The organism is Janibacter corallicola NBRC 107790, from assembly GCF_001570965.1.
Lineage (GTDB): Bacteria > Actinomycetota > Actinomycetes > Actinomycetales > Dermatophilaceae > Janibacter > Janibacter corallicola.
The window spans coordinates 1-97063 of sequence record NZ_BCSR01000008.1; the positions used below are offsets into that span (position 1 = coordinate 1).

The window sequence follows — 97063 nt, forward strand, 5'->3', positions numbered from 1 at the left end:
GACGAGGCAGGCGAAGCCCGCCTGCCACTCGCTGTGCTCGGTCATGCCCCGATCTCCTCGTGGTCCGGCGCGGCGTCCTCCGCCGCGTCTGGTGATGGCTCGCGCTCGACGAGCACCGTCGCGATCCGGTGCCGTCGCCCCGACATCTTCTCAGCAGTGAGGCGCAGTCCGGCCACCTCGCACGTCGTGCCGACGATCGGGACCCGCCCGGTCACCTTGCCGAGGAGCCCACCGACGGTGTCGACGTCCTCGTCCTCGAGGTCCATGTCGTAGAGCTCGGCGAGGTCGTCCAGGTGCAGGTTGGCCGGGACGCGGAAGTGCTCCCCGCCGAGGTCCTCGACCCCGGGACCCTCGCGGTCGTACTCGTCGGTGATCTCCCCCACGATCTCCTCGAGGATGTCCTCGATCGTCACCAGGCCTGCGGTGCCGCCGTACTCGTCGACGACGATCGCCGCGTGGGTCTGGTGTCCCTGCATCTCCCGCAGCAGGTCGTCCAGCGGCTTGCTCTCCGGCACGAAGGGGGCCGGCCGCGCCAGCTTCTCCACCGGCAGGTCCGCCGCCGACTCGTCGGCGAGGGTCCGGCGCACGCAGTCCTTGAGGTAGAGCAGGCCGATGATGTCATCGGTCGACTCGCCGACGACGGGGATGCGGGAGAAGCCGGAGCGGATGAGCAGGTTGAGCCCCTTGCGGGCGACCTTGTCCCCCTCGATGGTGATCATGTCGGTGCGCGGCACCATGACCTCCCGGGCGAGGGTGTCGCCGAGCTCGAAGACGGAGTGGAGCATGTCCCGCTCCTCCTCCTCGATGAGGGAGCGCTCCCCCGCGATGTCGAGGAGGTCGCGCAGCTCGGCCTCGGAGCGGAAGGGACCGTCGCGGTAGCCGCCGCCGGGGGTGACGGCATTGCCGAAGGCGACGAGCAGCCGGGCCAGGGGGCCGAGGATGCGCTGCAGCCAGACCATGACCGGTGCCGCGATGAGGGCCACCCGGGCGCTGTGCTGGCGCCCGAGGGTGCGGGGCGAGACGCCGACGACGACGAAGGTGATGAGCACCATGATCGCGATCGACACGACCAGGGCGGTGCCCGCCGCCTCGATCCGTGCGGTGACGAGCAGCGTCACGAGCACGGCGGTCGTGGCCTCGGCGACCGCCCGCATGAAGGCGAGCACGGAGATCGGCGCCGCTCCCCCCTGGAGGATCCGCCGCAGCGCGGTGCCGCCGCGCCGGCCGGCCTCCTCGGCCTCCTCGGCGGCGACTCGCGAGGCCGAGCCGATCGCGGCGTCGACCAGGGTGAGGACGAAGGCGGCGACGACCGAGACGCCGACCCCGATGATCAGACCGGTCACGCCCGTCGCTCCCGCCCCCGTCCGGCGAGGAAGGTGAGCAGCAGCTGGCGCTGCAGCTCGAACATCTCCTTCTCCTCATCGGGCTCGGCATGGTCGAATCCGAGCAGGTGCAGGATCCCGTGGGTGGTGAGCAGCAGCAACTCCTCGACGGGCGCGTGGCCGGCTGCCGCGGCCTGCTTCTCGGCGACCGAGGGGCACAGCACGATGTCACCGAGCACGCCCTCGTCGGAGGTCTCCCCCTCCGGCCCGGGCCGCAGCTCGTCCATCGGGAAGCTCATCACGTCAGTCGGCCCGGGCAGGTCCATCCACTGCTCGTGCAGGACCGTCATCGTCTCCTCGTCGACGAGACGGATGCACAGCTCGACCTGCGGGTGGACACGCATCTCCTCCAGCACGTAGCGGGAGACACCCACCAGCTCGATCTCCGAGAGGTCGTAGCCGACCTCGTTGAGCACCTCGATGCTCACTGCTTCTCCCCCTTCGACCGGGTGGCGTCGTAGCGCTCGTAGGCATTCACGATCTCGCCGACGAGTCGGTGGCGGACCACGTCCTCCGCCCCCAGGTAGGCGAAGTGGATGTCCTCGACGTCGGCGAGGATCCGGCGCACCACCCGTAGTCCGGACTGGGTCCCGCCGGGCAGGTCGACCTGGCTGATGTCACCCGTGACGACCATCTTGGAGCCGAAGCCGAGCCGGGTGAGGAACATCTTCATCTGCTCCGGCGAGGTGTTCTGCGCCTCGTCGAGGATGATGAAGGAGTTGTTCAGCGTCCGGCCGCGCATGAAGGCCAGCGGGGCGACCTCGATCGTCCCGGCAGCTATCAGCCGCGGGATCGACTCCGGGTCGATCATGTCGTGCAGCGCGTCGTAGAGCGGGCGCAGGTAGGGGTCGATCTTGTCCCCGAGGGTGCCGGGGAGGAAGCCCAGCTTCTCGCCCGCCTCGACCGCGGGTCGGGTGAGGATGATCCGCCCCACCTCCTTGGCCTGCAGCGCGGCGACCGCCTTGGCCATGGCCAGGTAGGTCTTGCCGGTCCCGGCGGGGCCGATCCCGAAGATCACGGTGTTCTCGCCGATGCCGTCGACGTAGTGCTTCTGACCGAGGGTCTTGGGCCGGACGGTCCGCCCCCGGCTGGAGACGATGTTCTGGGTCAGGACATCGGCCGGCCGCTCCCGCGTGCTGCCCTTGAGCATGATGATGGAGCGCTGCACGGAGTCCTGGTTCAGCGGCTGCCCTGCCTCGACGATCTCGGTCAGCTCATCGAGCAGCCGGTCGATGACGTCCAGGTCCCCGGCCGGACCCTGCAGGCGGAACTCATTACCCCGCACGAGGATCTCCACCTTGGGGAAGGCCCGCTCCATGGTCCGCAGCAGCTGGTCGCCGGTACCGAGCAGGCTGACCATCGAGATGGTGTCCGGCAGGACGATCGTCTGCGAGGAGTGCTCGTCGTCGTGGGCAGATCCTTGCGGGGGCTCGTCGGAGATCGCCTCGAGCGCGCGCAGGTCGGGTTTGTCAGATCGTGGCATCGTGGTGCCCAGTCTACGGGCGATGACCCGCCGGGGACCCCTGCGGCGGGTGGCGCTCCCGGCTCAGCGCCACCGGTGCACCGCGTTGACCACTGCGATGGCGGCAGGCCCCGCGGTCGAGGCACGCAGCACCTCCCGACCGAGCCGGACCGTGGTCGCCCCCGCCTCGGTCAGCCAGTCGATCTCCCGGGAGGCGATCCCCCCTTCGGGGCCGACGACGAGGAGGACCTCGCCGTCCCCGGGCAGGTCCGTGGTCGCGAGCGGGGTGCTCGCCTCCTCGTGGAGGACGAGCACGGTGCGCCCCGCACACTCCCGGAGCAGGTCGCGGGTGGTGGCCATGGGGGCCAGGTCCGGCCACCGTCCACGGCGGGACTGCTTGGCCGCACGCTCGATGACGTGGGACCACTTGCGCAGCCCCTTGTCGACCTTGGGTCCCTTCCAGCGCACGATCGAGCGCTCGGCCTGCCACGGGATGATCCGGTCGACGCCGAGCTCGGTGGCGGCCTCGACGGCGTCCTCGTCGCGTCCGTCCTTGGCCAGGGCCTGCACGAGGGTCAGGCGAAGGGAGGGCTCCGGCTCGTCGGCGCGCTCCAGCACCCGCAACCGCACCGTGTCACCGGAGACCTCGGCGGTCTCGGTGAGCACGCGGGCACCGCGCCGGTCGCCGACGAGCACCTCCTCCCCCACCCGCAGCCGGACGACGGTGGCCGCGTGGTGGGCCTCGGCCCCGGTGAGGTCCACGACCGAGTCGGTCGTGAGCCCGTCGAGCGCCGGAGGATCGACGAGGAAGAGCGGCGCGGTCACCGGTGGGCTCAGCGCCTGAAGGCGTGCCGCAGCCGGCCGACGAAGCCGGAGTCGGCGTCGGCGGGCTGCCCGTCCGGCTGCTCCTCGTCGCGCACGCTGGCCAGCTCCCGCAGCAGCGACTCCTGCTCCTCGTCCAGGTGCGTGGGCGTGCGCACGTCGGCGTGGATGATCAGGTCACCGCGGCCGTCGGTGCGCAGGTGGCCCACGCCGAGGCCGGAGAGGATCACCGTGTCGCCGGGCTGGGTACCCCGCTCCAGGGTGATCTGCCGGGTGCCGTCGAGGGTCTCGAAGTCGATCTCGACGCCGAGGGCGGCCGCGGTCATCGGGACGGCGACGGTCGCGTGCAGGTCGTCCCCGCGGCGGGTGAAGGTCTCGTGCGGGCGGACCTGCAGCTCGACGTAGAGGTCCCCGGCCGGCCCACCACCGGGCCCGACCTCCCCTTCGCCCGCGAGGTGGATCCGGGTGCCGGTGTCGACACCGGCGGGGATCTTGACCTTCAGCGTGCGGCGGGTGCGCAGCCGTCCCTGGCCGGCGCACTCGTGGCACGGGCTGATGATGATCTCGCCGAAGCCCTGGCAGGTGGGGCACGGCCGGCTGGTCATCACCTGACCGAGGAAGGAGCGTTGCACCTGCTGGATCTCGCCCTGACCGCCACAGGTCTCGCAGGTGCGCCGGCCGGTGCCCGGCTGGCTGCCGTCGCCGGAGCAGTGGGTGCAGACCGTGGCGGTGTCGATCGTCAGGTCCTCCTGGCCGCCGAAGACGGCCGCGTCGAGGTCGACCTGCAGCCCGACGAGCCCGTCCTGGCCGCGGGAGCGCCGCGAGCGGGGACCGCGGCCGCGCCCACCGGCACCGGCGGCGCCGAAGAACTGCTCCATGATGTCGCTGAAGGTGAAGCCGGCGCCGAAGCCGTCCTGGGAGCCGCCGTAGGGGTCGGCGCCCATGTCGTACTGGCGACGCTTGGTCTCGTCACCGAGCACGTCGTAGGCCTGGCTGACCTCCTTGAAGCGCTCCTCCGCCTCGGGGCCCGGGTTGACGTCCGGGTGCAGCGTGCGGGCCAGCTTGCGGTAGGCCCGCTTGATGTCCTCCTGGCTCGCGTCGTGGCTGACGCCCAGGTCCTCGTAGTAGTCGTTCACGCCTTGGTCCTCGTGATGTCGTGGTGGTCGGCGCGGATCGAACGGCCGTCAGCCGTTGATGATCCGCGAGAGATAGGTCGCGACGGCTCGCACCTGCGCGATCGTCGCCGGGTAGTCCATACGGGTCGGCCCCAGCACACCGATGGCGCCGACCTCTTCCTCCTCGGAACCGTACGCCGTGGTGACCAGGGAGGTCCCCTGCAGCCCGGAGACCTGGTTCTCCGAACCGATGCGGACCGCGACCCGGCCGCCCGCGGCGGTCCCCTGGGCCTCGACGCTGAGCAGCTTGAGCAGGACGACCTGCTGCTCGAGCGCGTCGAGCACCGGCTCCAAGGTCATCGGGAAGTCCTGCGGGCTGCGGGCCAGGTTCGCCGTGCCGGCGAGCGTGACCTTCGTCTCGCGCTCGTCGGCGAGGGCGTCCTCGAGGGCCTCGAGGACGCCGGCCGTGAGGGCGTCCTCGGTCTCCACGTCACCGTCGTGCAGGGCCTTCAGGGCCGTCCGTGCCTCCGCGAGACGACGCTCGCGGGTCACGGCGTTGACCAGGGTCCGGGCCCGCCCCAGCACCTCCTCACCGGCCTGCGTCGTGTAGTCGACCGTGGTGGGCACGATCCGCTGCTCGACCCGCCCGGTGCCCATGATCACCACGACCATCAGCCGGGTCTCGTTCATCGGGACCAGCTCGATGTGCTTGACGGTGCTCCGGGTCAGCGAGGGGTACTGCACGACCGCGACCTGCCGGGTCAGCGAGGAGAGGAGACGCACGGTCCGGTCCAGGACGACGTCGAGCTCGTCGGCGCCCTCGAGGAAGTCGGTGATCGCGGCCCGCTCGCCCCGGGACATCGGCCGGATGGCCTGCAGCCGGTCGACGAAGAGCCGGTACCCGGCATCGGTGGGGATGCGTCCCGCGGAGGTGTGCGGGGCGACGATGAGCCCCTCGTCCTCGAGTGCCGCCATGTCGTTGCGCACGGTGGCCGCGGACACGTTCAACTGGTGCCGATCCAGCAGTGCCTTGGACCCCACCGGCTCCGAGGTCTGGACGTAGTCCTCGACGATCGCGCTGAGCACGGCCATGCGCCGCTCGTCGTTCACGGGGACCTCCTCCCTCGAATCACTGGCACTCCGATCTCCTGAGTGCCAATTCTAGGACCGGAGCATTCATTCCCGGGAATCCGGCGTGCCGCCCCCTTCGCCCCGCCCGCCCCGGCCTACGGTCCTGACGTGACTGACCGATACGGATCCGACGTCCTCGCCGGCGGCTGGCGCTCCACGGGGCGCCTCGCCCGCCCCACCGCTCGCGATCTCGAGGCCGAGACCGGTCTCGTCGTCGAGGACGTCGAGACCGGCTGGGTCGGTGCCGTCGTCGCTGTGGAGAAGGCCGGCGGTGTCCGGGTCGTGCACCTGGAGGACCGCCGGGGCAAGGTCAAGGCCTTCCCGCTGGGTCCGGGCTTCCTCCTCGATGGTGCGCCCGTGCGTCTGGTCCCGCCGAAGGGGGCCGGCCGTGCGGCCCTGGCCGCGGCCGAGCAGGCGAGCTCGCGCACCGCGAGCGGATCGGTCGCCGTGCGCGACCACCGCGCCCGGGTGGCGCGCGGGTCCCGGATCTTCGTCGAGGGCAAGCACGATGCCGAGCTCGTCGAGCAGGTCTGGGGCCACGACCTGCGTGTCGAAGGGGTCGTCGTGGAGATGCTCGACGGGGTCGACGACCTCGCCGGGGTGATCCGCGACTTCGCGCCGGGCGACGGCCGGCGCATGGGCGTGCTCGTCGACCACCTCGTCCCCGGCACGAAGGAGTCGCGGATCGTGGCGCAGGCCGCCCGCGTCGCCCCGGAGCACGCCCTGATCGTCGGCCACCCCTATGTCGACGTGTGGCAGTCGGTGCGGCCGCAGCGCCTCGGCATGGAGGCCTGGCCGCAGATCCCCCGCTCGATGGAGTGGAAGCGCGGGATCTGCGCCCACCTCGGCTGGCCCCACGAGACGCAGGCGGACATCGCCCGGGCCTGGCAGCGCATCCTCGGCACCGTGCGCAGCTACACCGACCTCGAGCCGGCCCTGCTCGGCCGGGTCGAGGAGCTGATCGACTTCGTCACCGCCGACGGCCCCTGAGGTGCGTCAGTCCTTCGGGCCGCCGGCGACGTAGATAACCTGCCCGGAGACGTAGCCCGCCTCCTCGGAGAGCAGGAAGGAGGCCGTCGCGGCGATGTCCTCCGGCTGGCCGGCCCGCTGGACCGGGACCTCCTTGGCCGCGTGGGCGAGGAAGTCCTCGAAGGGCACGCCCATCCGCTCGGCCGTCGCCCGTGTCATGTCGGTCTGGATGAACCCGGGCGCGATCGCGTTGGCGGTGACGCCGAACTTCCCGAGCTCGATGGCCAGGGTCTTGGTGAAGCCCTGCATGCCCGCCTTCGCGGCCGAGTAGTTCACCTGCCCGCGGTTGCCGAGTGCGGAGGTCGAGGAGAGGTTGACGATGCGCCCGTACTTCTCGGCCGTCATGTGGGCCTGGACCGCCTTGGTCATGAGGAAAGCGCCGCGCAGATGGACACCCAGGACCGCGTCCCAGTCCTCGACGCCCATCTTGAAGATGAGGTTGTCGCGGATGATGCCGGCGTTGTTGACCAGCAGCGTCGGCGTGCCGAGCTCGTCGGCGATCCGGGCCACGCCCGCCTCGACCTGCTCCGGGTCCGAGACGTCCACGCCCACTGCCAGGGCGGTACCGCCCCCTTCGGTGATCTCGTCGGCGACCTCCTGGCAGGCGGACTCGTCGAGGTCGAGGACGGCCACGTGGTGCCCGTCGGTGGCCAGGCGAAGGGCGATCGCCCTCCCGATCCCCCGGGCGGCTCCGGTGACGACGGCGGTACGGGTGGGGCTCATGCGCTGCTCCTGGGTCGATGGGTGCTGTCAGGGTCATGGTCCCCGATGGTCCCGGCCGGTGCCCACCAGCGTCCGGAGACCGGTCAGTCGGGGTGCTCGCGCGTCCAGCGGGTGTGGGTGGGCAGCACCCAGCCCCGCTTGCGCGCGATCAGGCACAGCCCGAAGCCGACGACGAGGCCGGCGAGGGAGCCCGCCGTGGGTGTGACGAGCTCCCGGACCACGACCAGCACCAGTCCCCCGACGAAGGCCGCCGTGGCGTAGAGCTCCGACTGCTGCAGGATGATCGGTACCCGGCCGAGCATCATGTCCCGCACCGCGCCACCGCCGCAGGCTGTCATCACACCGAGCAGCACCGCCGGCAGCCAGCCCAGGCCGTGCAGCAGCGCCTTCTCGGTGCCGACGACCGCCCAGGTGCCGAGCGCGATCGCGTCGACCCACGGGAAGCACTGCCGCCAGCGCCGCCCCTCCAGGGGGATGAGGAAGGCGATGGCCGCCGCCGCGAGCGCGGTCCCCAGGTAGGACAGGTCGACGAGGGCGATCGGCCGCAGGTCGAGCAGGACGTCGCGGATCGCCCCGCCGCCGAGCGCGGAGATGATGGCCAGGACCACGAAGCCGACCGGGTCCAGGCGGCTGCGGCGGGCCACCGCCCCGCCGAGCAGGCCGTTGGCGGCCACGCCGACGAGATCGAGGAAGCGGATGAAGTCGGGGACGGCCAGGATCTGCTCCACGCGCTCAGCCCTCCCCGTCCGTCAGGAGCTGGTGCACGACGGTGTCCGCGAGCAGACGACCGCGGCGGGTGAGCACGAGGCGGCCCCCGACCGCGGCCCGCCCATCGAGCAGGCCGTCGGCGATGAGGCCCGCGACCGCGCGCCGGCCACCGGGGGCGAGAACGTCCGTCGGCAGCCCCTCGCGCAGCCGGACGCCGAGCAGCACCTCCTCGTCGTGGCGCTGCTCGGCCGTGAGCACCTCCCGCGCGGCCGCCGGGGACCCCTCGGTCAGGCGCTGCGCCCACGCGGCGGGGTGCTTGACGTTCCACCAGCGGGTGCCGGCGACGTGGCTGTGCGCTCCGGGGCCGATCCCCCACCAGTCGTCGCCACGCCAGTAGGCCTCGTTGTGGCGGCAGCGGTCGTGCTGACCCGCCGCCCAGTTGCTGATCTCGTACCACTCGTAGCCCGCGCCGGCGAGCAGCTCGTCGGCGAGCTCGTACTTGTCCGCCTCGTCGTCGCCGGTCGGCATCGGGAGCTCGCCCCGGCGCACCCGTGCGGCCAGCTTCGTGCCCTCCTCGACGGTCAGGGCGTAGGCCGAGACGTGGTCGGGGGCCAGCTCCACCGCGGAGCGAAGGGAGGTGCCCCAGTCCTCCAGCGTCTCGCCCGGGGTGCCGTAGATGAGGTCGAGGCTCACGGACAGGCCCGCGGCGCGCGCCGCGGTCACCGCCGTGGCGACACCGGCGGGGTCGTGGGTGCGATCGAGAGTGGTCAGGACGGAGGGCACCGAGGACTGCATGCCCATGCTGACGCGGGTGAAGCCCCCTTCGGCCAGGGTCGTCAGGCTCCGGTCGTCGACCGAGTCCGGGTTGGCCTCGGTGCTCACCTCCGCGTCGGGGGTGAGGCCCCAGCGCTCCTCGATGCCGGCGAGGACGCGGGTGAGGTCCTGCGGGTCCAGCAGCGTGGGGGTACCGCCTCCGACGAAGACGGTCGAGACCGGCGGCGTGTCCCCGAGCACCTCGACGGCCAGGTCCAGCTCGCGCAGGGCCGCGTCCGCCCACGTGGCGGGGCCGGCCCCCTTCGGCCCACCGGGGGGGCCGAGCTCGGTGGGGGTGTAGGTGTTGAAGTCGCAGTAACCGCAGCGCACCGTGCAGAAGGGCACGTGCAGGTAGATCCCGAGGGGTCGCCGACCGACCGCGGCGCGGGCGGCAGCGGGCAGGGTGCCGTCGCGGGGCGCGGGATCGCCGTCGGGAAGGGTGGGCACCGACTCATTTTCACATCGGGGCCCCACCCCGCGGTCATCGGCGGTCTGACCGGGCTGGCTACGGTGGGTCCATGACCCGGTGGATCGAGCTCGATGGCGTCGTCAACATGCGTGATCTCGGGGGGCTTCCGACCCACGGTGGTCGGCGCACCCGCGAGGGCAGCCTCATCCGCAGCGACAACCTGCAGGACCTCACCGACGCGGACGTGCGCCACCTCATCGACGCAGTGGGTGTCACCGACGTCATCGACCTGCGCAGCGACACCGAGCGGGAGCTGACCGGCCCGGGCCCGCTCACGCAGACCCCGCTGGCCCACCACCACCTGAGCTTCATGGCCGACGACGCTTACCGGGACCGGATCGGCTCCGACGGCAGCGGTGGCTCGGGCCGGGCCGGCTCCGAGGCCCTGCTGCTGCGGAGCGAGGAGGACCGCGGCTCCCCCGACTTCTGGACCCGCCACTACCTGGGCTACCTGGATCAGCGGCCGGACTCGGTCGCGGGCGCCCTCGCGGCGATCGCGAGGAGCCGTGGCGGAGCAGTCGTCCACTGCGCCGCAGGCAAGGACCGCACCGGGACCGTCACCGCGCTCGCGCTGTCCGTCGCGGGGGTGCCGGAGGAGGAGATCGTCGCCGACTACGCCGCCTCCGCCGAGCGGATCGCCAGGATCGTCGACCGGCTGGCCGACGTGGAGCCCTACGCCGCCGGCCTGCGGGGCCGCTCGCTGCAGGAGCAGACTCCCCAGCCGGAGACCATGGTCGCGATCCTCGAGCAGCTGCAGTCGGCCCACGGGGGCGCGGCCGGCTGGCTGCGTGAGCACGGGTGGGGCGAGGAGCAGCTCGAGCAGCTGCGCGCGCGCCTCGCGGGGTGAGGGCTCAGGCCTTCTTCTTCATCGAGACGTAGACGGGGATGACTCCCTCGACGACGACCTCGCCGTCGGTGCGGATCGCCCGCACCCGGATGTCGACGTCCCCGGGGGTCGCCTCCCACTGCTGCGGGTCGGTCTCGGCGATGCACAGCAGGTCGGTGCTCGACTTCGCGGGGTAGCTCACGCTCAGGCCGCGGGGAAGCCAGCGCTTGTCTGCCGGGCAGGTCGCCTCGGCGAGCAGCCCCATCGCTGCCTCGAGCCCGTTGCACACCGCGATCGCGTGCACGGTGCCGATGTGGTTGTGCACCCGCCGACGGTTGCTGATCGAGACCTCGGCGTAGTTGGCCCGCACCTCTCGGACATTGGGGCGCACGGTCGCGAAGTACGGCGCCTTGAGGCTGTAGAGGAGGGAGAAGATGCGCTTGCCCGCCGGGAGCCGGGTGATGCGCCGATAGAGGTCGAAGGTCTGCTGGGCCATGGAGTCACCCTAGGCACGAACCCCCTTGTGCCGGAACCGTCCCCGAGGGTCGCGTCCGTCACCCTCGGCCGGGCCGGGGCTGGCCTCACCCGGCGTACGTGCCGAAGCTCCAGGAGTTGCCCTCGGGGTCGCGGATGCTGAAGCCGCGGGAGCCGTGGTCCGCGTCCTCCAGCGGCCTGGTGAACTCGGCGCCGGCTCCCTTCGCCCGCTCGTGGACGGCGTCCGGCTCCTCGGTGACGACATAGAGCATCGCCCCACCGACGGGGGTGCTGAAGTGCGGATCCTCGGGGCGGGCGCTGGAGATCATCACCCGGCCGCCCTCGGGCCAGAGCATCTCGCTGTGCTGGACGATCCCATCCCCCTCCACGAGGACGCCCTCGGTGAAGCCGAGGCCCGTCAGCCACTCGCGCAGGGCGATCGGGTCGGCGGCGGTCAAGCCGGGCCAGATGTCGTGGTCGGTCCGTGTCTGCGGTGTCGTGTCCATGCCGAGCAGTCTGCCGCCGTGTGCGCCCCGCGGTCTTGGACGAATGCGAGCCGACCTCAGCCCGCGACGGGCACGCACTCGATACCGATCTGGTCCAGCGCGGTACCGCGGACCGCGACCTCCGCCAGACCCGCGGCGCCGATGAGCACCCGGAACTCCTCGAGGGTCCGCTCCCGCCCGCCCGCGATCGTGTACATCCGCAGGTCCATCTCGGCGAACATCGCCGGGTCGCCTCCGTCGCTGCCGTGGCCCTCGAGGATGAGGACCCGTCCGGAGCGGCCCGCGGCCTCGGCGCAGCGTCGCAGGATGCGCACGGCGTCCTCGTCCGGCCAGTCGTGGATGACCGAGGCCAGGACGTAGGTGTCGCCGCCTGTCGGCAACGGATCGAAGAAGCTCTGCGACGCGATCTCGCAGCGGTCCAGCAGGCCGGACTCGGCGAGCCGGGCCCGACCTCGTTCCGCCGTCGCGGGCAGGTCCAGCAGTGTCCCCCACAGCTGCTCGTGCGCGCTGAGCACGGCGGCGAGCAGCTCTCCCGTGCCCCCGCCGACGTCGACGACGTGCCCGGCCCGCTCCCAGTCGAAGGCGCTCATCACGTCCTCGAAGTACTCCGGCCCGGCTGCCATGACCGCGTCGAAGGACTCCCCCATGACCTCGTCCTCCGCCAGGTGACGCCAGAAGGGGGCGCCGAAGACGCTCTCCCAGGCCGGCTCCCCCGTCCGCAGGGTGTGCACGAGCCCGGTGAAGACGAGGTCCATCCGGCCGCCGAACCCGTCGAGGTCGAGCTGGACGCGCATCTGCGAGGGGTGGTCCGAGCGCAGCAGGTCACCGGTGCCGGTCAGCCCGAAGGTGCCGGGCTCGGACTCGGTGAAGAGCCCCTTGCACGCCAGGTGGCGCAGCAACCGCACGAGCGCCCCCGGCTCCGCGCCGCACCGCCGCGCTGCCTCCTCGAGCGGCATCGGTCCGTCGGCCAGGGCATCGGCGACCCGCAGTGTCGCGGCGGCCCGTACCGCCAACGGCGTCACGAGGTCGATCACCGGGGCCAGCTGGTCCCACGCCGTCGGCTCCCGCTGCGGCAGCGTCCCGTCCGTGTCCGTCATGGCGTCCTCCCTCTCACGTGCCCGCGAGCCTCCCCCGCTCAGCGCTCCCGGTCTTGGACGAATGCGATCTCGTCCTCCCGCAGCCACCGACCGGGCGGGGTCCCGGCGAAGTCGACCCAGTCACGGCTCTGGTGGCTCTGGTCGGCATAGCCCGCGCGAGCGGCAGCCAGCGCGGGCGGGGCCCCGGCCGCGACGAGGCGGCGACTCTCCTGGAAGCGCAGCACTCGGGCAACCGTCTTCGGCGGATGGCCGAACTCCTGCCGGAAGCGCTCCCCCAGGTGGCGGGTGGACCACCCGACCTCACGGGCCAGCCCCGCGATCGGTGCCTGCCCACGGCTGCGGGTCAGCGCCTGCCAGGCGTGGTCCACCTCCGGGCACGGCTGCCACCGGGGCTCGCGGTGCGCGAAGAGCGACTCCAGGACGAGGGCGAAGCGGGCCGGCCAGTCCGGCGTCTCACCCAACCGCTCGTGCAGCCGGCGCGCGCTCGGCCCGATGAGCTCCCCGAGGTCGACCGAGGTGCCGGACACCTCACCCGGTGGCCCGCCGAGCAGCACGGCGACTCCCCTCGGGGTCAGGTCGAGCTGCACCCCGTGCTGGGAGCCGTCGTGCAGGATCCGGGCCGGGCTCGCGTGCAGCCCGGCGAGCAGGGTGTCGAAGCGCCCCCTTCGCCCGTCGGCACCGATCAGGTCCAGGGGCTGGTCGAGGGAGAGGATGAGGGTGGCGCTGCCCGAGGGCATCCCGATGTGCGTACCCGGCTGCGCCCCGGCGATCCGGTACCCCACCATCGACTCGACGTAGGGCCGCAGCGCGGTGGGGATGGCGCCAGGCTCAGGCTGTGTCCCCGTCATGCATCGACGGTAGCGCCTGGGCAAGCCATACCGCTCCCGAAGACCAAGTAACTCGCGGGTACGACACTACGCTCGGGATGTCGAGAACTGACCGAACCTTGATCTTCCGACGATCCATCTCGTTGGTTGCGCGCAGCGTGGTGCAGTACCTGCGAGTAACACATGAGTCGCGGGAGGGGGTGCGGCATCGAGCGGACGGCGCGGACCGGTGAGCGCGCCCGACTCAGGGAGCGAGGAACGAGCGACCAAGGGCGCGTCCACCGCGCCCGCGCCGGGAGCGCCCATTCGTACCTCGCTCCTCGCCTCCTTCGAGGCTCGGCCGCGGGCGGCCTTCACACCTCAGGGAGCCGGGGTCTACTTCTTGGCCTTGTCCCCGGCCGACCCGTCGGAGGAGAGCGCGGCGATGAAGGCCTCCTGCGGGACCTCGACGGTCCCGATGTTCTTCATCCGCCTCTTGCCCTCCTTCTGCTTCTCCAGGAGCTTGCGCTTGCGGGAGATGTCACCGCCGTAGCACTTGGCAAGCACGTCCTTGCGGATCGCCCGGATGGTCTCGCGGGCGATGACCCGAGAGCCGACGGCCGCCTGGATGGGGACCTCGAACTGCTGGCGCGGGATGAGCTCCTTGAGGCGGGTGGCCATCTTCGTGCCGTAGGCGTAGGCCATGTCCTTGTGCACGACGGCACTGAAGGCGTCGACCGCGTCGCCCTGCAGCAGGATGTCGACCTTGACCAGGTCGGCGACCTGGTCGCCGGCCTCCTGGTACTCCAGCGAGGCGTAGCCGCGGGTGCGCGACATCAGCTGGTCGAAGAAGTCGAAGACGATCTCCGCGAGCGGCAGCGTGTAGCGCATCTCGACGCGGTCCTCGGAGAGGTAGTCCATCCCGTCCATCCGGCCGCGCTTGCCCTGGCAGAGCTCCATCACCGCGCCGATGTGCTCGCTCGGGGTCAGCAGCGTGGCCTTGACGATCGGCTCGCGGACCTCGTCGACCTTGCCGTAGGGGAACTCGCTGGGGTTGGTCACCTCGAGCCGGGTCCCGTCGTCCATCGTCACCTGGTAGACGACGTTGGGGTGGGTGGAGATGAGGTCGAGGTTGAACTCCCGCTCCAGCCGCTCCCGGATGATCTCCAGGTGGAGCAGGCCGAGGAAGCCGCACCGGAAGCCGAAACCGAGCGCCGCCGAGGTCTCCGGCTCGTACACCAGCGCCGCGTCGTTGAGCTTGAGCTTGTCCAGGGCGTCGCGCAGCACCGGGTAGTCCGAGCCGTCCATCGGGTAGAGCCCGGAGAAGACCATCGGCCGGGGCTCCTTGTAGCCACCGATCGCCTGCTCCGCCGGCGCCGCCGCGCTCGTGACGGTGTCACCGACCTTGGACTGGCGCACGTCCTTCACGCCGGTGATGAGGTAGCCGACCTCGCCGACGCCCAACCCCTTGCTCGGGGTCATGTCCGGTGAGATGACCCCGATCTCGAGGAGCTCGTGGGTCGCCTTCGTCGACATCATCACGATCTTCTCGCGGGACTCCAGGTGGCCGTCGACGACCCGCACGTAGGTGACGACACCGCGGTAGTTGTCGTAGACCGAGTCGAAGATCATCGCCCGTGAGGGGGCGTCCGCCTGCCCCTCGGGCGGCGGGAACTGCGCGACGATCTCGTCGAGCAGGTCCTCGACGCCCTCGCCGGTCTTGCCGCTGACCCGCAGCACGTCCTCGGGCTCGCAGCCGATGAGGCCGGCCAGCTCATCGGCGTACTTCTCGGGCATCGCCCCGGGCAGGTCGATCTTGTTCAGCACCGGGATGATCGTCAGCTCGTGCTCCATGGCCAGGTAGAGGTTGGCCAGCGTCTGGGCCTCGATCCCCTGGGCGGCGTCGACGAGCAGGATCGCGCCCTCACAGGCGGCCAGCGAACGGGAGACCTCGTAGGTGAAGTCCACGTGGCCCGGGGTGTCGATCATGTTCAGCGTGAAGGACTCGTCGAGGACCTCCCACGGCATCCGCACGGCCTGGGACTTGATCGTGATGCCGCGCTCGCGCTCGATGTCCATCCGGTCCAGGAACTGCGCCCGCATCTTGCGCTCCTCGACGACCCCGGTGATCTGCAGCATGCGGTCCGCCAGCGTCGACTTGCCGTGGTCGATGTGGGCGATGATGCAGAAGTTGCGGATCTGGGCCGGCGGGGTCGCGTTGGGCGCGTGGGCCGTGCTGGCCTGGGGTGACACGAGTGCTGGACCTCTGGGTCGACGGGGCAGGGCTTCAGGGTCATCCTCCCATGAGGAGGGGATGACCCCCGGGCGGTATGCGCGAAGGGGGCCGGCCACCAGCAGGTGACCGGCCCCCTTCGACGAGGACGCGTGGGTCCTCAGAGGGTGTTGACCGCCTTGGCCAGGGCCGACTTCTTGTTGGCGGCCTGGTTCTGGTGGATGACGCCCTTGCTCACGGCCTTGTCGAGCTTCTTGCTCGCGGTGAGCAGAGCGCTCTTCGCGGTCTCGGCGTCGCCCTCGGCGACGGCCGCGCGGACCTTGCGGATCCAGGTGCGCAGCTCGGACTTGTAGGCCCGGTTGCGCTCGGTGGCCTCGTTGTTGGTCTTGACCCGCTTGATCTGGGACTTGATGTTTGCCACAGGTGTGTCTTTCTGGTCGCTGAGGAACTTCTGCCGTAGAGGGCGGCAAGGCGGCTCGGGACCGGCGTGGGGACACCGTGGGAGAGACGCCCTGGGGTGGTGCTGCGGTGCGCGCACGACCTGGCGCGCACGCAATGGCCAAATCTAGCAGCGGCCCCACGGGGCCGACAAACCGCTCAGCCGCCGGCGCGTGCGTCGGCGATCGTCAGCACGGCCTTCTCCACGGCATAGACCGGGTCGCGGCCGCCGCCCTTGACCTCGAAGTCCGCCGCGGCCACCGCCTCGATGCTCCGGCCGAGCGCATCGGCGCTCCACCCCTGCAGCGCCCGACGGGCCTTGTCGATCTGCCACGGGGCCATGCCGAGGTCGCGGGCGAGGTCGGCGCTGCGGCCCCGTCCCGCTCCCCCGACCTTGGCCAGCTGGCGCAGCTGCTGCGCGAGCACCGCGACGATCGGGACCGGGTCGACGCCCACGTTGACGGCGTGGCGCAGCAGCCGCAGCGCCTCGCCGGTGCGGCCGGCGACGGCGGCGTCGGCGACCTTGAAACCGGTCGCCTCCACCCGGCCGCCGTGGTAACGCTCGACGACGTCGGCGTCGATCGTGCCGCTCGTGTCGTCGACGAGCTGCTGGCAGGCGGCCGCGAGCTCGCGCACGTCCTTCCCCACCGCCTCGACGAGCGCCTGGACCGCCCCGGGGGTGATCTTGCGCCGGGCGACGCGGAACTCGTTGGTCACGAACTCCGACTTCTCCCGGTCGCTCTTGATCGCCGGTGCGGGGACGACCTTCGCCCGAGCCTTCTTCAGCGCGTCCAGGACCTTCTTGCCGCGGTTGCCCGAGGCGTGGGTGACCACGAGGGTGACCGTCTCCTCCGGGTCGGCGAGGTAGGAGAGCAGGTCGGCCTGCAGCGCCTCCCCCGCCTGGTGCAGGTCCCGCACGACGAGGACGCGGTCCTCACCGAAGAGCGAGGGGCTGGCGTGCATCCCGACCGCGCCCTCCTCGTACCCCTCGGCGGTCAGGGTGACCACCTCCAGGTCGGGGCTCGTCACGCGGGCGTCGGCGATGACCGACTCCACGGCCCGGTCGGCGAGGATCGACTCCGGCCCGGAGACGAGCACGAGCGAGGGGCCGCTCAAAAGAGCGCCACCTTCGCCACCGGCGGGAAGATCTCGTCCAGCGCGGCCTCGTCCTCGACGGTGGGCACCCAGTCGGCCGCTGCGGCGTTCTGCGCCACCTGCTCGGGCCGCGTCGCCCCGGCGATGACGCTGGAGACGGCCGGGCGGCTCGCCAGCCAGGAGAAGGCGACCTGCAGCTCGGTCAGCCCCCGCTCGCGGGCGAAGTCCCCGAACGCCTCCAGCTGACCGAGGTCGGCGTCGCGCAGCATCTGCTGGCGGGAGTGGGTCAGGCGGCTGCCCTCGGGGGCGACCCCGTCGGAGTACTTGCCGGTGAGCAGCCCGTTGGCCAGTGGGAAGTACGGCAGCACGCCCAGGCCGTAGGCCTGCGCGGCCGGGATCACCTCGAGCTCGGCACGGCGGTCCAGCAGGTTGTAGTGGCTCTGGCTGGAGACGAAGCGCGCCCCACCACGGGCCCGGGCGACGTGCTCGGCGTCGGCGATCTGCCAGCCGGCGCGGTTGGAGTGCCCGATGTAGCGGACCTTGCCCTCGCGCACGAGGTCGTCGAGCGCGTCGAGGGTCTCCTCGATCGGCGTCGCCGGGTCCGGCGTGTGGAACTGGTAGAGGTCGATGTGGTCGGTGCCCAGCCGGCGCAGCGAGGCCTCGACGGCGGCCATGATGTAGCGCCGCGACCCCCGGGCTCCGAAGTCCGGCCCGTTGGCACCCTTCATGTCCATGCCGAACTTCGTGGCGAGGACGATCTCGTCGCGGCGGGAGCCGAGGGCCTCCCCGAGCAACCGCTCGGACAGGCCGGGCTCGACGCCGTAGGTGTCGGCGACGTCGAAGAGGGTGATGCCGGCGTCGAGGGCCGCGCCGACGACGGCGTCGACTCCCTCCCGGGTCTCGGTGGCCGTCCCGGCTCGACCGAGGTTGTTGCAGCCGAGACCGACGACGGAGACGGCGAGACCGGAGTGACCGAGGCGAGCTGTCTGCATGGCGACAGGCTAGTCGTGGGTGGTGACGGCCAGCCCGAGTGTCTTCGCGCGGGCGGTCACCGCGGCGGCCTCCCGGTCCAGGGACTGCGCGAGCTCCTCCACGGGCAGCCCGAGCTCGACGCCGTCGCGCAGCTCGTCATCGTCCTGGGCGGACCAGCCCTCGCCCTGCACGACCGCCGTGCGCACGCCCGCCGGCCCCGGCGGGGCCGAGGGTGCCCCGGTCATGCTCCGCTTGACCGGCTCGGCCACCGGCAACGGCTCGGGGGCGATCTGGTCCAGCCGGCGCAGCGCACCCAGGACGAGGTCGCGGTCGGTCGTCGGCCAGAAGGGCGGCAGCGAGCGCTGCAGGAAGCCGGCGTAGCGCGCCTTGATCATCCGGTGGTCGAGGAAGGCGACCACCCCGCGGTCGTCACCGCGCCGGATGAGCCGCCCCGCGCCCTGGGCCAGGCGCAGCGCCGCGTGTGTCGCCGAGACCGCCATGAAGCCGTTGCCGCCGCGCCGGGCGATCTCCTGGGTGCGCGCGGAGGAGAGCGGGTCGTCCGGCCGGGGGAAGGGGATGCGGTCGATGAGCACGAGCTGGCAGGCGCTTCCGGGCACGTCGACCCCCTGCCACAGCGTGAGCGTGCCGAAGAGGATCGTGCGCGGGTCCCCGGCGAACTGCCGCACGAGCGTGCCGATCGTCTCCTCGCCCTGGCAGAGCACCGTGAAGTCCTCGCCGAGCCGCTCGCGCATCGCCTCACTCGCCTCCCGCGCGGCCCGCATGGAGGAGAAGAGCCCGAGCGCACGGCCACCGGCGGCCCGCACGAGCGCCTCGATCTCCTCGAGGGTCTCGCCGGCGAGGCCGTCCCGGCCCGGGGCCGGCAGGTGCTCGGCGACGTAGGCGATGGCCTGCTGGCCGTAGTCGAAGGGGGACCCCACATCCAGTCCCCGCCACTCGGGCGCACCCGGGCCGCGCAGCCCCAGGGTCCCCGCGACGGAGTCGAAGGAGCCGCCCAGCTCGAGGGTCGCCGAGGTCAGCAAGACCGTGCGGTCCCGCACCGTGTCGTCATCGTCGGTGGCCCCCGTGCCGAAGATGCGCTCGCGCACCCGCATCGCCACGCTCATCGGCGCGACCCGCAGCAGCGGCCCGCGCCGGGGGGCCTTCGCGACCCAGGTGACGTCGAGCTCGCGCTCCTCGAGCATCCGTGCGGCGGTGTCGAAGAGCTCCTCGACGGCGACCTGGGCCACCTGCCGTGATCCGTCGACGGGCTCCCCCTTCGGCGGCTTGAGCTCGGTGAGCAGGCCGCGGGTGGTGTCCCGGAGCCGCTCGAGGACGGCGGCGAGTGCCTCCGGGATGCCGGCGGTCAGGCGTCCCTCGGGGGCTCCCTCGAGGACCGCCTCGAGGTCGGCGGCGACGTCGTCGACGTCATCGGTGGTCTCGACCATCCGCCGGGCGCGCTTGCCGGCGGCCCGGATCCCCCCGGGCGAGAGCTCGTCGGTGACCGTCGAGGTCACCCGGTCGACGAGCTCGTGGGCCTCGTCGATGACGAGCACGTCGTGCTCGGGCAGCATCGGGCGCCCCTCGAAGGCGTCGATCGCCATGAAGGAGTGGTTGGTCACGACGACGTCGACGTCCTGGGCCGCCTCCCGCGAGCGCTCCACGAAGCACTCGGCCACCATCGGGCACCGCGAGCCGAGGCACTCCTGCGCCGAGACCGAGACCTGGCGCCAGGCCTTCTCCGAGACACCGGGCACGAGCTCGTCCCGGTCCCCCGACTCGGTCTCCTCGGCCCACTCCCGCAGCCGCAGGACCTCCTGGCCGATCCGGCCGGCCGCGGCGTCGACCTCGCCGACGTCCATGAGGCCCTCGTCCTCGTCGGGGAAGCCGCCCTCGAGCTTGTGCCGGCACAGGTAGTTGCGCCGGCCCTTGACGATCGCGTAGGTCGGGCGACGCTCCAGCCGGTCGGTCAGCGCATCCGCCAGGCGCGGCATGTCGGAGTCGACGATCTGCGCCTGCAGGGCCAGGGTCGCGGTGGCGACCACCGCGGGGGTGCCGGTGCGCTGCGCGTGCTCCACGGCCGGGACGAGATAGGCCAGGGACTTGCCGGTACCGGTGCCGGCCTGGACGAGGAGGTGCTCCTCGGTCTCGATGGCGTCCGCGACGGCGCGGGTCATCTCGACCTGTCCGGGACGCTCCGTGCCACCCACTCCGGTGACGGCGGCTGCCAGCAGGGACTCCACGGACTTCGGCACCACCCCACCCTATGACGACCTGCGGCCGTCGTCGGCAGGTCCTGCGCGGCCTGTGGACGGAATCCGTCCGGCGCCGGACGGAACCACCGCGCTTGCCCCTCCGACGTGACTCGCCTACGGTAGTCAACCACTGGTACACAACCTTCAGTGATCATCGGAAGGACCCACCATGACCACGGCACCCGAGACGCGCCTCGCGGACGCGAACACCGCACTGCAGCGTTACGCCCTGACCATCATCGGCGCCAGCATCGTGGTGCAGCTCGCTCTGGTCGTCACCGGCAGCCGGATCGGATGGCTCGCCGCCGGCCTCACCGCCGTCATCGCCGTGGGCTACGCCGCCTTCCTCATCCGCGACCATGGCGCGCTGGGACGGGTCCGCTACGGACTGCTCGCTGCACACGTCATCACCTTTGCGTCGGTCGTCGGGGGATTCCTGCTCCACTTCTTCGTGCTCGCCGTCCTGGGGGACCCCGCCGTGCGAGCCGACACGGCCGAGGACTTCGTCCTCGATCCCGGCTGGTTCGGCGTGGTCCTGGGTATGCCGACTTTCTGGTCACTCGGGCTGCTGGTGCACGCCCTGGGAGCGATCCTCGGCCGTGGGTTCGAGGCCTCCCGGTGACCTCCGAGTCCGAGGAGTGGCTCGAGGAGCTCGTCACCGGGTGGGTCGAGGTCCACAAGAAGTCCATGACCACCCTCGTCCTGCTGCGGATCGTGTCCGACCGGGCACCGGCGCCCGCCGCGGACATCGGGGCCGAGTTCGCCCACCGCACCGGGTGGGCCATCTCCGAGCGGGGTCTCTACCGCACGCTCAAGCGGCTCGCCGGAAGCGACCTGATGACGGTGGATTCCGTGCCGGTCGAACGGACCGGGCGCCCGCGCAAGGACTTCACCCTGACCGACCTGGGACGTCGCTATCTCGCACGCCTCGAGGAGATCGCGGACTCGATCGACCACAGTCCCCGTCCATCGAAAGGTTGACCCGGGAACCAACCTCCTGCGCGATGTGCCGACACCCCCTCCGGCGATGGGATGGATGGCATGACAGCGACCCTGCGCCCATCCCCTCCCGGCTCGTCCCACCGGGCCGCCCGCCGGGGCCTCGCCGAGCGTCTCACCAGCCGCCGCGGAGCCCCCTTCGTCCTCGTCCTCGCCGTCCTCGTCGTCGGCCTCGCCAGCTCTCTGTTCGGGTCGACCGAGGCGCCCCCGCGGGGCGCCGACTTCCCGGACACGGCCGAGTCCGCCGTGGTCGCCGACCAGCTGGAGTCCTTCCCCGGCAGCGACACCGCGCCGGTCCTCCTCGTGGCGACCAACGACGACGGCTCGCAGCTGACGAAGGGGGACCTGGCCGACCTCGACGAGATGGCCACCCACCTCGACCCGGCCACCGATGACCCCTCCCCCGCCCGGACGTCCGACGACGGCCGGGCCGCGGTCATCAACGTCCCGGTCCCCACCGACCTGGACTCCGACGCGAACGTGGAGATGATCCAGGACCTGCGGGCGAAGGTCGCCGAGCACGCCCCGGAGGGCATGACCGTGCAGGTCACCGGCGGTCCGGCCTTCGGGGCCGACATCGCCTCCTCCTTCGAGGGGGCGAACTTCACCCTGCTCGCCGTGACCATCGGCGTCGTCGCGCTGCTCCTGCTGCTGACCTACCGCTCCCCCGCGCTGTGGCTGGTGCCGCTGGCCGTCGTCGGCGTGGCCGACCAGATGGCCGGCACCGTCACCACCGCCGTCGGCGACGCGAGCGGCCTGCCCTTCGACGCCGGGATCGTCTCCGTGCTCGTCTTCGGCGCCGGCACGAACTACGCGTTGCTGCTCATCTCCCGCTACCGCGAGGAGCTCCACGACCACGAGGAGCACCGCACAGCGCTGGGCGCCGCGTGGCGGGCCACGGCCCCGGCCATCGTCGCGAGCAACGCCACCGTCGTGCTCGCCCTGGCCACCCTGCTGCTCGCTGCCGTCCCGGGCACCCGGGGGCTGGGCCTCGCCTCCGCGGTCGGACTGGTCTTCGCCCTGCTGGCGGTGCTCCTCGTGCTGCCCGCCGCCCTGGCCCTCGTCGGCCGGAAGGTCTTCCGGCCCTTCGTCCCGCGCCGCGGCGACACGCTGGATCACGAGGGAGCCTGGGCCAAGGTCGCCCGTCGGGTCGTCGCCCGTCCCGGCCGGCACCTCGTCGGGGGCCTCGTGGTCCTCGCGGTCCTCGCCTCGGGCCTGACCGGTGCACGGGTCGGCCTGAGCCAGGTGGACTCCTTCCGCGGCGGCTCCGAGTCCGGACAGGGGCTCGTCGTCCTCGGTGAGCACTTCCCGGCGGGGGCCGCCGCTCCCTTCGCCGTGACCACCGACGCCACCCACACCGAGGAGACCGTCGAGGCCCTGGAGGGTGTCGAGGGCGTCACCGGCGTCGTCCCGTCCGGCACGAACGGCGCGGGGCTGGCCAAGGTGACCGTCATCGGCCAGCCCTCCCCCGGCACCCCGGCCAGCCTCGACCTCGCCGAGGACCTGCGCTCGGCCGCCCACGGCGTCGCGGGTGGGGACGCGAAGGTCGGCGGCGGCTCCGCCGAGCTGCTCGACGCCCGCGCAGCGGCCGAGAGCGACCTGGGGACGGTCGTCCCGCTGGTGCTGCTGGTCAGCCTCGCCGTCCTCGTGGTCCTGCTCCGCGCGGTCGTCGGCCCGCTGGTGCTGCTCGCCCTCAACGCCGCCAGTGCCCCGGCCGCCCTCGGGCTCGGCGCGTGGCTCGACGAGCACCTGCTCGGGCACCCCGCGCTGGCCGTGCAGGTCCCGCTGATCGCCTTCCTCTTCCTCGTCGCGCTGGGGATCGACTACACGATCTTCCTCATGCACCGGGCGAGGGCCGAGGCGGCCGGTCACGGCACCCGGGACGGGGTCGCCCGGGCGGTGGCCCGCACCGGAGCGGTGATCACCAGTGCCGGCGTCGTGCTGGCCGCGGTCTTCGCGGCGCTCGGGGTGCTCCCCCTGGTCGTCCTCGGCCAGCTCGGGCTGATCGTCGGCCTCGGCGTCCTGCTGGACACCCTGCTGGTGCGCACCGTCGTCGTGCCCGCGGCGACCGCCCTCATCGGCGACCGGTTCTGGTGGCCCGGCCGGGTAGCGTCGCGCGGGTGAGCAGGACACCCTCGGCCCCAGGTCCAGCCGCCGGTCACCCGCGGCTGGCCGGACCGGTCGGCGTCCCGGGCGAGGACGCGGTGGGCGGCGGGACCACCCGGTGGTTGCGGCTGGGTCAGCACGCCCTGCTCGCCGTGCTCGCGGTGGTCTGCCTCACGCGGGCGGTCGAGGCCGGCGCGCACCCGGCCGCCGAGCTGGCGGGGCTGGCCGTCTTCGTCGGCTGGTACCTCGTGGGGATCCCGCTGGCCCGGCGTGGCCTGAGCGGCGCGACGTGGTTCATCGTCCTCGCCCTCGTGTGGGGCGGGTTGGTGCTCGTCTCGCCGGAGAACGTCTGGCTGGCCTTCCCGCTCTGGTTGCTCGCCGGGCACCTGCTGAGGCTCGTCCCCGGCGTGGCCATTTCGCTGGTCGTGCTGGGCGTGGTCGTCGCCGAACCGGTGCGCCAGACGGGAGCCACCTCCTTCGCCGCGATCATCGGACCGCTCATCGGGATGGTCGTCGCCCTGGGCATCTCCCGCGCGCAGATGGCGCTGGTGCGCGACGGCATCGAGCGCCAGCGCCTCATCGCCTCCCTCTACGCCGCCCAGGAGGAGACCGCGGCCCTGACCGACGAGCTGGCCCGGGTGCAGCGTGCGGAGGGAGCCACCAGTGAGCGCACCCGCCTCTCCCGGGACATCCACGACGGCATCGCCCAGGGCTTCTCGTCGATCCTGCTGCTGGCCCGTGCCGCGCTCGCCGAGGAGGACCCGGAGCGGGCGCGGGAGATCCTCCGGCACCTCGAGTCCGGCGCGGTCGACGGGCTCGAGGAGTCCCGTCGGGTGGTCGGTGCGCTGGCCCCCGCCGACCTGGACGAAGGGAGCCTGACCGGCGCCCTGCGCCGCGTCACCGACCGCTTCACCGAGGAGTCATCGGTCTCGGCCCGGCTGCGGGTCGGGCGCGAGGTACCGCAGCTCCCGACGACGGTCGAGGTGGCCCTGCTGCGCTGCGTGCAGGGCGCCCTGGCCAACGTGCGCACCCACGCGCGGGCCGACACGGTGCTCGTCGGGGTCGAGCGCTCCGGCGAGGTGCTCCGGGTCGACGTCGTCGACGACGGGCAGGGTTTCGACACCGAGGCCTGGGCCAGCCACTCGCCGGACGATGCGGGCGAAGGGGGTTACGGCCTGCGCGCCACCCGCGCCCGACTGCGCGAGATCGGTGGCGGCCTGTCCGTGGAGTCCTCACCGGGTGGGGGCACCGCCGTCTCCGCGTGGGTCCCGGTGCCCCGCACCAGCGAGGAGGAGTCATGAGCGTGCGCGTCGTGGTCGTCGAGGACCACCCGGTGACCCGGCTGGGCATCGTGGCCCTGCTCCGGCAGGACGACCGGCTCGACGTCGTGGGTGAGGCCAGCACGGGCGAGGAGGCGCTGGAGGTCATCGCCCGGGAGCGCCCCGAGGTCGTCCTCACCGACCTGCGCCTCGGGGACGGGATGGACGGGGTCGGGGTGACCTCCTCCCTTCGCTCCGGCCCGGGGGCACCTGCGGTATTGGTGCTGACCACGTACGACACCGACCGCGACATCGTCCGTGCGGTCGAGGCCGGCGCGGCCGGCTACCTGCTCAAGGACACCGCGCCCGAGGAGGTCGTCGCGGCGGTGACCCGGGCGGCCGCCGGCGAGACCGTCCTCGCCCGACGAGTGGTCGCGCGGATGGGCCGGCGACGGGTGGAGCTCTCCGCGAGGGAGGTCGAGATCCTCGGCGCGGTCGCCCGGGGCCTGGCGAACCGGGAGATCGCGGGGGAGCTCTTCATCTCCGAGGCGACCGTGAAGACCCACCTCGTCCACGCCTTCACCAAGCTGGACGTGGACAGCCGCACCGCGGCGGTCGCGCGGGCCCGCGAGGAGGGACTGCTCCCCTGATGCCGGCTCAGCCGGCCCTCAGCCGGTAGCCCACGCCGCGGACGGTGAGGATGCGCTCGGACCCGATCTTCGAGCGCAGCGAGCGCACGAAGACGTCGACGACGTTCGAGCCGGGGTCGAAGTCCATGTCCCAGACCATCCCGAGCAGCTGCTCGCGGCTGAGCACCTGGTCCGCGTGCTCGACGAATGCCTCGAGCAGGGAGAACTCGCGGGCGGTGAGCTCGACCTCCCTGCCGGCCACCGTCGCGGTGCGGCGGCGCACGTCCAGGGTGAGGTCGCCGACGCCCAGCGTCTCCTCGGACGCGGGGGCGGCGCCCCCTTCGCGCAGGCGCAGCCGCACCCGGGCCAGCAGCTCGGCGAACTGGAAGGGCTTGGTCATGTAGTCGTTGGCCCCGCCCTCGAGGCCGCTCACGGTGTCCTCCACGCCGTCCCGGGCGGTGAGGATGATGACCGGGATGTCCACGCCGTCGCCGCGCAGCCGGCGCAGCACCTCGAAGCCGTCCAGCCCGGGCAGGCCGACGTCCAGGACGAGCAGGTCGAAGCCACCGGTGGAAGCCAGCGCCCAGGCCTCCCGACCGTGGGTGGTGACGGTGGTGCGGTAGCCGCCGGCGCGCAGGCCCTTGTCGATGAAGCTCGAGATCGCCTCATGGTCCTCCGCGATGAGGATGCTGCTCATGACACCTCCGGGATCGGCATGGTCTCCTCGCCCTCCTGCTCCCCCTGGTCGGTGACGTGGGGGACCAGGAGGGTGAAGACAGCACCCTGCCCCGCTTCGCCGCCCACGTCGACCCGACCGCCGTGCGCCTCCGCGATGGCCCGCACGATCGCCAGCCCCAGGCCGGCGCCCCGGTGGCGGGTGCCGTCCGGGTTCTCGCCGTGGGCGAAGCGCTCGAAGATCTGGTCCCGGTCGGCGACGGGGACGCCGGGACCGTCGTCCTCGATGCTGATCGCGAGCGCGGGCCCGATCCGGGGGTCCGTCACGAGGGCCGATCCCAGGGTGATCGCGCCACCGTCCTGCGTGTGCTGCACGGCGTTCTGCGCCAGCTGGAGCACCGCCTGGGTGATGCGCTGCGGGTCCAGCCGCGTCGTGCCCTCGGCGATCTCACGGATGCCCCAGCGCCGGTCGCCGAGGGCGCTGATGCGCGCGTCGAGACCGACGGTGAGGGCCGCGAGGTCGACGTCCTCGCTCATCCGCACGAAGTCGGGCCGGTCGGCCTTGGCGAGCGCGAGCAGGTCGGTGACGATCCGGCTCATCCGGTCCAGCTCCTGGCTCACGATCCGCATCGTCACGGCCCGCGACTCGGGGTCGTCGTCCATCAGCTCCAGGTGCCCCCGGATCACCGTGATCGGGGTCCGCAGCTCGTGGCCGGCGTCGTCGACGAAGCGCTGCTCCGCGCGGAAGGCCTCCTCGAGCCGGTCGAGCATCCGGTTGAAGGTGGTCGCCAGGCCCGAGACGTCGTCGTCCCCGACGTCGATGCGCCGGGTGAGGTCCTGCTCGGTGATCTCCGCGGCCGTCTCCTGGACCTGCCGAACCGGACGCAGGATCCGCCCGGCGACCAGCCAGGAGACCACGCCCCCGAAGACCAGCGCCGCCAGCGAGATCAGCGCCAGGGTCTGCACGGTCTGGTCGACCCGCGCGGTCTCCTCGTCGGTGAACTGCGCGGCGATGAGCAGGGCGCTCTCGCCGCCGTCGACCTCGACGACGGAGCGGGCCCACCGCATCTCGCCGGCGGGGGTGTCCCGGGTTCCGCTCGTGTCCTTGGCCGCGGCACGCAGGAAGGCGCTGTCCGAGGCCACGTCGTAGCCCCCGTCGTCCACCTCCGGCGTGCCCGGGCCCGGTGAGTAGAAGACCCGACCGGAGGTGCCGACGTACCCGACGATGACCTCGCCGCGGGAGAGACGCTGCCGATCGAGGAAGACGTCGAGGAGGCGCTCGCTGGAGGTGAAGGGCTCCCCGGTCTCCGGGTCGATGCCTTCCTCGGTGAAGGTCTGGAACTCCCTGATCTCCTGGGAGACGGCGTCATTGGCCCGTTCGGCGACCTCGAGGTGCAGGGACTCGTGGACGATGACCACGACGCTGGCCAGGCTCACGAAGAGCACGAGCACCATCCACCCGACGATCGTCTCGCGGGCCAGGCGGGGACGCTTCCCGTGACCGGCCCCGGAGGGCTCAGTCGTCGTCATCGTCGTCCCGGTCGTCGTCGTCATCGTCATCGTCGTCGTCGTAGTCCGGCGGCGGGGAGACGGTTCGGCTGCTCCACTGCGGGTCGGGTGTGCTCGTGGGGCGCTTCGTGGGACGAGTGGACGTGCTGGAGGACGGCTCCGTCGTGGGCGACTCGGTGGAGCTGGGGGTCGGGCCGGACTCGGTCGGCTCCTGCGTGGACGACTCGGTCGGCTCCTGCGTGGACGAGCTCCCGGAGCCGGGGTCGCCGGAAGGGCCGATCGTCGAGGTGCTGCTCCCCGGGGTGAGCGTGACCCCGGGCTGCTGGACCGGCTCGGGGTCGGAGGGCGCGGCCAGGGCGCGGAAGCCCAGACCCACGAGGAGGGGCACCGCGATCAGCACGACGAGCAGCAGCCCGCCACGGCTGAGGCGCCTCACGGGAGCTCACCGTCCGGCGTGGCGACGGGGGTGGTCGACATCGTGGCCCTTTCTCTTCGGGCAGGGGTTTCGTCCCAGACTAGGCAGCGGTGGTGAGCCGATCGTGAGCCGTGGATGAGGAATTCCTCATCCACGGGTCAGCGGCCGAGGATCCGCCTCAGCCAGCGGGGACGGGTGCTGACCTGGACGAGCCCCGGCTCGTTCTCCGGCGTCGGGGCCTCCGGGTGCAGCGCCTCGATGAGGACCGCCGAACCCGGCGCGGGCCCGGACAGCGTGCTCGGGTCGATGCTCCACGCGGCAGCGGTGGCCAGAACGTCCGCCTCCGAGGTCTGCCCGCCCGTCGGCGGCTGGTCACTGCGCAGGCCCCCGCGCTCGGCGATGAGCCAGTGGTGGTCCTCCTGCGAGCTGGCGAAGGCCTGCACCTGCGTGCTCATCATCGCCGAGAGCATCTCGACCCGCCGGCGCGAGAGGCCGGCGGCATCGCCCCCGACGACGAGGGTCCACCGGCCGTCGACCCCGGGCAGCGGCGGCAGCACGGCCGTGGCGCCGGTGCCGGTGGCGCGGACCGCCTCCGCGACCTCGGCCACCCGCCCACCGGTCAACCCCAGCGCCTCGACGACCTCCGCCTGCGGCTTGCCGCGTACGGCGAGCCAGGCGCTCCCGGGGCCGAAGGGGACCAGCCCGCTCACAGCGCCCTGCTCATGATCACCCGGTCCCGGTCATCGCCCTCGGCCACGCGCAGCGCCCCCGGGACGCGGCCGACCTCCTCGTAGCCGAAGCGGGCGTAGAAATCACCGACGCCCGTGCCGTCCCGCTGGTCCAGGACGGTCCGCTCGATGCCGCGCTCCCGGGCCGCCCGGTGCAGGCCGGCCATGAGCAGCCTCCCGTACCCGAGGCCGCGGCGGTCGGGGTCGGTCATGACGCGTTCGATGGACGCGGTGTGGCCCTGCAGGTCACCCGTGCCCGGCACGAGGAACCCGAGGCCGAGCAGCTCGCCCTCCGGGGAGTTCAGCGAGACCCCGACGACCCGACCGGCGACCATCCGGTCGGCGTAGTCGTCGAGGACCGCCGAGACCCGACCCCGGCTCGTCCCGGGGCGGAAGCCGACCGCCCCGCCGCTGTCGTTGACCCGCACCCACATGTCGAGGACCGCCTCGGCCGCCCGGGGCGGGACCCGGTCGACGACGCGGATGTACGGCAGCTCGAGGACCTGCCAGGTCTCCCCGTCGACGTCGTGGTCCTGGTCGGGCGCGTGCACGAGACCCGCGGAGGTGAGCAGCTCCCGGGTGGCGGAGTCCTCGGGCGCCACCCGCATCCGCACCGGCAGGTCGGGCAGCCACGCCAGGGCGTGTCCCATGGCGAGACGCAGCGCCCGGGCCATCCGCTCGGTCGAGGTCCCCACGACCGAGCGCGTGGTCAGCCGCACGAAGTCCCCGCGGTCCTGCAGGCCGACGAAGCCCACCGCCAGGCTGTCCCCCTGCCGCACGACCCAGGTGCCCCAACCGCGCTCCTCCCAGTGCGCGATCCAGTCCTGCACCACCTCGGCGGGGCGCTCGTGGGAGGCCGGCAGGTCGAGCAGCTCGGCGACGAGCGCGACCTCCTCCGGGGTCGCCGGGATCATCGTCAGGTCGTCCGCGGAGAGCTCGCGGGGGACGGGTCCCCCTTCGCCCTCGGCGGTGACGGGCTGGTGGTCCATGCCCCAATGGTGCACCGGAGGTGCCCGTGCTGCCACGATGTGGACACCATGACCTCCTCCCCCGCCGCGCCGCCCACCGCCCTCACGATCCCCGAGGGGATGAGCCCGGAGGACCTCTACGAGCACTTCGCGCAGTGGGCGAGCGGGCGCGGCACCGAGCTCTACCCGCACCAGGAGGAGGCGCTGCTCGCCCTCCTCGGCGACGACCACGTCGTGCTCGCCACCCCGACCGGGTCCGGCAAGTCCCTCGTGGCCACCGGTGCCATCGCCCACGCCCTGGCCAAGGACGAGGTCGCCTTCTACACCGCCCCCATCAAGGCGCTCGTCAGCGAGAAGTTCTTCGACCTGTGCGCGATCTTCGGCGCCGAGAACGTCGGGATGCTCACCGGCGACGCCTCCGTCAACGCGGACGCCCCGATCATCGTGTGCACCGCGGAGGTGCTGGCCAACCTCGCGCTGCGCGAGGGCAGTGCCGCCGACGTCGGTCTCGTCGTCATGGACGAGTTCCACTACTACTCCGAGCCCGAGCGCGGCTGGGCCTGGCAGGTGCCGCTGCTGGAGCTGCCGCAGGCCCAGATGCTGCTCATGTCCGCCACCCTCGGCGACACCCGCGACATCGAGGAGGACCTCGCCGCGCGCAGCGACCGGGACGTCGTGCGCGTCGCGGACGCCGAGCGCCCCGTGCCGCTCACCTTCCGGTGGGTAATGACCCCGCTGCAGGAGACGATCGAGGAGACCCTCGAGTGGGGGCGCGCCCCGGTCTACGTCGTGCACCAGACCCAGGCGAAGGCGGCCGAGCACGCCCGCAGCCTGCAGACCACCAGGCTGCTGACGAAGGGAGAGAAGGCAGCCTTGGCCGACCGGCTGGCGGGCTTCCGCTTCTCCGCCGGCTTCGGCAAGACCCTCAGCGCCCTCCTCCGGCGCGGCATCGGGGTGCACCACGCGGGGATGCTGCCGCGCTACCGGCGTCTCGTCGAGCAGCTCGCCCAGGCGGGGATGCTCAAGGTCATCTGCGGCACCGACACCCTCGGCGTCGGCATCAACGTGCCGATCCGCACGGTGCTCTTCACCTCGCTGACGAAGTTCGACGGCCACCGCCACCGGGTGCTGCGGGTGCGCGAGTTCCTCCAGGTCGCCGGTCGTGCCGGCCGCGCCGGCTACGACACCGAGGGGTACGTCCTCGTCCAGGCGCCCGAGCACGTCATCGAGAACCACCGGGCCGAGGTCAAGGCCGGTGACGACCCGAAGAAGCGCAAGAAGCTGCAGCGCAAGAAGCCGCCGGACGGGTTCATCGTCTGGACCGAGGACACCTTCACCAAGCTGACCACCGCCGAGCCGGAGAAGCTGCGCTCGCGGATGAAGGTCGACAACGCGATGATCCTGGGTGCCGTCGCCCGCCCCGGCGACGCGGTCCGCACCCTCTCGCGGCTGACCCGTGAGAACCACGAGGACGCCCGCAGCCGTGCCCGGCTCGCCCGCCGCGCCATCCGGCTGGGCCGCAGTCTGCTGGACTCCGGTGTGCTGCAACGGCTCCCGGAGCCGGACGAGACCGGGCGCACGGTCGCGCTGACGGTCGACCTGCCGCGGGACTTCGCGCTCAACCAGCCGCTGGCCCCCTTCGCGCTGGCGGCGCTGGACCTGCTCGACCGGGAGGACCCCGGCTACGCGCTGGACCTGGTCTCCACGGTGGAGGCGGTGCTGGAGGCCCCCTTCGCCATCCTGCTGGCGCAGCAGCACGCCGCCCGCGGCGAGGCCATCGCGCAGCTGAAGGCCGACGGCGTCGAGTACGACGAGCGGATGCGCATCATCGACGAGATCACCTGGCCGCAGCCGCTCGCGGAGGAGCTGGAGGCGGCCTTCGAGACCTATCGGCAGACCCACCCGTGGCTGCCGGAGGAGGCCCTGACCCCCAAGTCGATCGTGCGGATGATGTGGGAGCAGGGGATGTCCTTCGCGGACTTCGTGCGGCTCTACCAGCTCGCCCCGCGGGAGGGCCTCGTGCTGCGCTACCTCTCCGACGCCTACCGGACGCTCACCCACACGGTGCCCGAGGCCTACGCGAGCGAGGAGGTCGAGGCACTCACCGAGTGGCTCGGCGAGACCGTGCGCCAGACCGACTCCTCGCTGCTGGACGAGTGGGAGGCCCTCGCCGACCCCGACGGACACACCGCCGAACGGATCAGCAACCACGAGGCCACCGCTCCCCCACGCCCGCTGACCGCGAAGGCCGGCCCCTTCCGCGCGATGGTCCGCGGCGCCCTGTGGCAGCGGGTCGAGCTCGCCGCCCGGGACGACGTGGACCGGCTCGCCGCGCTCGAGGTCGCGGCGGCCGAGCTCGCCGACGACGGGCGCTCCCCGGTCATGGGGGCCGAGGACTGGGACGTCGCGCTCGGCGACTACTGGGAGGTCCACGACGAGATCGCCACCGACGCCGACGCCCGCGGGCCGCACCACCTGCACATCGAGGAGGCCCGCGGACCCGCGCCGGGTGGGCCCGAGGACGGGCCGGAGGTCCGGCTGTGGGAGGTCCGCCAGACCCTCGCCGACCCCGCCGGCGACCACGACTGGGTCATCGAGGCGCTCGTCGACCTCGACGCCTCCGACCGGGTGGGGGCCGCCGTCGTGCTGGCCACCGCGCTGCGCTCGCTCTGACGCCATGATCCTCATCGACCCGCCGACGTGGCCCGGATGGGGCCGGCACTGGAGCCACGTGGTCTCCGACGCCTCCCTCGAGGAGCTGCACGACTTCGCCGAACGGATCTCGCTGCCGCGCAGGCTCTTCGACGAGGACCACTACGACCTGCCCGAGGAGCGCTACGAGGAGGCGGTCGCCGCCGGCGCCCGGGAGGTCAGCGGGCGGGAGCTGATCCGCGCGCTCATCGCCAGCGGCCTGCGGGTCAGGCAGGCGGAGCGACGCTGAGCCGATCCAGCTCCCGGGCGAGGTTGGCCCGGGCGCGGGCGGTCCAGTGCTCGTGGGCGTGGTCGGTGCGGTAGAGCCGCTCCCGGCGGGCGAAGGGGGCCAGCACCTCGCTCCTGCCCCGCGCGAAGTCCTCCGCCGGGACCTGCCGGTACTCCAGCCGGACCTGGTGGCAGTAGGCGTCGAAGCGCTCGGTGCCTGCGGAGAGGATCCACAGGTCGGCGTCGTGGAAGGCATCGCCCATCGGATCCGGACCGGTACCGGAGGGCTCGTGGGTGGCCGACTCCCGGACCACCCGGGCGACGGCCGCGACCACGTCCGGCGGCAGGCCGATGCCCGGGAGGGTCTCCTCGGCCAGCCGGGCCGAGGCCTCCTCGGTCTCACCGGGGGGCGCGTGCACGTCGTAGACCGCGTCGTGGAACCACGCCACGAGGTCGGCGACGGCGCCGGAGCCCTCCGGGAGGGCACCCCCTTCGCCCAGCTCGTCGAGGGCGGCGAGCACCTCCGCAAGGTGCACGACGTCGTGGTAGGAGCGGTGCGGCTCCAGCCACCGCTGCAGCAGGTCCTCCCCGAGCGCCACCGCCCCGGGTGCGAGCTCGACCGGGCACAACGGCACCACCACGTCCCGCCAGCGGTCCACGAGGGTGTTCACATGTGGGATTCTGCCGGAATGAGCGCCCCTTCGTCCTCCCGCGACACACTCGAGACCGTCCGGCGTGCCGGAGTCGAGACGACCGGGATCGAGATCATCGAGGAGTCCGACCGCACCGCACGGCCACGGGACCTCTTCTGGCCGTGGTTCGCCGCCAACGTCTCGGTCTTCGGCATCTCCTACGGCAGCTTCGTGCTCGACTTCGGCGTCTCCCTCGGCCAGGCGATCCTCGTCTCGGTGCTCGGCATCGTCATCTCCTTCCTGCTGTGCGGCCTCGTCGCGGTGGCCGGCAAGCGCGGATCGGCGCCGACGATGATCATCTCCCGGGCCTCCTTCGGGGTGCACGGCCAGAAGCTGCCCGGCGTCGTCTCCTGGATCGTCTCGATCGGCTGGGAGACCTTCCTGGCGATCATGGCCACGCTCGCGACGGCAACGGTCATGCGCGAGCTGGGCTGGGGCGGGGGCACCGGCACGAAGGTCGTGGCGATGCTCGTCGTCGCAGCCCTCATCGTCACCGCCTCGGTCGCCGGCTACCACCTGATCATGCGACTCCAGTCGGTACTGACCTGGCTGACGGGGCTCGCCACGATCGTCTACGTCGCGCTCACCCTGCAGCACGTGCAGTGGGACGCGCTGGGGCAGCTGGAGGGCGGCTCGCCGCAGCAGGTGCTCGGCGCGCTGATCATGGTGATGACCGGCTTCGGGCTCGGCTGGATCAACATCGCTGCCGACTGGTCGCGCTACCAGCGCCGCGACGCCTCCTCGGGCGCGATCGTCTCGTGGAACACCCTCGGCGGGGCCCTCGCCCCCTGCCTGCTCGTGGCCTACGGCATCGGTCTCGCCGGCTCCGACGAGGCACTGCGCACCGGCATCGCCGCCGACCCGATCGGCACCCTCGCGACGATCCTGCCGACCTGGTACCTCGTCGTCTTCGGGGTGACCGCGGTGCTCGCGCTCGTCTCCGGGGCGGTGCTCGGCATCTACTCCTCTGGGCTGACGCTCCTCAGCCTGGGCGTGCGCATCCCGCGGCCGGCGGCCGCCGGCCTGGACGGGGTGCTGCTCACCCTCGGGACGATCTGGGTGGTCTTCTTCGCCGAGGACTTCCTCGGGCCCTTCCAGTCCTTCCTCATCACCCTCGGGGTGCCGCTCGCCGCCTGGGCGGGGATCTTCCTCTCCGACCTGGCGCTGCGGCGCGCGGACTACGACGAGGCGGCGCTCTTCGACGCGCGCGGCCGCTACGGCTCGGTCGACTGGATCTCGATCGCGACGATGCTCCTCGTCTCGGTCATCGGCTGGGGGCTCGTGACCAACGCGATGCCCGACTCCACCTGGAACAACTGGCAGGGCTACCTGCTCAAGGCCTTCCTCGGCACCGAGCTCGTGCAGGACCCGGCCGGCAACTACTGGGTCGGTGACTGGTCCTACGCCAACCTCGGCGTCATCGTCTCCCTCGTGCTCGCCTTCGTCATCACGTGGGTGGCCCGCCGCCCGGTCGTGCGCCGGCAGGAGCGCGCCGATGGCTGAGCCCCTGCCGATCGACGCCGCGGTCGCCCCCTGGTTGGTCGTCATCGACCCGCAGCGGATCTTCGCCGACCCCGCCTCGGACTGGGGATCGCCGATGTTCGCGGACTCGCTCGGCCCGGTCCGGGAGCTCGCGGGTGCCTTCGGGCGCAAGCGCACCCTGCTCACCCGGTGGCTGCCCGGCGAGCACGTCGGCTCCTGGGAGGACTACTTCCGGCGCTGGCCCTTCGCCGATCGTCCGGCCACCGACCCGGTCCACGAGCTCGTCGAGGGAGTCCGGGAGCTCAGCTCACGGCCGCCGGTCGAGGCGAGCACCTTCGGCAAGTGGGACCGGCTGCGGGAGGTCACCGGCGAGACGCCGACGCTCGTCCTCGCCGGTGTGGCCACGGACTGCTGCGTGATCTCGACCGCGCTGCCGGCCGCCGATGCCGGCGCCCACGTCGTCGTCGCCGCGGACGCCTGCGCGGGCTCGGACCAGGGCAGCCACGACGCCGCGCTGCACGTGATGGGCCTCTACGCCCCGCAGATCGTGGTGACCGACTCCGCCCGGGTGCTCGCCTCCCTTCGCCCCTGATCGGCCCGGTCAGCTCGCGGCCGGGTGGATGTCGACCATCCAGGGGGTGCCGAACTTGTCGGTGAGCATGCCGAACTCGTCGCCCCACATCTGCTGCTCGAGGGGCACGTCGATGCGGCCGCCCTCGGCCAGCCCCTCCCAGTAGCCGCGCAGGCGGTCGACCTCGTCGCCGCTGATGCTCACCGTCATCCCGCCGCCGTGCTGCGGCGCCGGCATGCCTGGCGGGGTGTCGCTGGCGAAGATCACGTAGCCGGCCTCGGTCTCCAGGCTGGAGTGCATGACGAGGTCGGCGATGGGCCCGGCGTCGGGGTCCATGTCGCCGAAGGTCGCGATCTCGAGGGTTCCCCCGAGCACGGCCTGGTAGAACTCCATCGCCTAGTGGGAGCCACCGACAGCCGCCACAGCTCTCCTCCCACCCGCTCGAGCGGGGCGCAGCGCTCGTGCCGCCTCCCGGACCGCGTCACCGAGCCGGCCCACCCGCGAGGTCTGCAGGGACCACACCTGCCAGTGGAGAGTGACGTCGACGTGGGCGCGGCGGCGCAGCAGCACCAGCCGGCCGGTCTCGAGGTCGTCGCCCAGCTGGGCCTCCGGGACCATCGCCCACCCCAGACCCGCGCGGACCGCGGCGAGGAAGCCCTCCGAGGAGGGCACGTGGCTGCACGGCGGTGGGTCGGTCACGCCGAGCCCGCGCAGCACCGAGTGCTGCAGGTCGTCCTTGGCGTTGAAGCGCAGCACCGGCATCCGCTGCCAGTCCACCCCACGTCCTGACCGGTGGCGCTCCGCAACGAAGGGGGCCGCCACCGGCAGGTAGCGCATGGCACCGAGGACCTCGGTGCGGCAGCCGGAGACGGCGGTGGGATCGGCGCTGACCGCGGCGAGGACGTGACCGCGACGCAGGTGCTCGCTGCTGTGCTCCTCGTCCTCCACCGCGAGCCGCAGGAGGGTGTCCGGCCACGTCGCCGCGGCGGCGAGCACCGGCTCGAACCAGGTGGCCAGCGAGTCGGCGTTGACGGCGACCGGCAGCTCCAGGCCGGGGGCACCCCCTTCGCCCAGGGCCGCGCGGGCGTCCTCCTCGAGGAGGACCATCTGCCGGGCGGTGCGCAGCAGCACCTCCCCCGCACTCGTCGGGCGGCACGGCGCGCTCCGCTGCACGAGGACCCGGCCGGTGGCCGACTCGAGGGCCTTGATCCGCTGGCTGATCGCCGAGGGGGTCACCTGCAGCGCGGTGCCGGCGGCCTCGAAGGTGCCGTGGTCGATGACGGCGAGCAGCGCTCGCAGGTGCTCGAGGTTCATGAAGCAACTCTAAGGATCCGAAAGGAACTTTCGCTTCTCTTGCCCATCGGGGGCGACCTACTCTCGGCCCGTGCTCACCACCGCCCTCGCCGGCATGCTCACCGGACTCGCCCTCATCGTCGCCATCGGCGCGCAGAACGCCTTCGTGCTGCGGCAGGGCATCCGGCGGGAGCACCTCGTTCCGGTCCTGCTCGTGTGCATCACCGCGGACGCGCTGCTCATCTCGCTGGGCACCGCCGGCGTGGGCGTCCTCGTGCAGTCCCACCCCCGGGCGCTGACGGTCGTCACGTGGGTGGGCGTGGCCTACCTCGTGGTCTACGGCCTGCTCTCACTGCGGCGGGCCCTCTCCCCCGGGGCGCTCACTGCGGCGGCGCCGGCCTCCCGCGGCTCCGTGGTGCTCACGACGCTGGCGATCACCTTCCTCAACCCGCACGTCTACCTGGACACCGTGGTCATGCTCGGGTCGATCGCGGGCGGCTTCGAGGAGCAGCGGTGGGCCTTCGCCGCGGGCGCGGCGACGGGCAGCCTCGTCTGGTTCACCGGTCTCGGGCTGGGGGCCCGCTGGCTCGCCGGGCCGCTCGGCCACCCCCGCACCTGGCAGGTCCTCGACGGGCTCATCGGCCTGACGATGCTCGCCATCGCCGGGCGCCTCGCGACCCTCTGAGGAGGCCCGGTCAGCGCGCCAGCGTCCCCTCGAAGGGCTCCAGCTCCGCGGCGAGGTTGGGCATGACCCGGGCGCGCAGCCGCGTGCCCTCGGCGACGTGCTCCTCGCGGAGGATCTCGCCCTCCTCGTGCAGCCGGCTGACGAGGTCACCGCGGTCGTAGGGCAGCAGCACCTCGACGTCGATCTGCGGGCGGGGGAGCTCCCGGGCGATGAGCTCCAGCAGCTCATCGACGCCCTCACCGGTACGTGCGGAGACCGCGATGGAGTACTTCTCCTCGCGGAGCACGCGGGCGATGACCTCCGGGTCGGCGAGGTCGGCCTTGTTGAGGACGACGACCTCCTTGACGTCGGTGGCGTCCACGTCCGCGAGCACCGCCCGCACGGCGCTGATCTGGCTCTCCGGGTCGGGGTGCGAGGCGTCGACGACGTGCAGCAGCAGGTCGGCGTCGGCGACCTCCTCCAGCGTGGAGCGGAAGGCCTCGACGAGCTGGTGGGGCAGCGCCCGGACGAAGCCGACGGTGTCGGTCAGCGTGTACTCCCTCCCGTCCGGGGTCTCGGTCCGCCGCACCGTGGTGTCCAACGTCGCGAAGAGCTGGTTGTCCACGAGCACGCCGGCGTGGGTGAGTCGGTTCAGCAGGGTCGACTTGCCGGCATTGGTGTACCCGGCGATCGCCACCGCGGGCACGCCCCGGTTGGCGCGGGCCGAGCGACGGGTGTCGCGGTGGGTCTTCATCCCGGACAGCTCCCGCTTGAGCTTGGCGATGCGGGAGTTGATCCGGCGCCGGTCCAGCTCGATCTTCGTCTCACCGGGACCACGGGAGCCCATCCCCTGGCCGCCGGCGGCCTGACCACCGGCCTGCCGGGACATCGACTCACCCCAGCCGCGCAGTCGCGGCAGCAGGTACTGCAGCTGGGCCAGCTCGACCTGGGCCTTGCCCTCGCGGCTCTTGGCGTGCTGGGCGAAGATGTCGAGGATCAGCGCCGTGCGGTCGATCACCTTGACCTTGACGACGTCCTCGAGGGCACGCCGCTGGCTCGGCGCGAGCTCGCTGTCGCAGACGACCGTGTCGGCCCCCTCCGCGAGGACGATGTCGCGCAGCTCGAGCGCCTTGCCGGAGCCGAGGTAGGTGCCGGGGTCGGGGTTCGGCCGGCGTTGCAGCACGCCGGCGAGGACCTCCGAGCCGGCGGTCTCCGCCAGGGCGGCGAGCTCGCGAAGGGAGTTCTCCGCCTCCTCGGCGGTCCCGTGGCTCCACACCGCGGCGAGGACGACCTTCTCCAGCCGCAGCTGGCGGTACTCGACCTCGGTGATGTCCTCGAGCTCGGTGGACAGGCCGGAGACCCGGCGGAGCGCGGAGCGCTCCTCCCGGTCCAGCTGGTCACCGTCGAAGTGGTCTCGGCCCTCGATGGGACCCGGCTCGGCCGCGAGCGCCTGGGCGCGCCGGGAGAGCAGGTGATCATCGTCGTCTCGCAGTGGTTCCGTCATGTCTCCTTCAGGATCTCACCATGGAACGCCCCACGGCCAGCGAATACTCCCGACCCGCCCGGGACGCTCGGGCGATCCCCCGTCCTCGACACGTAGAGTTTCTGCCGCCCACGACGGGCACTCCCTTCTCCCCCTTCGTCCGGAGGCCGACGCCCCCATGAGTCCCGAGACCGACTCCACCACTGCAACGACGGACCAGGACCACCTCTCCCGCGGCCTGAATCCCCGTCACGTGCAGTTCATCGCCTTCGGCACGGCGATCGGCACCGGCCTGTTCTACGGGTCCGCGGAGACCATCCAGGTCGCCGGTCCGGCGGTGCTGCTCGCGTACGCGGTCGCCGGCGCGATGGTCTTCATCGTCATGCGGGCCCTCGGCGAGATGGCGGTGCGCCACCCCGTCGCCGGGTCCTTCGCCCAGTACACGGGCTCCTTCCTCGGCCCCTGGGCCGGGTACATCACCGGCTGGGTCTTCTGGCTGGAGCTGGCCGTCGTCGCGATCGCGGACATGACGGCAGTGGCGACCTACATGGGGCTGTGGTTTCCCGGTGTACCCGGCTGGGCGTGGATGCTGGCGGCAATCGCCGTCATCGGGACCCTGAACCTCATGGCCGTGAAGGTCTTCGGCGAGATGGAGTTCTGGTTCTCCCTCATCAAGATCCTCGCGATCCTCGCCCTCGTCGTCGGCGGCATCGTCCTCATCCTCTGGGGCCGTGAGGTCGGCGGAACCACCCCCGACGTCGCCCACCTGTGGCAGCACGACGGCTTCGCCCCCTTCGGTCTGTGGGGGATCATCATGAGCTTCAGCGTCGTCGTCTTCTCCTTCGGCGGCATCGAGACGCTCGGCATGACCGCCGGGGAGGCCGACGACCCGGAGCGGTCCATGCCGCGCGCGGTCAACACGGTGCCCTTCCGCATCCTGCTCTTCTACGTCGGCGCGCTCGCGGTGATCATGGCGATCATCCCGTGGGACCGCGTGACGGGCGAGTCCTCCCCCTTCGTCGAGGTCTTCGCCGCCCTGCAGGTGCCGGCAGCCAAGCACCTGATGAACTTCGTCGTCCTCACCGCCGCGCTCTCGGCGATGAACGCGATCTTCTACGCCTGCTCGCGCACGATGTACGGGCTGGCGGAGCAGGGGCACGCCCCCCGGTCCTTCCTGCACCTCTCGCGCCGCAGCAACATCCCGGTCATCCCGGTGACGATCATGTTCGGCACCGGCCTGGTCGGGGTCGCCCTCTTCCTGCTCATCGAGGACCGGCTCTTCTTCTACGTCGCCGCGATCGCGACCTTCGCGACCGTCTTCACGTGGCTGATGATCCTGCTGGCCCACTGGCGGATGCGGGTGCAGGTCGCCCGCTCCGGCGCGCCCGCCACGTCCTACGGGATGCCCTTCTTCCCGGTCCCGAACGTCATCGCCATCGCCTTCATGATCGGCGTCATCCTGCTGCTGGCGATGACGGAGGACGGGCGGCACGCCTTCGTCGTCGGCGCCGGGACGCTCGTCGTGCTGACGATCGGCTACGTCGCCCTGGTCCGCGGGCGGGGCCGGGAGACCACGACGTTGCCGACCGACGCGCGGTACGCACCGGCGGGGGCCGGCTCGGACGTCGACGACCGGGCCTGACCCGGGCTCAGCCCTTCGCCAGGGTCCGGATGTCGGTGACCTGGGTGCGCTCGGCGTCGGCCCGCTCGTCCTCGCTCATCTGCTGGCTCTCCCGCTCGGCCTCGACCCGCTCGAGGTAGTGCTCGACCTCGGTGCGCACCGTCGCCTCGTCCCAGCCGAGCTCCCGGCCGAGGATGCGCGCCGCGGGCTCCGCGCTCGAGACGCCCCGGTCGGTGGTGTCGATCGAGATCCGGGTGCGCCGGGTCAACAGGTCGTTCAGGTGCAGCGTGGCCTCGGAGCGGGCCGCGTGCACGACCTCGACGGTGAGGTACTCCTCGGCCCCGGTCAGGGGCCGGGCCAGCTCCTGGTCCTCGTCGATCATCGCGAAGAGGTCCACCGCGAGGGATCCGTAGCGGTCCAGCAGGTGGGTGATCCGCCAGACCGGCAGGTCGTGACGGCGGCTCAGGGAGTCGATCTGGTTCACCAACGCCTGGTAGCCCTCGGCGCCGAGCAGCGGGATGTGCTCGGTGACGCTGTCCGGCACACCCGGGGCGAGGTCCTCCCGGGCCGCGTCCACGCCGTCGGCGGCCATGATCCGGTAGGTCGTGTACTTCCCGCCCGCGATCGAGACCAGACCCGGTTGGGGGCGGGCGACCGCGTGCTCGCGGCTCAGCTGCGAGGTCTCCTCCGACTCTCCCGCCAGCAGCGGGCGCAGACCCGCGTACACGCCCTGGATGTCCGCCCGCGTGAGCGGGGTGAGCAGGACGCCGTTGATCTGCTCGAGCAGGTAGTCGATGTCCGCGGCGGTCGCCGAGGGGTGGGCGCGGGAGAGGTTCCAGTCGGTGTCGGTGGTCCCGATGATCCAGTGGGTGCCCCACGGGATGCAGAAGAGGACGGAGGTCTCGGTGCGCAGGATGAGACCGGTCTCGGAGTTGATCCGGTCCCGTGCGACGACGAGGTGCACGCCCTTGCTCGCGCGGACGTGGAAACGGCCCCGCCCGCCGGCCATCCGCTGGATGTCATCGGTCCACACCCCGGTGCAGTTGATGACGACGGAGGCGTTGACAGCCACCTCCTCCCCGGTCTCGACGTCCATGACGGTGGCGCCGACGACCCGCTCCCCCGCGTGCTTCAGGCCGGTCACCTTCGCGGAACTGAGCACGGTCGCGCCGTAGGCGGCCGCGGTGCGGACCACGGTGAGGGTGTGGCGGGCATCGTCGGTCTGCGCGTCGTGGTAGAGCAGACCGCCGTGGTGGGCGTCGGGGCGCAGTCCGGGGGCGATGCCGCGCACCCCCCGCTTGGACAGCTGCTTGGTCCGCGGGACGGAGCGCCCGCCGCCCATCGTGTCGTAGAGCGTCAGCCCGGCGGTGACATAGGGCCGCTCCCAGACGGCGTGCTTGAGCGGGTAGAGGAAGGGAACCGGCTTGACCAGGTGCGGCGCGATCCGGGTGAGCATCAGCTCCCGCTCCTGGAGGGCCTCCCGGACGAGGCCGAAGTCGAGCTGCTCGAGGTAGCGCACCCCGCCGTGGAAGAGCTTGCTGGAGCGCGAGGAGGTCCCGCAGGCGAAGTCCCGCTGCTCGACGAGGGCGACCTTGAGGCCCCGCGTGGCCGCGTCCAGCGCCGTGCCGGCCCCGGTGACCCCGCCCCCGACGACGAGCACGTCCAGATCCTCCTCGGCCAGCCGCCGCCACGCCCTCACGCGCTCCGCCGAGTCCAGTGGGGTGGGGGTGGGCATGTGACCTCCTGCAATCGCTGCTCCTGGCGAAGGGGGCGAATCCCCCTCACCCACAACGGTAGCCGCCGAAACGGCTCCACCACCCGGGGAACCTGAGACGATGTCGGGCATGAGCGCCTCGAGGACCTATGTGCTGGCCATAGACCAGGGAACGACGAGCACCCGCGCCGTCGTCTTCGACCGCGCCGGCAAGCCGGTCGCCAGCGACCAGATCGAGCACGAGCAGATCTTCCCGCGAGCCGGCTGGGTGGAGCACGACGCCCTGGAGATCTGGGAGAACGCCCGCCGCGTCATCGGCGGCGCCCTGAGCAGGGCGAACCTGAACAGCCGGCACATCGAGGCCGTCGGCATCACGAACCAGCGCGAGACCACGGTCGTGTGGGAGAAGGCGACCGGCCAGCCGATCCACCACGCCGTCGTCTGGCAGGACACCCGCACCCAGGCGTTCGTCGACGAGCTGGCCGAGGACGGCGGCGTCGAGCGCTTCAAGGACGTCTGCGGGCTACCGCTCGCGACCTACTTCGCCGGGCCGAAGATCGCCTGGATCCTCGACCACGTCGAAGGGGCCCGCGAGCGCGCCGAGGCCGGCGAGCTCCTGGCCGGGACGATGGACACCTGGCTGCTGTGGAATCTCACCGGCGGCGGTGAGAACGACGGCGTGCACGTAACCGACGTCACGAATGCCTCGCGCACCATGCTCATGGACCTGCGCACCCTGGACTGGGACGACTCGGTCTGCGAGGCCATCGGCGTGCCGAGGCAGCTGCTCCCGCAGATCCGTTCCTCCTCCGAGGTCTACGGTCGGTGCCAGCCCGGCGTCCTCAGCGGGACGCCCGTCGCCGGGATCCTCGGGGACCAGCACGCGGCGACCTTCGGCCAGGCGTGCCTGACGCCCGGCAGCGTGAAGAACACCTACGGAACCGGCAACTTCATGCTGCTCAACACCGGCACCGAGATCGTCACGAGCGACAACGGTCTGCTCACCACGGTCTGCTACAAGCTCGGCGAGCAGGACGCCGTATACGCGCTCGAGGGCTCCATCGCGGTCACCGGCTCGCTCGTGCAGTGGGTCCGGGACAACCTCGGCCTCATCCGCTCGGCCCCGGAGATCGAGGACCTCGCGGCCACGGTCGAGGACAACGGCGGGGTCTACTTCGTGCCCGCCTTCTCCGGTCTCTTCGCCCCGCACTGGCGCCCGGACGCCCGCGGCGCGATCCTCGGGCTGACCCGCTTCGCGAACAAGGGGCACCTGGCGCGCGCGGTGCTGGAGTCGACCGCGTACCAGACCCGGGACGTTCTCGAGGCGATGCAGGCCGACGCCGAGCGGGCCGGCGGCCGGCTCACCGAGCTCAAGGTCGACGGCGGCATGGTCGCCAACGAGACGCTCATGCAGTTCCAGGCCGACCTCCTCGGGGTCGACGTCGTGCGCCCGAAGGTCGTCGAGACGACCGTCCTCGGGGCCGCCTACGCCGCTGGCCTGGCCGTGGGCTACTGGGAGTCCACCGACGAGATCGTCGACAACTGGGGCGAGGACACCCGCTGGAGCCCACAGCTGGACTCCGACGAGGTCGACCGGCTGCACCGCAACTGGACCAAGGCGATCAGCAAGTCCCTGGACTGGGTCGACGAGGACGTGGACTGAGGAAGCCCCAGGTCACGCAGCCAGGAGCCCCTCGTAGTAGATCTCCAGTGGCGACCACGACCGGCACGTCGACGTGCGGCCGTGTCCGAGCAGTGGCGCGGCCACGGAGGTGAATTCGGACCCGGTGGGTGTCGTCAGCCGCACGGTGTGGGGTCCGCCGCCGGGATCGAGTCCGGTCGCAATGACCTCGGCTTGCCAGCCGGGTTCCTCCTTGACGAGGTTGTGTCGCTGGCAGCTACCCATGGCGTTGGCCGCCGAGGTGGCGCCGCCGCGGGCGGCGGGGGTGACGTGGTCGACCTGCCGTGCGGGTGCGTCGCACCACGGCACCCGACAGGTCGCGTCCCGCAGGCCGATCAGCTGGCGCAGCACCCCGCTGAAGAGTCGCCGTTGTGAGTCCATCGCCACCAGGTCGCGCCCACCCGGGGCGGTCCACAGTCGGCGCAGCCAGGTCCGGGTGTCGGTGTCGCACAGGCGCAGCAGGTGCTCGCGGGCCATGTCGGCGGGCACGGCGCCCCAGCCGGGGATCTCGACCGCGCAGCCGCCGTCCCGTCCGTCTGGGCCGCCGAAGGCTGCGGGGATGATCGCGTCCTCGCTCATCACCAGCCCGACCTCGACCGGCTGCACCTGCCCCGTGTCACGACCGGACAGACGCTCCAGCGCGGTGTCGGCCAGCCACTGGCCCCGGCCCCGCTCGTCCGCGGCCCGGGCCGCGTCGACCTCCGGGTCACCGGTGGCGACGTAGCGGGCCTCCTCCGCTGCGGTCAGGGCCGCGTAGGCACCGACGACATCGGCCAGCGGCCCCAAGATGCTGAGCCGCGCCATCCCGTCCGGCGCCGGGCGCACCCCGACATGACGCGACGCGGCGGCCCGTCGGCGGCGCTCGACGATCGCCTCCTGATCGAGGTCGATGGCCACCCGCTGCGCTGCCGCCGTCAGCGCACGGTCACCCAGCGTGCTCAGGTCCGGCGCGAGCCGGCGGTCGGCCTCGAGACGGTCTGCCGGCGACAGGCAGGCCGTCTCCCGCACGACGATCAAAGACCGCGCCTCGCTGATCTCGCCAGCGGTCAACGCGGCCATCGTCAACGGCAGGTCGTGCACGAGAGCCTTGGCCGCACCCACATGACGGTCGGCCTGCCACGGCGAGCACCGGCGGGACAGCGCCACCTCGGCACGAGTCGCGCTGCGCCGGCACGAGGCCTCGCGCCGGGAGATCTCCTCCCGCGCGGCAGCCTCCTGCGTGAGCTCGTCCCGGTCCTCGACGAACCGCGCCGTGGCGCGCGCCTGCACCGCGGCCGCCGCCCCCTTCGTGGCCTCCAGCGTGGTGATCACCTGCATCAGGTCCGCCTCCGAGAGCCCATCCACGGATGCCGCCCCCAAGGCCGCGAGGACGTCGTCGAGCACGTCCGGCAGCACGGCGGCACCCTGGACCTCGGGTGCTCCTGCCGCGCTCTGCTCGATCATCGCGTCCTCCTTGACTCCCACCATTATCGAACATATGTTCGATAATGTCAAGATCTGCCGTGGACCTGATGTGGCCCTCTAGAGTTCCCCCGTGACCGACCCGACCGAGCACTACTTCACCGACAACCCCGCTGCGAGCGAGGCCGAACGGCGCGAGCTGCGCACGACACTCGCCGGACGCGACGTGACGGTGACGACCGCAGGGGGCGTCTTCTCCCCCGGCGGCGCGGACAAGGCGACGTCGATCCTGCTCGACGTCGTGCCGGAGCCGCCGGCCGAGGGGGACCTGCTGGACCTCGGATGCGGCTGGGGGCCGATCGCGCTCACCCTCGCGATGCGCTCCCCCGCAGCGACCGTGTGGGCGGTCGACGTCACCGAGCGGGCGCTGGACCTCACCCGGCGCAACGCCGCCGCCCTGGGACTGGACAACGTGCGCGCCGTCCGGCCGGAGGAGGTGCCGGAGGAGACCCCCTTCGCCGCGATCTGGTCCAACCCGCCGATCCGGGTGGGCAAGGCGGTCGTCCACGACATCATGCGCACCTGGCTCCCCCGGCTGGCGAAGGGGGCCGATGCCCACCTCGTCGTCGGCAAGAACCTCGGCGCCGACACCCTCGCCGCATGGATCACCGCCGAGCTGGACCTGCCCGTCGTGCGGGTGGCCTCGCGCAAGGGCTTCCGCATCCTGCGCGTCGAGCGCCCCTGAGCCTCAACGGCGCCCGGCCCGCAGCCGGGTGCTCGCCGCGTGGGCCAGTCGCCGCAGCGCGTGCTCGTGAGTGGTGGGCTCGAAGACCCGGGTCGGCCCCGACACCGACAGCGCCGCGACCGCCCGTCCCCCGGGCCCGGTGACCGCCGCCGCCATGCAGGTCAGCCCGGGCTGGATCTCCTCCCGGTCGTGGGCCACCCCGGTGCGCCGGATCTCCTCCAGCTCCGCCCGCAGCCGCTCCGGGTCGGTGATCGTCCTCGGGGTCCAGCGGGGCAGCGGACCGGCGAGGACCCGTTCGGCCAGCTCGTGGTCGTGGGCCAGCAGCGCCTTGCCCACCCCGGTGCAGAAGGCGGGTGCGCGGCCTCCGATGCGCGAGGGTGCCGGCGCCGCCTGCGGGCCGTGCAGCTTGTTGAGGTAGACGACCTGGGGGCCGTCGATCATCGCCATGTGCACGGTGTGCTTCGTCGCGGTGTAGAGCTCGATGAGCCACGGCGTGAGCAGCTCACGGACGCGCTCGGTGCCGGCATCCCCGGCGATGTCGGTCATGCCGTGGATGAGCGGCCCCAGCCGGTAGGAGGTTCCGGCGCGCTCGACGGCGCCGGTCTCTTCGAGGGCCGCGAGCAGGCGGAAGGTCGTCGACTTGCTCAGGTCGGCCCGGCGGGCCAGCTCGCTGACGCCGAGACCGGTCCCGGCGTCCTTGCCGAAGGCACCGAGCACGGCGACGGCCTTGGCCACGGAGGAACGGGGGTCGCGCTCGGTCACGGACCCATCCTGACCGCTGCGGTGGGCTTCGACCCCCTTCGTGCCGTACAGCGGAACGCTGACGTGGCGCACCCGTCCCCTCCCACAGGATGCTGGGAACAGCTCACCGCCCCACCCGAGGCAAGGACGAAGGATGAAGAAGAAGGTAGCCATCATCGGCTCCGGCAACATCGGCACCGATCTGATGATCAAGGTCATCCGCACCTCCGAGGTGCTGGAGATGGCCGCGATGGTCGGGATCGACCCGGAGTCCGACGGCCTGCGCCGCGCCGCGGCCATGGGCGTCGCCACCACCCACGAGGGCGTCGAGGGCCTGAAGGCCATGGACGTCTTCGAGGAGATCGAGATCGTCTTCGACGCCACCGCGGCCAAGGCCCACGAGGCAAACGCGCGCGCCCTGGAGGGCAGCGGCAAACGACTCGTCGACCTCACCCCTGCCGCCCTCGGCCCCTACGTCGTGCCGCCCGTCAACGGTGACCAGCACATCGCCGAGGGCGCTGACAACGTCAACATGGTCACCTGCGGTGGCCAGGCCACGATCCCGATGGTCGCCGCAGTCAATCGGGTCTCCCCCGTGCACTACGGCGAGATCGTCGCCTCCATCGCGAGCAAGTCCGCCGGCCCCGGCACCCGGGCCAACATCGACGAGTTCACCGAGACCACCTCCGCCGCCATCGAGAAGGTCGGCGGTGCCACCCGCGGCAAGGCCATCATCATCCTCAACCCCGCCGAGCCGCCGCTCATCATGCGCGACACCGTGCTGTGCCTGACCGGCGACGTCGACCAGGACGCCGTCCGCCGGTCCGTCGAGGACATGGCAGAGCAGGTCCGCAGCTACGTGCCCGGCTACCGGCTCGTCCAGGACGTCCAGTTCACCCCCGTGACCGCCGACGAGGTGCGGACCCTCGTGGACGCGGACGTGGCGCCCACCACCAAGATCACGGTCTTCCTCGAGGTCGAGGGAGCCGCCCACTACCTGCCGGCCTACGCCGGCAACCTCGACATCATGACCTCCGCGGCACTGCGGACCGCCGAGCAGATGACCGCCGGCGCCCCGGAGCTGGCCGCGGCCACGACGGAGGCAGCCCGATGAGCACCACGACCACCACGCCCACGAAGCTCTACATCCAGGACGTCACGCTGCGCGACGGCATGCACGCCGTGCGCCACCGGATGTCCCCCGAGGACGTCGGTCGTATCGTCGGTGCGCTCGACGCCGCCGGCGTCGACGCCATCGAGGTGGCCCACGGTGACGGCCTCGCCGGCGCGAGCCTGACCTACGGCCCCGGCAGCAACACCGACTGGGAGTGGATCGAGGCGGCGGCGCAGAACATCTCCAGTGCCGTCCTGACCACCCTGATCCTCCCCGGTGTCGGCACCATCGAGGAGCTCAAGGAGGCCTACTCCCGCGGAGTCCGCTCGGTGCGCGTCGCCACGCACTGCACCGAGGCCGACGTGGCCAAGCAGCACATCGAGGCCGCCCGCGAGCTCGGGATGGACGTCTCCGGCTTCCTCATGCTCAGCCACATGGCAGAGCCGAAGGAGCTGGCCGAGCAGGCCAAGCTCATGGAGGGCTACGGGGCGCACTGCGTCTACGTCACCGACTCCGGCGGCCGGCTGACGATGAACGACCTGCGCGACCGGCTGCGCGCGTACAAGGACGTGCTCGACTCCGGGACCCAGCTGGGCATCCACGCCCACGAGAACCTCTCGTTGTCGGTGGCCAACTCGGTCATCGCCGTCGAGGAGGGCGTCACCCGCGTGGACGCCTCGCTCGCCGGTCAGGGCGCCGGGGCGGGCAATGCCCCGATCGAGCCCTTCGTCGCCGTCGCCGACCTGCAGGGCTGGGAGCACGGCTGCGACCTCTTCAAGCTCCAGGACGCGGCCGACGACATCGTCCGCCCGCTGCAGGACCGCCCGATCCGGGTGGACCGGGAGACCCTCACCCTCGGGTACGCGGGGGTCTACTCCAGCTTCCTGCGGCACGCCGAGGATGCCTCGAAGAACTACGGCGTCGACGTGCGCGACATCCTCATGGAGGTCGGCCGTCGCAAGCTCGTCGGCGGCCAGGAGGACCTCATCGTCGACATCGCCCTCGGGCTGCGGGACGGCGCCAAGGCCTCCTGAGCCGGCTCCTTCAGAGGAGCTCGGTGGTCCCGTCGGCGACGAGGACGGCGGGACCACCGAGCTCGACCTCGCGGCCGACCAGCAGTCGCACCTGCAGGCTGCCGCCGGGGACGTCGACGCGGGCGGCCCCGGTCCTGTCGGCCGCCCCCGACCAGAAGGCCACGCCGATCGCGGCCGCGCAGACGCCGGTACCGCAGGAGCGGGTCTCCCCCACGCCGCGCTCGTGGACGCGCATCCGCACGTGGCCCGGCCCGACGACGCGGACGAACTCGACATTGCTGCCCTCGGGGGGCGTCGGCTTGACCGCGGGGGCCCGGGTGAGGTCCAGCCCTGCGAGCGAGACGTTCGGCGGGAGCGCGACGACGGTGTGCGGGTTGCCCAGGTCGAGGGAGAGCGCGGAGAAGGGTTCGGGGACCTTCTCCTCCTCCTCGACGTGCACGAGGGCGTCGAAGCCTTCGGCCTCGGCCTTCGCCTCGTCACGGAAGGACCAGGTGCCCATGTGCGTGATCACCTGCTCGCCCTCGAAGCGGACCCGGCGCACGCCGGCCCGCGTCGCGAGGGCGAACTCCTCCCCGACGAGTCCCTCGCGCCGCAGCCACGTCGCGATGACGCGGGTCCCGTTGCCGCACATCTGCGCCAAGGACCCGTCGGCATTGCGGTAGTCCATGAACCACTCGGCCTCGCCGGCCTGCGCGCGCACGGACTCCTCCTCGGAGGCACTCGTCGGCACGATGCGGATCACGCCGTCACCGCCGATGCCCGCGTGCCGGTCGGCGAGCAGCGCCACCTGGCTCGCGGTCAGGTCCAGCCGCGCGTCGAGGTCGGGCACGAGGACGAAGTCGTTCTCGGTGCCGTGCCCCTTGGTGAAGGTCAGGCTCATGCGCCCCATTCTGCCGAACGGCGCGCGAGCGCCAACGCCGCCTCCGTCAGGTCCTCCCGACCTGCCTCCAGCCAGTGGACCCGGTGGTCCGGCCGCCACCAGGACTCCTGCCGGCGGGCGTAGCGGCGCGTGGCCCGTGCGGTCCGCTCGATGGCCTCCTCACGCCCGATCTCGCCGTCGAGCTGCGCGAGCGCCTGGGCGTATCCGATGGCCCGCGAGGCGGTCCGGCCCTCGCGCAGTCCCGCCCGGTCCAGCCGGGCCACCTCCTCGAGCAGGCCGGAGTCCCACATCCGCCGGGCCCGGGCGTCGATGCGCGCGACCAGCACATCCCGGTCCTCCCGCAGACCGATGACGAGCGAAGGGCGCCGGTAGCGCTTCGTGGGCGCCGTCGCCGCGAAGGGCCGGCCGGTCAGCTCCACGACCTCGATGGCACGGATGATCCGGCGCAGGTTGTTCGGCTCGATGGCAGCCGCGGCCTCGGGGTCGAGCTCGCGCAGCCGGGCGCGCAGCCGGTCCGGGCCCCCCTCCTCCTGCGACTCCGCCTCGAGCCGGGCACGCACGTCCGGGTCCGTGGGCGGGATGTCGAGGTGGTCCAGCGCCGCGCGGACGTAGAGACCGGACCCGCCGACGAGCACCGGCACGCGGCCGCGGTCGATGAGGTCGGCGATGACCGTCTCGGCTCGCTCCTGGTAGTCCGCAAGGGCCGCCTCCTCAGTGACCTCGAGGACGTCGAGGAGGTGGTGGGGGATCCCCCTTCGCTCCTGCGGTGGCAGCTTGTTGGTGCCGATGTCCATGCCGCGGTAGAGCTGCATGGCATCGGCCCCGACGACCTCGCCGCCGAGCGCTTCGGCGAGGGCGAGGGCCAGCTCGGACTTGCCGGTGGCGGTCGCGCCGACGACCGCGATGACCTGCGGCGGGCGCGGGGTCACGACGACGCGGGCTCCTCGGCGTCCTCGTCGTCGTGGCCGAAGGGGTCGGTGTCGGTGCCGGGCAGCCAGGTGTGGCCGGGCCCGTCCCAGCCCTCCTCCTTGATCACCTTCTTGGCCTTCTTCTTCCAGCGCTGGCCGAGCCGGTCGACGTAGAGGAAGCCGTTGAGGTGGTCGTACTCGTGCTGCATGCAGCGCGCGAACTCCCCGGTGGCCTCGAAGTTCAGCTCGTTGCCGTCCCAGTCGTACCCCGTGACCGTGGCGTGCTGGCCGCGGCGCAGCGGGAAGGAGTAGCCCGGGAAGGAGAGGCAGCCCTCGGACTCGTGCTCCCGGTCCGGCTCGCCGTCGGAGGGCTTGGAGGCCTTGACGAAGGGGTTGATGACGTGCCCCAGCTCAGGCACGCCGTCCTCGTTGGCCATGTGCCAGGTGAAGATCCGCAGCCCCACACCGATCTGCGGGGCGGCCAGCCCGACGCCCCGTGCGGCCTCCTGGGTCTCGTACATGTCCTCGATCAGCGTGCGCAGGTCCTGGTCGAACTCGGGGACCGGCTTCGCCCGCGTGTGCAGGACCGGCTCCCCCCAGATGGTGATCGGGTGGATGGTCATGGGCGGCATCTTCTCATACCCGGCGCGGCCGGTTGCCCGGGTCCCGGCCCGCGCTCGGGGTGGAGGTGGCTCAGGCCTTGATGGCCGAGATCTCCATGTTGAGGGTGATCTTCTTCGAGACGAGGACGCCGCCGGTCTCGAGGCCGGCGTTCCAGGTCAGGCCCCAGTCCTCGCGGTCGACCGTGGTCACGGCGGTGAAGCCGGCGCGGACGTTGCCGAAGGGGTCCTGTGCGGTGCCGTCGTAGGTGGCCTGCAGGGTGACCTCCTTGGTGACGCCCTTGATGGTCAGGTCGCCGACGAGGTCGAAGTTGCCGCCGTCGACGTCCTGGACCCCCTTGGCGACGAAGGTGATCTCGGGGAACTGCTCGACATCGAAGAAGTCGGCGGACTTCAGGTGGCCGTCGCGGTCGGCGGAGCCGGTGTCCACGGAAGCGGTCCGCATCGTCGCGCTGACCTTCGAGTCGGTGAAGTTCTCGGCGACCTCGATGGTGCCCTCGAGGTCCCGGAGGTAGCCGCGGACCTTGGTGACCATCGCGTGGCGGGCGACGAAGCCGACCTCGGTGTGGCTCGGGTCCAGCGAGTAGGTGCCGGCAGCGAGGTCCTGGAAGGTGCTCGTGGTCGTGTTCGTCTCGGTCATGTGACTCTCCTGTCGAGGGGGCGGTCCCGGGTGGTCCTCCCGGGTACATCCACCACGGTAGACGAAAACTAGTTTATTCGTCAACTACATTGGTGACGCGCTCCCGGTTGATGAGGCCGCCCCAGCATGTTTCGCTGGATGCATCGCCCCACCGGGGGAAGCCAACAGAAGGGAGCCCACCATGGGTCTCGATGACCTGACCGGCAAGGCCAAGGACGCGCTCAACAGCGAGAAGGGCGAGCAGATCAGCGACCAGGGCCTGGACAAGGCCGGCGAGTTCGCCGAGGGCAAGGGCGTCGGTGGCGACAAGGTCGACAAGGCCAAGGACGCGGTCGACGGCAAGATCGGCGGCGGCGACGAGGGCGAGAACTGAACCTCGCCTGAAGTCTCGTCTGCACCGTCGTAGCGCGTGATGCAGACATGCGAAGGGGGCGGATCACCGATGCGGTGATCCGCCCCCTTCGCGCGTGCTCCGGCTCAGGCGCCGCAGGAGGGCGCTGTCACCGGGGCGGGGTCGGGTACTCCGATGCGCGGCATGCCGAGGCTGACGGCGGGCTTGGCCACGCCGCCGCCCTCCCCGTGCTGCAGCGCCTCCCAGGCGTCGCCGCCCTTCGTCCGGCGCACGGCGTAGGTGCCCCCCGCGAGGGCGGCGTCGGCGACGAGGTGGTGGGGGGCGCCGTAGGTGACGCCCACGGTGACCACGTCCCCCGGCCGGGGCCGCTCGGCCCCCTCCGGGACCGCGAAGTGCACGAGCCGGTTGTCCCGGGCCCGACCGCTCATCCGGGCGGTCTCGGTGTCCTTGCGGCCCTCCCCCGTCGCGACGAGCACCTCGAGGTCACGCCCCTCCTGGGCACGGTTGCCCTCCCACGAGATCTCCTCCTGCAGCGCGATGAGGCGCTCGTACCGATCCTGGACGACCTCCTTGGGCACCTGGTCGGCCATCGTCGCCGCCGGGGTCCCGGGGCGGATCGAGTACTGGAAGGTGAAGGCCGAGGAGAAGCGGGACTCCCGCACGACGCGGAGGGTCTCCTCGAAGTCCTCCTCGGTCTCCCCCGGGAAGCCGACGATGATGTCGGTCGTGATCGCGGCGTCGGGGATGCGCTCGCGCACCCGCTCGAGGATCCCGAGGAACTTGCGCGAACGGTAGCTGCGCCGCATCGCCTTCAGCACCGCGTCCGAGCCCGACTGCAGCGGCATGTGCAGGCTGGGCATGACGTTGGGGGTCTCGGCCATCGCGTCGATGACGTCGTCGGTGAAGGCCGCCGGGTGCGGGCTGGTGAAGCGCACCCGCTCCAGCCCCTCGATCTCGCCGCAGGCGCGCAGCAGCTTGCCGAAGGCGTAGCGGTCACCGAACTCGACGCCGTAGGAGTTGACGTTCTGCCCGAGCAGGGTCACCTCCACCACGCCTTGGGCGACGAGCGCCTCGACCTCGGCGAGGATCTCCCCCGGGCGCCGGTCCTTCTCCTTGCCGCGCAGCGCGGGCACGATGCAGAAGGTGCACGTGTTGTTGCAGCCGACCGAGATCGAGGTCCACCCGGAGTAGGCCGAGTCCCGCCGCGTGGGCAGCGTCGAGGGGAAGGTCTCGAGCGCCTCGAGGATCTCGACCTGGGCCTCCTCGTTGTGCCGCGCCCGGTCCAGCAGCGCGGGCAGCGAGCCGATGTTGTGGGTGCCGAAGACGACGTCCACCCAGGGTGCCCGCTGGACGATGGTGTCCCGGTCCTTCTGCGCCATGCAGCCGCCGACGGCGATCTGCAGGTCCGGGTGACGGTCCTTGAGGGGGCGCAGCTGCCCGAGGTTGCCGTAGAGCTTGTTGTCGGCGTTCTCCCGCACCGCGCAGGTGTTGAAGACGACGACGTCGGCCACCTCCCCGCGGTCCTCGTTCGGCAGGCTGGCGATGTCGACGTACCCGGCGGTCTCGAGCAGACCGGCCAGCCGCTCGGAGTCGTGCACGTTCATCTGGCACCCATGGGTGCGTACGTCGTAGGTCTTGGGCGTTGCAGTCATGACCCCGCCAGTTTACGTCCGGCGAAGGGGTTTCCCGCTCACCCCACCCGGGTGTACGTGATGTCGATGCTCAGCTCGCTGCGCTCCGGCCCGACGTACATCCCGCGGAAGGGTGAGACGTCGTCGTAGTCCCGGCCGCGCCCGATGACGACGAGGTCCAGGCCGACGCTGCCGACGTCGGTGGGGTCCAGGGGTAGCCACTCCCCGTCCCAGAACTCCAGCCAGGCGTGGTTGCGGCCGGCGATGCTCGCGCCGCGGGCCAGCCCGGACTCGCCGGTGTCCTCGGCGGTGCGGTACCCGGCGACGTAGCGAGCGGGGATGTCGATGTGCCGCAGGCCGCCGAGGGTCAGGTGCGCGAAGTCCTGGCAGACCCCTCGCCGTGCCTCCCACACCGCCTGCGCGGTGGGCTGCCAGCCGGTGATCCCCCGTTCGTAGGCGAGGGTGCCCTGGATCCGGTCTCCGAAGGAGCGGGCCGCCTCGCGCGGGGTCGCGGCGGTGGCGACCTCCTCAGCGAGGGCCATGACCTCCTCGTGCGGGGCGGTGCGGGCGGTCTGCGCGAGGAACTCGCTGAGCCGGTCCTGGACCCGCTCGGCGCGCACCGCATCCCAGCCCGCCGGCTCCCCCTCCGGGGTGTCCGAGCGCTCGACCGTGCTCGTCGCCTCGATCTCGAGCTCCCGGTGCGGGGTCCGCGACTCGAGGGACATGACGTGGGTCCCCCAGTGGTCGACGTAGCCGTTGCTCCACGTGAGCGGCTTGACCCGGACCCTGGCCTCGAGGGTGGTCTGGCCCGGCTCGTCGACGGGGATCATCCGCAGCTCGTTGTGCGAGGCGGTGACCTCCCGGTCGTAGTGCATCGTCGTCCGGTGCACGATCCGGTGGCGTCGCGTGCTCATACGAATTCTCCCGTCCACTCCTGCAGCGGCCCGGAGCGGAAGTAGCGCTCGGCGATCGCGTCCGAGGTCGCCATGACCGCCTCCTGCACCTCCTGCATGCGCTCGGGCAGGTCGCGGAGCACCGCATCGGGCGAGCTGAACTCCAGCTGGGTGCGCACGTGCCCGAGGATCCGCCTGGCCTCGTCGGAGAAGCCGACCCGGTCCTTGTCCGGCGCGAGCACCACGAGGCGCTCCTCGGCCTCTTTCAGCGCGGCGAGCACCGACCGGGGGAACTGCCGGTCCAGGGCGAGGAAGGCCGCCGCCGTGCGGTCGGTGATGATCCCGCGCATGGTGCGCAGCATCGCCTGCTGCGCACCGCAGCTGGCCAGCACCGAGGTCCACGTGGGACCGGCCGGGGTGGCGCCGGTCGCGACCAGTCGTGCCGTCATGTCCGCCCGCTCCAGCGACCGGCCGAGCACGAGGAAGTCCCACGCGTCGTCATGGCTCATCGTCGAGTCCGCGATCCCGTCGAGCAGCGCCGCCCGCTCGCGCACCCAACCCAGGTGGTACTGGGTGGCCCGGCCGGGAGTGAAGGAGTTCCACCGGTGGAACGTGGTGTTGATCGTCTCCCACGTCTCGGTCGAGATCGTCTCCCGTGCCCGGCGGGCGTTCTCCCTCGCTGCGTGCCACGACCCGGAGATCGCGTTGGGGTTGCGGGCGTCGAAGACGAGCATCCGGCTGGTGTCGACGTAGTCCACGTCGCCGACGTCGCCATAGCCCATGATCCCGCGCAGCACCATGGTGCAGGCGGCCTGCTCCACCGCGCCGGGGTCCTCGAGCAGCTGCAGGCGGAGGGCGTCGACGATCCGGGCGGTGCCGTCGGCCCGCTCGACGTACCGGCCGATCCAGAAGAGGCAGTCGGCGATCCTGCTGAGCATCAGCGCTCCTCCTCGGCGATGTCCTTCTCGGTCGTGTCCTTGTCGGTGCGGGTGGACTGCGCCTGGGCCTGCTCGGCCCGGTTGGTCCCCACCCAGATGACCTCACGCTCGTCCCGGTCGTGCGGGAGCCGGTGGTTCCGGCCCGCGAGCACCCAGGTGTCCTTGGAGCCGCCGCCCTGGCTGGAGTTGACGACGAGCTGGCCCTCGGGCAGCGCCACGCGGGTCAGCCCGCCGGGCAGCACCGTGACCTCCTCGCCGTCGTTGACCGCGAAGGGCCGCAGGTCCACGTGCCGGGGCCGCAGCCCCCCGTCGATGAGGGTGGGCACCGTGGACAGCTGCACGACGGGCTGTGCGATCCAGCCGCGGGGGTCGTGCAGCAACTTCGCGCGAAGGGAGTCCAGCTCCTCCCCCGTGGCCTCCGGACCGATGACGAGGCCCTTGCCGCCGGATCCGTCGACCGGCTTGACCACCATCTCGTCGAGCCGCCCGAGCACCTCCTGCAGCGCCGCCGGCTCGTTGAGCCGGTAGGTGTCCACGTTCGGCAGCACCGGGCCCTCGTCGAGGTAGTACCGGGTCAGGTCCGGGATGTAGGAGTAGACGAGCTTGTCGTCGGCGACGCCGTTGCCGATGGCATTGGCCAGGGTGACCCGCCCGGCACGCACCGCGGAGACGAGGCCGGTCACGCCGAGCATCGAGTCCCTGCGGAAGTGGACCGGGTCGAGGAACTCGTCGTCGATGCGCCGGTAGATGACGTCCACGCGCTCCTCGCCGTGCGTGGTGCGCATCCGCACCTCGCCGCCGCGCACGACGAGATCGCTGCCCTCGACGAGCTCGACGCCCATCATCCGTGCCAGCAGCGAGTGCTCGAAGTAGGCACTGTTGTAGACCCCCGGGGTGAGCACGACGACCGTCGGGTCAGGCTGTCCCTCGGGAGCGCTGGCGCGCAGCGCCCGCAGCAGCATCCGCGGGTAGTCGTGCACCGGCCGGATGCGCATCGTCGCGAAGGCCTCCGGGAAGACGTTGGTCATCGCCCGGCGGTTGGAGATGACGTAGGAGACGCCCGAGGGGACGCGCACGTTGTCCTCGAGCACCCGGAAGGTGCCCTGCTCGTCGCGGATGAGGTCGATGCCGCTGACGTGGGCGCGCACGCCGCCCGGTGGGCGCAGGCCGCACACCGCCCGGTGGAAGTGGGCGGAGGTCGCGATGAGCTTCCAGGGGACGATGCCGTCCTCGACCGCCCGCGGCAGCCCGCTGGGTCGGCTGTAGATGTCGTCGAGGAAGGCCTCGAGGACCTTGACGCGCTGGGCCACGCCGCGCTCGACGGTCTCCCACGCCTCCGCGTCGATGACCCGGGGCACGGCGTCCAGCGGGAAGGGCCGCTCCTCCCCCGCGTGGTCGAAGGTCACGCCCTGCTCGAAGAACATCCGGGCCAGGGCGTCCGCGCGCTCGGTGAGCGCCCCGACCTCCATGGAGCGAAGGGTGTGGTGGATCGGCTTGTACGGCGGCCGGGGGGCACCCCCTTCGTCCAGCATCTCGTCCCAGGCCGCGCCGGGGTCGTACTGCGTCCCGAAGAGTGAGTCGAGTGCCTTGTCCGTCACGTGGCCACACTAACCACCGGGGGCCCCTCCGGGGGAGCGAAGGACGCCGGCCCCGGCACCGATCGCCCTCAGTCGCGGACGTGTTCCGCAGCCGCCTCGAGGGCCTCGTTGACAACGAGGCGGGAGACCTCGGCGTCATACCCCTTGCGAGCGAGCATCCCGGACAGCCGGCGGGTCTGCTTCGCCCGGTCGAGGCCGTGCATGCTGCGCAGCTTCTTCGCCACGAGTTCGTGCGCCCGCGCTCGCTCCTGCTCGGGATCGACCTCCGTGAGGACGTCCTCGATGACCTCGTCATCGACTCCCTTCGCTCGCAACTCGTGCGCCAGCGCCCGCCTGGCCAGACCCCGACCGGTCTGCTTCGACCGGACGAAGGTCCGCGCGTAGGCGGTGTCGTCGACGAGGCCGAGCTCCTCGAACCGATCGAGCACCCGTTCGGCCGAGTCACCGGGGCAGTCCTTGCGCCGCAGCGCGTCCTCCAGCTGCTTGCGACTCTTGGGAGAGCCGGTCAGCTGTCGGAGGACGATCGCACGCGCCACGGCATCGGGGTCAGCATCCGCATCCGTGCCTGCCTCCAGGTCGGGGTGCTGCGCCGCGGCGGTCCGGTGGCCCGAGTCCATCCTCAGAAGTCGACCGGGACCTCGGCCGGGGTCTCCTCGGCCTCGGTCTCCTCCGGCTGCGTGCCGATGCCCAGCTTCTCCTTGATCTTGGCCTCGATCTCGTCGCCGAGCTCGGGGTTGTCCTTGATGAACGTGCGGGCATTCTCCTTGCCCTGACCCAGCTGGTCGCCCTCGTAGGTGTACCAGGCGCCGGCCTTGCGCACGAAGCCGTGCTCGACACCCATGTCGATCAGGCCACCCTCCCGGGAGATGCCCTGCCCGTAGAGGATGTCGAACTCGGCCTGCTTGAAGGGCGGGGAGACCTTGTTCTTCACGACCTTGACCCGGGTGCGGTTGCCGACCGGCTCGTTGCCGTTCTTGAGGGTCTCGATGCGGCGCACGTCCAGGCGGACCGAGGCGTAGAACTTCAGCGCCTTGCCACCCGTGGTCGTCTCCGGTGAGCCGAACATGACGCCGATCTTCTCGCGCAGCTGGTTGATGAAGATCGCGGTGGTGCCCGAGGAGTTGAGCGCACCGGTGATCTTGCGCAGCGCCTGGCTCATCAGCCGCGCCTGCAGACCGACGTGGCTGTCCCCCATCTCGCCCTCGATCTCCGCCCGTGGCACGAGCGCGGCGACCGAGTCGATGACGATGATGTCGAGGGCACCCGAGCGCACCAGCATGTCGGCGATCTCCAGCGCCTGCTCACCGGTGTCCGGCTGGCTGACGAGGAGGGCGTCGGTGTCGACCCCGAGCTTCTTCGCGTACTCCGGGTCCAGGGCGTGCTCGGCGTCGATGAAGGCCGCGATGCCGCCGTTCTTCTGCGCATTGGCGACGGCGTGCAGGGCCACGGTCGTCTTACCGGAGGACTCCGGGCCGTAGACCTCGACGACCCGGCCGCGCGGCAGGCCACCGATGCCGAGGGCGACGTCGAGGGAGATCGACCCCGTCGGGATGGTCGCGATCGGCGGGCGCACGTCGTCGCCGAGGCGCATCACCGCGCCCTTGCCGTACTGCTTCTCCACCTGCCCCATGACGGTCTCGAGGGACTTCAGCTTCTGCTCGTGGAGCTTGCTGTCGATGTTTGCCACGTCAGCCATGCCACACCTTCCTTGTACTCGTGTCGGGCGCGTCCACCGGCGACCAGCACCGCGCAGTCGGACTCGTTGCGCTTCTCTGGTCAGACGCTAGGGGCCGCCCCCGACAACGGTCCGCAGCCGCCGTGGAGCTGTGGACACCGGTGCCGTCGGGAGGACACCTGTGGACAAGCGTACCCGTACACCTGTTCGATGCGGGGAGCGCCGCGCCGACACGCCGGGATCATCTCGCCAGGGGCAGCCGGGCCACGACGTCGTGACGGGGTCTGCCCTTCGCCCCCTCGTGCAGGTGGGAGGCGACCAGCGTCGTCTCCGCCACCCGCCACGGCCGCGAACGCCACGTGTCGAGCACCCGCAGCCACCTGGTCGCCTCGATCGCCCGCCTCAGCCGGGCGAGGGTCAGGTGGGCCACGAAGTCCTTGCCGTCCGGAGTGGCGCCCGAGACATTCGCCGCGGCCCGTGCGCCGGTCGCCAGGCGGGTCAGCGACTCCCCCGCGGCCGCGTCCACCCCGATCCAGAGCACCGTCGCCCGGGTCGGGTCCGGGAAGCACCCCGCACCGCCCAGCACCACGTCGAAGGGAGCGACCCGCGCCGCCGCCTCCCCCAACCGGTCGATGAGCTCGTCCTGGCGTGCCTCCGGCACCGAGGCCATGAAGGCCAGCGTCAGGTGCCACTGCGCCGGGTCGATCCACGGCATCCCCTCCCGCGGTGCCAAGAACTCCGCCAGGTCCGCCACCACGTCCTCGGGCGGCACCACCGAGACGAACATCCGCTGCCCCACGACCCCAGCCTCCCACGGGTACGCGCGCAGGTGGAGTCGTCGAGCGGGCTGGGGGGTGGCCGACTCAGGACGCAGGCCGCCCCGCGGCCGGAGTCCAAGGCCACCCCCCAGCCCGCCGACGACGGAACCGACCGGACCAGCCGGACCGGTCGAGAGTCACGACCGCAGCAGCGTCTCGATCCGCCGCGACGCGGCCCAGATGCCGAGGACGCCGAGCGCCACGAGGTAGCCCACGTGCAGCAGCAGTCCCCAGTCGACCTCACCGAGCATGAGCCCGCGTTCGAGGGCGACACCGTGGTAGAGCGGCGTGGCCATGACGATCGGCTGGGCCCATCCGGGGTACGTGCCGAGCGGGAAGAAGGTCGCCGAGAGCAGGAAGAGCGGCTGGATGACGAGCATGATCCAGTCGAAGTCGACCCACGTGCGCATGAAGGTCGTCAGGTACATCCCGACGGCGGAGAAGGCCATCCCGATGAAGATCGCCGCAGGCACGGCGAGGAGCGACCACCACGACTCGACGACACCGACCACGACCGCCACGAGGTAGAAGACGAGCGCGTAGACCCCGCCCCTGATGAGGGACCAGACCACCTCCCCGATGGCGATGTCCCGCGGGCCGAGCGGTGTGGCGAGCATCGCGTCGTAGATCTTGGCGTAGCGCAGCTTGAAGAAGACGTTGAAGGTGGAGTCCATGACCGCGCCGTTCATCGCGGACGCGGCGAGCATCGCCGGGGCGACGAAGGCGGCGTAGCTGACCCGCGAGCCGCCGTCGGTCGTCACGAACGGCACGAGCGAGCCCACCCCGATGCCGAGCGAGAAGAGGTAGAACACCGGCTCGGCGAAGCCGGTGACGAAGGCCGCCCACTGCCTCCGGAAGCCGACGGCGTTGCGCTCGACGACCGAGCTCCACATCGCCATCCCGGGGGTCAGCGGTCCGGTGCGCGCGCTCACGGGACGAGCTTCCGGGTCATGCCACGGTGGGCGTAGACCCACCCGAGGCCGATGAAGAGCAGCAGCACGGCCAGGTGCACGAGGTCGAAGGGGGCCAGGCTCGCGTGGGCGCTCCCGCGGACCAGCTCCACGCCGTGCCACAGCGGCGTCACCCAGGCGACCGGCTCGAACCACCCCGGGAGCCGGTCGATCGGGAAGAAGACCCCGGAGAAGAGCATGAGCGGGGTGATGACCAGGCGGTAGACGACGTTGAAGGCCCCGTCCCCCTTCGCACGGGCGGAGAAGCCGAAGATCGGCACGGCGAAGGCGAGGGTCACGAGCACCCCGACCGGCACCGCCAGCAGGACCCACCAGGAGGAGAAGCCCCCGAAGAGCGCGGCGACGAGGACGAAGGCGATCGTGGCGATGCCGCCCTGGGCGGCCACGACGGTCAGGTGGCCGAGCAGCAGGTCGGTGACGGTCAGCGGGGTCGCGAGCATCGAGTGGTACATCCGGTTCCAGGTGAAGAGACCGTAGACCGGGTACGTCGACTCGCTGACCGCGACCATCATCGCCTGCACCGCAACCATGCCGGGCGCGACGAACTCCAGGTACGGCACCCCGTCCACCCCGCCGGAGGAGGCGTTGACGAGGGAGCCCAGCCCCAGGCCCATCGCGAGGAGGAAGAGCAGCGGCGAGGCGAAGCGGCTGAAGAGGGATCCCTGCCACGTGCGCCGGTAGACGATGAGGAAGTAGCCCGCGACCGCCCCGACCCGCTCCAGCGGACGAAGGGGGGCCCGCGGCCCGTGGACGTGGCGCGCGTCGGCACTCATCAGTCCACCAGCGTCCGACCGGTGAGGTGGAGGAAGACGTCCTCGAGCGTGGAACGGCGCACGATCGAGCTGATCGGGTGCAGGTCGCGGGCGAGCACGGCGTCCAGCGCGTCGTCGCCCTGGTCGGTGTAGAGGAGCAGCCGGTCCGGCAGCGCCTCCACGTGGCTGCCGATGCCCTCGACCAGGTGGGCCGCGGTGGTGTGGTCGGCCGGCTCCTCCAGCTGCAGGCGCAGCTCGAGCACCTCGCGGGTGGCGTGCTCGCGGATCAGCTCGCGGGGGGAGCCCTCGGCGACGATGCGGCCGTGGTCCATGACCACGAGGCGGTCGCACAGCTGCTCCGCCTCCTCCATGTAGTGGGTCGTGACGATGAGCGTCACGCCGCGGCGCTTGAGCCGGAAGAGCCGGTCCCACAGCACGTGCCGTGCCTGCGGGTCCAGCCCGGTCGTCGGCTCGTCGAGGAGGAGCACCTCGGGGTTGTTGATGAGCGAGCGGGCGATCGTCAGCCGCCGCTTCATACCGCCGGAGAGCGGCTCGACCATGTCCTTGCGTCGCCCGGTCAGCTGCGCGAAGTCCAGCAGCTCCTCGGTGCGCTCCCGGATCACCTTGCGCGGCAGGCCGAAGTAGCGACCGTAGACGTGCAGGTTCTCCTCGACGGTGATCTCCTCGTCGAGGTTGTCCTGCTGCGGGACGCTGCCGAGGCGCGCCCGGACGGCCGCGCCGTCGGTGACCGGGTCCAGCCCGAAGATCCGCAGCTCGCCCCCGCTCGGTGGGGAGGTGGCCGCGACCATCTTCATCGTCGAGGACTTGCCCGCCCCGTTGGGGCCGAGGAAGCCGAAGGACTCCCCCTTCGTCACCTGCACGTCGATGCCGTCCACGGCGGTGAAGTCGCCGAAGGTCTTCGTCAGGCCCGTGGCGCTCAGCAGGATCTCCGTCACGGTGCCCGAGGCTAGTTCACTCCGGTGGCTCGTTCGCGATCTCCCTGGGGACCTCCATCGGGGGCCGGTCGATGCCGAGCCAGCGCTCCCGCGGCACCCCCATGTCCCGGCACAGCGCCTCCCAGACCTCCCGGGGCCCGAGGCCGTCCTCGAGGGCGCGGGTCACGGTCCGGTCCCCGAGCTCCTGGAGGACGTGGCCGCCGGCGAGCACGTGGGCGTAGGACTCCCCGAACTCGTCCTCCATGAGGGTCCAGAACCGACTCAGCCGCACGTCGCACAGTGTAGGTGCCACACGGCATACTGCGATCCACCGCGACGACGAAGGAGAGCACCTCGTGCCCGAGACCACCGCATGGCGGATGCCCGCCGAGTGGACACCCCACGAACGCACGTGGATGGCCTGGCCGAGCGCCGGGTACGCGCTCGGGGAGGACGAGGCCGAGGCCGACGTCGCCCGCCGCACCTGGGCCGACGTGGCCCGCGCCGTGGCCCGCTTCGAGCCGGTCACGACGGTGGTCACCGGTCACGACATCCACCGCTGCCGGGAGTACCTCGGCAACGACACCGCCCACCCGATCGACCTGGTCATCGCCGACCTGGACGACGCGTGGATGCGCGACATCGGGCCCACCTTCGTCCTCTCCCCGCAGGGCCGCCTCGGCGGCGTGGACTGGGTCTTCAACGGCTGGGGCGCCCAGGAGTGGGCCTCTTGGGAGAACGACGCACGGGTGGGCGCCCTCGTGGCCGACGCCGCCGGCGCGAAGACGATCCCCTCCCCGGTCGTGTGCGAAGGGGGTGCCATCCACGTCGACGGCGAGGGCACCGTGCTGCTCACCGAGACCGTCCAGCTGGACCCGGGGCGCAACCCCGACCTGACGAGGGCCGACGTCGAGGCCGAGCTCGCCCGCACCCTCGGGGTGGACACCTTCATCTGGCTGCCGCGGGGCCTGACACGGGACTACGACGAGTTCGGCACCCGTGGGCACGTCGACATCTGCGCGACCTTCACCGAACCCGGCCGGGTGCTGCTGCACTGGCAGGAGGACCCCTCGCACCCCGACCACGAGGTCAGCCGCGAGCTCGAGGCGGTGCTGCGGGAGGCCCGCGACAGCGCCGGTCGCCCCCTCGACGTCGTGCGGCTGCCGGCGCCCACCACGCTGACCGACGCGGAGGGGCCGGTCGACTGGTCCTACGTCAACCACCTCGTCACCAACGGCGGTGTCGTCGCGTGCACCTTCGAGGACCCCAACGACGAGCGCGCCCTGGCGATCCTGCGGGAGGTCTATCCCGGCCGCGAGGTCGTCGCCGTCGACGCCCGCCCCCTCTACGACCGCGGTGGCGGGATCCACTGCATCACCCAGCAACAGCCGGAGTCCGCATGAACCTCCAGACCCTCGTCCGTGCCCGTCGTGACCTGCTCGCCTACCTCCCGCTCGCGGTGACGACGACGATCGCCGACATGACCGGTCACGACCGCACCCACCTGGTGAGCAAGCTCGCCCTCGCGCCGACGCTCGCCGCAGGCGTCCTGGCCACCCGCGACGAGCGCTGCCCGAAGCGCACCGGGGCCCTGCTCGCGGCCCTCGCCGGGTCGACGGTCGGTGACTGGTTCATGTACCGCTCCTCCCACGGGCCGGCGCACGCCGAGCGGCGCGAGATGCAGCGCGGGGCGAGCGCCTTCGCGGTCCAGCAGCTCGGTCTGGTCGGGCTGCTGGTGCACGACGGCGCCCGGCCGCGGCGGCTGCCCTCCGGCGTCGCGGCCGGCACCCTCGCGGCGCTCGCCCTCGTCGACGACGAAGGGGGCCTGCCGGACCCGGTCCTCACCGGCTACGGCCTGCTCCTGGGGGCGATGTCCGCCCTCGCGATGGGCGAAGGGGGCCGCCCCGGCGGCCGACGCCTCGCCCTGGGCGGAGGGCTCTTCCTGCTCTCCGACGCGGCGATCATCGTCGGTGGCCGCTTCGCGAGGAGCCGTGGGGCACAGGCGACCTCGTCCGGGGTCGTACTCTCCACGTACACGGCGGCGCTCGCGCTGCTCGTGCACGAACTGCGCGACGAGTCGTGAGGACAGCGGTGGTGTCCTCGGCCGCCACGGGTTACCGTCGGGTAATGACTCTCACTCCCCGACCGAAGTACACCCCGGAGCTGCGCGGACGGCGGGTGCTGATCACCGGCGCCGCGCGCGGCATCGGCGCCGGGTTGGCCGACCTGCTCACCGCGCACGGTGCCCGAGTGGCGCTGGCCGGTCTCGAGCCGGACCTGCTCCGCGAGGTGGCCGAGCGCAACCACGCGCCCTGGCGTGAGTGCGACGTCAGCGACCCCGACCAGGTCGACCGCGCCGTCGAGGAGCTCGTCGGCGAGCTCGGCGGCCTCGACGTCGTCGTCGCCAATGCCGGCATCGCCCGCCAGCTGCCGATCGTCGGCGGGCAGCCGGGCGTCATGGAGGCACACCTGCGGGTGAACACCCTCGGTGTCTTCTACACGCTGCGCGCCGCCGGGCCGCACATCAGCCACCCGGGGGGTTACGCGCTCGCGACGGCCTCCCTCGCCGCCGCCGTACACCTGCCGCTGCTCGGCGCCTACAACGCGAGCAAGGCCGCCGTCGAGGCGATCGGCAACACCCTCCGTCAGGAGGTCCGCCCGAGCGGGGCCAAGGTGGGCGTCGCCTACTACTCGGAGCTGGCGACCGACATGACCTCGCGGGGCTTCGACACCCGGGCCGGCAAGAAGCTCACCGGAGGCGGGACGATCGCCGGGGTCGCGCCCCTGGAGTCGGGCCTGCGGGCCCTCGAGCGCGGCATCGCCCGGCGCTCGCGCCGCATCGCGGCCCCGGGCTGGGTGCCGCCGGTCATCCCCCTTCGCCACCTGGCCCAGCGGGTCGTCGAGCTCAAGCCGCTGCCGGACCTCGAGGAGTCCCTCGAGATCGCGCGCACGGAGCAGGTGGCCTTCACCACGGACCAGCCCGCCGGGACCCACTCCGGCGCGCACTCGTGAGCGCCCGCATCGCCCCCGGGACCGTGCGCGAGCTCGGCCCCCTTCGCTGGGGCTTCGCACGGGCCGCCGGACGGGTCACCGGGACCGAACCGCCGGCGATCTTCACCACCCTGGGGCGGACGAAGGGCCTCTTCACCGGCTGGCTGCACTTCGCCGGGCGGCTGATGCCCTTCGGGTCGCTGGCCCGCCGCGAGGCCGAGCTGGTCATCCTCACCGTCGCCACGGTCCGTGACTGCGCCTACGAGCGCGAGCACCACCGGCTGCTCGGCCGGCGCGCCGGGCTGACCCACGAGGAGATCGAGGCACTGCTCGCCGACACCGCGGTGCCCACCCTCAGCGAGCGCGAGACCGTGCTGCGCTCCACGGCGAAGATCCTGCTGCGCACCAAGGACCTCGACGACACCCAGTGGACCCGGCTGCGGGCGGTGACGAGCGAGCGCGAGGCGATCGAGCTGCTGCTGCTCGTCGGCCACTACGACATGCTCGCGACGACCCTGATGACGCTGCGGCTGGAGCCGGACGCCCACCGCTGACCGATTGATACTTGCGCCCGTAACTTACGGGTGCAAGTATAATTCCATGAGCAGCCTGGCCTACGACCTCCACGTCCTCGTCCGAGCCCTGGACCGGTCCGCCGAGGCGAGGCTGGCGCCCTTCGGCATCTCCTACCAGCGTTACCTGGCACTCGTGATCATCGACGCCGCGGACGGGCTGACCCAGCGGGACCTCGCCTCGGCCCTCGGCCAGACCGAGGCCACCGCCAGCCGGACCTCGGCCGCGCTCTCCGAGGCCGGGCTGCTCGAGGCCTCCCGCACGCCCGGGGGCGGCAACCGGCGCAGTCTCACCCTGACCGACGCCGGCGAGGACCTCCTCGCGCGGGCGAGCGAACGCCTCGGATCCGACTTCGACACGGTGGTCCGCGACACCGGCCAGGACCCGGATCTCATCGCCGAGCAGGTCCGCCGGCTCACCGCGATGGTCGGGGGTCACCCATGACACCGCTGCTCCTTTCCCACCTCCTCGCGGCGCTCGTCGCGCTGCCGCTCGGCGGGTACCAGCTCTTCCGGCCGACGAAGGGAGACCCCCGGCACGTCCTCCTCGGCCGGGTCTGGTCCGGCCTCATGCTCTGGGTGGCGATCACCTCGTACTGGATCCGCGACATCCGGGACGGCGAGTTCTCGCTGCTGCACATCCTCTCGACCGTCACCCTCGTGACCGTCACCCTCGGCGTGGTCCACGCCCGACGGGGCAACCTCGCCGCGCACAAGGGCAACATGCGTGGCAGCTGGCTCGGGCTGTGCGGTGCCTTCATCGGAGCCGTGGCGGTGCCCGACCGGATCATCCCGAGCTTCGTCGTCACCCGCCCGCTGGACGCCGCGCTCGTCCTCGTGCTCGTCGTCGGGGGCACCATCGCCCTCATCCGGGCCGGCGCGCTGCTCACCCGGGAGCCCGTGCCGACGCGCTGACGGTGCTCGGTGGCAGGCTGGCCCTGTCATGACCGACGTCCTCGAGCACTTCTCCCCCGCCACCCGCGCGTGGTTCGAGGGGAGCTTCGCCGCGCCGACTCCGGCCCAGGACGGCGCGTGGCGGGCGATCGGCTCCGGCAGCCACGCGCTCGTCGTCGCCCCGACCGGGTCGGGCAAGACGCTCTCTGCCTTCCTCCACGCGCTGGACCGGCTCGCCTCCCGACCCAGGCCGGAGGACCCGCTCGCCCGCTGCCGGGTGCTCTACGTCTCCCCGCTGAAGGCCCTGGCCGTCGACGTCGAGCGCAACCTGCGCTCCCCGCTCGTCGGCATCGGCCACGCCGCGAACCGGCTCGGCCTGACCGCCCCCGAAGTCAGCGTGTCGGTGCGCTCGGGCGACACACCGGCCCGGGAGCGGCGGGCCTTCGCCAAGGCCCCGAGCGACGTGCTCATCACGACCCCCGAGTCGCTCTTCCTCATGCTCACCTCCGGCGCCCGCGAGGCGCTGCGCGGTGTCGAGACGGTCATCGTCGACGAGGTCCACGCCCTCGCCGGCACCAAGCGCGGGGCGCACCTGGCCCTCTCCCTCGAGCGGCTCGATCACCTCCTCCCCCGCCCCGCCCAGCGCGTCGGCCTCTCCGCCACCGTCCGCCCGGTCGAGGAGGTCGCCCGCTTCCTCGCCGGCGGACGACCGGTCGAGGTCGTCCAGCCCCCGTCCCCGAAGGAGTGGCACCTCGAGGTCGCCGTGCCCGTCGCCGACCTCACCGAGCTCGACGCCGGTGAGGAGGAACCGCGGGCCTCGATCTGGCCGCACGTCGAGGAGCGCGTGCTCGACCTGATCTCCCGGCACCGCACCACGCTCGTCTTCGTCAACTCCCGCCGGGTGGCCGAGCGCCTCACCGGGCGCCTCAACGAGCTCTGGCAAGAGCGCACCGCCCCACCGGACACGGACGCCCGGGGGGAGACGCCGACCCGCCCTCCCGCGGAGATCATGGCCCAGGCGGGCACCGACGCCGCCGCCCCCGCAGCCATCGCGCGAGCCCACCACGGATCGGTGAGCAAGGAGGCCCGCGAGGTGATCGAGGACGATCTGAAGTCCGGGCGACTGCCCTGCGTCGTCGCGACCTCCAGCCTCGAGCTCGGCATCGACATGGGCGCGATCGACCTCGTCGTCCAGATCGAGTCCCCGCCCTCGGTCGCCTCCGGCCTGCAACGCGTCGGCCGCTCCGGGCACCAGGTCGGTGCGGTCAGCTCCGGCGTCGTCCTGCCGAAGTTCCGCGGCGACCTCGTCCAGTCCGCCGTCGTCGTCGAACGCATGCGCTCCGGGGCCATCGAGGCCCTCCACGTACCGACGAACCCGCTCGACGTCCTCGCCCAGCAGGTCGTCGCGATGTGCGCCCTCGAGGACTGGTCGGTCGCCGACCTGGAGGCCCTGGCCCGGCGGGCGGCCCCCTTCGCCTCGCTCCCGGGCAGCCTGCTGCACGCCGTCCTGGACATGCTCGCCGGCCGCTACCCCTCCGAGGACTTCGCCGAGCTGCGCCCGCGCATCACGTGGGACCGTGGCCTCGACGTGGTCTCCGGTCGGCGCGGTGCCCAGCGGCTGGCCGTCACCAGCGGCGGCACCATCCCCGACCGCGGTCTCTACGGGGTCTTCCTCGCTGCCGGCGAGGGCCCCGGCCGGCGGGTCGGCGAGCTCGACGAGGAGATGGTCTACGAGAGCCGGGTCGGCGACGTCTTCACCCTCGGCACGAGCAGCTGGCGCATCGAGGACATCACCCACGACCGCGTCCTCGTCACCCCCGCGCCGGGGCAGCCGGGCAAGCTGCCCTTCTGGCACGGCGACCAGATCGGGCGGCCGGCCGAGCTGGGGCGGGCCGTGGGTGGCTTCGTGCGCGAGCTCTCCGCCCTCGACGCGAAGGGGGCGGGCGCCCGCCTCGCGCAGGCCGGCCTGGACCGGTGGGCCGCGGACAACCTGCTCTCCTACCTCGCCGACCAGCGGCAGGCCACCGGCCACCTGCCCGATGACCGCACGATCGTCCTGGAGCGCTTCCGCGACGAGATCGGCGACTGGCGGGTGGCGGTGCACTCCCCCTTCGGCGGTCAGGTGCACGCCCCCTGGGCACTGGCGATCTCGGCGCGGATGCGGGAGCGCTTCGGCATCGACGTGCAGGCCATGCACGGCGACGACGGGATCCTGCTGCGCCTGCCCGACCTCGAGCTGGACGAGGCCGGCTCCGGGCCCGGGGAGATCCTCGACCTCGTCACCCTCGACCCGGGCGAGGTCGAGCAGGTGGTCACGGAGGAGGTCGGCGGCTCTGCGCTCTTCGCGGCCCGCTTCCGGGAGTGCGCCGCGCGGGCGCTGCTGCTCCCCCGACGCCGGCCGGACCGACGCCAGCCGCTGTGGCAGCAGCGGCAGCGGGCCGCCGCGCTGCTGCAGGTCGCGAGCGGGCACGCTGACTTCCCGATCGTCCTGGAGACGGTGCGCGAGTGCCTGCAGGACGTCTTCGACGTCCCCGGGCTCACCGAGCTGATGCAGCAGGTCGCCTCACGGCGGATCACCCTCGTCGACGTCGAGAGCCCGCGGCCCTCCCCCTTCGCTGCGTCGTTGATGTTCGGTTACGTCGCGCAGTTCCTCTACGAGGGCGACTCACCGCTCGCCGAGCGCCGCGCCGCTGCACTGACCCTCGACCCGAGCCTGCTCGCCGACCTGCTCGGCCGGGGTGAGCAGCTGAGCCTCGCCGAGCTGCTCGACGTGGGCGCGGTGCGCGCCGCCGCCGCCGAGCTGCAGCACCTCACGACGAACCGTGCCGCCCGCGACGCCGAGGACCTCACCGACCTGCTCCGCGTCCTCGGACCGCTCGACGTCGACGAGCTGGCCGCGCGCGGCGTCGAGGCCCTCGACACCGCTGCGGTCGAGGCCGCGCTGCGGGGCCTCGAGACGGCCCGCCAGGTGATCCCCGTGCGCATCGCCGGCACGCAGCGCTGGGCGGTCGTGGAGGACGCCGCCCGGCTGCGCGACGCCCTCGGGGTGAACCTCCCGCCCGGGCTGCCCCCAAGCGTCCTCGAGCCGGTGGAGGACCCTCTCGGGGACCTCGTCCTCCGCTACGCCCGCACCCACGTCCCCTTCGCCGCGGCGGACCTGGCCGGCCGCTACGGCATCGGCCGGGCGGTCGCCGTCGATGCCCTGCGCCGGCTCGTGCAGTCCGGCGTCCTCGCCGAGGGCGACCTGCTGCCCGCCGAGTGCGACGGGCGCGGCGGGGAGTTCTGCGACGCCGGCGTGCTGCGGATGCTGCGCCGGCGCTCGCTCGCGGCGCTGCGTCACGAGGTCGAGCCGGTCGAGCCGGGCCGGTACGCGCGCTTCCTGCCGGACTGGCAGGGCGTCGGCAGCGACATGCGCGGCAGGGACGGCGTGCTGCGGGTCGTCGAGCAGCTGAGCGGGGTGCCGCTGCCCGCGAGCGCGCTCGAGACCCTCGTGCTCCCCGCACGCCTCGCCGAACCCTCCGCTCCCCTCCTCGACGACGTGATGGCCTCCGGCGAGGTCCGCTGGGCCGGTCACGGACGGGTGGCCGGCGATGACGCGTGGATCAGCCTCCACCTCAGCGACGGGGCGGAGACGACCCTCCCGGTGCCGGACACGGCCGACCTCGATCCGTGGGAGCGCGCCGTACGCGACGTCCTGGCCCAGGGCGGCGCCTACTTCTTCCGTGACCTGGCCGACCGGGTGGCCGCCACCCGGGACGAAGGGAGCGATGCACCCACCGACGAGCAGCTGCTCGAGGCGCTGTGGTCGCTCGTGGACCGCGGCATGGCGACCGGCGACACCCTGGCGCCGGTGCGCGGACGCCTCACCGGCGGGAGGACGACGCACCGCCCGGCGAGACGAGCCACCGCGCGCGGCCGTTACGGCGGACGTCCCCGGCTCGGACGTCCACCGACGGTGAACCGGTCGGGCCCGCCCCATGCCGCCGGCCGCTGGTCCCTGCTGCCGGCCGCCGAGACCGACCCGACGGTACGCATCCACGCGGCCGCCGAGGGTCTGCTCGACCGCTACGGCGTCGTCACCCGCGGCAGCGTCGTCGCCGAGGAGGTCGAAGGGGGCTTCGCCGCGATGCACCGCGTGCTCGGCCTGGCCGAGGAGTCCGGGCAGGTACGGCGCGGGTACTTCGTCGAAGGGCTCGGCGCCTCGCAGTTCGCGGTCCCGGGCGCCGTCGACCGGGTCCGGGCGGTGACGGAGGGGGCCGGCCCGATCGTCCTCGCCGCGACCGATCCGGCGAACCCCTGGGGTGCGGCGCTGCGCTGGCCGGAACGGGCGGGCAGCGGGCACCTGCCGGGCCGCAAGGCCGGCGCAGTCGTCGTGGCCGTCGACGGTGAGCTGGTCCTCTACCTCGAACGGGGCGGGCACACCCTGCTCTCCTGGAGCGAGGACGAGCGGCTGCTGGGCGAGGCGGCGTCCGCCCTCGCCGAAGCGGTCCGTGGCGGCGGGCTCGGGCAACTCACCGTGCAGCGGGCCGACGGCGCCCCCGTGCTCGGTGCCAGTGATCCGCTGACGACGGCGCTGACCACCGCCGGCTTCACGACGACGCCGCAGGGGCTGCGGCTGCGTCCGACGCCGAAGCGGTGAGTGGGGCGCGGCTCAGGCCGCGGAGACCACGTCGGTGCGGCGCCCGCCGACCGGGAGGGCCACCGGGGCGCTGGCCTGCTCGGCGAGCTCGACCCGCTCGGCGACCCGGGAGAGAACGGCCGACATCGGCACCTCGAGCGCCTCGCAGACGGCGGAGAGCAGCTCGGAGCTCGCCTCCTTCTCCCCCCGCTCGATCTCGCTGAGGTACCCGAGGGAGACCGAGGCCGTACCGGAGATGTCGCGCAGGGTGCGTCCCTGTGCGCGCCGGGCACCACGCAGCACGTCGCCGAGCTCCTCACGCAGCAGCACCAACGCCTCCACCTCCTTGACCATCAGCTGACCCCACCGTACCGCGAGGCTGCGACAACGGTCAGGTGACCTCGAGCGCCAGCTCCAGCGCGGCGGTGACGGCGCCGGAGCGGACGGCGCCTCGTCCCCCGGTCAACACCGCACAGCGCGCCGCTACTCCCGATGCGGTGGCGCAGGCCACCCACATGGTCCCGGCGGGGTGTCCCTCGGCAGGCCCCGGTCCGGCGACGCCGGTCGTCGCGAGGGCGACGTCGACGCCCAGGGCGCGCTGCGCCCCCTTCGCCATCTGCCGGGCCACCTCGGCGTCCACCGTGCCCACCTCGGCGATGAGCTCGGGGTCGACGCCGAGCAGCCGGCTCTTCAGATCGGGGACATAGGCCACGACCGAGCCCCGGAAGACCCGGGAGGCCCCCGGCACCTCGACGAGGGCGGCGGCGAGCATGCCGCCCGTGAGGGACTCGGCCGTCCCGAGGGTCCGGCTGCTCCCGGTGAGCCGCTCGAGCAGCTCGGCCGCGTCAGCCACGGCCCTCGCGGCGGTCCTGCTTGGTCCGCGCGCGCTCGCTCGTGCTGCGCAGGGTGAGCGCCTTCATCACGTAGTCCACTGCGGTCGCGATCGTCACGAGCAGCGCACCGATGAGGATCGCCCAGGCGATGCCGCGCCAGAGCAACTCCACGGGCAGGCTGGCCAGCGGCATGACGAAGAGCCCGATGGCGAGCGCCTGCAGGAAGGTCTTGATCTTCCCGCCGCGGCTGGCGGGCATGACCCCGTGCCGGATCACCCAGAAGCGCATCGCGGTGATGCCGATCTCGCGGGCGAGGATGACCACGGTGATCCACCAGGGGATCTGCCCGATCATCGAGAGGGTGATGAAGCCCGCCCCGGTGAGCGCCTTGTCGGCGATCGGGTCGGCCACCTTGCCGAAGGTCGTCACCAGGCCCTTGGCGCGGGCCAGGTCGCCGTCGATCCGGTCGGTGATGATCGCGATCGCGAAGACGAGGAAGGCCCACCAGCGGGAGGCCGTCTCGTCCCCGCCGTGGCGCAGCACGAGCCAGACGAAGACCGGCACGAGCAGGATCCGCAGCACCGTCAGGGCGTTGGGCACGTTCCAGGGGCTCGGCTCGGGCAGCTCGGCCGCGGCTGCCGGCGGTCGGGGTTCGGTGCTCACCGCGACACCTCCGCGACCAGGTCGATGCCCTCCGTACCCACGACGCGTGCCGTGACGAGCTCCCCGGCGCCCAGCCCCTCGGTCACGCCGGTGAGCAGGGTGAGCCCGTCGATGTCGGGGCCCTGGTGGGCCGAGCGGCCGGAGACCTCGCCGCTCTCGGCGTCGACCTCCTCGACGAGCACGACCACGGTCTGCCCGACCCGCTCCTCGGCGCGCTGGGCGGTCAGCTCCTCGACGAGCCGGGTGATGCGATCCACCCGTCGCGCGATCACGTCCGGGTCGACCTTGCCGTCCAGGCTCACGCCCTCGGTGCCGTCCTCGTCCGAGTAGCCGAAGACCCCGACGACGTCGAGGCGGGCCGCGGTGAGGAAGCGCTCCAGCTCGGCCACGTCCTCCTCCGTCTCGCCGGGGAAGCCGACGATGACGTTGGAGCGGATGCCGGCCTCCGGCTGTCGGGCACGCACCGAGTCGATGATCTGCAGGAAGGACTCCGTGGACCCGAAGCGACGCATCCGCCGCAGCAGCCCCTGCGAGGCGTGCTGGAAGGAGATGTCGTACCAGGGCACGACGCCCGGTGTCGTCGCGATCGCCTCGAGCAGGCCGGGACGGATCTCGGCCGGCTGGAGGTAGGAGACCCGCACCCGCTCGATGCCCTCGATCGCGGTGAGCTCCGGCAGCAGCCCCTGGAGCAGGTCGTGGTCCCCCAGGTCCTTGCCGTAGGAGGTCGTGTTCTCGCTGACGAGGAAGAGCTCCCGCACGCCCTGGGTGGCGAGCCACCGGGCCTCGGCGAGCACGTCGTGCGGGCGCCGCGAGACGAAGAGGCCCCGGAAGGTGGGGATGGCGCAGAAGGAGCAGCGCCGGTCGCAGCCGGAGGCGATCTTCAGCGGCGCCCACGGACGCGCGTCCAGGCGCACGCGGGGCAGGTCGCTGGCGCCGTGCCCGGGCAGGGCCACCTCGTCGGCGTGCTCGGCCCGTTCGACGGGGGCGATGGGCAGCAGCGTGCGCCGGTCGCCGGGCGTGTGCGCCTCGGGCGGGGCGCCGTCGAGGACGGCACGCAGGTGGCTGGACATCTCGGTGTAGGAGTCGAAGCCCAGGACCGCGTCCGCCTCGGGCAGCTCCTCCGCCAGCACCTTGCCGTAGCGCTCGGCGAGGCACCCGACGGCGACGACCTTCTGGGTGCGGCCGTGCTCGCGCAGGTCGTTCGCCTCGAGGATCGCGTCGATCGAGTCCTTCTTCGCGGCCTCGATGAAGCCGCAGGTGTTGACCACCGCGACGTCGGCGGCCGCGGCGTCGTCGACGAGATTCCAGCCCTCGGCGGCCAACCGGCCGGCCAGCTCCTCGGAGTCGACTTCGTTGCGGGTGCACCCCAAGGTGACCAGGGCGACGCTTCGGGCCACGGACATGCCCCTACTCTAAGCGGCCACCGGCTCAGTTCCTCGCACGCGTGACGGTGAGGGCGACGAGCCGGGAGATGACCATCGCGACGTAGAGGACACCGGTGAGCTGTTCCAGGATCACCGCGGCCCGCGCATGGGGCCGCACGGGCACGACGTCGGAGAGCCCGACGCCCGCCAGGTTGGCCGAGGAGAGGTAGACCAGCTCGAGGAAGGAGCGGTGCGGGTGGCCCGAGCCGTTGACGAAGGACCCCGGCGCGAGCGTCTGGATCGCGACGTAGAGGTAGGCGAAGGCGAAGAGCAGCACCGTCAGCGCCGCCGCCACCGCGAAGAACTCGTCCTTGGTCACCCAGGCGTCGGCGAAGACGTAGGAGATGAGCCCGTAGGCGATGTACAGGTAGAAGATCGCGAGCAGCAAGTGCGCGACGAAGGTCACCGCGGTGTTGTCCGCGTCGACGACCGACCAGACCTCGAGGAGGAAGGCCGGCATGCCGATGCACAGGGCCAGCCAGGTCAGGGCCGGGGTGGAGCGCACCGCCCAGATGCCGAAGGTCACGGCGGCGAAGGACATGCTCGTGATGAAGACCCGTCCCCAGGGCTCGTCCTCGACCCAGGGCAGCAGTGCGATGGCCAGCAGCTGGGTGAACATCAGGATCGCCGATGGCTGCTTGCGCACCACGGCGGTCCAGTAGCTCAGCCCGGTCGGCCGTGTGTCGAGCTCGTACCACGCCTTGCTCACGCGCCCAACTGTACGACCAGCCCGACCGGGCTGCGGAGCACCGCCCCTTCGGCACCTTAGAATCGCCGCGTGCTCGCTGGTCCACTGCTGCTGCCCCCGCTGCTGCTCGCCGTGCTCCTGGCCGTCAGCGGCGTGGCCAAGCTGCGCCGACGCAACGACGTGATCAGCGCCTTCCGGGAGCTGGGGATGCCCGCGTGGCTCACCGACTCCCCCGCCCCGCGGATGCTCCCGTGGGTCGAGCTGGTCCTCGCCGGCGCGCTTCTGGCCGCGCCGGCACCCCCTTCGCTCGGCGTCGCGACGCTCACCCTGCTGCTCTTCGTCGCCTACCTGGTCGTGATCCTGCGGGCGCTGCGCTTCGACCACCCGGTCACCTGCGGCTGCTTCGGCCGGCTCGGTACCGGCGAGGTCTCCCGGCGCACGGTGGCACGCAATGTGCTGCTGCTGGGGCTCGCGGGACTGACGATGTGGTCGGCCACGGAGAAGGAGGCCATCGTCGTCCGACTGCTGCAGGCCTCCGGCGCCGTGTGGGCCTGGCTGGCGCTCACCGCCGTCACCGCCGTGCTGGTCTGGCTCACCGTCGCGCCGGCGAAGGGAGGCCCCGTCCCCCGCTCCCCGGTGTCCCGGGACCAGGGGGCGGAGGAGTACGTGCCGACACCCATCCCGTACGCCTCGCTCGTGGACGCCTCCGGCACCACGCTGCCGCTGCGGGACCTGATCCGTGAGGGCGCGCACCTGCTCGTCTTCGTCTCCACGACCTGCGGCTCCTGCGCGGAAGCCATCGCGAGCATCCCCGAGTGGGACCGCCGGCTGGGCCCGGTGCGCGTCAGCGCCGCGACCTGGCGCCCGGTCGCGGACGTCCTCGAGGACCACCCCGACCTCAAGGGGCACCTGCTGCAGGACCCGAGCGCCACGACGGCCCGGATCTTCGGGATCGGTACGCCCGGTGCCGTCCTCCTCGGGGGTGACGGGATGCTGGCCGGCGGTCCGGTCCACGGCGGTGTCGCCGTGCGGGACTTCGTCGCGGACGTGCGGGCCGAGCTCGTCGACGCCGCGCTCGTCGAGGAGGACTCAGCGCCGGTCGGTGAGTGACCAGGCGTCCTCGTCGTCCTCCTCGGTCCACTCCTCCGCCGGCGGCTCGGTCCCGATCGGGTCCCGGGCGTACCGGTCCCCGGCCCCCGGCCGGTCCTGCACCTCGGCACCGTCGATGGTCTCGACCTCCTCGGGCGTGTCCGGCGAGTAGGCCTCGGGTTCCTCCCCCGGTCCCGGCGCCGGCGGGTCCTCGCCCTTCAGCAGCGCCAGGGTCGTGGGGAGCTCGTCCGGGGTGACGAGGACGTCGCGTGCCTTGGAGCCCTCGGAGGGTCCGACGATGCCCCGGGACTCGAGCAGGTCCATCAGCCGGCCCGCCTTCGCGAAGCCGACGCGCAGCTTGCGCTGCAGCATCGAGGTCGACCCGAACTGGGTGTTGACGACCAGCTCGGTCGCCTGCAGCAGCACGTCGAGGTCGTCGCCGATGTCCTCGTCGATCTGCTTCTTCGGGGTGTCGGGGATGACGTCCTCGCGGTAGTGCGGCGTCAGCTGGCCGGTCACGTGGCCGACGACGTCATGGATCTCGCTCTCGGTGACCCAGGCCCCCTGCACGCGCATCGGCTTGCTCTTGCCCATCGGCAGGAAGAGCGCGTCACCCTGGCCGAGCAGCTTCTCGGCGCCGGGCTGGTCCAGCACGACCCGGGAGTCCGCCAGCGAGGAGGTGGCGAAGGCCATCCGCGAGGGGACATTCGCCTTGATCAGACCGGTGACGACGTCCACCGACGGACGCTGGGTCGCCAGGACCAGGTGGATGCCCGCGGCGCGCGCCAGCTGGGTGATCCGCACGATGGAGTCCTCGACGTCGCGCGGGGCGACCATCATCAGGTCGGCGAGCTCGTCGACGATCACGAGGAGGTACGGGTAGGGCTGCAGCACCCGCTCGCTGCCCGGGATCGGCTCGACCTTGCCGGACCGGACCGCCTTGTTGAAGTCGTCCAGGTGCTTGTAGCCGTACGTCGCCAGGTCGTCGTAGCGCATGTCCATCTCGCGCACGACCCACTGCAGCGCCTCGGCCGCCTTCTTGGCATTGGTGATGATCGGGGTGATCAGGTGCGGGATGCCCTCGTAGGCGGTCAGCTCCACGCGCTTGGGGTCGATGAGCACCATGCGCACCTCGTCCGGGGTGGCGCGCATCATGATCGAGGTGATCATCGAGTTCACGAACGAGGACTTGCCGGAGCCGGTCGCACCGGCGACGAGGATGTGCGGCATCTTCGCGAGGTTGGCGATGACGAAGCCGCCCTCGACGTCCTTGCCGACTCCCATGACCATCGGGTGCTGGTTGTTGCGGGCGACGTCGCTGCGCAGCACGTCACCGAGGCAGACCATCTCCTTGTCGGTGTTCGGGATCTCGATGCCGATGGCCGACTTCCCGGGGATGGGGCTGAGGATGCGCACGTCCGCCGAGGCGACGGCATAGGCGATGTTCTTGGACAGCGCGGTGACCCGCTCGACCTTGACGCCCGGACCGAGCTCGACGACGTAGCGGGTCACGGTCGGCCCGCGGTGGAAGCCGGTGACCTGGGCGTCGATCCCGAACTCGTCGAGGGTGCTCGTCAGCGCCTCGACGACGCGGTCGTTGGCGGCCGAGCGCTCCTTGTGCGGGGCACCCGGCGTGAGCAGCCCGCTCTCGGGCAGGGTGTAGGTGACGTCCCCGGCCAGCGCCAGCTGTTCGACGCGCTGGGGCAGCTGCGCGGTCGGCGGCGCGGGCAGCTCCGTCGTGCCGGCCTGGACCGGCGCGACGGGCGCGTTCTTCGTCGGGCGCTTCTCCCCCGGTCGTGGGCCCTCGGTCTGTGGGGTCTCGGTGGTCGCCTCGCTCGCGGGAGCAGACTTCTTCTTCTTGCGGCCCTTGGGGTCATCGGCCGGCTCGATCACGGCGGCCTGGTCGTACGCGGTGTCCCCGTCGCGCTGGCCCGAGAGATCCGACTCCTCGGGACGCTTGCGCCGGCGGGCGCGGCCGACGGCGGCCTTCGGCGCGTCGGAGCCCCGGGCGCCGGAGAGGTCGGCGGGCGGCACGCCGGTGAAGGCCGCACGGATGTAGGCCAGGCGCTGTGGCACCTCGTGCAGCGGGGTCCCGGTGACGAGCAGCAGGCTGAAGAGGCCGAGGAGCACGAGCAGGATCATGGCCGGCCACTCGGTCACCGCGGTCGCGAGCGGGTCCGAGGCGAGGAAGCCGACGATGCCGCCACCGTCACGCATGCCCACCGCGCCGTCGGGGGGCTGCGGGATGCCCTTGGCCAGGTGCGTCAGGCCGCTCGCGGCGAAGAGCAGCATCACGGTCCCGAAGCCGATGCGCGCCGACTCCGCCTCGTCACCGGGCGAGCGCAGCAGCCGGATGCCCAGCAGGAGCAGGACGACCGGCAGGGCATAGGCCACGCGGCCGAAGGTCCCGGCGAAGATCGCGTGCACGATGTCCCCGACGACGCCCTCCAGGCCCCACCACTCCCGCACGGCGACGACGAGCGCGAGCGCCAGGGCGAGGAAGCCCAGCCCGTCGCGACGGTGCTCGGGCTCGATCTGGCTGGCCCCGTGGCCCATCCGGCGCACGCCCTCGCCGGTCGCGTGGGCGACGCCCATCCACGTGCGGCCGATGGCGACCAACGGCATCGGCAGCCCACCGCTCGAGGGCTGCTGCTTCTTCCGGGTGGAGGTGCTCCCCTTCGCACGGGAGCTGCGGCCCGCGGGACGGCTGCCCTTGGGCCTCGTGGAGGCTCCCTTTCGGCTGCGGGAGGTGGTTGACGCACGCGTGGCCATGATGCTCAGAGTAGGTGAAAGCACCTCCTGACACACGCGTCACACGCGCATCAGCGCCTGCTGGGACAGCCCGGACCAGACCACCAGCGGGTGATCCCCAGGACGGGCCGCGGTCGCGAGCGCGGGGCGCCCACCCCCGATAGCCTCCCTCGGGTGCAGCTGATCTTCCTCGCGGCCCTCCTGCTCGGCGTCGCGCTCGCCCTCTCCTGGTGGCTGCGCACCGGCCGGTACCGCCGCCCGGAGGAGACCGGCCCGCTCCCTCGCCACGTCTGGGTGGTGCCGGCCATCCCCGTCGTCGGGGTCCTCGTCGCGCTCGCCCTCGAGGACCGGCCCTGGCCGGTCGTGCCGCCCTACCTCCTCCTCGTCCCGGCCGCTGCTGCCCTCGCCGCCGTCGACGCCGACGTCCGCCGGCTGCCCAACGCGCTGACCGTGCCCCTCGTCCCCGTCGAGCTGGTGCTGCTCGCGCTCGCGAGCTGGGCCACCGGGGACGCGGTGGCCCTGCGACGCGCGCTCGTGGCGACGGTGTTCGTCGGCGGGGGCTTCGTGCTCGTGGCCCTGCTCCTGCACGGCCGTTCGATCGGCATGGGCGATGCCAAGCTCATGCTCTCCCTCGCCCCGGCCCTGGCCTGGTTGGGCTGGGGTCAGCTGGTCGTCGGGATCTGGCTCGGCTTCGTCCTCGGTGGCCTGGCGGCCCTCGGGCTGTTGGTGACCCGCCGGGCGACCGGTTCGACCCACCTCGCCTTCGGCCCGTGGCTGGTCGGGGGCGCGCTGCTGGCGATCTCCCTGGCCTAGGACGAAGGGGCCTCCTCAGGCCTCGACGACCACCGGGATGATCATCGGGCGACGACGGATCTTGCCACCGACCCAGCCGCCGACCGCGCGCCGCACGACCTGCTGGAGCTGGTGGGTGTCCGTGGTCCCCTTGCGGGCCGCCTCCTCGAGGGCGGTGACGATCTTCGGCTCGACCTGGGAGAAGATCTCGTCGTCCTCGGCGAAGCCGCGTGCGGTGATCTGCGGCCCGGCGATGATCTTCCCGGTCGAGGAGTCGACGACGACCATGACGGAGATGAAGCCCTCGTCCCGCAGGATCCGGCGGTCCTTGAGCAGGTCCTCGTCGGCCTCGCCGACGCTCGAGCCGTCGACGTAGACGTACCCGCACGGCACCGCGCCGGCGATCCGCGCCCGGCCGTCGATGAGGTCGACGACGACGCCGTCCTCGGCGAGCACGACCCGGTCGGGGTCGACACCGGTGGCGATGGCCAGCTCGCCGTTGGCGACGAGATGACGCCACTCCCCGTGGACCGGCATGACGTTGCGGGGCCGGACGATGTTGTAGCAGTACAGGAGTTCCCCGGCGCTGGCATGGCCGGAGACGTGGACCTTGGCGTTGCCCTTGTGCACGACGTCGGCGCCGAGTCGCATCAGGCCGTTGATGACGCGGTAGACGGCGTTCTCGTTGCCGGGGATCAGGCTCGAGGCGAGCAGCACGGTGTCGCCCTCGCCGACGTCGATGCGGTGGTCCCGGTTGGCCATCCGCGACAGTGCGGCCATCGGCTCGCCCTGGCTGCCGGTGCACACGAGGACGACCTCGTCGTCGGGCAGCTTGTCCAGCTTCTTGACGTCGACGAGCACACCGTCGGGCACGTGCAGGTACCCCAGGTCGGAGGCGATGCCCATGTTGCGCACCATCGAACGGCCGACCATGGCGACCTTGCGCCCATCGCGCTCCGCGGCATCGAGGACCTGCTGGACGCGGTGGACGTGGGAGGAGAAGCAGGCGACGATGATCCGCCGGCTGGCCTTGCGGAAGACGTCGTCGATGGCCGCGGACAGCTCGCGCTCGGGAGTGGTGAACCCCGGGACCTCGGAATTCGTGGAGTCGGTGAGGAAGAGGTCCACGCCCTCCTCCCCCGCCCGGGCGAAGGCGCGCAGGTCCGTCAGCCGCTTGTCCAGCGGCAGCTGGTCCATCTTGAAATCACCGGTGTGCAGCAACGTCCCGCCGGGAGTGCGCACGAAGACGGCGAGCGCGTCCGGGATCGAGTGGTTGACGGCGATGAACTCGCAGTCGAAGACGCCGAGCCGCTCACGGCCGCCCTCCGTCACCCCGAGGGTGAAGGGCTTGATCCGGTGCTCCTTGAGCTTGGCCTCCACGAGGGCGAGGGTCAGCATCGACCCGACGAGCGGGATGTCGCGCTTGTGGCGCAGCAGGTAGGGCACCGCGCCGATGTGGTCCTCGTGACCGTGGGTGAGCACGATCGCCTGGATGTCGTCGATCCGCTCGAGGATGGTCTCGAAGTCCGGCAGGATCAGGTCGACACCGGGCTGGTGGTCCTCCGGGAAGAGCACGCCGCAGTCGACGATGAGCAGCTGCCCGTCGTGCTCGATGACCGTCATGTTCCGGCCGACCTCGCCGAGGCCGCCGAGCGGGGTGACGCGCACGCCCCCCTTCGCCAGCGGCGGGGGCAGCGGGAGCTCGGGGTGCGGGTGGCTCATGCGCGACCTCCGATGCCGGACGCGGCCATGCCCTTGCGCAGGATCTCGAGGTGCTCGCCCGGCCCCTCGGTGTACGGCAGGCGCACGGTCGGGTACTTGATGATGCCGAGCTCGACGAGGGCGGCCTTGGCCATGATCGCACCCTGCGACGTCCCCATGATCGCGTTGGTGACGGGGATGAGGCGGTGGTGGATCTCGCGGGCACGCGGCAGGTCGCCGGCCTCGACGGCCGCCACGAGCTCGGCGTTCTCCCGCCCGGTCACGTGGCCGACGACGGAGACGATGCCGTGGGCTCCCTGGGCCAGGTGCGCCAGGTTCGCCTCGTCGGCCCCGCTGTACCAGAGCAGGTCGGTCGCGGCCATCACCTGGGAGGAGGCCCACAGGTCACCCTTGGCGTCCTTGACCGCGACGATGCGGGGGTGCTCCGCGAGCGCCAGCAGGGTCTCCACGGCGAAGGGGGTCGCCGTACGCCCCGGGATGTCGTAGAGCATGATCGGCAGCCGCGCGGCGTCCGCCAGCGCCCGGGTGTGGGCGAGCAGGCCGGCCTGCGGCGGCTTGTTGTAGTAGGGCGAGACCACGAGCAGGCCATCGGCGCCGGCGTCGGTCGCCCGGTCGGCCATCTCCTTGGCGTGCGCGTGGTTGTTCGACCCGACACCCGCGGTGACCTTGAGCCGGCCACCCGCCGTCTCCTTGACCCGGCGCACGACGTCGATGCTCTCCGCGGCGGAGAGCGTCGGCGACTCGCCGGTGGTGCCGTTGACCACGACGCCGTCGTGACCGGTCGCGACGAGGTGCTCGACGACGGCGTCGACACCCGCCCTGTCCACCGCGCCGTCGGGGGTCATCGGCGTCACCATCGCAGTGATCACCTTGCCGAAGGGGGAAGTCGTCATGTGGTCAGCGTAGCCGTCGGACCCGGCGTCTATCGTGGCGCCATGCGCCAGTACCTCGACCTCCTCCGGCACGTGCGGGACGACGGCGTCCGGAAGGGCGACCGCACCGGCACCGGCACCCTGAGCATCTTCGGTCACCAGATGCGTTTCGAGCTCTCCGAGGGCTTCCCGGTGCTCACGACGAAGAAGCTGCACCTGCGCTCGATCACCGGCGAGCTGCTGTGGTTCCTGCGTGGCGAGACCAACGTGCGCTGGTTGCAGGAGCGGGGCATCTCCATCTGGAACGAGTGGGCCGACGAGAACGGCGACCTCGGCCCGGTGTACGGCCACCAGTGGCGCTCCTGGCCCGACCCGGACGGCGGCACGATCGACCAGATCACCGGGGTGATCGACTCGCTGCGGAGCAACCCCGACAGCCGCCGCCACATCGTCTCCGCCTGGAACGTCGCCGAGGTCGGCGACATGGCCCTACCGCCGTGCCACACGATGTTCCAGTTCTACGTCACCCCTGCCGGCGACGGGGGACGTCCCCGCCTCTCCTGCCAGCTGTACCAGCGCAGCGGCGACGTCTTCCTCGGCGTGCCCTTCAACATCGCCTCCTACGCGCTGCTGACGATGCTCGTGGCCCAGCAGGTGGACATGGAGCCCGGCGAGTTCGTGCACACCCTCGGGGACGCCCACCTCTACCTGAACCACCTCGAGCAGGCCGACCTGCAGCTGACCCGGGAGCCGGGCCCGCTGCCACGGATGGAGATCCGGCCCCGGGAGTCGATCGATGCCTACGAGCTGGAGGACTTCACGCTGCTCGGCTACGAGGCGGCGCCCAGCATCAAGGCGCCGATCGCCGTATGAGCGAGCTGCCCCGACCGCTCCCCGACGACCTGCGCGGCCGCATCCCCCTCCTGGGCGCCGTGTACGCGGTGATGACCCGCGAGGCTCCCGACGGCCCCGAGGTGCTCCTGCAGCTGCGCCGCGACACCGGCTTCATGGACGGCTGGTGGGGCTGCGGCGCCGCGGGCCACATCGAGGACGCCCAGTCCCCGAGCACGTCACTGGCCCGTGAGGTGAGCGAGGAGCTCGGCGTCGCGGTCACCGAGGCCCGCCCCCTCACGACCCTGCAGCGCAGCACCGTGGCGGGCCCCCGCGAGCAGCGGGCGGACTTCTTCTTCCACGTCACCGGTTGGCGGGGCGAGCCGAGCATCCGGGAGCCGGACAAGGCCGCCGACCTGCGCTGGTGGCCCCTGGGCGACCTCCCCGACCAGGTGGTCCCCCACGAGCGGGTGGTCCTCGAGGGCTTCGCGAAGGGGGAGCTGCCCCCCTTCGTCGAGCGCGGGCACACCCAGCGCCTCGTCCTCGTCGCCGCCCTCGGCGCGAACCGCGCCATCGGGGTCGACGGTGGCATGCCCTGGCACCTCCCCGAGGACCTGGCCCACTTCAAGTCACTGACGATGGGCGGCGTGCTCGTCATGGGCCGCCGGACGTGGGACTCCATCGGCCGGGCACTGCCGGGGCGCACGACGATCGTGCTGACCTCCGACAGGGAGTGGTCCGCGAAGGGGGCCCTGGTCGTCCACTCCCTCGCGGAGGCCCTCGCCGCCGCCGGGGACGGCGAGGTCTTCGTCGCCGGTGGCGGCGAGATCTACCGGCAGACGATCGACCTCGCGGCCCGTCTGGAGCTGACCGAGATCAAGGCCTCCCCCGAGGCCGAGGTCCACTTCCCACGCGTGGACCCGCAGGTCTGGCGCGAGGTCGGGCGCCGGGACCGGGAGGACTTCTCCTTCGTCACCTATGAACGCACCGGGTCACCATCACCTGACATGAACCGCTGAGGTTCATATCTGGCCGAATGAAGGTATGTTGTTCACATGAGCGCCACCGTGGCCACCCTCATCGGCGACGTCGTCGCCTCCCGCACGGCGCCTGACCGCAAGGGCCTGCACACGGGGCTCGTCGCCGCGCTGGAACGGGCCAACGAGGCAACCGGACCCGTCCAGCCGCTGCGGGTCACGGTCGGCGACGAGTTCCAGGGGGCCTGGCAGGGCCGGGGGGAGGCGATCCACGCCGCGCTGCTGGTCCGGCTGTCCCTGCTACCCGAGGTCGAGACCCGCTACGGCCTCGGGCACGGCGAGGTGAGCGCGCTCTCCGCGGACGGGTCGGTGCAGGACGGCCCCGGATGGTGGCTGGCACGTGAGGCGATCACGACCGCGAAGGCCGAGGAGGGCACCGGCCCGGACGCCCCGGTCGTGCGTACCCGGTGGCGGGAGGAGGCCCCCTCCGGCGCCGCGCTGGATTCGGCCCTGCGCCACCGCGACCTGCTGCTCGGCGCCCTCGACGAGCGCTCGCTGCGTCTCCTGCTCGGGCTGCTCGAGGGCCGCACCCAGCGCTCCCTGGCCGAGGACGAGGGCATCAGCCCGACGGCTGTCTCGCGGCGGGTGCGTCACCACGCCCTCGACCAGATCACCACGATCGCCCGCGACCTGAGGGCCCTGGCATGAGCGTCCTCGCCGCGCTGCTCGTCGCGGTGGGCGCCGCCGACCTCTCCCGGAGCATGCTCACCCGGGCCCGCGTTCCACCGCGCCGCACCGCCCTGCGGGCGGTGGTCGCCGGGCTGACGGCACTCGTCGCGGTCTCGGCGCTCGCCGGGCTCTTCACCCCTGCCGGGGCCGGGCTCGTGGCCCTGGCCGCAGTCGGCACGGCGGCCTGGGTCCTGGTCTCCGAGGCCTCCTTCTCCTCCCCCCGTGGTCACGTACCCGCGCTGCTCGTCCTCGGGGCCTCGCTCGCCCTCCAGCTGCTGCTCTCCGGGTGGGCCCCCACCGCCGGCGGGCCGCTCGGCACCTGGCTCGGGTGGGCCGAGCTGCCGTGGTCCGCGGACGCGGAGCGCGCCCTGCTCCTCACCGGGCTCGCCCTCGTCCAGCTGGCCACCGGCAACGTCGTCGTGCGCCTCGTGCTCCTGGCCACGGGCGCGATGGCCGCGGCGCCGAACCTCGACCGACCCTCGGAGGAGCTGAAGGGCGGGCGGCTCCTCGGGCCGCTGGAGCGTCTCTTCATCCTCGGTCTCGGGCTCGCGGGTCAGGTGACCGCCGCGGGCCTGGTCATCGCCGCCAAGGGGCTCATCCGGTGGCCGGAGCTGTCCGCCTACTCCCGCGAGGAGGAGTCGCACATCGACAAGGTCACCGAGTACTTCCTCGTCGGGAGCTTCGTCAGCTGGCTGGTCGCGCTCGCCGGCCTGGCACTGGCCGCAGCCTGACGGGCCTCAGCGCAGGAAGGGCTTCGACCCGGCGGCGGGGTCGTCCTTGTGGAGGGTGATCTCCGCGTCCGAGTTCGCCTCGACGGTGTCGTAGGCCCGCCCCGAGAAGGGGTGTGAGGCCCACTCGATGAGCCGGACGTTGTCCACGGCCGTGCGCAGCACCCGCTGGCCACCGCCCGGGGGCTTCTGGCGCAGGAAGACCTGGGCATAGCTGGCCCCCACGGGCCGCTCCACGTCCAGCCGCACCGACTCGCAGTCCGAGGGCGACCAGGAGCCGTTCGGCAGGTCGATGGTCGAGACGTCCATGCTGCCGCCCCGGGTACTGGCGTACCAGTGGACCTCGAGACTGCTGCCGGGCTCGGCCCGTCGGACGTCGGCCAGCAGGCTGACCTGGTCCCCCACCGGGATCCGGTTGGAGTTGGCTGCGATGACGTCCTTCGTGCTCAGCGGGGACCGGGACACCTGCAGGCCGGTCGTCGACTCCGGCCACGAGGCCCGGCAGGCCCCCTCGTGGGTCAGCTCCGCGTACTTGCCGAGCATCCACAGCCGGCTCGTGCTCATGCCCTTGGCGGTGTTGCCGGTCCCGGACGGGACGTCCACCCGGCTCGTCCAGTCCGAGGGGGCCAGCGGCTCGAAGCTGCCCGTACCGAAGAGCAGGTCCTTGCCGAAGCGAAGCCCGCTCGCCGAGTTCGGGTCCGCCCACCAGCCCGGGGCCAGGTGCCGGGCCTTCCCGGCCTCCAGGCGTTGGGTCTTCTCGCGGCCCTCGTCGTCGTCCTGCAGGTACCTCACGGTCGAGCCGGGGCCGCTCAGGCGGGCCGCCCCGGAGGCGGTGCCCGTCGCGATCCGTGAGACCGCATCGGCATACAGCCCGGCGGCCGCGTGCGGACGGTAGTCCTCGAGCACGACCGGGTCGGCGGTCGCGGTGACCAGCTCCCCGTCCCGGACGTCGGCCCGCGCGATGTAGCTGGGGTAGGTCTGCCACAGCGTCTGGTCGAAGAGGAGATTCCCGGTCGTCTCGAGGAAGAGGTAGTCGTCCTCGGTGCTCATCCCGCCGATGACGTGCGGGTGCGAGGCGGCGACGATGTCGGCGCCGGACTCCCGGGCGAGGTCGGCCAGGCTGCGGATGGTCGAGACCTGCTGGCGCCGGTACTCGACGTCACCGTGCGGCATGAAGACGACGGTGTCGGCCCGCTCGTCCGCCTTCTCGATGACCTTCCTCAGCTGCTTCGGGTTGCAGAAGGCGGCGCCGGGCTTGGTGGCGGTGGCGACGTACGGAATCTTGTGCTGTCGGCCGTCGACGGTCGTGCACCCGATGTAGGCGACCGTCTGCCCCCTTCGCTCCACATAGGCCGGCTGCAGCGCCTCCTGCTGGTTCTTGCCGGCACCGAAGTGGATGATCCCTGCCTCGTCGAGGGCGTCCTGCGTGCTCTTGAGGCCCTTCTCGAAGGCATCCATCACATGGTTGTTGCCGAGGGAGACCACGTCGATGCCGCTGCGGCGCATCGCCTCGGCAAAGGAGACGTCGGTGGCCAGGGCGATGGTCTTGTCCTGACGGAAGCGGGCCGGACGGCGTTTCCTGGGGTCGAAGTAGGGCTTCTCCACCAGCGGGGTCTCGAGGTTGACCGTGCTCAGGTCGGCGTCCTCCAGGAGGGGCTTGACCCCTGCGAGCAGCGCGGCGTGGTCCTCGGCGCCCGAGGACTTGGTGAGCAGCGGGCCATGGTCCGGGGTCTTCTCGTAGTACCGGCGACCGGCCATGACGTCGCCGCCGAAACGCAGCGAGAGGGTGTCCTCCCGCTGCGAGCTGAGCTCGACGGTGCGCGAGTGCCCGGGCTCGAGCATGAGCGTGCGGGGCAGGTAGCCGTCCTTCTCCGCGGTGGCGAGCCCGGGACCGGCCACCTCCATGTCGAAGGTGCCGTTGGCGTTGCTCCGCGTGCTCTCCGAGCCCAGGGAGACCGTGGCACCGGGGACCGGCTTCCCCTCGGCGTTCGTGACGACTCCGCGCACGACGGTGGGGTCGGACTCCGCGTTCTCGGCCCGGCGCTGCTTGGTCGTGACCATCACCGCCAGGCCGAGGGCCAGGACGAGGACGGCCGCGACGAGGACCACGGCGTTGCGCAGGAGGAAGGGGGCGATGGACCGGTTGTTCACAGCAGACCTCCCGCCGTGGCCCCGGCAGCCACGAGGTTGGTGACGGCAAAGACGGCACTGGTGGTCATGGCCACGCCCCACAGGGTGTTGGCCCACCCCTGCCGCTCGGCGTCGTTGGCGACGAGAGCGGGGACCAGCAGGGGCGCGACGGTCAGACCCAGCCACGGGGAGTAGGCCATGTCGGTGGCCCACCGCAGGATCAGCTCCAGCCCCCACGCGACCAGTGCGCCGACCATGAGCATCGCGGAGAGCTTCCGACGCCCGAAGAGCATGAGCCGGGGCATGAGGATCTTCGTGACGAGGAACCAGGTGATCACCGCGACCCCGGCGACGAAGGCCACGTCGGCGAGCCGGGAGCTGACGAGCCCGAGGTAGGCACCGGTGATGAACCCTCCGGAGCGGATGCCGCGGTGCTGGAAGAGCAGGGTTCCGGCGATGACGCTGACGGCCACCGCGAGCAGCAGCAGCTCGGCGGGGAAGCCGATCTGGGAGGAGAGCTCGACGACCTTGCCCGTCGAGCCGGGCAACAGGCTGAAGATCGCCTCGAGCAGGAAGATCGCCGCTCCGAGGAGGGCGGTGGTCACGCCGGTCGCCAGGAGGGTGCGCTGCACGCCCTGCCGGCCCATGTCGTGGGCGATGATCCCGGGGACGAGGAAGCCGATCCCGGCGATGCCCGCCCACGTCGGGTCGATGTCGCCGAGGACCCCCGCCACGACCGTCGTGACGAGGATGAAGCCGAGGCCGATGAGCACCTCGAGCTCGAAGAGTCGTCGCCCGTAGATGATCCGGCGTTTGAGGACCATGCCGTGGACGATGACGTACGTCAGCGAGCCCGCGAGCAGCGTCACGACCACCGACAGCGGATTGATCAGGCCGATGGCGAGATACCCCGGGACGATGGCCCCGCCGGTGGTCAAGTGGAAACGCTCGTAGAAGAGCACGCTGATGACGACGCCGACGACGACGGCGATGCGCACGATCTCCGCGGAGATCCCGTAGTCCAGCTGGGTCACCGCTCGCCCTCCCCCTCGGACGGCGCGGCGGCGGTCCGGGTCGCCGCCCGGTGCAGTCGGGCCACGCCCCGCGGGGCGCGCTCCCGGTCGCGGGACTGGGCGACGTGGTCCCGGTACTCGGCGCCGGTGAGGTCCTGGAAGTGGCCGATGAGCAGTTCGGCCTGCTCGGTGTGGATGTTGACCATCCCGATGAGCACCCCTTCGTCGCCCTCGATGAGGCCGGCGATGCGCTCGAGGATCTCGGGGAGATCGGGCTGGACGGTCTCGCCCAGAGCGTGCAACCGCTCGGCAGGGAAGCCCCCGTCGAGGATGGCCCGGGTGACGGCCTCCTCGTAGGAGCCCATGGTGATGACCTCGTCCAGGTGCGGCTCGAGCTCGTGCGCGGTCAGCTCGGCGAAGAGCTCGGCCCGCCGCCCACGGTCTTGCCGGTTGTTGAGGATCCCGATGACGGTCGCGCCCTCGGGGAAGGCCGTGCGGTCCAGCTGCTCGATGGTCCGGACGACGCTCTCCTTGTCGTTCGCCGCGAAGAGCGGGACCCACAGGACCCGTTTGCCGAGGATCTCGTACCACTGCAGCCGTACGGCGCCGACGTCGGGAACGGCCTTCCACATCCCCGCGATGGCCGCGTCCCGGTGGATCCCGGCGAGGCGGGCCATCTCGAGGCCGATCGCGACGTTCTCCTTGTACTGGATGTAGTCGAAGCCGCGCATGTCCGCGTCCGTGACGCTCGCCGGGTCGGCATAGACCAGACGGCTGCCGCGGGCGTGGGCGTTGGCCCGCAGCCGCTCGCGCAGATGCTCCCGGTCCTCGGCGGTGATGAGGACGCCGTCCTCGGGGATGGTCCGGGAGAGCGAGTCCGCGATCTCCTCGAGGGTCTCCCCCATCTCCTCCTGGTGGTCCTCGCGCACGTTGGTGATGACCGTGACGTCGGAGCGCACGAGGAAGTCCTGGGAGTAGGTCTGGTTGATCGGCCGCACCGCCATGCACTCCATGACGAGGGCCTCGGTCGCCGTGGTGACGTGGTCGGCCACGATGTCGATCTGCTCGTTGATCGTCGGGGCGCCCCGGCGCTTGATCGGGGTCTCCACCCCGTCCGGGGCGATGATCCGCGCGGCGCTGCCGGTGGTCTTCGCGACGGTGACGTAGCCCCCTTCGCGCAGGACTCCGGCGACGAGGCGGGTCACGGTGGACTTGCCCCGGATGCCGTTGACGTGCACGCGCAGGTCGAGGCCGTTGAGGCGCTCGTTGTGCTCACGCGTGACCGCGTGCCAGTAGCCGAAGGTGGCCAGGCACGCGGCGAGGAGGAGCAGGAAGCCGACGAGCGAGGGCGTCACTGGTCCGCGCTCACGCTTCCGTCGAGCGCCATGCGCGCCTGGGCCATGAGCGACTCCGACGTGGAGGTCTCGTGGGCGAGCGCCAGGCCGGTCGCGATCCGGGCGACGTCGACCACGCGGCGCCGCTGCCCGGTCTGGCGGTCGGCGAAGGTGACGCCGGTGACCCGCTCGACGAGGGGGACGATGGTGCGCCACGCCTGATCGTCGGTGGCGCCGACGAGGATGGCCCCGATCTCGCTCTCGCTCATGGCGAAGGGGACGTCGTACTCCCCGACGCCGGCCTCCACGAGTCGGGCGATGGCCCGGTGGACGGCCACCCGGGACTGCGAGGAGACCTCCTCGTCGTCGATCTCGACGCGCACGAGCAGCATCGCCAGAGGCGTCTGCGAGCGCCGGCTGCGGGCGACCTCCTCGTCGAGCCGACCCCGAGCCTGGTCGAAGGCCAGCAGCCCGAGCGAGTTGTAGACGGCGGCGGTCGAACGGCCTGACTCCGAGTCCCAGCTCCGCGCCAGCCGACGCAGTCGTCCGCCGAGACTGCCCGCGAGCCAACCGAGGGCCACGAGCGCGATCGACTCGGAGACGACGAGCAGGATCGTCGCCGAGCTCCACTCGCCGATGACCATGCGGACCGCCACGAGGGCGGCCGCGCCGACGAGGCCGACAGCGAGGCCGATGAACGCATCGAAGCGGACCGCTGAGAGGCAGCAGGCGATGGCGATCGCGGCGCACGCGAGCGCGATGTCCGGTGAGTCGGCACCTGCCAGGACCCCGCAGCCGACGAGTGCCGCGGCGCAGGCGAGCAGGCGCACCGTCGTGTCAGTCCAGGCCGGTGTGGCTGTCATCGCGCCGGTCACTCCTTTCGTCGCTGCGTGTGGTGGCCTCCACCCAGATGCCGTGGCAGATGAGGAGGATGGACAGGACGAGCACGCCCACGATCCCCCGCACGGCCAGATCGAACCACACCGGATCCGCCATCAGTCGACCCCGAGCGGCCAGCGGGCCCGGACGATGGTCCGGTCCGGAGAGGATTCGGCCTCGTGGTCGGCCCCACGAAGGAGGATCCGGTCCCCGCGGATCTCGATGTGCGTGCCGCCGACGGGCGCCCCCTGGGAGCGGCCCAACCCGGCACTGACACGGGCGAGGTCCCCCGCCCGGACGAAGCCGGCGACCCGGATCTCCAGCTCGGCCTCGGATCGCTCGTCCTCGGCGTCATCGAGCCGGCGCAGCTCGACCGCGACCGACTCGACGCCGAACTGCCGACAGACGTGCTCGAGGAACTGCGAGAGCACGTCCCGGGTGGCGACCTCGCCGGTGATGACCGGGAGCTGCTGGTCCTGACCGGTCAGGCGCACCCGCTCACCCGCGATCCGGCGGGCGACGTCGTCGAGGACGCCGGCCACGAGCGCGGCGAGGTCGACGGTGCCGGCGATCGGCCCGACGATCCCGGCCCTGGCGCGCACGCCGTCCTGATGCCCGCGCATCGTCAGGAGACGGGAACGCACGGTCGAGGCGTGCCCGGCCAGCGCTGCGTCACCGCTCTCCTCGGCGCGCTGGATGAGGGGGACGAGGGCGCCGTCGAGGGCGCGAACCTCCTGGACGAGGGAGCGCACGTGCTGGCGCAGGCCCTCGCTGCCGGCGGCGGACTCCAGATCCGGGGTGGCGCCGACCATGGCGGCGAAGTCCTCCAACGAGTCCACGTCCGCGCTGGACCACGGGTGCAGCTCGACGTCGAGGGCGCCGACGTGCCCGACGAGGGCACCGGAGGCGGAGCGGATCGGCGCGGTCACGAGCGCGCACACGCCGTCCTGCGCGGCCTCGGACCCGGACAGGTCGTCGTGGCGCACGGACGCGGAGGTACTGCCCAGCAACTGCGAGATGGCGCGGGCGACGCGGTCAGGCCGGTCCGGCTCCCAGCCGGCCACCAGCTGTCCGCGGAAGTCGACGACGTCACCGAAGCTGACGAAGCCGACCGGCGCCCCGAGGATCCGTGCCGCCAGGGCGGCGACGGCACGACGAGCTGCCGGTGTCGCGACGGAGGGGGCGCGCTGTTCGGGTATCCGGGACCCGAGATTGGCGCTGGTCACGAAGGGCACTCCCCACATCTCGTGCGCCGGCGCTCCCCCAAGCGTCGGCCCGTAGTCGTCGATATTGCTGTCGTGGTCATGAGGAATCTACACCGTGGGCACCCCTCGGCCCGGCACCCACGGGTGCGGCGTGCCGGGCTGCGGGCGTGGGTCAGAGGCGGTGGGCAGCCCGCCAGTTGTTGGCGAAAAGGCCATGGCCGTCGATGATCGACGGGCCCATGACATCACCCATGGTCGGGCCGTTGACGGCGTCACGACTGGACATGAAGCGGTGCTTTCCCTGGCTGTCGACGCCCAGGTAGATCGCCGAGTGCTCCAGCCCGTCCTCGGCCGGGTGGGTGTCGAAGAAGAGGACATCACCGGGCAGGAACTTCTTGGTCACCGAGATCGGGGGCGGGCTGCCCTTGTCCTTGACGAGCGTCACACCGGGCGCGTACTTGTACATGCCGTTGACGGTGCGCTGGAGGCCGTCACCCTTGGTCTCGTTCTTGCCGAACATCGGGTAGCCGAGTCGGTACCCGTAGACGATGCGCAGGAAGCCCGAGCAGTCGAGGGAGTTGGCGTCCCGCTGCTCCGGCGGGTCGTGCTCCTTGTCCGGGTGGGAGACCGTGATCTCGAGGTAGTCGTTGAAGTCGCCGCCGACGTCGCGCAGTCCGCTGCCGTCGTCCTTCAGCGGCCCGAAGTCGGCGTCACCGGCGTAGCGCAGCCCGTTCTCGTCGTACTTGGACTCGGCACCCTGGAAGTACTGCGTACCGATCTCGAGAGCGTCCGGCGAGCGGTCGTTGACCGCCTCGGCGAACCACTCCTGGAACCAATCCTCCTCCTGGGCGCCCTTCTTGAAGGGCTTGGGCAGGACGCGGACGTACTTGTTGGTCACCACGCGCGCGTCGGTGTTGCGCGGCTCCTCGAGGGTGCGCTTCGGTCCGGTGAGCACCGCGGTGCGGGCCGTGTCGGTGAGGTGGGCGATGAGCTTGCCGGAGTCGTCGCGCACCACCGTCCCGGCGGGATTCTTGACGCGCTCGTAGGTGAGGCCCTCGAGCGAGACGTCGTTGACTTTCTTCGCCTGCGCGGTGGATTCGCTCTCGCCGGCACCGTCAGCTCGCAGGCTGTTCTGGGACAGCCCGAGCACGACCAGGGCGACCAGGCAGACGATGATGGCGACGGCAGGACCAACCTGTCGTCGAACGTTCATGGACCCTCCTCGAGACGGACCGATCCAGACTACAGGCGCTCGTCTCAGAGTCCGAAATGACACACCCTATCGACGAGGGCGGGCGAAGGGGGCCGGCAGCCACCCCGGATCGCCCGGGCACGCGCCTCTCAGGGGCCATGGGCCGGGCCCGACGGCATCCGTATGCTGGCCGTCGTGCCCATCCACAGCCAGTTTCACGACGCGGTGACAATCCTCACGATCGACCGCACCCGCCGACGCAACGCCCTCGACGAGGGGGCCCTCGAGGAGCTGCACGAGGCCGTCACCGGCGCCGTCGCGGAGGGCGCCCGGGCCATCGTCCTCACCGGCGCCGAGGGCCACTTCTGCGCCGGGGCCGACCTCACCGAGCTCGAGGACGTCTCCTTCACCCGGCGTCTGGCCGAGGTGCTCCGCCACCTGGCCGCGGTGCCCGTGACGACCGTCGCGGCGATCTCCGGGTCGTGCATGGGCCTCGGCATGCAGCTCGCGCTCGCCTGCGACGTCCGGGTCGTCGCCGAGGGGGCACGCTTCGCGGTCCCGGTGGCCAAGCTGGGGCTCATGGTCGACCGGTGGACCATCGACCGGCTGATCCGCCACTGGGGCGAAGGGGCCGCCCGCCACATGGCCCTCACCGCCGCTGTGCTCGACGCCGACGACGCCCACCGCTACGGCTTCACCCAGGTCCGCGGGGACCTCGACGCGGCGGTGGAGCTGGCCCGCCGGGCAGCAACCCTGGCACCGCTGACCCAGGCGGGTTCGAAGCTCGGCCTGGACGTCGGCACGGCCGCCGACCCCGCCTACGACGAGGCCTTCGCCCGCGCCTGGGCCAGCCGCGACCTCGCCGAGGGCCGACAGGCCTTCCGCGAGCGCCGCTCCCCCGTCTTCGAGGGGCGCTGACATGGCCGGCGCCGATGCCAGCGTCCGGACCGCAACCACCGCGGACGCCGAGATCGTGGGCCGGGTCCAGGCTCACGTGTGGCAGCAGGCCTACGACGGGGTGGTCCCGCCGCAGGTGCATGCCGCCTTCGCCCCGGAGGCCTTCGCCGCGTCCTGGCGGGAGTCGCTCGAAGCACCGCCGGAAGGGGTCCACCGCCTGCTCGTGGCCTGCGCGGGTGAGGACGTCGTCGGCTTCGCCGCGATCGGGCCGAGCCAAGACCCCGACACCGGCCAGGTCACCGGCGAGGTGACCGCCCTCGGGGTCGACCCACGGTCGCGCAGGCAGGGGCACGGCTCGCGGCTGCTCAACGCTGCGGTCGACACGCTCCGCGAGGCCGGCGCGGAGAGCGTGACCGCGTGGTGCCTCGTCGAGCACGAGGACCTGCGCGCCTTCCTCACCGCCGCCGGGATGCAGCCGGACGGCGCCTACCGCGACCGGGTGATCTCCCCCGACGGCGGGACCGCACGTGAGGTCCGGGTCGTCGCGGTGCTCACGACGGGCGACTCCGCCCGGGCATGACCTCGACGGACGTGGCTCCGCCCGCCGACCGTCAGAGCCCCAGCACGTGCTCCAGACCGACCGTGACCCCGGGGTGCTTGGCGACCTCGCGCACGCCGGTGAGGACCCCCGGCATGAAGGAGACCCTGTCGAAGGAGTCGTGCCGGATCGTGAGCATCTCCCCCTCGTTGCCGAGGAGCACCTCCTGGTGGGCGACGAGTCCGCGCAGCCGCACGGCGTGCACCGGGACGCCCCCGACCTGCGCGCCACGGGCGCCGTCCGGATCCTTGGTCGTCGCGTCCGGAACCTCGCCCAGACCGGCCTCGGAGCGGGAGGTGGAGATCAGCTCCGCGGTGCGCGTGGCCGTCCCGCTCGGGGCATCGACCTTGTTCGGGTGGTGCAGCTCGATGACCTCGACCGACTCGTAGAAGCGGGCCGCCTGCTTGGCGAACTGCATCATCAGCACCGCGCCGATCGCGAAGTTGGGCGCGATGAGCACCCCCACACCGGGGCTGGCCTCGACCTCACCGCGCAGCTGCTCGGCCCGCTCGTCGCTCCAGCCGGAGGTGCCGACCACGACGTGCACGCCCTGCTGCACGCAGTGGCGGATGTTCGCCTCGCTCGCCGCGAGGACGGTGAAGTCGATGGCCACGTCCGCGCCACCGAGGTCACCGAGGTCGTCCCCGTCGTCGAAACGCCCGACCAGCTCGAGGTCCTGCGCTCCCTCGACCGCCTCGCACGCGGTCGAACCCATGCGCCCCTTGGCGCCGATCACTGCCACCTTCGTCGTCATGGCACGAGCCTACGAGACGGTGTCCAACACTCCTCGTACCACTGTTGTTCACCTGCTGTTCACCTGACTGATAGAGTGGAAGGTGAACAGCGGATGAACAGGAGGTGTCCCCATGACGGTCACCACGATGAGGACTGCCCGCGAGACCCACTCCCCCCGGATGCGGTGCATCTGGGTCCCGGTCACGGGCGCGGACGGGCGAACCCACACGGAGATGCGCTGGGTCCCCGACGCACGGCCCGCCACCAGCCACCGCGACGCCGCCTGACCGACCGCGTCGACACGACGAAGGGCGACGCTCCCCCGATGGGGAGCGTCGCCCTTCGCGGTGGGTCCGGTGGTGTCAGAGGCGGCGCACCGCGCGGAAGTTGTTCGCGAACAGTCCGTTGCCGTCGAGGATCGACGGGCCGGCGACGTCACCCATGGTCGGTCCGTTGATGGTGTCGCGGCTGGACATGAAGCGGTGCTTGCCCCGGCTGTCCTTGCCCATGTAGAAGCCGGAGTGGTCCAGGCCGGGCTCACCGTCGGTCTCGAAGAAGACGATGTCGCCGGGCAGCATGTTCTTCGTCGCCTTGGCCAGGTCCGGCCGCTTCCCCGTGTCCTTGACGAGCAGCACGCCGGGCGCGTGGTCGACCATGCCCTGCACCTGTCGCTGCAGGCCATCGCCCTTGGTGTCGTTCTTGCCGAACATCGGGTAGCCCATCCGGTAGCCGAGCACGATCCGCAGGAAGCCGGAGCAGTCCAGGGCGTTGGCATCCTCCTTCTCCGGCGGGTCGTCCTGCTTGTCCGGGTGGGAGACGGTGATCCCCATGTAGTCGTTGTAGTCGCCGCCGACGTCGCGCAGCCCGCTGCCGTCATCCTTCATCGGCCCGAAGTCGGCGTCACCGGCGTAGCGGACCCCGTCCTCGTCCTTCTTGTCCGGAGCCCCCTGGAAGTACTGGGTGCCGATCTCGAGGGCTCCCGGCTTCTTGCTGCCCTTGTACTCGGCCAGCCACTTCGGGAACCACTTCTCCTTCTCACCGCCCTGCTTCCACTGGTGGGGGGCGACGCGGACCCAGGCATTCGTCGTGACCGTGGCGTCGGTCGTGTCCGGCTCGGCGAAGGTGTGCTTCGGGCCGTAGAAGACCGCGGTGCGGGCCTTGTCGGTGAGCCGGGCGACGACGTCACCGGACTCCTTGTCCACGACCTCGGTCCCCGCCGGGTTCGACACCCGCCGGAAGGTGTGCTCGTCCAGGACCTCGTCGGGGTCCTGCTGTCCCGGTGCGGCGGCCGGTGACTTCGCCGTCGGCTCCGCGCCGGTCCCGACCGACCTGACCAGGAACAGTGCCGCCAGGAGCAGCAGTGAGACGACGATCGCCACGATGGGCACGACTTGCTTGCGCAGCTGCATCCAGCCTCCATCCTCGTGCGCGTGCGGAAAGTCTATACAACACCCGGCGCGACGGCGGGGCCCCGACCACTTGCCGTGGTCGGGGCCCCG

Annotated in this window: 96 protein-coding genes; 34 read left to right on the forward strand and 62 right to left on the reverse strand. The window is 72.0% G+C overall.

Translation table 11 applies throughout. The features are described 5' to 3' along the window. Window positions 1-41: 41 nt before the first annotated feature. The 6 genes from JCO01S_RS05065 to hrcA all read right to left on the reverse strand — a co-directional run bounded on the left by JCO01S_RS05065 (window position 42) and on the right by hrcA (window position 5891). On the reverse strand, window positions 42-1343 hold the full coding sequence (locus JCO01S_RS05065; RefSeq protein ID WP_068251713.1) for a hemolysin family protein: 1302 nt from the start codon (window positions 1341-1343) through the stop codon (window positions 42-44). Beyond that, entirely contained in the window at window positions 1340-1810 is a 471-nt protein-coding gene (gene ybeY, locus JCO01S_RS05070; RefSeq protein WP_068251716.1) for an rRNA maturation RNase YbeY, read from the reverse strand. The genes JCO01S_RS05065 and ybeY overlap by 4 nt, the downstream gene beginning before the upstream one ends. Further along, window positions 1807-2865 (reverse strand): PhoH family protein, encoded by a 1059-nt coding sequence (locus JCO01S_RS05075; RefSeq protein ID WP_084342642.1) that lies wholly within the window; start codon window positions 2863-2865, stop codon window positions 1807-1809. Before JCO01S_RS05075 ends, ybeY begins: the two co-directional genes overlap by 4 nt. Window positions 2866-2928: 63 nt before the next feature. Next, complete coding sequence (locus JCO01S_RS05080; RefSeq protein ID WP_068251719.1) at window positions 2929-3669, reverse strand: 16S rRNA (uracil(1498)-N(3))-methyltransferase; 741 nt, start codon at window positions 3667-3669, stop codon at window positions 2929-2931. Window positions 3670-3677: 8 nt separating this feature from the next. Continuing rightward, a complete protein-coding gene (dnaJ, locus tag JCO01S_RS05085; protein ID WP_068251722.1) occupies window positions 3678-4802 on the reverse strand; it encodes a molecular chaperone DnaJ in 1125 nt (374 codons plus the stop codon). A gap of 48 nt (window positions 4803-4850) precedes the next feature. Continuing rightward, window positions 4851-5891: a heat-inducible transcriptional repressor HrcA gene (gene hrcA / locus JCO01S_RS05090; RefSeq protein WP_068251725.1), complete on the reverse strand. Its 1041-nt coding sequence runs from the start codon at window positions 5889-5891 to the stop codon at window positions 4851-4853. A 129-nt stretch (window positions 5892-6020) separates the two neighbouring features. On the opposite strand from hrcA, the gene JCO01S_RS05095 reads away from it, so the two are divergent. After that, complete coding sequence (locus tag JCO01S_RS05095) at window positions 6021-6902, forward strand: DUF3097 domain-containing protein (protein WP_068251728.1); 882 nt, start codon at window positions 6021-6023, stop codon at window positions 6900-6902. A gap of 6 nt (window positions 6903-6908) precedes the next feature. Here the strand turns inward: JCO01S_RS05095 and fabG are convergent, their stop codons facing one another. The 3 genes from fabG to hemW all read right to left on the reverse strand — a co-directional run bounded on the left by fabG (window position 6909) and on the right by hemW (window position 9632). Next, the gene (gene fabG / locus JCO01S_RS05100; RefSeq protein ID WP_068251731.1) at window positions 6909-7664 is read right to left on the reverse strand and encodes a 3-oxoacyl-ACP reductase FabG; all 756 of its coding nucleotides are present in this window, start codon (window positions 7662-7664) and stop codon (window positions 6909-6911) included. An 83-nt stretch (window positions 7665-7747) separates the two neighbouring features. Further along, a complete protein-coding gene (locus JCO01S_RS05105; RefSeq protein ID WP_084342643.1) occupies window positions 7748-8392 on the reverse strand; it encodes a trimeric intracellular cation channel family protein in 645 nt (214 codons plus the stop codon). A 4-nt stretch (window positions 8393-8396) separates the two neighbouring features. Further along, on the reverse strand, window positions 8397-9632 hold the full coding sequence (gene hemW / locus JCO01S_RS05110) for a radical SAM family heme chaperone HemW (RefSeq protein ID WP_068251734.1): 1236 nt from the start codon (window positions 9630-9632) through the stop codon (window positions 8397-8399). Window positions 9633-9703: 71 nt separating this feature from the next. On the opposite strand from hemW, the gene JCO01S_RS05115 reads away from it, so the two are divergent. Beyond that, entirely contained in the window at window positions 9704-10501 is a 798-nt protein-coding gene (locus JCO01S_RS05115; protein WP_068251737.1) for a tyrosine-protein phosphatase, read from the forward strand. A 4-nt stretch (window positions 10502-10505) separates the two neighbouring features. Here the strand turns inward: JCO01S_RS05115 and JCO01S_RS05120 are convergent, their stop codons facing one another. From JCO01S_RS05120 to JCO01S_RS05160, 9 genes are all read right to left on the reverse strand, one after another. After that, a complete protein-coding gene (locus JCO01S_RS05120) occupies window positions 10506-10976 on the reverse strand; it encodes a hotdog fold domain-containing protein (protein WP_068251740.1) in 471 nt (156 codons plus the stop codon). Window positions 10977-11061: 85 nt separating this feature from the next. Beyond that, window positions 11062-11460 carry a VOC family protein gene (locus tag JCO01S_RS05125; protein ID WP_068251743.1) on the reverse strand — a complete coding sequence of 133 codons (399 nt, stop codon included), beginning with the start codon at window positions 11458-11460 and terminating at the stop codon, window positions 11062-11064. A gap of 56 nt (window positions 11461-11516) precedes the next feature. Continuing rightward, window positions 11517-12557, reverse strand: a complete 1041-nt coding sequence (locus JCO01S_RS05130; protein ID WP_068251747.1) for a methyltransferase — start codon at window positions 12555-12557, stop codon at window positions 11517-11519. A gap of 38 nt (window positions 12558-12595) precedes the next feature. Next, window positions 12596-13405 carry a helix-turn-helix domain-containing protein gene (locus JCO01S_RS05135; protein WP_068251749.1) on the reverse strand — a complete coding sequence of 270 codons (810 nt, stop codon included), beginning with the start codon at window positions 13403-13405 and terminating at the stop codon, window positions 12596-12598. Window positions 13406-13759: 354 nt separating this feature from the next. Beyond that, window positions 13760-15616, reverse strand: a complete 1857-nt coding sequence (lepA, locus tag JCO01S_RS05140; protein ID WP_068251752.1) for a translation elongation factor 4 — start codon at window positions 15614-15616, stop codon at window positions 13760-13762. Between the two features lie 140 nt (window positions 15617-15756). Next, window positions 15757-16017: a 30S ribosomal protein S20 gene (gene rpsT / locus JCO01S_RS05145; RefSeq protein ID WP_068251755.1), complete on the reverse strand. Its 261-nt coding sequence runs from the start codon at window positions 16015-16017 to the stop codon at window positions 15757-15759. Window positions 16018-16193: 176 nt separating this feature from the next. After that, entirely contained in the window at window positions 16194-17150 is a 957-nt protein-coding gene (gene holA, locus JCO01S_RS05150) for a DNA polymerase III subunit delta (RefSeq protein ID WP_068251757.1), read from the reverse strand. Further along, window positions 17147-18121, reverse strand: a complete 975-nt coding sequence (locus JCO01S_RS05155) for an aldo/keto reductase (RefSeq protein ID WP_068251760.1) — start codon at window positions 18119-18121, stop codon at window positions 17147-17149. Before JCO01S_RS05155 ends, holA begins: the two co-directional genes overlap by 4 nt. Before the next feature lie 9 nt (window positions 18122-18130). Continuing rightward, complete coding sequence (locus JCO01S_RS05160) at window positions 18131-20353, reverse strand: ATP-dependent DNA helicase (RefSeq protein ID WP_068252004.1); 2223 nt, start codon at window positions 20351-20353, stop codon at window positions 18131-18133. A gap of 169 nt (window positions 20354-20522) precedes the next feature. Between JCO01S_RS05160 and JCO01S_RS05165 the strand changes: the two genes are divergently transcribed. Genes JCO01S_RS05165 through JCO01S_RS05185 form a run of 5 tightly spaced genes read left to right on the forward strand, consistent with a single transcriptional unit; the run spans window position 20523 to window position 25367 of the window. Beyond that, window positions 20523-20975: a hypothetical protein gene (locus tag JCO01S_RS05165; protein ID WP_068251762.1), complete on the forward strand. Its 453-nt coding sequence runs from the start codon at window positions 20523-20525 to the stop codon at window positions 20973-20975. After that, a complete protein-coding gene (locus JCO01S_RS05170) occupies window positions 20972-21334 on the forward strand; it encodes a PadR family transcriptional regulator (protein WP_068251765.1) in 363 nt (120 codons plus the stop codon). Before JCO01S_RS05165 ends, JCO01S_RS05170 begins: the two co-directional genes overlap by 4 nt. A 60-nt stretch (window positions 21335-21394) precedes the next feature. Beyond that, the gene (locus JCO01S_RS05175) at window positions 21395-23476 is read left to right on the forward strand and encodes an MMPL family transporter (protein ID WP_084342644.1); all 2082 of its coding nucleotides are present in this window, start codon (window positions 21395-21397) and stop codon (window positions 23474-23476) included. Then, window positions 23473-24759, forward strand: coding sequence for a sensor histidine kinase (locus JCO01S_RS05180; RefSeq protein WP_245634337.1), 1287 nt, complete (start codon window positions 23473-23475; stop codon window positions 24757-24759). Before JCO01S_RS05175 ends, JCO01S_RS05180 begins: the two co-directional genes overlap by 4 nt. Next, the gene (locus tag JCO01S_RS05185) at window positions 24756-25367 is read left to right on the forward strand and encodes a response regulator (protein ID WP_068251769.1); all 612 of its coding nucleotides are present in this window, start codon (window positions 24756-24758) and stop codon (window positions 25365-25367) included. The genes JCO01S_RS05180 and JCO01S_RS05185 overlap by 4 nt, the downstream gene beginning before the upstream one ends. Before the next feature lie 7 nt (window positions 25368-25374). On the opposite strand, the gene JCO01S_RS05190 is transcribed toward JCO01S_RS05185, so the two are convergent. The 5 genes from JCO01S_RS05190 to JCO01S_RS05210 all read right to left on the reverse strand — a co-directional run bounded on the left by JCO01S_RS05190 (window position 25375) and on the right by JCO01S_RS05210 (window position 29662). Further along, window positions 25375-26043 (reverse strand): response regulator transcription factor, encoded by a 669-nt coding sequence (locus tag JCO01S_RS05190; protein WP_068251772.1) that lies wholly within the window; start codon window positions 26041-26043, stop codon window positions 25375-25377. Beyond that, window positions 26040-27581: a sensor histidine kinase gene (locus tag JCO01S_RS05195; RefSeq protein ID WP_218002224.1), complete on the reverse strand. Its 1542-nt coding sequence runs from the start codon at window positions 27579-27581 to the stop codon at window positions 26040-26042. Before JCO01S_RS05195 ends, JCO01S_RS05190 begins: the two co-directional genes overlap by 4 nt. Further along, the gene (locus JCO01S_RS05200) at window positions 27538-27966 is read right to left on the reverse strand and encodes a hypothetical protein (protein ID WP_068251781.1); all 429 of its coding nucleotides are present in this window, start codon (window positions 27964-27966) and stop codon (window positions 27538-27540) included. Before JCO01S_RS05200 ends, JCO01S_RS05195 begins: the two co-directional genes overlap by 44 nt. 137 nt (window positions 27967-28103) lie before the next feature. After that, window positions 28104-28655, reverse strand: coding sequence for a hypothetical protein (locus JCO01S_RS05205; RefSeq protein ID WP_068251785.1), 552 nt, complete (start codon window positions 28653-28655; stop codon window positions 28104-28106). Next, window positions 28652-29662, reverse strand: a complete 1011-nt coding sequence (locus JCO01S_RS05210; RefSeq protein ID WP_068251788.1) for a GNAT family N-acetyltransferase — start codon at window positions 29660-29662, stop codon at window positions 28652-28654. Before JCO01S_RS05210 ends, JCO01S_RS05205 begins: the two co-directional genes overlap by 4 nt. A gap of 48 nt (window positions 29663-29710) precedes the next feature. Here JCO01S_RS05210 and JCO01S_RS05215 point away from each other — a divergent pair, with 48 nt between their 5' ends. Next, the gene (locus JCO01S_RS05215) at window positions 29711-32314 is read left to right on the forward strand and encodes a DEAD/DEAH box helicase (RefSeq protein ID WP_068252009.1); all 2604 of its coding nucleotides are present in this window, start codon (window positions 29711-29713) and stop codon (window positions 32312-32314) included. A gap of 4 nt (window positions 32315-32318) precedes the next feature. Further along, entirely contained in the window at window positions 32319-32582 is a 264-nt protein-coding gene (locus tag JCO01S_RS05220; protein ID WP_068251790.1) for a DUF4031 domain-containing protein, read from the forward strand. Here the strand turns inward: JCO01S_RS05220 and JCO01S_RS15640 are convergent. Further along, the gene (locus JCO01S_RS15640) at window positions 32560-33231 is read right to left on the reverse strand and encodes an HD domain-containing protein (RefSeq protein WP_068251793.1); all 672 of its coding nucleotides are present in this window, start codon (window positions 33229-33231) and stop codon (window positions 32560-32562) included. The genes JCO01S_RS05220 and JCO01S_RS15640 overlap by 23 nt on opposite strands. A gap of 18 nt (window positions 33232-33249) precedes the next feature. Between JCO01S_RS15640 and JCO01S_RS05230 the strand changes: the two genes are divergently transcribed. Beyond that, window positions 33250-34755: a purine-cytosine permease family protein gene (locus tag JCO01S_RS05230; protein ID WP_068251796.1), complete on the forward strand. Its 1506-nt coding sequence runs from the start codon at window positions 33250-33252 to the stop codon at window positions 34753-34755. Next, window positions 34748-35326, forward strand: a complete 579-nt coding sequence (locus JCO01S_RS05235; protein ID WP_068251798.1) for a cysteine hydrolase family protein — start codon at window positions 34748-34750, stop codon at window positions 35324-35326. The genes JCO01S_RS05230 and JCO01S_RS05235 overlap by 8 nt, the downstream gene beginning before the upstream one ends. A 9-nt stretch (window positions 35327-35335) precedes the next feature. Here JCO01S_RS05235 and JCO01S_RS05240 read toward each other — a convergent pair whose 3' ends face one another. Next, window positions 35336-35698 (reverse strand): VOC family protein, encoded by a 363-nt coding sequence (locus JCO01S_RS05240; protein WP_068251801.1) that lies wholly within the window; start codon window positions 35696-35698, stop codon window positions 35336-35338. Between the two features lie 3 nt (window positions 35699-35701). Further along, entirely contained in the window at window positions 35702-36619 is a 918-nt protein-coding gene (locus tag JCO01S_RS05245) for a LysR family transcriptional regulator ArgP (protein WP_068251808.1), read from the reverse strand. Between the two features lie 94 nt (window positions 36620-36713). Between JCO01S_RS05245 and JCO01S_RS05250 the strand changes: the two genes are divergently transcribed. Then, on the forward strand, window positions 36714-37283 hold the full coding sequence (locus JCO01S_RS05250; RefSeq protein WP_068252012.1) for a LysE/ArgO family amino acid transporter: 570 nt from the start codon (window positions 36714-36716) through the stop codon (window positions 37281-37283). Window positions 37284-37293: 10 nt separating this feature from the next. Here the strand turns inward: JCO01S_RS05250 and hflX are convergent, their stop codons facing one another. Then, on the reverse strand, window positions 37294-38766 hold the full coding sequence (gene hflX / locus JCO01S_RS05255; RefSeq protein ID WP_068251816.1) for a GTPase HflX: 1473 nt from the start codon (window positions 38764-38766) through the stop codon (window positions 37294-37296). A 157-nt stretch (window positions 38767-38923) separates the two neighbouring features. On the opposite strand from hflX, the gene JCO01S_RS05260 reads away from it, so the two are divergent. Beyond that, on the forward strand, window positions 38924-40387 hold the full coding sequence (locus tag JCO01S_RS05260) for an amino acid permease (protein ID WP_084342647.1): 1464 nt from the start codon (window positions 38924-38926) through the stop codon (window positions 40385-40387). Window positions 40388-40394: 7 nt separating this feature from the next. Here the strand turns inward: JCO01S_RS05260 and JCO01S_RS05265 are convergent, their stop codons facing one another. After that, entirely contained in the window at window positions 40395-42101 is a 1707-nt protein-coding gene (locus JCO01S_RS05265; RefSeq protein WP_068251820.1) for a glycerol-3-phosphate dehydrogenase/oxidase, read from the reverse strand. A gap of 109 nt (window positions 42102-42210) precedes the next feature. Between JCO01S_RS05265 and glpK the strand changes: the two genes are divergently transcribed. Continuing rightward, window positions 42211-43743 (forward strand): glycerol kinase GlpK, encoded by a 1533-nt coding sequence (glpK, locus tag JCO01S_RS05270; protein ID WP_068251823.1) that lies wholly within the window; start codon window positions 42211-42213, stop codon window positions 43741-43743. 12 nt (window positions 43744-43755) lie between these two features. Here glpK and JCO01S_RS05275 read toward each other — a convergent pair whose 3' ends face one another. Further along, window positions 43756-45204 carry an HNH endonuclease signature motif containing protein gene (locus JCO01S_RS05275; protein ID WP_068251826.1) on the reverse strand — a complete coding sequence of 483 codons (1449 nt, stop codon included), beginning with the start codon at window positions 45202-45204 and terminating at the stop codon, window positions 43756-43758. A gap of 91 nt (window positions 45205-45295) precedes the next feature. On the opposite strand from JCO01S_RS05275, the gene JCO01S_RS05280 reads away from it, so the two are divergent. Next, window positions 45296-45907: a class I SAM-dependent methyltransferase gene (locus JCO01S_RS05280; RefSeq protein WP_068251834.1), complete on the forward strand. Its 612-nt coding sequence runs from the start codon at window positions 45296-45298 to the stop codon at window positions 45905-45907. A 3-nt stretch (window positions 45908-45910) separates the two neighbouring features. Here JCO01S_RS05280 and JCO01S_RS05285 read toward each other — a convergent pair whose 3' ends face one another. Continuing rightward, window positions 45911-46669 carry an IclR family transcriptional regulator gene (locus tag JCO01S_RS05285; RefSeq protein WP_068251836.1) on the reverse strand — a complete coding sequence of 253 codons (759 nt, stop codon included), beginning with the start codon at window positions 46667-46669 and terminating at the stop codon, window positions 45911-45913. A gap of 133 nt (window positions 46670-46802) precedes the next feature. On the opposite strand from JCO01S_RS05285, the gene JCO01S_RS05290 reads away from it, so the two are divergent. Then, the gene (locus tag JCO01S_RS05290; protein WP_068251839.1) at window positions 46803-47762 is read left to right on the forward strand and encodes an acetaldehyde dehydrogenase (acetylating); all 960 of its coding nucleotides are present in this window, start codon (window positions 46803-46805) and stop codon (window positions 47760-47762) included. Beyond that, window positions 47759-48796 carry a 4-hydroxy-2-oxovalerate aldolase gene (gene dmpG, locus JCO01S_RS05295; RefSeq protein ID WP_068251844.1) on the forward strand — a complete coding sequence of 346 codons (1038 nt, stop codon included), beginning with the start codon at window positions 47759-47761 and terminating at the stop codon, window positions 48794-48796. Before JCO01S_RS05290 ends, dmpG begins: the two co-directional genes overlap by 4 nt. A gap of 10 nt (window positions 48797-48806) precedes the next feature. Here dmpG and dapF read toward each other — a convergent pair whose 3' ends face one another. The 4 genes from dapF to JCO01S_RS05315 form a co-directional block, all read right to left on the reverse strand. After that, window positions 48807-49676, reverse strand: a complete 870-nt coding sequence (gene dapF / locus JCO01S_RS05300) for a diaminopimelate epimerase (protein WP_084342656.1) — start codon at window positions 49674-49676, stop codon at window positions 48807-48809. Continuing rightward, window positions 49673-50605, reverse strand: a complete 933-nt coding sequence (miaA, locus tag JCO01S_RS05305) for a tRNA (adenosine(37)-N6)-dimethylallyltransferase MiaA (protein WP_068251848.1) — start codon at window positions 50603-50605, stop codon at window positions 49673-49675. Before miaA ends, dapF begins: the two co-directional genes overlap by 4 nt. After that, entirely contained in the window at window positions 50602-51207 is a 606-nt protein-coding gene (def, locus tag JCO01S_RS05310) for a peptide deformylase (RefSeq protein ID WP_068251851.1), read from the reverse strand. Before def ends, miaA begins: the two co-directional genes overlap by 4 nt. Before the next feature lie 70 nt (window positions 51208-51277). After that, window positions 51278-51844: a YceI family protein gene (locus tag JCO01S_RS05315; protein ID WP_068251852.1), complete on the reverse strand. Its 567-nt coding sequence runs from the start codon at window positions 51842-51844 to the stop codon at window positions 51278-51280. 181 nt (window positions 51845-52025) lie between these two features. Here JCO01S_RS05315 and JCO01S_RS05320 point away from each other — a divergent pair, with 181 nt between their 5' ends. Further along, window positions 52026-52217, forward strand: coding sequence for an Rv0909 family putative TA system antitoxin (locus JCO01S_RS05320; protein ID WP_068251855.1), 192 nt, complete (start codon window positions 52026-52028; stop codon window positions 52215-52217). Between the two features lie 104 nt (window positions 52218-52321). Here JCO01S_RS05320 and miaB read toward each other — a convergent pair whose 3' ends face one another. The 11 genes from miaB to JCO01S_RS05375 form a co-directional block, all read right to left on the reverse strand. Next, window positions 52322-53848, reverse strand: a complete 1527-nt coding sequence (gene miaB, locus JCO01S_RS05325) for a tRNA (N6-isopentenyl adenosine(37)-C2)-methylthiotransferase MiaB (protein ID WP_068251862.1) — start codon at window positions 53846-53848, stop codon at window positions 52322-52324. Between the two features lie 38 nt (window positions 53849-53886). Further along, entirely contained in the window at window positions 53887-54741 is an 855-nt protein-coding gene (locus JCO01S_RS05330) for a transglutaminase family protein (protein WP_068251864.1), read from the reverse strand. After that, window positions 54738-55658, reverse strand: a complete 921-nt coding sequence (locus JCO01S_RS05335; RefSeq protein WP_068251868.1) for an alpha-E domain-containing protein — start codon at window positions 55656-55658, stop codon at window positions 54738-54740. Before JCO01S_RS05335 ends, JCO01S_RS05330 begins: the two co-directional genes overlap by 4 nt. After that, entirely contained in the window at window positions 55658-57190 is a 1533-nt protein-coding gene (locus JCO01S_RS05340) for a circularly permuted type 2 ATP-grasp protein (protein ID WP_084342657.1), read from the reverse strand. Before JCO01S_RS05340 ends, JCO01S_RS05335 begins: the two co-directional genes overlap by 1 nt. 134 nt (window positions 57191-57324) lie before the next feature. After that, window positions 57325-57873: a regulatory protein RecX gene (locus JCO01S_RS05345; protein ID WP_084342648.1), complete on the reverse strand. Its 549-nt coding sequence runs from the start codon at window positions 57871-57873 to the stop codon at window positions 57325-57327. 2 nt (window positions 57874-57875) lie between these two features. Further along, a complete protein-coding gene (gene recA / locus JCO01S_RS05350) occupies window positions 57876-58952 on the reverse strand; it encodes a recombinase RecA (RefSeq protein ID WP_068251874.1) in 1077 nt (358 codons plus the stop codon). Between the two features lie 220 nt (window positions 58953-59172). Next, the gene (gene thpR / locus JCO01S_RS05355; RefSeq protein WP_084342649.1) at window positions 59173-59730 is read right to left on the reverse strand and encodes an RNA 2',3'-cyclic phosphodiesterase; all 558 of its coding nucleotides are present in this window, start codon (window positions 59728-59730) and stop codon (window positions 59173-59175) included. 156 nt (window positions 59731-59886) lie between these two features. Further along, window positions 59887-60681 (reverse strand): ABC transporter permease, encoded by a 795-nt coding sequence (locus tag JCO01S_RS05360; protein ID WP_245634338.1) that lies wholly within the window; start codon window positions 60679-60681, stop codon window positions 59887-59889. Further along, window positions 60678-61493, reverse strand: coding sequence for an ABC transporter permease (locus JCO01S_RS05365; RefSeq protein ID WP_068251882.1), 816 nt, complete (start codon window positions 61491-61493; stop codon window positions 60678-60680). The genes JCO01S_RS05360 and JCO01S_RS05365 overlap by 4 nt, the downstream gene beginning before the upstream one ends. Next, window positions 61493-62428: an ABC transporter ATP-binding protein gene (locus JCO01S_RS05370; protein WP_068251885.1), complete on the reverse strand. Its 936-nt coding sequence runs from the start codon at window positions 62426-62428 to the stop codon at window positions 61493-61495. The genes JCO01S_RS05365 and JCO01S_RS05370 overlap by 1 nt, the downstream gene beginning before the upstream one ends. 16 nt (window positions 62429-62444) lie before the next feature. Beyond that, complete coding sequence (locus JCO01S_RS05375) at window positions 62445-62699, reverse strand: DUF3046 domain-containing protein (RefSeq protein WP_068251887.1); 255 nt, start codon at window positions 62697-62699, stop codon at window positions 62445-62447. Window positions 62700-62787: 88 nt separating this feature from the next. On the opposite strand from JCO01S_RS05375, the gene JCO01S_RS05380 reads away from it, so the two are divergent. Genes JCO01S_RS05380 through JCO01S_RS05410 form a run of 7 tightly spaced genes read left to right on the forward strand, consistent with a single transcriptional unit; the run spans window position 62788 to window position 71503 of the window. Next, window positions 62788-63810: an agmatine deiminase family protein gene (locus JCO01S_RS05380; RefSeq protein WP_068252026.1), complete on the forward strand. Its 1023-nt coding sequence runs from the start codon at window positions 62788-62790 to the stop codon at window positions 63808-63810. After that, entirely contained in the window at window positions 63807-64490 is a 684-nt protein-coding gene (locus JCO01S_RS05385; RefSeq protein ID WP_068251890.1) for a lysoplasmalogenase family protein, read from the forward strand. Before JCO01S_RS05380 ends, JCO01S_RS05385 begins: the two co-directional genes overlap by 4 nt. Before the next feature lie 44 nt (window positions 64491-64534). After that, window positions 64535-65419, forward strand: a complete 885-nt coding sequence (locus tag JCO01S_RS05390) for an SDR family NAD(P)-dependent oxidoreductase (RefSeq protein ID WP_068251894.1) — start codon at window positions 64535-64537, stop codon at window positions 65417-65419. Continuing rightward, window positions 65416-65952, forward strand: coding sequence for a carboxymuconolactone decarboxylase family protein (locus tag JCO01S_RS05395; RefSeq protein WP_068251896.1), 537 nt, complete (start codon window positions 65416-65418; stop codon window positions 65950-65952). Before JCO01S_RS05390 ends, JCO01S_RS05395 begins: the two co-directional genes overlap by 4 nt. 46 nt (window positions 65953-65998) lie before the next feature. After that, window positions 65999-66415, forward strand: a complete 417-nt coding sequence (locus tag JCO01S_RS05400; RefSeq protein WP_068251900.1) for a MarR family winged helix-turn-helix transcriptional regulator — start codon at window positions 65999-66001, stop codon at window positions 66413-66415. Beyond that, on the forward strand, window positions 66412-66885 hold the full coding sequence (locus JCO01S_RS05405) for a DUF2306 domain-containing protein (RefSeq protein ID WP_068251903.1): 474 nt from the start codon (window positions 66412-66414) through the stop codon (window positions 66883-66885). The genes JCO01S_RS05400 and JCO01S_RS05405 overlap by 4 nt, the downstream gene beginning before the upstream one ends. 28 nt (window positions 66886-66913) lie before the next feature. Beyond that, window positions 66914-71503, forward strand: coding sequence for an ATP-dependent helicase (locus JCO01S_RS05410; RefSeq protein ID WP_068251905.1), 4590 nt, complete (start codon window positions 66914-66916; stop codon window positions 71501-71503). 12 nt (window positions 71504-71515) lie between these two features. Here the strand turns inward: JCO01S_RS05410 and JCO01S_RS05415 are convergent, their stop codons facing one another. Genes JCO01S_RS05415 through JCO01S_RS05435 form a run of 5 tightly spaced genes read right to left on the reverse strand, consistent with a single transcriptional unit; the run spans window position 71516 to window position 75111 of the window. Beyond that, entirely contained in the window at window positions 71516-71836 is a 321-nt protein-coding gene (locus JCO01S_RS05415) for a helix-turn-helix domain-containing protein (RefSeq protein WP_068251909.1), read from the reverse strand. A 37-nt stretch (window positions 71837-71873) separates the two neighbouring features. Continuing rightward, complete coding sequence (locus tag JCO01S_RS05420; protein ID WP_068251912.1) at window positions 71874-72335, reverse strand: CinA family protein; 462 nt, start codon at window positions 72333-72335, stop codon at window positions 71874-71876. Continuing rightward, complete coding sequence (gene pgsA / locus JCO01S_RS05425) at window positions 72328-72978, reverse strand: CDP-diacylglycerol--glycerol-3-phosphate 3-phosphatidyltransferase (RefSeq protein ID WP_068251917.1); 651 nt, start codon at window positions 72976-72978, stop codon at window positions 72328-72330. The genes JCO01S_RS05420 and pgsA overlap by 8 nt, the downstream gene beginning before the upstream one ends. Further along, complete coding sequence (gene rimO, locus JCO01S_RS05430; RefSeq protein WP_068251923.1) at window positions 72975-74381, reverse strand: 30S ribosomal protein S12 methylthiotransferase RimO; 1407 nt, start codon at window positions 74379-74381, stop codon at window positions 72975-72977. The genes pgsA and rimO overlap by 4 nt, the downstream gene beginning before the upstream one ends. A 25-nt stretch (window positions 74382-74406) precedes the next feature. After that, entirely contained in the window at window positions 74407-75111 is a 705-nt protein-coding gene (locus JCO01S_RS05435; RefSeq protein WP_068251927.1) for an ion channel, read from the reverse strand. Between the two features lie 69 nt (window positions 75112-75180). Between JCO01S_RS05435 and JCO01S_RS05440 the strand changes: the two genes are divergently transcribed. After that, entirely contained in the window at window positions 75181-76200 is a 1020-nt protein-coding gene (locus JCO01S_RS05440) for a TlpA family protein disulfide reductase (protein WP_068251929.1), read from the forward strand. Here the strand turns inward: JCO01S_RS05440 and JCO01S_RS05445 are convergent. Continuing rightward, on the reverse strand, window positions 76180-78951 hold the full coding sequence (locus JCO01S_RS05445) for a DNA translocase FtsK (protein WP_068251931.1): 2772 nt from the start codon (window positions 78949-78951) through the stop codon (window positions 76180-76182). The genes JCO01S_RS05440 and JCO01S_RS05445 overlap by 21 nt on opposite strands. A 153-nt stretch (window positions 78952-79104) precedes the next feature. Here JCO01S_RS05445 and JCO01S_RS05450 point away from each other — a divergent pair, with 153 nt between their 5' ends. Next, window positions 79105-79743: a prepilin peptidase gene (locus JCO01S_RS05450; RefSeq protein WP_068251936.1), complete on the forward strand. Its 639-nt coding sequence runs from the start codon at window positions 79105-79107 to the stop codon at window positions 79741-79743. Between the two features lie 15 nt (window positions 79744-79758). Here the strand turns inward: JCO01S_RS05450 and JCO01S_RS05455 are convergent, their stop codons facing one another. Together JCO01S_RS05455 and dapA are read right to left on the reverse strand one after the other, a co-directional pair. Then, on the reverse strand, window positions 79759-81444 hold the full coding sequence (locus JCO01S_RS05455; protein WP_068251939.1) for a ribonuclease J: 1686 nt from the start codon (window positions 81442-81444) through the stop codon (window positions 79759-79761). Beyond that, window positions 81441-82337 carry a 4-hydroxy-tetrahydrodipicolinate synthase gene (gene dapA / locus JCO01S_RS05460; protein WP_068251941.1) on the reverse strand — a complete coding sequence of 299 codons (897 nt, stop codon included), beginning with the start codon at window positions 82335-82337 and terminating at the stop codon, window positions 81441-81443. The genes JCO01S_RS05455 and dapA overlap by 4 nt, the downstream gene beginning before the upstream one ends. Window positions 82338-82379: 42 nt before the next feature. On the opposite strand from dapA, the gene JCO01S_RS05465 reads away from it, so the two are divergent. From JCO01S_RS05465 to JCO01S_RS05480, 4 genes are read left to right on the forward strand one after another with little or no spacing between them, the layout of a single operon-like run. Beyond that, window positions 82380-83189 (forward strand): thymidylate synthase, encoded by an 810-nt coding sequence (locus JCO01S_RS05465; RefSeq protein WP_068251945.1) that lies wholly within the window; start codon window positions 82380-82382, stop codon window positions 83187-83189. Beyond that, window positions 83186-84166, forward strand: a complete 981-nt coding sequence (locus tag JCO01S_RS05470) for a dihydrofolate reductase (protein ID WP_068251949.1) — start codon at window positions 83186-83188, stop codon at window positions 84164-84166. The genes JCO01S_RS05465 and JCO01S_RS05470 overlap by 4 nt, the downstream gene beginning before the upstream one ends. 36 nt (window positions 84167-84202) lie before the next feature. Then, window positions 84203-84832 (forward strand): SatD family protein, encoded by a 630-nt coding sequence (locus JCO01S_RS05475; RefSeq protein WP_068251952.1) that lies wholly within the window; start codon window positions 84203-84205, stop codon window positions 84830-84832. Continuing rightward, a complete protein-coding gene (locus tag JCO01S_RS05480; RefSeq protein WP_068251955.1) occupies window positions 84829-85584 on the forward strand; it encodes a hypothetical protein in 756 nt (251 codons plus the stop codon). The genes JCO01S_RS05475 and JCO01S_RS05480 overlap by 4 nt, the downstream gene beginning before the upstream one ends. Window positions 85585-85590: 6 nt before the next feature. Here the strand turns inward: JCO01S_RS05480 and JCO01S_RS05485 are convergent, their stop codons facing one another. From JCO01S_RS05485 to JCO01S_RS05510, 7 genes are all read right to left on the reverse strand, one after another. Continuing rightward, window positions 85591-87732 (reverse strand): CapA family protein, encoded by a 2142-nt coding sequence (locus JCO01S_RS05485; protein WP_068251958.1) that lies wholly within the window; start codon window positions 87730-87732, stop codon window positions 85591-85593. Next, a complete protein-coding gene (locus JCO01S_RS05490; RefSeq protein ID WP_068251964.1) occupies window positions 87729-88745 on the reverse strand; it encodes a poly-gamma-glutamate biosynthesis protein PgsC/CapC in 1017 nt (338 codons plus the stop codon). The genes JCO01S_RS05485 and JCO01S_RS05490 overlap by 4 nt, the downstream gene beginning before the upstream one ends. Then, window positions 88742-90079 carry a poly-gamma-glutamate synthase PgsB gene (gene pgsB / locus JCO01S_RS15865; RefSeq protein ID WP_068251967.1) on the reverse strand — a complete coding sequence of 446 codons (1338 nt, stop codon included), beginning with the start codon at window positions 90077-90079 and terminating at the stop codon, window positions 88742-88744. The genes JCO01S_RS05490 and pgsB overlap by 4 nt, the downstream gene beginning before the upstream one ends. Continuing rightward, window positions 90076-90921 carry a hypothetical protein gene (locus JCO01S_RS15870; RefSeq protein ID WP_169796898.1) on the reverse strand — a complete coding sequence of 282 codons (846 nt, stop codon included), beginning with the start codon at window positions 90919-90921 and terminating at the stop codon, window positions 90076-90078. The genes pgsB and JCO01S_RS15870 overlap by 4 nt, the downstream gene beginning before the upstream one ends. Further along, the gene (locus JCO01S_RS15645; RefSeq protein ID WP_157074489.1) at window positions 90896-91054 is read right to left on the reverse strand and encodes a hypothetical protein; all 159 of its coding nucleotides are present in this window, start codon (window positions 91052-91054) and stop codon (window positions 90896-90898) included. Before JCO01S_RS15645 ends, JCO01S_RS15870 begins: the two co-directional genes overlap by 26 nt. Further along, a complete protein-coding gene (locus JCO01S_RS05505; protein ID WP_157074490.1) occupies window positions 91054-92163 on the reverse strand; it encodes a hypothetical protein in 1110 nt (369 codons plus the stop codon). The genes JCO01S_RS15645 and JCO01S_RS05505 overlap by 1 nt, the downstream gene beginning before the upstream one ends. A gap of 151 nt (window positions 92164-92314) precedes the next feature. Further along, window positions 92315-93355: an NlpC/P60 family protein gene (locus JCO01S_RS05510; RefSeq protein WP_068251983.1), complete on the reverse strand. Its 1041-nt coding sequence runs from the start codon at window positions 93353-93355 to the stop codon at window positions 92315-92317. A 174-nt stretch (window positions 93356-93529) separates the two neighbouring features. Between JCO01S_RS05510 and JCO01S_RS05515 the strand changes: the two genes are divergently transcribed. Further along, on the forward strand, window positions 93530-94252 hold the full coding sequence (locus JCO01S_RS05515) for an enoyl-CoA hydratase-related protein (RefSeq protein WP_084342659.1): 723 nt from the start codon (window positions 93530-93532) through the stop codon (window positions 94250-94252). A 1-nt stretch (window position 94253) separates the two neighbouring features. Further along, window positions 94254-94811, forward strand: coding sequence for a GNAT family N-acetyltransferase (locus JCO01S_RS05520; protein WP_068251990.1), 558 nt, complete (start codon window positions 94254-94256; stop codon window positions 94809-94811). Window positions 94812-94842: 31 nt separating this feature from the next. Here JCO01S_RS05520 and dapB read toward each other — a convergent pair whose 3' ends face one another. Further along, complete coding sequence (gene dapB, locus JCO01S_RS05525; protein WP_068251992.1) at window positions 94843-95583, reverse strand: 4-hydroxy-tetrahydrodipicolinate reductase; 741 nt, start codon at window positions 95581-95583, stop codon at window positions 94843-94845. 112 nt (window positions 95584-95695) lie between these two features. Between dapB and JCO01S_RS15650 the strand changes: the two genes are divergently transcribed. Beyond that, a complete protein-coding gene (locus JCO01S_RS15650; RefSeq protein WP_157074491.1) occupies window positions 95696-95851 on the forward strand; it encodes a hypothetical protein in 156 nt (51 codons plus the stop codon). A gap of 75 nt (window positions 95852-95926) precedes the next feature. Here the strand turns inward: JCO01S_RS15650 and JCO01S_RS05530 are convergent, their stop codons facing one another. Beyond that, window positions 95927-96973, reverse strand: coding sequence for an NlpC/P60 family protein (locus JCO01S_RS05530; RefSeq protein WP_068251995.1), 1047 nt, complete (start codon window positions 96971-96973; stop codon window positions 95927-95929). Window positions 96974-97063 lie beyond the last annotated feature (90 nt).

What these genes read in the sequence shown, in the direction of transcription:
- JCO01S_RS05290 (WP_068251839.1), top strand. Translation starts at nt 46,803, where the DNA reads ATGAAGAAGAAGGTAGCCATCATCGGCTCCGGCAACATCGGCACCGAT.
- JCO01S_RS05130 (WP_068251747.1), bottom strand. Translation starts at nt 12,557, where the DNA reads ATGACGGACACGGACGGGACGCTGCCGCAGCGGGAGCCGACGGCGTGG.
- JCO01S_RS05400 (WP_068251900.1), top strand. Translation starts at nt 65,999, where the DNA reads ATGAGCAGCCTGGCCTACGACCTCCACGTCCTCGTCCGAGCCCTGGAC.
- JCO01S_RS05120 (WP_068251740.1), bottom strand. Translation starts at nt 10,976, where the DNA reads ATGGCCCAGCAGACCTTCGACCTCTATCGGCGCATCACCCGGCTCCCG.
- JCO01S_RS15870 (WP_169796898.1), bottom strand. Translation starts at nt 90,921, where the DNA reads ATGACAGCCACACCGGCCTGGACTGACACGACGGTGCGCCTGCTCGCC.
- JCO01S_RS05475 (WP_068251952.1), top strand. Translation starts at nt 84,203, where the DNA reads ATGAGCGCCACCGTGGCCACCCTCATCGGCGACGTCGTCGCCTCCCGC.
- JCO01S_RS05075 (WP_084342642.1), bottom strand. Translation starts at nt 2,865, where the DNA reads ATGCCACGATCTGACAAACCCGACCTGCGCGCGCTCGAGGCGATCTCC.
- JCO01S_RS05365 (WP_068251882.1), bottom strand. Translation starts at nt 61,493, where the DNA reads ATGAGTGCCGACGCGCGCCACGTCCACGGGCCGCGGGCCCCCCTTCGT.
- fabG (WP_068251731.1), bottom strand. Translation starts at nt 7,664, where the DNA reads ATGAGCCCCACCCGTACCGCCGTCGTCACCGGAGCCGCCCGGGGGATC.
- JCO01S_RS05260 (WP_084342647.1), top strand. Translation starts at nt 38,924, where the DNA reads ATGAGTCCCGAGACCGACTCCACCACTGCAACGACGGACCAGGACCAC.
- miaB (WP_068251862.1), bottom strand. Translation starts at nt 53,848, where the DNA reads ATGACTGCAACGCCCAAGACCTACGACGTACGCACCCATGGGTGCCAG.
- JCO01S_RS05445 (WP_068251931.1), bottom strand. Translation starts at nt 78,951, where the DNA reads ATGGCCACGCGTGCGTCAACCACCTCCCGCAGCCGAAAGGGAGCCTCC.
- JCO01S_RS05265 (WP_068251820.1), bottom strand. Translation starts at nt 42,101, where the DNA reads ATGCCCACCCCCACCCCACTGGACTCGGCGGAGCGCGTGAGGGCGTGG.
- dapA (WP_068251941.1), bottom strand. Translation starts at nt 82,337, where the DNA reads ATGACGACTTCCCCCTTCGGCAAGGTGATCACTGCGATGGTGACGCCG.
- JCO01S_RS05510 (WP_068251983.1), bottom strand. Translation starts at nt 93,355, where the DNA reads ATGAACGTTCGACGACAGGTTGGTCCTGCCGTCGCCATCATCGTCTGC.
- dapF (WP_084342656.1), bottom strand. Translation starts at nt 49,676, where the DNA reads ATGAGCCTGACCTTCACCAAGGGGCACGGCACCGAGAACGACTTCGTC.
- JCO01S_RS05340 (WP_084342657.1), bottom strand. Translation starts at nt 57,190, where the DNA reads ATGCTGGACGAAGGGGGTGCCCCCCGGCCGCCGTACAAGCCGATCCAC.
- JCO01S_RS05230 (WP_068251796.1), top strand. Translation starts at nt 33,250, where the DNA reads ATGAGCGCCCCTTCGTCCTCCCGCGACACACTCGAGACCGTCCGGCGT.
- JCO01S_RS05190 (WP_068251772.1), bottom strand. Translation starts at nt 26,043, where the DNA reads ATGAGCAGCATCCTCATCGCGGAGGACCATGAGGCGATCTCGAGCTTC.
- JCO01S_RS05530 (WP_068251995.1), bottom strand. Translation starts at nt 96,973, where the DNA reads ATGCAGCTGCGCAAGCAAGTCGTGCCCATCGTGGCGATCGTCGTCTCA.
- JCO01S_RS05175 (WP_084342644.1), top strand. Translation starts at nt 21,395, where the DNA reads ATGACAGCGACCCTGCGCCCATCCCCTCCCGGCTCGTCCCACCGGGCC.
- JCO01S_RS05455 (WP_068251939.1), bottom strand. Translation starts at nt 81,444, where the DNA reads ATGAGCCACCCGCACCCCGAGCTCCCGCTGCCCCCGCCGCTGGCGAAG.
- JCO01S_RS05315 (WP_068251852.1), bottom strand. Translation starts at nt 51,844, where the DNA reads ATGACCGAGACGAACACGACCACGAGCACCTTCCAGGACCTCGCTGCC.
- JCO01S_RS05335 (WP_068251868.1), bottom strand. Translation starts at nt 55,658, where the DNA reads ATGCTCAGCAGGATCGCCGACTGCCTCTTCTGGATCGGCCGGTACGTC.
- JCO01S_RS05235 (WP_068251798.1), top strand. Translation starts at nt 34,748, where the DNA reads ATGGCTGAGCCCCTGCCGATCGACGCCGCGGTCGCCCCCTGGTTGGTC.
- JCO01S_RS05405 (WP_068251903.1), top strand. Translation starts at nt 66,412, where the DNA reads ATGACACCGCTGCTCCTTTCCCACCTCCTCGCGGCGCTCGTCGCGCTG.
- JCO01S_RS05220 (WP_068251790.1), top strand. Translation starts at nt 32,319, where the DNA reads ATGATCCTCATCGACCCGCCGACGTGGCCCGGATGGGGCCGGCACTGG.
- JCO01S_RS05380 (WP_068252026.1), top strand. Translation starts at nt 62,788, where the DNA reads ATGCCCGCCGAGTGGACACCCCACGAACGCACGTGGATGGCCTGGCCG.
- JCO01S_RS05410 (WP_068251905.1), top strand. Translation starts at nt 66,914, where the DNA reads ATGACCGACGTCCTCGAGCACTTCTCCCCCGCCACCCGCGCGTGGTTC.
- JCO01S_RS05465 (WP_068251945.1), top strand. Translation starts at nt 82,380, where the DNA reads ATGCGCCAGTACCTCGACCTCCTCCGGCACGTGCGGGACGACGGCGTC.
- JCO01S_RS05470 (WP_068251949.1), top strand. Translation starts at nt 83,186, where the DNA reads ATGAGCGAGCTGCCCCGACCGCTCCCCGACGACCTGCGCGGCCGCATC.
- recA (WP_068251874.1), bottom strand. Translation starts at nt 58,952, where the DNA reads ATGGCTGACGTGGCAAACATCGACAGCAAGCTCCACGAGCAGAAGCTG.
- JCO01S_RS05210 (WP_068251788.1), bottom strand. Translation starts at nt 29,662, where the DNA reads ATGGACCACCAGCCCGTCACCGCCGAGGGCGAAGGGGGACCCGTCCCC.
- dmpG (WP_068251844.1), top strand. Translation starts at nt 47,759, where the DNA reads ATGAGCACCACGACCACCACGCCCACGAAGCTCTACATCCAGGACGTC.
- JCO01S_RS05185 (WP_068251769.1), top strand. Translation starts at nt 24,756, where the DNA reads ATGAGCGTGCGCGTCGTGGTCGTCGAGGACCACCCGGTGACCCGGCTG.
- JCO01S_RS05195 (WP_218002224.1), bottom strand. Translation starts at nt 27,581, where the DNA reads ATGACGATGACGACGACGACCGGGACGACGATGACGACGACTGAGCCC.
- hflX (WP_068251816.1), bottom strand. Translation starts at nt 38,766, where the DNA reads ATGACGGAACCACTGCGAGACGACGATGATCACCTGCTCTCCCGGCGC.
- dapB (WP_068251992.1), bottom strand. Translation starts at nt 95,583, where the DNA reads ATGACGACGAAGGTGGCAGTGATCGGCGCCAAGGGGCGCATGGGTTCG.
- JCO01S_RS05390 (WP_068251894.1), top strand. Translation starts at nt 64,535, where the DNA reads ATGACTCTCACTCCCCGACCGAAGTACACCCCGGAGCTGCGCGGACGG.
- JCO01S_RS05520 (WP_068251990.1), top strand. Translation starts at nt 94,254, where the DNA reads ATGGCCGGCGCCGATGCCAGCGTCCGGACCGCAACCACCGCGGACGCC.
- rimO (WP_068251923.1), bottom strand. Translation starts at nt 74,381, where the DNA reads ATGTCCGTGGCCCGAAGCGTCGCCCTGGTCACCTTGGGGTGCACCCGC.
- JCO01S_RS05250 (WP_068252012.1), top strand. Translation starts at nt 36,714, where the DNA reads ATGCTCACCGGACTCGCCCTCATCGTCGCCATCGGCGCGCAGAACGCC.
- JCO01S_RS15645 (WP_157074489.1), bottom strand. Translation starts at nt 91,054, where the DNA reads ATGGCGGATCCGGTGTGGTTCGATCTGGCCGTGCGGGGGATCGTGGGC.
- JCO01S_RS05135 (WP_068251749.1), bottom strand. Translation starts at nt 13,405, where the DNA reads ATGACGGGGACACAGCCTGAGCCTGGCGCCATCCCCACCGCGCTGCGG.
- JCO01S_RS05275 (WP_068251826.1), bottom strand. Translation starts at nt 45,204, where the DNA reads ATGATCGAGCAGAGCGCGGCAGGAGCACCCGAGGTCCAGGGTGCCGCC.
- JCO01S_RS05215 (WP_068252009.1), top strand. Translation starts at nt 29,711, where the DNA reads ATGACCTCCTCCCCCGCCGCGCCGCCCACCGCCCTCACGATCCCCGAG.
- glpK (WP_068251823.1), top strand. Translation starts at nt 42,211, where the DNA reads ATGAGCGCCTCGAGGACCTATGTGCTGGCCATAGACCAGGGAACGACG.
- JCO01S_RS05240 (WP_068251801.1), bottom strand. Translation starts at nt 35,698, where the DNA reads ATGGAGTTCTACCAGGCCGTGCTCGGGGGAACCCTCGAGATCGCGACC.
- JCO01S_RS05330 (WP_068251864.1), bottom strand. Translation starts at nt 54,741, where the DNA reads ATGAGCACGCGACGCCACCGGATCGTGCACCGGACGACGATGCACTAC.
- JCO01S_RS15650 (WP_157074491.1), top strand. Translation starts at nt 95,696, where the DNA reads ATGACGGTCACCACGATGAGGACTGCCCGCGAGACCCACTCCCCCCGG.
- JCO01S_RS05155 (WP_068251760.1), bottom strand. Translation starts at nt 18,121, where the DNA reads ATGCAGACAGCTCGCCTCGGTCACTCCGGTCTCGCCGTCTCCGTCGTC.
- JCO01S_RS05245 (WP_068251808.1), bottom strand. Translation starts at nt 36,619, where the DNA reads ATGAACCTCGAGCACCTGCGAGCGCTGCTCGCCGTCATCGACCACGGC.
- JCO01S_RS05115 (WP_068251737.1), top strand. Translation starts at nt 9,704, where the DNA reads ATGACCCGGTGGATCGAGCTCGATGGCGTCGTCAACATGCGTGATCTC.
- JCO01S_RS05320 (WP_068251855.1), top strand. Translation starts at nt 52,026, where the DNA reads ATGGGTCTCGATGACCTGACCGGCAAGGCCAAGGACGCGCTCAACAGC.
- JCO01S_RS05480 (WP_068251955.1), top strand. Translation starts at nt 84,829, where the DNA reads ATGAGCGTCCTCGCCGCGCTGCTCGTCGCGGTGGGCGCCGCCGACCTC.
- JCO01S_RS05415 (WP_068251909.1), bottom strand. Translation starts at nt 71,836, where the DNA reads ATGGTCAAGGAGGTGGAGGCGTTGGTGCTGCTGCGTGAGGAGCTCGGC.
- JCO01S_RS05345 (WP_084342648.1), bottom strand. Translation starts at nt 57,873, where the DNA reads ATGGACTCGGGCCACCGGACCGCCGCGGCGCAGCACCCCGACCTGGAG.
- JCO01S_RS05125 (WP_068251743.1), bottom strand. Translation starts at nt 11,460, where the DNA reads ATGGACACGACACCGCAGACACGGACCGACCACGACATCTGGCCCGGC.
- JCO01S_RS05385 (WP_068251890.1), top strand. Translation starts at nt 63,807, where the DNA reads ATGAACCTCCAGACCCTCGTCCGTGCCCGTCGTGACCTGCTCGCCTAC.
- def (WP_068251851.1), bottom strand. Translation starts at nt 51,207, where the DNA reads ATGACCATCCACCCGATCACCATCTGGGGGGAGCCGGTCCTGCACACG.
- JCO01S_RS05165 (WP_068251762.1), top strand. Translation starts at nt 20,523, where the DNA reads ATGACCACGGCACCCGAGACGCGCCTCGCGGACGCGAACACCGCACTG.